69 protein-coding genes, 1 tRNA gene and 5 pseudogenes are annotated in these 86,721 nt (G+C 35.7%); 31 read left to right on the top strand and 44 right to left on the bottom strand.

The window, feature by feature from the left end; all coding sequences use genetic code 11:
- Positions 1-408 precede the first annotated feature (408 nt).
- Complete coding sequence (locus MCY_RS03360) at positions 409-663, bottom strand: hypothetical protein (protein WP_007346963.1); 255 nt, start codon at positions 661-663, stop codon at positions 409-411.
- Between the two features lie 437 nt (positions 664-1,100).
- Here MCY_RS03360 and MCY_RS10185 point away from each other — a divergent pair, with 437 nt between their 5' ends.
- The 8 genes and pseudogenes from MCY_RS10185 to MCY_RS09940 all read left to right on the top strand — a co-directional run bounded on the left by MCY_RS10185 (position 1,101) and on the right by MCY_RS09940 (position 4,470).
- A complete protein-coding gene (locus MCY_RS10185; RefSeq protein WP_026087999.1) occupies positions 1,101-1,598 on the top strand; it encodes an ABC transporter transmembrane domain-containing protein in 498 nt (165 codons plus the stop codon).
- Entirely contained in the window at positions 1,528-1,905 is a 378-nt protein-coding gene (locus MCY_RS10180) for an ABC transporter transmembrane domain-containing protein (RefSeq protein ID WP_280101294.1), read from the top strand. The genes MCY_RS10185 and MCY_RS10180 overlap by 71 nt, the downstream gene beginning before the upstream one ends.
- Before the next feature lie 18 nt (positions 1,906-1,923).
- Positions 1,924-2,346 carry an ATP-binding cassette domain-containing protein gene (locus MCY_RS10175; RefSeq protein ID WP_280101293.1) on the top strand — a complete coding sequence of 141 codons (423 nt, stop codon included), beginning with the start codon at positions 1,924-1,926 and terminating at the stop codon, positions 2,344-2,346.
- Positions 2,241-2,642, top strand: a complete 402-nt coding sequence (locus tag MCY_RS03345) for an ATP-binding cassette domain-containing protein (RefSeq protein WP_007346960.1) — start codon at positions 2,241-2,243, stop codon at positions 2,640-2,642. Before MCY_RS10175 ends, MCY_RS03345 begins: the two co-directional genes overlap by 106 nt.
- A gap of 106 nt (positions 2,643-2,748) precedes the next feature.
- Positions 2,749-2,877 (top strand): annotated as a pseudogene (locus MCY_RS10225) (hypothetical protein); the annotation flags it as partial.
- 123 nt (positions 2,878-3,000) lie between these two features.
- Positions 3,001-3,222: a hypothetical protein gene (locus MCY_RS09950; RefSeq protein WP_019224322.1), complete on the top strand. Its 222-nt coding sequence runs from the start codon at positions 3,001-3,003 to the stop codon at positions 3,220-3,222.
- A gap of 27 nt (positions 3,223-3,249) precedes the next feature.
- Positions 3,250-3,768, top strand: a complete 519-nt coding sequence (locus MCY_RS09945) for a beta-barrel domain-containing protein (RefSeq protein ID WP_007346958.1) — start codon at positions 3,250-3,252, stop codon at positions 3,766-3,768.
- A 459-nt stretch (positions 3,769-4,227) separates the two neighbouring features.
- Positions 4,228-4,470 carry a hypothetical protein gene (locus MCY_RS09940; protein ID WP_244832537.1) on the top strand — a complete coding sequence of 81 codons (243 nt, stop codon included), beginning with the start codon at positions 4,228-4,230 and terminating at the stop codon, positions 4,468-4,470.
- A 165-nt stretch (positions 4,471-4,635) separates the two neighbouring features.
- On the opposite strand, the gene MCY_RS03330 is transcribed toward MCY_RS09940, so the two are convergent.
- Positions 4,636-4,710: transfer RNA gene (locus MCY_RS03330), tRNA-Gln, on the bottom strand.
- Positions 4,711-5,824: 1,114 nt separating this feature from the next.
- Between MCY_RS03330 and MCY_RS03325 the strand changes: the two genes are divergently transcribed.
- The gene (locus MCY_RS03325) at positions 5,825-6,427 is read left to right on the top strand and encodes a superoxide dismutase (protein ID WP_007346956.1); all 603 of its coding nucleotides are present in this window, start codon (positions 5,825-5,827) and stop codon (positions 6,425-6,427) included.
- 73 nt (positions 6,428-6,500) lie between these two features.
- On the opposite strand, the gene MCY_RS03320 is transcribed toward MCY_RS03325, so the two are convergent.
- Positions 6,501-8,600 carry a S9 family peptidase gene (locus MCY_RS03320; RefSeq protein ID WP_007346955.1) on the bottom strand — a complete coding sequence of 700 codons (2,100 nt, stop codon included), beginning with the start codon at positions 8,598-8,600 and terminating at the stop codon, positions 6,501-6,503.
- A gap of 702 nt (positions 8,601-9,302) precedes the next feature.
- Between MCY_RS03320 and MCY_RS03315 the strand changes: the two genes are divergently transcribed.
- A complete protein-coding gene (locus MCY_RS03315; RefSeq protein ID WP_007346954.1) occupies positions 9,303-9,740 on the top strand; it encodes a Ros/MucR family transcriptional regulator in 438 nt (145 codons plus the stop codon).
- 99 nt (positions 9,741-9,839) lie between these two features.
- Here the strand turns inward: MCY_RS03315 and MCY_RS03310 are convergent, their stop codons facing one another.
- Both MCY_RS03310 and MCY_RS03305 read right to left on the bottom strand, forming a co-directional pair.
- Positions 9,840-10,250 (bottom strand): SufE family protein, encoded by a 411-nt coding sequence (locus MCY_RS03310; RefSeq protein WP_007346953.1) that lies wholly within the window; start codon positions 10,248-10,250, stop codon positions 9,840-9,842.
- 108 nt (positions 10,251-10,358) lie between these two features.
- On the bottom strand, positions 10,359-10,733 hold the full coding sequence (locus MCY_RS03305; RefSeq protein ID WP_007346952.1) for a DUF5330 domain-containing protein: 375 nt from the start codon (positions 10,731-10,733) through the stop codon (positions 10,359-10,361).
- Positions 10,734-11,858: 1,125 nt separating this feature from the next.
- On the opposite strand from MCY_RS03305, the gene MCY_RS03300 reads away from it, so the two are divergent.
- Positions 11,859-12,698 (top strand): peptidoglycan-binding domain-containing protein, encoded by an 840-nt coding sequence (locus MCY_RS03300; RefSeq protein WP_007346951.1) that lies wholly within the window; start codon positions 11,859-11,861, stop codon positions 12,696-12,698.
- Between the two features lie 810 nt (positions 12,699-13,508).
- Here the strand turns inward: MCY_RS03300 and ppdK are convergent.
- The 3 genes from ppdK to MCY_RS03285 form a co-directional block, all read right to left on the bottom strand.
- Positions 13,509-16,175, bottom strand: a complete 2,667-nt coding sequence (gene ppdK, locus MCY_RS03295) for a pyruvate, phosphate dikinase (protein ID WP_007346950.1) — start codon at positions 16,173-16,175, stop codon at positions 13,509-13,511.
- 177 nt (positions 16,176-16,352) lie between these two features.
- Positions 16,353-17,009, bottom strand: coding sequence for a DsbA family protein (locus tag MCY_RS03290; RefSeq protein WP_007346949.1), 657 nt, complete (start codon positions 17,007-17,009; stop codon positions 16,353-16,355).
- 83 nt (positions 17,010-17,092) lie between these two features.
- A complete protein-coding gene (locus MCY_RS03285) occupies positions 17,093-17,593 on the bottom strand; it encodes a DUF721 domain-containing protein (protein ID WP_007346948.1) in 501 nt (166 codons plus the stop codon).
- A 202-nt stretch (positions 17,594-17,795) separates the two neighbouring features.
- On the opposite strand from MCY_RS03285, the gene mutY reads away from it, so the two are divergent.
- Positions 17,796-18,854, top strand: a complete 1,059-nt coding sequence (mutY, locus tag MCY_RS03280) for an A/G-specific adenine glycosylase (RefSeq protein ID WP_007346947.1) — start codon at positions 17,796-17,798, stop codon at positions 18,852-18,854.
- 489 nt (positions 18,855-19,343) lie between these two features.
- On the opposite strand, the gene MCY_RS03275 is transcribed toward mutY, so the two are convergent.
- Positions 19,344-20,432 (bottom strand): site-specific DNA-methyltransferase, encoded by a 1,089-nt coding sequence (locus tag MCY_RS03275; RefSeq protein WP_425277832.1) that lies wholly within the window; start codon positions 20,430-20,432, stop codon positions 19,344-19,346.
- Positions 20,433-20,798: 366 nt separating this feature from the next.
- On the opposite strand from MCY_RS03275, the gene MCY_RS03270 reads away from it, so the two are divergent.
- The 5 genes and pseudogenes from MCY_RS03270 (at position 20,799) to MCY_RS03250 (ending at position 29,319) form a co-directional block, all read left to right on the top strand.
- Positions 20,799-21,491, top strand: a complete 693-nt coding sequence (locus MCY_RS03270) for an HAD family hydrolase (protein ID WP_007346945.1) — start codon at positions 20,799-20,801, stop codon at positions 21,489-21,491.
- A gap of 592 nt (positions 21,492-22,083) precedes the next feature.
- Positions 22,084-22,471, top strand: a pseudogene (locus MCY_RS03265) (integrase); the annotation flags it as partial.
- Positions 22,472-23,266: 795 nt separating this feature from the next.
- Positions 23,267-24,664 carry a threonine synthase gene (thrC, locus tag MCY_RS03260; RefSeq protein WP_007346943.1) on the top strand — a complete coding sequence of 466 codons (1,398 nt, stop codon included), beginning with the start codon at positions 23,267-23,269 and terminating at the stop codon, positions 24,662-24,664.
- An 84-nt stretch (positions 24,665-24,748) separates the two neighbouring features.
- Positions 24,749-26,023: a M16 family metallopeptidase gene (locus MCY_RS03255; RefSeq protein WP_007346942.1), complete on the top strand. Its 1,275-nt coding sequence runs from the start codon at positions 24,749-24,751 to the stop codon at positions 26,021-26,023.
- A 410-nt stretch (positions 26,024-26,433) separates the two neighbouring features.
- Positions 26,434-29,319, top strand: coding sequence for an EAL domain-containing protein (locus tag MCY_RS03250; protein WP_007346941.1), 2,886 nt, complete (start codon positions 26,434-26,436; stop codon positions 29,317-29,319).
- A gap of 48 nt (positions 29,320-29,367) precedes the next feature.
- Here the strand turns inward: MCY_RS03250 and MCY_RS03245 are convergent, their stop codons facing one another.
- Positions 29,368-29,952 (bottom strand): YqgE/AlgH family protein, encoded by a 585-nt coding sequence (locus MCY_RS03245; protein WP_007346940.1) that lies wholly within the window; start codon positions 29,950-29,952, stop codon positions 29,368-29,370.
- A gap of 71 nt (positions 29,953-30,023) precedes the next feature.
- Here MCY_RS03245 and MCY_RS03240 point away from each other — a divergent pair, with 71 nt between their 5' ends.
- Positions 30,024-30,902 (top strand): protein-disulfide reductase DsbD domain-containing protein, encoded by an 879-nt coding sequence (locus MCY_RS03240; RefSeq protein WP_007346939.1) that lies wholly within the window; start codon positions 30,024-30,026, stop codon positions 30,900-30,902.
- A gap of 28 nt (positions 30,903-30,930) precedes the next feature.
- Here the strand turns inward: MCY_RS03240 and rnhA are convergent, their stop codons facing one another.
- The 4 genes from rnhA to cyoE all read right to left on the bottom strand — a co-directional run bounded on the left by rnhA (position 30,931) and on the right by cyoE (position 34,520).
- The gene (gene rnhA, locus MCY_RS03235) at positions 30,931-31,398 is read right to left on the bottom strand and encodes a ribonuclease HI (protein ID WP_007346938.1); all 468 of its coding nucleotides are present in this window, start codon (positions 31,396-31,398) and stop codon (positions 30,931-30,933) included.
- Between the two features lie 5 nt (positions 31,399-31,403).
- Positions 31,404-32,363 carry a homoserine kinase gene (locus MCY_RS03230; RefSeq protein WP_007346937.1) on the bottom strand — a complete coding sequence of 320 codons (960 nt, stop codon included), beginning with the start codon at positions 32,361-32,363 and terminating at the stop codon, positions 31,404-31,406.
- Positions 32,363-33,418, bottom strand: a complete 1,056-nt coding sequence (ispH, locus tag MCY_RS03225; protein ID WP_007346936.1) for a 4-hydroxy-3-methylbut-2-enyl diphosphate reductase — start codon at positions 33,416-33,418, stop codon at positions 32,363-32,365. The genes MCY_RS03230 and ispH overlap by 1 nt, the downstream gene beginning before the upstream one ends.
- 166 nt (positions 33,419-33,584) lie before the next feature.
- A complete protein-coding gene (gene cyoE, locus MCY_RS03220) occupies positions 33,585-34,520 on the bottom strand; it encodes a heme o synthase (RefSeq protein WP_007346935.1) in 936 nt (311 codons plus the stop codon).
- 411 nt (positions 34,521-34,931) lie between these two features.
- Between cyoE and MCY_RS03215 the strand changes: the two genes are divergently transcribed.
- From MCY_RS03215 to MCY_RS03205, 3 genes and pseudogenes are all read left to right on the top strand, one after another.
- Complete coding sequence (locus MCY_RS03215; protein ID WP_007346934.1) at positions 34,932-35,471, top strand: invasion associated locus B family protein; 540 nt, start codon at positions 34,932-34,934, stop codon at positions 35,469-35,471.
- A 110-nt stretch (positions 35,472-35,581) separates the two neighbouring features.
- The gene (gene tldD, locus MCY_RS03210; RefSeq protein ID WP_007346933.1) at positions 35,582-36,997 is read left to right on the top strand and encodes a metalloprotease TldD; all 1,416 of its coding nucleotides are present in this window, start codon (positions 35,582-35,584) and stop codon (positions 36,995-36,997) included.
- Positions 36,998-37,435: 438 nt separating this feature from the next.
- Positions 37,436-38,594: pseudogene (locus MCY_RS03205) on the top strand (tyrosine-type recombinase/integrase).
- Positions 38,595-38,863: 269 nt separating this feature from the next.
- Here MCY_RS03205 and MCY_RS03195 read toward each other — a convergent pair.
- The 10 genes and pseudogenes from MCY_RS03195 to MCY_RS03155 form a co-directional block, all read right to left on the bottom strand.
- Positions 38,864-39,576 (bottom strand): annotated as a pseudogene (locus MCY_RS03195) (class I SAM-dependent RNA methyltransferase); the annotation flags it as partial.
- 34 nt (positions 39,577-39,610) lie between these two features.
- Positions 39,611-39,821, bottom strand: a pseudogene (locus MCY_RS09935) (integrase); the annotation flags it as partial.
- A gap of 475 nt (positions 39,822-40,296) precedes the next feature.
- Positions 40,297-40,527, bottom strand: a complete 231-nt coding sequence (locus tag MCY_RS08845) for a hypothetical protein (protein ID WP_026087998.1) — start codon at positions 40,525-40,527, stop codon at positions 40,297-40,299.
- On the bottom strand, positions 40,508-41,251 hold the full coding sequence (locus MCY_RS03185; RefSeq protein ID WP_007346928.1) for a TlyA family RNA methyltransferase: 744 nt from the start codon (positions 41,249-41,251) through the stop codon (positions 40,508-40,510). The genes MCY_RS08845 and MCY_RS03185 overlap by 20 nt, the downstream gene beginning before the upstream one ends.
- Before the next feature lie 16 nt (positions 41,252-41,267).
- Positions 41,268-43,175, bottom strand: coding sequence for a 1-deoxy-D-xylulose-5-phosphate synthase (dxs, locus tag MCY_RS03180; RefSeq protein WP_007346927.1), 1,908 nt, complete (start codon positions 43,173-43,175; stop codon positions 41,268-41,270).
- Positions 43,176-43,403: 228 nt separating this feature from the next.
- Positions 43,404-43,658, bottom strand: a complete 255-nt coding sequence (locus MCY_RS03175; protein ID WP_007346926.1) for an exodeoxyribonuclease VII small subunit — start codon at positions 43,656-43,658, stop codon at positions 43,404-43,406.
- 7 nt (positions 43,659-43,665) lie between these two features.
- On the bottom strand, positions 43,666-44,769 hold the full coding sequence (gene ribB, locus MCY_RS03170; RefSeq protein ID WP_007346925.1) for a 3,4-dihydroxy-2-butanone-4-phosphate synthase: 1,104 nt from the start codon (positions 44,767-44,769) through the stop codon (positions 43,666-43,668).
- Positions 44,770-44,784: 15 nt separating this feature from the next.
- Positions 44,785-45,873: a chorismate synthase gene (gene aroC / locus MCY_RS03165; RefSeq protein WP_007346924.1), complete on the bottom strand. Its 1,089-nt coding sequence runs from the start codon at positions 45,871-45,873 to the stop codon at positions 44,785-44,787.
- Positions 45,874-46,019: 146 nt separating this feature from the next.
- A complete protein-coding gene (fabI, locus tag MCY_RS03160; protein WP_007346923.1) occupies positions 46,020-46,838 on the bottom strand; it encodes an enoyl-ACP reductase FabI in 819 nt (272 codons plus the stop codon).
- Positions 46,839-46,967: 129 nt separating this feature from the next.
- Positions 46,968-47,870 (bottom strand): DnaJ C-terminal domain-containing protein, encoded by a 903-nt coding sequence (locus MCY_RS03155; RefSeq protein ID WP_007346922.1) that lies wholly within the window; start codon positions 47,868-47,870, stop codon positions 46,968-46,970.
- 305 nt (positions 47,871-48,175) lie between these two features.
- Here MCY_RS03155 and pdxH point away from each other — a divergent pair, with 305 nt between their 5' ends.
- Complete coding sequence (gene pdxH, locus MCY_RS03150) at positions 48,176-48,799, top strand: pyridoxamine 5'-phosphate oxidase (RefSeq protein ID WP_007346921.1); 624 nt, start codon at positions 48,176-48,178, stop codon at positions 48,797-48,799.
- 1,004 nt (positions 48,800-49,803) lie between these two features.
- On the opposite strand, the gene ubiA is transcribed toward pdxH, so the two are convergent.
- A complete protein-coding gene (gene ubiA, locus MCY_RS03145; RefSeq protein ID WP_007346920.1) occupies positions 49,804-50,808 on the bottom strand; it encodes a 4-hydroxybenzoate octaprenyltransferase in 1,005 nt (334 codons plus the stop codon).
- Positions 50,809-50,898: 90 nt separating this feature from the next.
- Here ubiA and purD point away from each other — a divergent pair, with 90 nt between their 5' ends.
- Positions 50,899-52,173 (top strand): phosphoribosylamine--glycine ligase, encoded by a 1,275-nt coding sequence (gene purD, locus MCY_RS03140; RefSeq protein WP_007346919.1) that lies wholly within the window; start codon positions 50,899-50,901, stop codon positions 52,171-52,173.
- Positions 52,174-52,988: 815 nt separating this feature from the next.
- On the opposite strand, the gene MCY_RS03135 is transcribed toward purD, so the two are convergent.
- The 7 genes from MCY_RS03135 to MCY_RS03105 all read right to left on the bottom strand — a co-directional run bounded on the left by MCY_RS03135 (position 52,989) and on the right by MCY_RS03105 (position 59,933).
- The gene (locus MCY_RS03135; RefSeq protein ID WP_007346918.1) at positions 52,989-53,513 is read right to left on the bottom strand and encodes a DUF6101 family protein; all 525 of its coding nucleotides are present in this window, start codon (positions 53,511-53,513) and stop codon (positions 52,989-52,991) included.
- A gap of 149 nt (positions 53,514-53,662) precedes the next feature.
- Positions 53,663-55,072, bottom strand: coding sequence for an FAD-binding oxidoreductase (locus MCY_RS03130; protein WP_007346917.1), 1,410 nt, complete (start codon positions 55,070-55,072; stop codon positions 53,663-53,665).
- A 2-nt stretch (positions 55,073-55,074) separates the two neighbouring features.
- On the bottom strand, positions 55,075-56,037 hold the full coding sequence (locus MCY_RS03125; RefSeq protein WP_007346916.1) for an L-threonylcarbamoyladenylate synthase: 963 nt from the start codon (positions 56,035-56,037) through the stop codon (positions 55,075-55,077).
- Positions 56,034-56,675, bottom strand: a complete 642-nt coding sequence (locus MCY_RS03120) for a ribonuclease HII (RefSeq protein ID WP_007346915.1) — start codon at positions 56,673-56,675, stop codon at positions 56,034-56,036. Before MCY_RS03120 ends, MCY_RS03125 begins: the two co-directional genes overlap by 4 nt.
- Before the next feature lie 284 nt (positions 56,676-56,959).
- Positions 56,960-57,868: a 4-(cytidine 5'-diphospho)-2-C-methyl-D-erythritol kinase gene (locus MCY_RS03115; protein WP_007346914.1), complete on the bottom strand. Its 909-nt coding sequence runs from the start codon at positions 57,866-57,868 to the stop codon at positions 56,960-56,962.
- 236 nt (positions 57,869-58,104) lie between these two features.
- Positions 58,105-58,956 carry a S49 family peptidase gene (locus tag MCY_RS03110; RefSeq protein WP_007346913.1) on the bottom strand — a complete coding sequence of 284 codons (852 nt, stop codon included), beginning with the start codon at positions 58,954-58,956 and terminating at the stop codon, positions 58,105-58,107.
- Between the two features lie 188 nt (positions 58,957-59,144).
- Positions 59,145-59,933 carry a tRNA1(Val) (adenine(37)-N6)-methyltransferase gene (locus MCY_RS03105; protein ID WP_007346912.1) on the bottom strand — a complete coding sequence of 263 codons (789 nt, stop codon included), beginning with the start codon at positions 59,931-59,933 and terminating at the stop codon, positions 59,145-59,147.
- 179 nt (positions 59,934-60,112) lie between these two features.
- Between MCY_RS03105 and MCY_RS03100 the strand changes: the two genes are divergently transcribed.
- The 4 genes from MCY_RS03100 (at position 60,113) to glyS (ending at position 66,231) form a co-directional block, all read left to right on the top strand.
- Complete coding sequence (locus MCY_RS03100) at positions 60,113-61,177, top strand: polyprenyl synthetase family protein (protein WP_007346911.1); 1,065 nt, start codon at positions 60,113-60,115, stop codon at positions 61,175-61,177.
- Positions 61,178-61,271: 94 nt separating this feature from the next.
- Positions 61,272-62,966: a tetratricopeptide repeat protein gene (locus MCY_RS03095; protein ID WP_019224315.1), complete on the top strand. Its 1,695-nt coding sequence runs from the start codon at positions 61,272-61,274 to the stop codon at positions 62,964-62,966.
- Between the two features lie 101 nt (positions 62,967-63,067).
- The gene (locus tag MCY_RS03090; protein WP_007346909.1) at positions 63,068-64,009 is read left to right on the top strand and encodes a glycine--tRNA ligase subunit alpha; all 942 of its coding nucleotides are present in this window, start codon (positions 63,068-63,070) and stop codon (positions 64,007-64,009) included.
- Positions 64,009-66,231 (top strand): glycine--tRNA ligase subunit beta, encoded by a 2,223-nt coding sequence (gene glyS, locus MCY_RS03085; protein ID WP_007346908.1) that lies wholly within the window; start codon positions 64,009-64,011, stop codon positions 66,229-66,231. The genes MCY_RS03090 and glyS overlap by 1 nt, the downstream gene beginning before the upstream one ends.
- Positions 66,232-66,987: 756 nt before the next feature.
- Here the strand turns inward: glyS and MCY_RS03080 are convergent.
- The 8 genes from MCY_RS03080 to MCY_RS03045 all read right to left on the bottom strand — a co-directional run bounded on the left by MCY_RS03080 (position 66,988) and on the right by MCY_RS03045 (position 75,774).
- Entirely contained in the window at positions 66,988-67,494 is a 507-nt protein-coding gene (locus MCY_RS03080; protein WP_007346907.1) for a F0F1 ATP synthase subunit B, read from the bottom strand.
- Between the two features lie 11 nt (positions 67,495-67,505).
- A complete protein-coding gene (locus MCY_RS03075) occupies positions 67,506-68,072 on the bottom strand; it encodes a F0F1 ATP synthase subunit B (RefSeq protein ID WP_007346906.1) in 567 nt (188 codons plus the stop codon).
- A 134-nt stretch (positions 68,073-68,206) separates the two neighbouring features.
- Positions 68,207-68,437, bottom strand: coding sequence for a F0F1 ATP synthase subunit C (locus tag MCY_RS03070; RefSeq protein WP_005773968.1), 231 nt, complete (start codon positions 68,435-68,437; stop codon positions 68,207-68,209).
- A 54-nt stretch (positions 68,438-68,491) separates the two neighbouring features.
- Complete coding sequence (locus MCY_RS03065; protein WP_026087996.1) at positions 68,492-69,250, bottom strand: F0F1 ATP synthase subunit A; 759 nt, start codon at positions 69,248-69,250, stop codon at positions 68,492-68,494.
- A gap of 7 nt (positions 69,251-69,257) precedes the next feature.
- Positions 69,258-69,692: an AtpZ/AtpI family protein gene (locus MCY_RS03060; RefSeq protein WP_007346904.1), complete on the bottom strand. Its 435-nt coding sequence runs from the start codon at positions 69,690-69,692 to the stop codon at positions 69,258-69,260.
- 1,636 nt (positions 69,693-71,328) lie between these two features.
- Positions 71,329-72,753 carry a ribosome biogenesis GTPase Der gene (gene der, locus MCY_RS03055; RefSeq protein WP_007346903.1) on the bottom strand — a complete coding sequence of 475 codons (1,425 nt, stop codon included), beginning with the start codon at positions 72,751-72,753 and terminating at the stop codon, positions 71,329-71,331.
- A gap of 4 nt (positions 72,754-72,757) precedes the next feature.
- Positions 72,758-73,429, bottom strand: a complete 672-nt coding sequence (locus MCY_RS03050) for a DUF2659 family protein (protein ID WP_007346902.1) — start codon at positions 73,427-73,429, stop codon at positions 72,758-72,760.
- Positions 73,430-74,001: 572 nt separating this feature from the next.
- Complete coding sequence (locus tag MCY_RS03045) at positions 74,002-75,774, bottom strand: SLC13 family permease (RefSeq protein WP_007346901.1); 1,773 nt, start codon at positions 75,772-75,774, stop codon at positions 74,002-74,004.
- 351 nt (positions 75,775-76,125) lie between these two features.
- Between MCY_RS03045 and MCY_RS03040 the strand changes: the two genes are divergently transcribed.
- Positions 76,126-77,844, top strand: a complete 1,719-nt coding sequence (locus MCY_RS03040; RefSeq protein WP_007346900.1) for a hypothetical protein — start codon at positions 76,126-76,128, stop codon at positions 77,842-77,844.
- 135 nt (positions 77,845-77,979) lie between these two features.
- A complete protein-coding gene (nhaA, locus tag MCY_RS03035; RefSeq protein WP_007346899.1) occupies positions 77,980-79,350 on the top strand; it encodes a Na+/H+ antiporter NhaA in 1,371 nt (456 codons plus the stop codon).
- A gap of 1,326 nt (positions 79,351-80,676) precedes the next feature.
- On the opposite strand, the gene MCY_RS03030 is transcribed toward nhaA, so the two are convergent.
- Positions 80,677-81,933 carry an aspartate kinase gene (locus MCY_RS03030; protein WP_007346898.1) on the bottom strand — a complete coding sequence of 419 codons (1,257 nt, stop codon included), beginning with the start codon at positions 81,931-81,933 and terminating at the stop codon, positions 80,677-80,679.
- 189 nt (positions 81,934-82,122) lie between these two features.
- On the opposite strand from MCY_RS03030, the gene ubiG reads away from it, so the two are divergent.
- Complete coding sequence (gene ubiG, locus MCY_RS03025; RefSeq protein ID WP_007346897.1) at positions 82,123-82,866, top strand: bifunctional 2-polyprenyl-6-hydroxyphenol methylase/3-demethylubiquinol 3-O-methyltransferase UbiG; 744 nt, start codon at positions 82,123-82,125, stop codon at positions 82,864-82,866.
- A gap of 17 nt (positions 82,867-82,883) precedes the next feature.
- Here ubiG and grxC read toward each other — a convergent pair whose 3' ends face one another.
- Both grxC and MCY_RS03015 read right to left on the bottom strand, forming a co-directional pair.
- Positions 82,884-83,141, bottom strand: coding sequence for a glutaredoxin 3 (grxC, locus tag MCY_RS03020; RefSeq protein ID WP_007346896.1), 258 nt, complete (start codon positions 83,139-83,141; stop codon positions 82,884-82,886).
- A 49-nt stretch (positions 83,142-83,190) separates the two neighbouring features.
- The gene (locus tag MCY_RS03015; RefSeq protein WP_026087995.1) at positions 83,191-83,976 is read right to left on the bottom strand and encodes a ComF family protein; all 786 of its coding nucleotides are present in this window, start codon (positions 83,974-83,976) and stop codon (positions 83,191-83,193) included.
- 196 nt (positions 83,977-84,172) lie between these two features.
- Between MCY_RS03015 and MCY_RS03010 the strand changes: the two genes are divergently transcribed.
- Positions 84,173-85,057 carry a methyltransferase domain-containing protein gene (locus MCY_RS03010; protein ID WP_007346894.1) on the top strand — a complete coding sequence of 295 codons (885 nt, stop codon included), beginning with the start codon at positions 84,173-84,175 and terminating at the stop codon, positions 85,055-85,057.
- 13 nt (positions 85,058-85,070) lie between these two features.
- Here MCY_RS03010 and MCY_RS03005 read toward each other — a convergent pair whose 3' ends face one another.
- The gene (locus MCY_RS03005) at positions 85,071-86,429 is read right to left on the bottom strand and encodes an L-cystine transporter (RefSeq protein WP_007346893.1); all 1,359 of its coding nucleotides are present in this window, start codon (positions 86,427-86,429) and stop codon (positions 85,071-85,073) included.
- Between the last annotated feature and the right edge of the window lie 292 nt (positions 86,430-86,721).

Genomic DNA, 86,721 nt, shown 5'->3' with positions numbered 1-86,721 from the left:
TAATATTTTACAATTAATTAAATAATATAAAACATATTATTATGATACATAAAAATTAGTTAAACAATATATACTAACTTATATAAAACTTAAATAAAGAAAAGAAAATAAAGAACACGCTGAAAAATAAAATTATTCTTATTAATGATTTTTTTTTAATATTTTTTTCATCACAGCCCTTAGAGATATAATACAATTCAAACAAAGATATAAATATGCTTAAATAACAAACTGCAAAAAATAATTGAAAATATATTTAAAATATACATGACACATAAAATTTCTAAATTAACATATAATTATAAAAAATTTATTAATAAAATATATTCTATAAACATTTATAGATATATTTATTAAAATATGTATATAAATTAATATAGCTTTAAATATACATTAAAATATTATAACTTAATAGCATGCATTATACTGAGAACCTATCCCTACAAGTCCTCCAACACCGTAGCCAAGACCAGAACCAATTGCGCCACCAGTTCCCGCACCTGCCCATATACCCGCGCCTGCTCCGAGTGCTCCCGCGGCACCTCCTATAATTACCCTACAAGTCTGTCCTATATGAAATCCTACTAATCCCGATGAATGTGCTGTCGAGAGATAATCTCCAACAGTACAGCCAAGTTGTGATCCACTGCTTGAAAAATTCATTGATGAAATATTTGATCACGTATTAGAAACATAAGACCAACCATTAGAAAAACTAGAACCAAATGAACCAAACATATAAATCCTCCTTATTTATTAAAAAATGTATCATATCGATATAATTAAAATAGTTAGCATACAGTTTAGGCAACTATCAAATATAATTTTTAAAAATAACAATAAAAACACTTTATAAATAATAAATACATTATGTTTATATTGAAATCATACACAATGTATATTTCAATTAAGAAATAATACTATTTACAATACTGTTAAAATATGCGACAAAAAGCCATCTTTCTCTTAAACAAAATCATAAATTTAAATTAATCCGCAAAAAACTAGTATATTTCTCTTGGTTTACACGTATAATAAAGAAATATATTTATTATGTTGTTGAACTCAGTTGTGTTGCCATTGTTTTGCGTTTACTGGGGTTGGTAAATCCTTTTATTTTTCAAGCGATTATTGATCGTATTTTACCCTTTCAGCACATCGAAAGTCTCTATGCTATCGTTGTCTTGATGGTTGCTATCATGCTGTTTGGTACAGCTCTTAGCACTCTATCGGGTTACCTAAGCGCTTATTTAGCCAATCGGCTTACATTAGAATTTGTACGGCGCATTTTCAACCATCTCTTGAGTCTCTCTTTGCCTGTGTTACGTCATTGGCAAATAGGAGAATTGTTTACAAGGATTGGAGAGGTTGATATAACTCGCGGTTTTTTAACAGGAACTATTGCCACAACTATACTAAATGTTCTCTTTGCCATTATTTATCTTGCTGCACTTTTTTCCATTAGTCTGAAACTTACCTTTGTTGTCTTTATCATTTTATCCTTACAAATGGGCTCTTTAGCATTGGTTGGTCCCTTTTCGCCGCCAATTACGCCATACTTTCACCCTGCAAGCCGTCCATCAATCACGCTTTATTGAAAGTTTTACCAATCTTGAAGCCATCAAAGCACACGTAAAAGAACCAGCGCATACGATACGTATGCAAGAAACTTTAGCCCACAGTCTAGATCAAAGCCTCACAACCAGTAAATTTCATCTCTTAAATGGGGCTTTAAGCCATATTTTTAGTGACCTTTTCACTATTTTTATTATCTTTTTTGGCGCTCAAGCAGTATTGCAAAACCAGATTACACTAGGACAACTTATTGCCTTTCATCTTCTTGCTGGCAATGTTTCTGGTCCTATCTTAAGTCTTGCCTCTTTATGGAAAGAATGGCAACATTAAAAAATCTCTCATCTTCGTTTGGGTGATATTCTTAACACACCTTCAGAAAAGGAAAAGCCACTCCTTCAACTCACCACCAAGCCCTATCTTAAAGCTAAAGACATCTGTTTTTCTTATGGAGATAAGGCCATTATCAATCATCTTGATATCTGTTTACAACCTGGTAAGCCTATTATATTACTCGGTCCTTTAGGCTGTGGAAAATTAACCTTTGCCAAGCTTCTCTGTGCTCTCTATCTCCCATCAAATGGGAAAATATTGCTTAACAATCAATCTTTACAAAATTTTGATATCCGTAGTGTGCGCAAAACAATCGCATATTTTCCCCAAAATCCTTGCCTTTTTTCGGAACCATTCTTGAAAATATACTTCTTGCCAAACCAGATGCTACTAAAGATGAAATCGACGCTGCACTGTATGCGAGTGCTTGTCATGATTTGATCTCTCAATTACCTCAAGGGCTTTATACCCAAGTAGGTGAACAAGGAGGCTTTTTATCAGGTGGTCAACGACAACGCCTAGCATTGGCTTGTTTTTTTCTCATCGAACCACAACTTCTTATCTTGGATGAACCTACTTCCGCATTGGATGATACGATTAGTGCACAAATTATTGAATATTTATATAAACTTTCACAAGATCGTATTGTTCTCGTTATTACTCACAAACACAATCTTTTTCCCAAGCATGCAACCGTATTAAATTTCTCTGATCTGGAGGCAAAAAATGGCAGATAAGGCTCCTTATTTTCGCCCTTTATCGCCAATGCTTCATATGGTGGTGGCTATTTTTATCGCTTTATTTCTCTTTATCGTTATTGATAGCTTTATCTCAAAAACATAGATTGTTGCGCGGAGACAAAGGGCTGTTATTCCCACCTCCTATATTCAACTCGTCCAAGCACAAAATACAGGACGCATTGAAAAAATTCTTGTAAAAGAAGGACAGTTCGTTCATCAAGGTGATCTCCTTATACAATTAGATCCCCGTGAAACCTTAAATGAGCGTGCGCGTGTCCAAGCAGATATCGCACTGCAAAACCTTCAAGCGCAAATTTCCGCTGCTATTTTAGCTGCCCTGAGCGAACGAGATCCTTTGGATAAAAATTTTGTAACCAAAAGACTGGCTTATCTGAAAATCTCTTCCTCCAGCAACAAAGCAGCGAAAATAGATGAGGAAAAACTCATCCATTCACCTCTTCAATCGCTACAAGATAAAGTAAAAACACTGAAAGCTCAGGCGGACCGTGTTGCACGTAGCGGTGCTGTTCTATATGCGCAATTGGACAAATTACAAGATGATCAACAATTAAGCTAAGAAAAACTCAAAGCTGCCAAAAGCCTGATGGAAACAAAAGTCATCAGCAACTCTCTTTATTTAGAACGTCTCCATGACTTTAAAAATGTAGAACATGAAATTTTAGCCAATAAAAGACGCTTGGAAGAAAATAATGCTGAAATAGAAGCACTCCACCAACAAAGACAAAGTCTTATTTCCGATGAAATCGCCCACTATCGGCAGCTTTCTCGTGAAGCAGAACTCTCTCTGCAAGGCTTAAAAGCTAAACTTGACAGCAGCCAATATCGTCTTAATCACTTATCACTTTATGCACCTATTGATAGACGCATTGACGATTTAAGTATCCACACTTTGGGTAGCTTTGTAGAAGCAGGTAAAACACTCATGCGTATTGTCCCAGGCACAGGCAGACTCATTGTTGAAGCATTTTTTGATAATCGAGATATTGGTTTTTTAGAAAAAGGCCAACGTGCTTACGTAAAATTTTCTGTCCTTCCACCTGAACGTTACGGTGTTGTCTATGGTACAGTTATAAATATAGGAGCAACAGCTTGCCATGAGTAAGAAATTAATGGTTCCTATGCCGTTTTAATCAAAATCGACCAAGATCACATCACTTTTAATCACCAAAAGCTTAAATTTATTCCTGGTATGACCATACTTCAAAACGGCACCTCATTTCTTATTTCTTTGAGCCTATCACCAAAATTTTAGAACAATCTTTAAAGGAAAGATAACGTCTATGAATGAAAATCCAGCAGCATCTCTCATAAATCCAATTACAGCTTTAGGAGCTATAGTCGTTTGAATACTTCAATCTGCCTTACACCGCAGCTGACGAATCTGGTATATTGAAAAAAACTTAGGACCAGCTTTACAAACTGGGCAGTACAAGCTCGATAAAAATGAGCGTTGAGGGTTTTATGCCTTCACCACATGGGCTCTTTTAGCTAAAAAAATCATCAATTCATGCTTGAAAAGGAGAAACTTTTATCCAATGTTGATTGGCAAGGTGGAAAATACATGTGGCTCATTAATTATGTAGCTTCCTATGGCCATGCTGTTCATATTGTACGCGATATGCAGCGAAATATATTTCCTGATCAGCGTGTTATTGTTAGGCCGTCCAACGCAACGAAGACGGTGGAATATGAAAAATTACCCTCTGGTGTTGCTACAGAGCACAGTCCTCATCCGATTAGCTGTTGTAAAGCAAATGTATATAAATCATTTAAACCCCACTGTTATGAAGAGAAAAAACTTTAAAAATGACTATTTCGACTATAGTTATAGTAAAAGAAAGCTTTATATTTTGGAATCACTCTGCCCCACATGAGTGCTTTCCGATTTACCGAATCTGATCTGCATGATTACAGATAGCTAAGAGTTTTATTCTACTCTCAAATTTCTGATTGAATATTCACTAAAAGCTGGCTGGGGTACCTGGATTCGAACCAGGGAGTGCCGGTACCAAAAACCGGTGCCTTACCGCTTGGCTATACCCCAAAAAAAGCATTTTATAATTACTTTTGCACCTTATAGCGATTCCCGCGATTAGACGCAATATCTGAAAATTAAAGACCTTACTTTTTTATCATAAAATTTCTAAGTCTTATATGGTATTGCATCTCTACAAGTTCGTAGAAGGAATTATTATAACGCATCTAACATAGGAGAAATCATTTATCCATAAATTATTTTTCTCTTTTATTGATTTTCTAAGAGCATAAAATGAAAATCTTGTAGTTTACTCACGTGTTTAATAAATTAGCATATGCTTTACTTTTCTTGATATATGCACATCTCATCTTTCTCCATTAAAAAAGAAGAGAAAATTTTGTATTTTAATGATTTTTTATCTTCTTAACTGCATTTTTCTTTTTGAATTCCTCAATATAAAATAATTCGTCTATTCTTTATGAATAGACTACTTTGATTAAGATTTTTTCATTTCAAATCCTTTATATATTGAACCAATCAAAGTCATTCCCTCGTATGGCATAAATGGAAGTATAGATAAAAAAACTATCAAAAACTAAGGAATAAAACGCCTCTTATAAATCATCTTTAAACAAAAGCTGTTGCAATATTGGAAACCAGTAAAGCGTATGATAGTGCCCGTATACTTATTTATAAACATAAAAATGATAATGTCCAAAAGCTTTTACATTATATTATTCATGGATAGTACTATGAAGTGAGATCAAGCTTATTGAGAAATGTCCCTTAAAAAATAACGCTTAATATTCTGTTGCAAACACTATGACACATCATACTAATAGGTTAGAAAAGTTTTACAAAAATTAAAAACAGTTTGTATCGTATTTGAAAAAATATTTTCAGCTACAAAAACAAGGAATCATAGCTATCTCCATTTACTTTTCATTCAAAATGATAATGATATTTTTTTTCTGCTTATAGCTGTAAAAATTATCCAGAAACGATATTTATATAGATTAATACCCTGTTTTGATTGATTAGCATAGATTCCCTAAAAGCTCCTTTTAAAATAAAGAGAAACATTAAAATTAATTAATACAAATAAGCATTCAATATTTGCTTTTAAGTGCTGCAAGTGGCAAATTAGAATTCTAATAATTAGAATCGAGGAGATTTTTAAATGGCTTTTGAATTGGCTGCATTGCCTTATGATTACGATGCTCTTTCACCTTATATGTCACGCGAAACACTTGAATATCATCATGATAAGCATCACCTCGCTTATCTTACTAATACCAACAACTTTGTACAAGATTTAGGCTTGGAAAATGAAAGCCTTGAAGAGATTATAAAAAAAAGTTTTGGAAAAAATATTGGTTTGTTTAATAATGCAGCCCAATATTACAATCATAACCATTTTTGGCATTGGATGAAAAAAGATGGTGGTGGTCAAAAACTACCTCAAAAATTAGCAAAAGCTATTGAAACTGATCTAGGTGGTTATGATAAATTCCGTACTGATTTTATTGCTGCTGCTGGTGCCCAATTTGGCTCTGGATGGGCATGGATTGTTGTTAAAGATGGCAAACTTGAAATTATGAAAACGTCTAATGGTGAAAATCCTTTGGTTCATGATGCTCAAGCTATCCTAGGTGTTGATGTGTGGGAGCATTCCTATTACATTGATTACCGCAACGCTCGTCCGAAATATCTCGAAGCTTTCGTAGATCATTTGATTAATTGGGATTATGTTTTAAAACTTTATGAAGATTGTGGATTGTAAGCTGTCTAAATATTTTTTAGGGTGTGAAAGTCCCTATAATCCAATGAACTATAGGGACTTTAAAACAAGGATATTATAGGTTAACAACCATTTTTTTTGTTATCTTTAGAATATATGCGTAGATATAAGCAACTTCTTCTAGCTTTGAAAAACGTCCAGCGGCGCCACTATGTCCTGAATCCATATTAATGCGTAATAAAATCGCATTATCATCTGTTTTAAATTCACGCAATTTAGCTACCCATTTTGCAGGCTCCCAGTAAGTTACACGAGGATCGGTTAATCCTGCTATCACAAGCATAGGGGGGTATTTTTGTGCTTTGACGTTATCATAAGGAGAATAAGAAGCTATAAGATTATAATCTTCTTGTGATTCAAGAGGATTTCCCCATTCAGTCCATTCAGGGGGCGTTAGAGGTAAGGAAGCATCTAACATCGTTGTTAAAACATCAACGAAAGGCACATTAGCTACGATTCCAGAAAAATCTTGTGGAGCTATATTGGCAATAACCCCCATCAACATTCCTCCTGCCGAACCACCATGTGCTATCAACCGATCGTGAGCTGTGAATTTATTGTTTACAAGATAGCGCCCACAAGCAATAAAATCGGTAAATGTGTTATATTTAAAAAGATGTTTTCCTTTTTCATACCATTCAACGCCCTTTTCCTTTCCCCCACGAATATGAGCAATGGCATAAATAAAACCTCTATTTACCAAAGAAAGTACATTGCTATTGAAACTGGCAGGAATAGAAATACCATAAGCACCGTAACCATAAAGTAGGCAAGGTGCACTACCATTGAGAGGAGTGGTTTTATGATAAAAAAGTGAAATGGGAATTTGCTCACCATCATCTGCTGTGGCCATAATACGGCGCGTTATATATGCATCTTTATTATGGCCAGAGGGGATTATTTGTGTTTTTAACAGTATTCGTTTGCGTCTTTTCACCTCATAATCAAATACTTGATCAGGTGTTGTCATAGATGAATAAGAAAAGCGTATGGACTGACTGTTATATTCTGCTGCACCTTGCAGACCTAAAGAATAAGCCTCTTCATCAAAAGCAATAGAATGGATTTGTTTCGTACTACGCTCCATAATTTTTATACGAGGAAGTCCCTCAAAGCGTTCAAGCCAGATAAGAAAATCTTGATACGCATCATGGGTTAGTATCAAACTTCCAAGCTGATGTGGCACAAGCTCTGACCAATTTTCTGATTGCGGAGCCGCATATGGTGCAACCATAATTTTAAAGTCCTTTGCATCATCTAAATTGGTCAAAATATAAAAGATATCACCACCTTCTGTAAGTGAATATTCAACACCTTTTTGCCGTTTGCGTACACATCGAGGAACACTAAGAGGCGATTCAGCGGGAATTAACCAAACCTCTGATGTTTCATGATCATGAATATTAATATAAATGACATCATGAAGCTTAGAGCAGCTTACATTTAAGAAAAAACCTGGATTATCTTCACGAAAAATAAGCTTATCTTGCAATTGATCAGTGTTTAAGCGATGATAATAAAGCTCTGAAGGTCGGTGATTTTCATCCACTTTTGTATAGAAAAAACCTGCAGATTGAGCATCCCACACAATCTGTCCAGATGTATCAGTAATGGTATCCATACAATCAGATAATGTTTCTAAATTACGAATTTTAGCTGTATAGAATTCTGATCCTTTATCGTCATAGGTCCATACAACATATCGATGATTAGGAGATTCTTGAACTGAACCAAAATTGAAATACTCTTTACCTTCAGCTAAAAGATCACCATTAAGATAAACATGTTTTTTTCCACCATTCCTTAGCGTACGAAAATAATGTGGTTGTTGCCCTCCGGCAACATAAGAAAATCCGTAAGCAAAAGGTCCATTCTTTATAGGAACGGAACTATCATTCTCTTGAATCCTATTTTTCATTTCAGTAAAAAGCAAATCTTGTAATAGCTTTGTATCAGCCATTTGAGCCGCTTGATAAGCATTTTCTCTTTCGAGATGATCTCGAATTTTTGATTCAAGACAATCAGGGTTTTTAAAAACATCTTGCCAGTTAGATGCACGTAGCCAGTGGTAGGAATCATCACGAAAAATACCATGGTATGTTTCCTTATGGGTGATTCTAGATGCTTTGGGAGGAGTCGTAAAAGTGCAAATCATACACAATCCTATATTAAAATATGTTAATAGCTTCGTTTATACGTTAGAATCATAATTATTGATGCAAGTATAAAAATCTGTGAATTTTACTCACTTGCAAAAATAATGCTAAGATAATTTTCGCATTAATGTTCTTTTATTCATTATAGATCATAGATATTGTTTTCTAGGAACATAATAGCACTTTAATATAATAAAAAGTGATGGATGAGATAATTAGAGTTATTAGAAGAATAATTGTTTTTTCAATATTATAAATATATTCTTTTATAGAAAGAAATAACTCTATATAAAAGTTCTTTAATTACATCATGAAACATAAAAAAATACTCTATGGTCATTTTAATGAAGAGTTGTATATCATAAGTATGATACATTGTAATATAACATATATGATAATGATTTTTATACTATAAAAAATAATAAACTTTACCATATATTTTTTAGATTTATGATATATTTTATATTATGCATGATATTTTATAGAATAAACCAATCTTTTAATATGTAAGAATTTCATTTTGTTTATTATATATTATGACAAAAAAGAGGTATTTATTTGATTTTTTTGTGTTTCGGTAATTTTATATAATAATTGAATTGACAAAAAATATTTTTGTACAATATGAAAATCACGTGCATGAAATCTTTATATCATGAGTATATGCACAGTATCTCGATTTTAAATTAAAGGAAACAAGAATGGAACATCGTCCAGTCTTAGAGACTGAAAGCAATTTAGTTATTACATTGGTTGCTGATATTGTTGCTGCCTACGTGAGTAATAATTCTATTCGACCGACTGAAGTGCCAAGTTTGATTGCTGATGTCCATGCTGCTTTTCGTAGAGCGGGAAATCTAGAGTTAACAGAGGTTGAAGGTGAAAAACAAAGGCCTGCCGTTAATCCAAAGCGTTCAGTATTTCCTGATTATCTCATTTGTCTTGAGGATGGAAAGAAATTTAAATCTTTAAAGCGCCATCTCATGACACACTATGGAATGTTGCCAGAGGAATATCGTGAAAAATGGCAGTTAGATAGTTCTTATCCTATGGTAGCGCCTAATTATGCAAAAACACGATCAGCTTTAGCCAAAGAAATGGGTCTTGGACGTAAAAGTAAACGGAAAAAAAATAAGTAATCGTATTTTGCGAAAAAATGGTTTCATGTGTAAAAAACTAACTTTTAGTAAAGATGTTTTCTGTGAGTCTTTTGTATGTATCCCCTTTCTAAAGAGGAATTATAGGTAGCTTTCGTTATGAATTCGTTTAATCATTGACTTCAAACCGTTTGATCGTTGTGGTGTAAGATTTTCATTTAAACCAAGTTTTTCAAAGAGATCTTGAGCGTCAGAATTACGAATTTCAGAAGCTTTTTTACCTGAATAAAAAGCAAAGAGAATATAAATGAGTCCACGCACAATATGAGCATCTGAATCACCTTGAAACGTTAATATTGGATCTTCTGAATCATTACGTGAAGATAAAAGCCATACTTGGCTAACACAGCCACGAACTTTGTGAGCATCATTTCGAGCGTTTTCCGGAAAAGGCGGCAATTCATGACCAAGCTCAATTACATAACGATAACGATCTTCCCAATTATCTAAAAGCGAGAAGTTTTCTATAATATTATCAATCGTTTCCACCATCATCTTATTCCTGTTTCGCTTTAATAATCATGTTAAATATACTGATTGACAAATAAATATTTATTTTTCCTAACATAAATGACATGAGGAACGTTAAAAATTCTTATTTCAAGATAATATTGTATGATTTGGTAAGAACTCTTGTATTTTCATTTTACGAAAAATATTAAAGGAAGTTTTTGTATTATTTTTGTTACCTAATACGTTCCCCAAATATTCATAAGCAGCTTTTGCACCGTAATATGCACGTTCTCCAAGTAAACTAAAAAAAGACTTTCCCACTTTGCAGGTTTCTATATTACGGTCACAAAACGTTTCTAAATCATTTAAAGCTTCCTTAAAAGCAATAATCACATCACTTGTTGTTGTTTCATTATTTGGGGAGCCAGAAGAATGGTTATGGCTTGGATTTTCTACAAAAAATGAAATAACGACAAAAATAAAAAACAAAAAAAATGATAATTTGATCAAAAAACGCATCATAGGCAATCAATCTGTTGCAGTGGTAAATACAATAAAACGGATATTTTATACACTGCTTCTTTATAAAAAATTTATAAAATGAGCTTTTTATAAAACTTAATATTCATTTATCTAACCTATATCACTGGCTATTTTATCAGTATGATCACAACGCAGCTGTATATAAATGGAATATATTGTCTATTTAGTAAAAAATTACACACTTACATACTCATATATAATGGACACACTATAATAAAAAAATAAAAAACATAATTATGAAAATGCGTAAGAGCTAAGAGGTGCATAACGCGCATTTGCAGCTTTCTATTCCAAAAGAAAGTACCGCTATAGGATAAGGATTCAGTATACAATTCAATTTCTTTTCCACATTGTGTACGTATTTATTTTAAATAATAACTCATCATTCTAGTCTTAGCTGAAAAGGCCAAATACAATCATATTCTGTTATTTTAATTCTCTTGTCTATGAAATTTTTACTGGTATGTCATAAAAATGATCAACCATAGATAAAAATATTAAAAAAGTAGAGGCATCCCTATAATTCCACCCCAAGGCAAGCTTTTTTCTACTACATTATAAACATCAATTTAATTGATAATTATGAAATACAGTTAAAAGGTATTTATGCTAAAATATAATAACCTTAAGAGACAATTATTATAACCAAATCATTTACAGAAAAGTAATCCTATATATGCAAATTATAAACAATATACACTAACTGTCATCGTTCTAGTATTATAGTTAGTGCTATAGAAAGATATTTTTAGATTTATTTCAAATAATAGACAAACATATGCGCCAAAAATGAAAAACAACGTGGTATTATTGGTTAGATGTTCATATGCGATAATGCAGTTTGCAAACACTAAAATGGTCTTGAACATTAATCATTTAATGCTTTCTTTATACATATTAAAGATTTGTAAACTCTGAGCTTGATAAAAATTTATAAGAGCTTTTGTTGATTTATCAACTTATGAATTGATATAATAAATCTGTTTTTCTAAGAATTTGAAAGGAAAAAGTAATAATGTAAATGCATTTCTCTCTCGATAAAAGTAAGAACTAATTTACATTCGTTTCTTTATGAAAAGTAACCCCAACTAGACAATAAAGATAATGACAACAAAACGAAAGACGTCCCGAAAAAAAACTGCAAAACATCGTAAATACTGTAGTAGTATTGTTATCATACTTCTTCTTACAATTTTTCATTTTATTTTTTGGATAGTAAAAACTCTTTATTTCTATACACGAAAAAATACTTTATTTTTTGTTGGCTCTCTTCTTTTTAGCATTAGTTTTTTATTTGTTTCATTTAATGCTTTATTTTCGCAAATGACAACACATCAAGATATTTTTACACAAATGGAATTTTCTTCTGCTCAAAATATAGAAAAGAGCTCTGCATTATCCGAAAAAGAAGAAAAATCACAAGAACTTTCACGCGCAACTTCGCGATCTTCTCTAAATCATCATCACAAAAATTTATCTTTTCCCTCTCAAACAGAAAGCATGCTGGAAAAACAAAAAGAACTGGCAAAATTAGGATTTTATGATGGACCTTTAGATGGCCTGGAAGGACCTAAAACACGCCGTGCTATCGCTTTATGGAAACAACAGGCTGCTCAGAAAATGCAAAACAATGTTGTACCCAATTCCACAACAGATGAAATTGCGATATTAATTAAGCAGAGCGAAATAGAAATAGCAAATAAAACAAAAAGAAATATAACACACTCAAAAGAAGCTATTTTCAATCCTTCTGTTAAAGATATTATACAGGTGCAAAAGGCTTTACGTATTTTTGGTAATGAGGAAGTTACTGCCACAGGAGTAGAAGACCAAAAGACGATAGAAGCCTTAAAACAGTTTCAAAAAATGTTTGATCTTCCTGTAACAGGTAAAATTAATCGCACAATCTTAATGAAAATGCGTGAAATTGGTTTATTAAATTGAAGCTAATCATCCACATTATAAAAAAGCTCTTGATTTAGAATTTACTTGTTTAACGTCCTCCTCGAATACAAAAATATTCCTTCATCTCAAGCCTTTTTATATTAAATCAATCAAAGTAATTTTCTTATACATTCCATAAGAAGCACTTTTAGTTCTTTTTTGAATATTTCGCTCAAACACTTGTTCAGCTTGTAACTTGCAAGCGAATGATTTTAATTGATTCCACATAAATAGATTTAAAGTAAGAGCCCCCTATGATATTCGAGGCGCTTATTCAATATAAGAAATGAAAAATAATTTATTATTATAAATCAATATATTGTATAATTATAAATTCCTTCATAAGTGTAAAAATGATAGCGCACCCTAGATTTTATAAACTCTAAGGGTATAAACTTACGAGGAATTTTACATAATCCTATTGCACAAATATCGACATAATATAAGTTTTGCGCTGAAAAACATTTCTTCAAAATAGCACGAGAATGTGTAAAACAATGCATTTCTTTAGAATGTTTTAATTTACATGATAAGTTCATCTCCCTTGTTAAAAAGCAAATACATAAATCAACCGCACAATGTAGACTGTTCACTATCAAGAGTTCTGATAATACTGAAGGTATATTAATAATACATTTTTGTTCTATCTTGCTTTATTTTTTCTCTCATAAATCTCTCAAAAATAAACTTTCTCGCGTTATATAACTTATAGTGCACTTTAGAAGTGCTTTTATTTTCTTTAATGAAAAAAACAAGAGAGTGTATAAAATTTTATTTCAGAAAAAATATACAACAAAAAACATTAACCCATTATATTCTTTTTGCTATTGCAGCTTGGGCTGCGGCTAAGCGGGCAATTGGTACCCGAAAAGGAGAACATGAAACATAATCTAAGTTACTTTCTTCACATAAGGCAATAGAAGCAGGATCACCTCCATGTTCACCACAAATTCCCAATTTTATTTTTGCGCGCTTTGAGCGTCCACGCTGTGCGGCAATGGTAATAAGTTCTCCTACACCATCACGATCAATAGATACGAAAGGATCTAATTCTAAAAGGCCTTTTTGTAAATAAGTTGCCAAAAAAGGAGCAGCATCATCACGAGAAATTCCAAAAGTGGTTTGTGTCAAATCATTTGTTCCAAATGAAAAAAATTCCGCCGTTTCAGCAATTTCATCAGCTCGAAGTGCAGCTCTTGGAAGCTCAATCATCGTCCCAACCATATATTGAATAGTGCTTCCATTTTCTTTCATTACTTCCTCAGCGATCTGATCAATACGCGATTTTACAAAATCGAGTTCAGATTTAAGCGCAATAAGGGGCACCATAATTTCAAGTATAACAGGAGATCCAGATTTTTCGGCAGCTTCTATTGCTGCTTCAAAAATCGCCCGCGCTTGCATTTCAGCGATTTCAGGATAAGTAATGGCTAAACGGCATCCTCGTAATCCAAGCATAGGGTTAAATTCGTACAACTGCTGCGCACGTTCAACAAGTACTTCAGCAGAAACTCCCATAGCTGTCGCAACATCAAGAATTTCTGCATCGGTTTTTGGTAAAAATTCATGTAGTGGCGGATCAAGCAAGCGAATGGTAACAGGTAAACCACACATAATTTCAAATAATTCGCTAAAATCTGAACGCTGCATCGGTAAAAGCTTATCTAACGCCTTGCGACGTCCACTTTCATCATGACTTAAGATCATTTCACGCATGGCAACGATACGTTCACCAGAAAAAAACATATGCTCCGTACGGCAAAGACCAATACCTTCAGCCCCAAAAGAACGCCCCATACGAGCATCAGATGGCGTCTCAGCATTGGCGCGAACTCTTATACGTCGCATCCCATCAGCCCATGCCATTAACTTTGCAAAATCTCCGCAAAGCTTAGGCTGCAACATCGCAACCTTTCCTTTGAAAACTTCCCCACTTCCACCATCAATCGTGATAACATCGCCTTTTTTAAAGCTTTCTCCTGAAGCAAACAGTGTATTTGTGTTATAATCAATCCGCACACTGCCAGCACCAGAAATACATGGTTTTCCCATCCCTCGCGCAACAACAGCAGCGTGACTTGTCATGCCGCCACGCGTTGTTAAAATTCCTTCAGCAGCATGCATACCATGAATATCTTCTGGGCTTGTTTCTACACGGACCAAAATAACTTTGCGTCCTTCCGCCGACGCCGTTTCTGCCTCTTCTGAAGTAAAAACAATTTCACCCGTTGCGGCTCCAGGAGAAGCCGGTAAACCACGTCCTATAACCAAACGTTCTGCTTTGGGATCCAGTGTTGGGTGTAAAAGTTGGTCAAGCGACTTTGCATCAATACGCATTACAGCCTCTTCACGACTTATTAACCCCTCTTCAACCATTTCAATTGCCATCTTGAGAGCCGCACGAGCCGTGCGTTTTCCTGAACGAGTCTGCAGCATCCATAATTTCCCTTTTTCAATGGTAAATTCGAGATCTTGCATATCCCGATAATGCTGCTCAAGTGTCTGCGCGACCTGACATAACTTCAAAAAAGCTGCAGGCATGATTTTTTCTAAAGACGGCTTATTTGAACCAGAAATAATACGTGCATTTTCTGTAATATTTTGAGGCGTTCGAATACCCGCCACAACATCTTCCCCTTGCGCATTAACTAGAAATTCACCGTAAAGTTCTTTTTTCCCTGTCGACGGATTGCGTGTAAAAGCAACACCAGTTGCTGAATCTTCACCCATGTTGCCGAAAACCATAGCTTGCACATTAACCGCCGTTCCCCAACTTTCAGGAATGTTATGTAAACGGCGATAAGTAACCGCACGGGCTGTCATCCAACTTGAAAAAACAGCTCCTATCGCCCCCCATAATTGCTGTTCAGGATCTTGTGGGAAAGGAGTTCCTAATTTTTCTTCAACATATGCTTTATAAGACGCAATAATATCTTTCCAATCATCCGCTGTCATTTCTGTATCAATAATGTAACCATTGCGTACTTTTGCCTCATCAAGAATCTCTTCAAAATACGAATGATCTAATCCCAAAACAACATCAGAATACATTTGGATAAAACGCCGATAACTATCATAAGCAAAACGCTCATTATGAGCTTGTAACGCAATGGCTTTTACGGTTTCATCATTCATGCCAAGGTTAAGCACTGTATCCATCATCCCTGGCATAGAAGCCCTAGCCCCTGAACGAACAGAAAGTAAAAGTGGCCTTTGCTCATTCCCAAATTCACGTCCTGTTTGTTCACCAACGCGTCTTAGTGCTTGCTTAACAGATTCCTGTAGCTCTTCTGGATATGATTTGTCATGTGCATAATAAAAATTACAAACTTCTGTTGTCAGAGTAAATCCAGGAGGTACAGGCAAACCAAGATGACTCATTTCTGCTAAATTAGCACCTTTACCTCCGAGAAGATTACGCTCGCCTGCACTTCCTTCTGCTTTCCCATCTCCAAAACTATAAACCCACTTTTTCATTGTCCACATCCTCCCATATCAGCATCAAAACGTCATTCAACCTGAACTTACTGAACGCAATGATTTAATTCAAAATCGGCTAAACAAAAAATATTGCTTCATAAATGCATAATACCAATCTTCCCAAAAGAGATAATGATCACAAGGAGCACTATCCATCTTCTAGAAGATTAAGATTCAGTTTTTAAGAAAACCATCAATCACCGAAAAAAAGTCTTCTACTTTCATGACACCTTCATATTTACGACCATTGATAAAAAAAGTAGGTGTTGCTGTAACACCAAGCTCTTTACCACGCTCAAAAGATGCATTCACTTCATCTAAAATGGTCTGATTTTTCAAACACGCAGTAAAACTTTCATCTGTAAAACCCGCCATTAAACTAATTTTTTTCAATGGTGTCAGAACATCTTTTCCCCAAACCCACTCATTTTGCTTTTGAAATAAAACCTCTATCAAAGGAAAATAGCGATCTTCTGGAGCACACCGCGCTAACATAAAACCTGCTGTTGCCCGAGGATCAAAAGCATAATCACGAAAAATCAGTTTCACTTTCCCTGTTTTAATATATTTTTTACGAATTTGAGGGAGTATATCATTATAAAAATGTGCACAATGAACACATGTTAATGAAGCATATTCAACAATGACAACTGGTGCATTCGCTTCTCCCTCAAAGCGATCCTTTATCTTACCCGATTGAAGAAGCTCAGCCATATCAACCATTGCAACCGGCTTAGTACCAAGAGCAAAAGCAACTGTTACACTGTTTTGTACAATCACTATGAAGAGAAAAATTATCCCGAAAGATAAAAAAGAACGAAATTTTACCATAAATAATACTTTTCTGTTGTTATTAAACGAATAGGAATCCAATGCTTTCTCATATATTAAAGAAAAATATAGAAAATATCTTGCTATTTATTATTTTTTTCCGAAAAAATGCAACAGCCAAGTTTATAAAGTGATTGGCGTAAGCTTTTATCTTCAATTCCTTCAAGCATTTTTTCCACGCATTTTTTGTCTTGTTCACTCAAATCTAGCTTTTTAGGCAAATGATTTATAAACACCGATATACTCCTTTGCTCAATCTTGATGCGACCAATAGCAATATAGCCAAAAAATCCATTAATTCTATGCAGCAATTCCTCTGTTTCATGCATTAATTTTAACGCAGCAAATCCTTCGCATGCTACAACAAGTGTTGCTGGCTGAAAAACTTCATCTTGATCTGCACGACGTTTCCAAATAATTTTAAACGGCATTGTATGTTCACTGATATCATTGCCCGCAATTTGTGACCAATGCTCTATAAGTTCTACATTGAGCCCTGTCCGTTTGCGTAAAACTGGATCAAGTATTTTGAATACCGTTTCAGAAAGAGAATAAAAAGAATGTTTTTTTAGTTGTTTTCTCATTTTTAGATCATTGTTCAACCGTTTAATAAATTACAATCATTTGTTTTATCAAAAATTATTGTCTTCCTAATTTATAAAATATCAACAAAATAGAAATCCTCTCTTCACAAGAGTTTCAACAATAAAAAAGCAAAAAACATTAATTACAAAATAAATATTTTTTTCTTTTGCATTTTATATCTCCCTATGCTTGAAAACAATCATGTATGAAATTTCTTCGCACCTTCTTTCTTGGTACGATCAAAATCACAGAATTCTCCCTTGGCGGACTACCCCCGAAGAGCAAAAACATGGTATTCGTCCTGATCCTTATCAAGTTTGGCTTTCTGAAATCATGCTTCAACAAACAACTGTTGAAACGGTTAAGCCCTATTTTAAAAAATTTCTGAAACTTTGGCCTAATCTTTCTTCTTTAGCAATGGCCTCACAAGATGATGTTATGAAAGAATGGGCTGGACTTGGTTATTATTCACGCGCACGTAATCTTAAAAAATGTGCGAGACAGCTTGTTGAAAACTATGCAGGACAATTCCCACAATCTGTAAAAGCGCTGCGAACTCTAGCCGGCATTGGAGATTATACTGCCGCGGCCATTGCCGCAATTGCTTTTAACCATCCTGTAGCAGTGGTTGATGGTAATGTCGAACGTGTGGTAACGCGCCTTTTTGCAATCACTTCAATATTACCAAAAGCAAAAGCTGAAATTAAAGAAAAAACACAAAAAATTACTGCTTTAAATCGTCCTGGTGACTTTGCTCAAGCAATGATGGATTTGGGAGCAGCAATTTGTACTCCACGCAAACCATCTTGTTATATCTGCCCTCTTCAAAGTTTATGCAAAGCAGCAAAAATGCAAAAAACGGAATCTTTTCCAGTTAAAGCCCCTAAAAAAGAACGTCCTTCAAAAACAGGTATTGCTTTTGTGGTCCTTAATAAAAATAAACAAATTTATTTGGAAAAACGACAGACGCAAAAACTCCTTGGTGGAATGACTCAAATTCCCAACAATATTGGCATAAATAATGAAAATGGACTCCAAAATGCACCTTTTACTGCCAATTGGCAATTTAAAGGGCAAATTACGCATGTTTTCACTCACTTTTTTCTAAAACTCGATGTTTACTATACGGAAGATGTTCATGAAATGAATTGTGAAAATGGTTGGTGGTGCAACATTCAACATCTAGCCGAAGAAGCGCTACCTACTGTTATGAAAAAAGCCATTTCCATAGCTCTTCCCAATTCTTTCAAACTTAAATAATCTTCCCTATTCGTAAAAATATTTGCTAACAGAGTCCCTTGTATTCCTAGCAATCAGTTCTTAATCTTTAAAAGAAAAATTTTAAAAAGTAAAATGACTAATCTTTTCTACAGATTAACAATTAAAAAGGAATAGAAAAGCTTAGATTTAAACTTCAGAATCTGTCCCTTTTTCACTCAGATAGGTATATGCTCTCTCTCAAAAAAAACTCTTGATTTTTAACTTCTGAATGAATTTTTTTTATTATCATAAAAATATATTGATTAATAATTTACTGTTTTGTAACTTAAAAGAGCATAGAGTGAAAATTTTTCATTTTAATTTCCTATACAATCTCATTTTAATTTCTAGATAAAAGTACAAAAATATTTTCTTTCCATTTACAAGCAGATTAGTATACAGATAAATGAAGTTTTCAAATTCCCTCATATCCATCTTAATTAGGATTAGGTACAGTGGTGATCAATAAAATAAAGCAATCAGCTTAGTTTATAAAACACCAGTTTTTAACATTTGTGAACGTATGATCATTCTTAAATGATCTATGGACTTTAACCGTCCATTTTCTTCATAATACCAAAAAGTCCAACCGTTACAACTTTGCGAATCTTGTGCTTTTCTTCCCATTGCGTGAATTGAGCCCGCTTCACCACCATGCATGATCGTACCATCAGCTCTTACAATAGCAGATAATTGCTTCTTCCGATCATAAAGAACTTCCCCAGGATAGAGTAAACCTGCTTCAAGCAAACTGTTGAATGCTACACGTGGTTCTGCTTTTTTTCTATCCAAAATCGCCAATTCTGGTTGTTCTAAAGGTTTAACTGCCGCAATTCTCTCACATGCCGCATCAATGTAATCTTGCTCGCGTTCAATGCCAACAAAATCACGCCCTAAAAGCTTGGCAACAGCCCCTGTTGTTCCCGAACCAAAAAACGGATCAAGAATAACATCACCAGGTTTACTAGAAGCCATAATAATACGCGCTAATAAGGCTTGCGGTTTTTGTGTTGGATGTAATTTACGTCCTGAATCATCTTTTAAACGTTCAGCCCCTGTGCAGAGAGGAAAAAGCCAATCGGAACGCATTTGCAGATCTTCATTTGCCGCTTTTAAGGCATCATAGTTAAATGTATACTTTTTATCTTTTTGATCGCGCACAGCCCAAATAAGTGTCTCATGAGCATTTTGAAAACGACGCCCTCGGAAATTAGGCATTGGATTATTTTTACGCCAAATAATATCATTAAGTATCCAAAAACCCAAATCTTGTAATGCCGTACCAACCCGAAAAATATTATGGTAAGATCCGATAACCCAAAGCGTCCCGTTGGGTTTTAACACACGACGGCAAGCAAGCAACCACGCACGAGTAAATGCATCATAAGCAGCAAAACTCTCAAACTGATCCCATGCATCATCAACAGCATCAACAAGTGAATGATCTGGGCGGTATAAGGCACCATCCAATTGCAAATTATAGGGTGGATCCGCAAAAATCATATCAACAGAATGTTTTGGGAGTTTTTCTAGAACGGAAACACAATCTCCTTTAAAAATTTTATTGCGCCATGGCATCTGAGAGGGAGTACGAACGAAATCTTTTTGAAGCTGAATAACTGTCATGAAAAACCCAACGAAATGAATTGAATTTGCCCTATAATCAACCAAAATAGTTTATAGGCCCGCATTACCAATCCATATTTACAAAATAGAGTAAACGTATCGTTAAAGTTCCCCAAAATTGATCTTTGTTTTTTTAAAGTAAAAAAACTTTCACATGAATGAATTCTTATTTTTCTTTTTTTCAATGTACTGTTCCCATATCTTTTATTTCGTAAAAGAATTAAGAATCATTTTCAAAGCATATTTTTATGAAACAAGATCCTCTTAATGTTGTTTTCATGAAAGTTGTTCATATAGTAACATGTAAAGGAATATCTTATGCCTCAGATAGATCTTATTATTTTTGATTGTGATGGTGTTCTAGTCGACTCTGAATATCTTGCAGCAAAAATTGGATCTCAATTGCTCAAACAAACAGGATATGAAATATCACCTGAAAAATTGAGTGAGCGTTTTTCAGGACTTATCTTTCGCGATATTCTTAAACAAGTTGAACAGGAAACAGAAAAACCAATTTCTGCTCATCTCATAGATCAAATGTCAAATATTTTTCGTACACAAATACAAACTGAATTACGGGCTATTGATGATGTAAGAGAAGCTGTAGAAACCATTCAAACACGCTATCCCTACTGTATCTGTTCTAATGCAAAGAGCGCAGATATAAAAGAGATGCTCACCACTGTTGATCTCTATGACCTCTTTAAAGATAAAATATTTTCTGCTCCTGAAATTGGAACAAAAAAAACGAAACCTGCTCCTGATGTTTTCCTTTTTGCTGCAAAACAATTACAAGTAGAGCCTCAAAACGCTATCGTTATAGAAGATTCACTTCATGGTGTACATGCCGCCATAACAGCAGGCATGCGTGTCATCGGCTTTACGGGAGGATCACATAGCTATCTTGGCCACTCTAATGTACTTGCAGAAGCTGGTGCAGAAACAGTTATCGCAAAACATGCTCATTTAGGAGAAGTCTTAGAAGCAATGGCAGTATGGCGAGACTTATAAAAAAATCTCTTGAATATATCGCTTTATAAACTTTCGTAAGAGATATTTTTACCAAAATGTCCTCTTCTTCTAACTCTTCCTCTTTTACAATATGCATGCTTCACGACACGAATGAATGGTATCTTAATGTGAAGGAGAAAATATGGCATTTGGTGGAGCATGGATAAGTCAACTAACGATTGCATGTGCTTTAAAAGAAGTAAAAATTAGGAATGCGAATGCATAGAAGTTAACTCCTACTTATCTATCTCAAATCCAATATCCTTCTCCCAACCTCAGCAACCCATCTTGAAGACTTGTCAAATAAGGAATAACGTCTTGCTCGATAAGATGTGAAAATTGCTATGCCTCCTTCATCTAATCAAAGAAATTACACATCATAGTGAAATTGTATGGTAATATGTGTATTGATTATAGTACAATACATTGATTTATAACGCCAATATAGCGTTATTCATATTAAATGAGAGTTCCAAATACAATAAGATTCTCTCATTTCAAATCTGCTTATCTTTAATCAATCAAAACCACTCAATTGCACATCACAAGCAGGATGAGCATGTGGATCAAATTGTATAAGCAAGAACTAAAAATGGCTCTTACGAACCGTTTTAATGCAAGGGCTGTTGCAATACCTAAGAGCTGGCAAATATAATGATGGTACCGGCTTGCCTCTTCATAAGCATAAAAATAGTGGTGTTCAATGGCTTTATCGTTATACCATTCACGGGTACTCCCGTGAAATGGGCTTAGGTGCCTTAACCCATGAATTAGCGAATCAATGGCGTTCTGTTTTGCATGAGGGGCGTACCCACATTAAAGAACGCGATAAACAAAAACGTGAGGCAATAAGCAATCTCCATTATTTAAAATACATTGCCGTGGATGCTTTTGAAAGTCGTAAAGCTGAATTAAAAAATGATAGGAAATATAGGAACTGGTTTGCACCTTCATGGCGTTATATTCCCCCCAAATTAAGCTGACTGCCCATTTCAGAAATTTCTCTAAACAGTGATACGCAATATCCTTACTCCAGCTTTAATAGCAGAGAAAGTACGCACTATCTTAGTAGTGACTAGCTGCGCTAACTACTATAGCGAATAAAATTTTAGTACTTTCCTTCATAGTTTAATTGTTGAAAATCTTCACATAAACACATCACAAATTGTATGTTTTTTATACACTCAATAATAAAAATAGCTTTTATATATTAACTCCATAAAAATTTTAACAAATTTTCTTATCTATAATATTATTAAAATTAATATAAAATAAAGTAATATTTTAATAATTTAAATTTTATAAATTATAAAAAATAATAAATTAGACTAAACAAATATTATTTAAAATATATATTTATACATGAAAATTACTTTATAAATTTTCCAATGTGAATCTTAAGATGTCTCAGCTCAACATATATTTTAGCAGATTTAATTATTAATAAAGTGTAAAAGCATAAAGCGATCGTAAACAATTGAGTTTTACAAAAGAATTCTTCAATAAATAATATTTCATATATTTGATTTTGTTATTCAGGAATGTACATAAGTGAAAACACACTGTAAAATTTAATGAATAAAGCGATAGAGACATTTTCTGTGAATATTTTATGGTTATATCTAAAAAAATGAAAATGCTTAAGTCTATTTTCTTTCATTAATTATGTCAAAAAAAGAAAATATACTCCTATCCATTTAGTAATTTAAATATTATGAAAAACGTGAAATGAATAACTTCATCAATTTGCCAGAAATAAAAAAAGGATAAAACTTATGAAATATATCAGCACGAGAGGTGAATCTCCTGCTTTAAGCTTTACGGAAACTGTCATGACAGGGTTGGCGAGTGATGGTGGACTTTATCTTCCAGATAAATTTCCTCAGCTATCATTTGATGCGTTACGAGCGCTTCGTGGTCAGTCCTATATAACAATTGCCAAAACTATTCTTTGGCCCTTTGTGAATAATGAGATCGAGTATACAGTTTTTGAAAATATGATCGATGAATCTTATACAACCTTTCATCATCCAGCGATCTGTCCATTACGACAAACTGAAGCAAATGAATTCATCCTTGAACTCTTTCACGGACCTACTTTAGCTTTTAAAGATGTTGCAATGCAGTTTCTTTCTCAATTGATGGATTATATTTTGACTAAAAAAAATAGGCGTGCAACGATTATTGCTGCAACATCAGGTGATACAGGGGGGGCTGCAATACAAGCTTTTGCTGGAAAAGAACATGCAGATATTTTTATTTTATTTCCTAAAGGACGTGTCTCCCCTATTCAACAACGGCAAATGACAACCAATCAAAATACAAATGTTCATGCCATTGCTATTGAAGGAAATTTTGATGATTGCCAAGCTCTTGTCAAAGCAATGTTTAATGATCATAATTTTCGTGAAAAAAGAGCGCTTTCAGGTGTTAATTCTATAAATTGGGCTCGTATCATGGCGCAAATTGTTTACTATTTTTCATCCGCACTTTCCTTAGGTGCTCCTGATAGAGCTGTTTCCTTTACTGTTCCAACCGGAAATTTCGGTGATATCTTTGCAGGGTATGTCGCAGCTCGTATGGGATTACCTATTGCTCAACTAGTCATTGCAACCAATGATAATGACATCCTTGAACGTACATTGGCCAGCGGTATTTACAAAATACAACCAATAGTTCATACAACATCACCCTCTATGGATATTCAAGTTTCTTCTAATTTTGAACGTTTACTCTTTGAAAGTAGCAATCGTGATCCAATGTGGATTCGCAATGCAATGGAAAGCTTGAAAAAAACTGGTTCCTTTACTCTTGATGAAAAGCAACTCAAAAATATTCGTTCCCTATTTTCCGCTGGGAAAAGCAACATAGATGAAACAGCACAAACTCTTAATAGGGTCTATAAAGAAAGTGGCTATCTTGCAGATCCACATACAGCTGTTGCCCTTAAAGTAGCGCGTGAAAACAAAAAACCGCATATTCCAATGATCATCCTTGCTACGGCTCATCCTGCTAAATTTCCTGATACTTTCAAAAGTGCTTGTGAACTTCATACCCCATGGCCATCTCATCTCAATAATATAATGGAAGATGAAGAACACTTCATAGATCTTGCTAATAATGAAGAAATAGTAAAAGATTACATTTCTTTAAAATCGCGTGCATCTTATTAAAGTTAGCTGCATTAATTTAAATCAAGAATATTCTAATGCCCTTAACAATGAGGTATTGAGCTTTTTTAATGGAGTTGTAAATACATGGATGTAGATATCTGTCGCCTTAGTAATGGTTTGACTATCGCTACGCATACAATGCAACAGATTGATAGTGTCGCGCTCGGAATATGGGTTAAAGTGGGTTCACGCAATGAAACCTCCACACAGCATGGTATTGCCCATCTGCTTGAGCATATGGCTTTTAAAGGTACAGAAAACCGTACCGCTTTTCAAATTGCAAGCGATATTGAAAATGTTGGCGGTGAAATCAATGCTACAACCAGTATCGAAACAACAGCTTACTTTGCACGTGTCCTTAAAAATGATATCCCGCTTGCTATCGACATTTTAGCCGATATTTTAATGTATTCAAAATTTGACGAAGATGAACTCGAACGAGAAAAACAAGTAATTTTTCAAGAAATTGGCGCCGCCCATGACACACCTGATGATATTGTTTTTGATTACTTTACAGAAACAGCCTTTCGTCATCAATCCCTTGGCCGCTCTATTTTAGGAACAGCTGAAACTATTCAATCATTTACATCTGCTGATCTCCATGATTTCATTAATAAACAATATAGTGCAGATCGTATGATTGTCGTTGCAGCAGGAGCCGTAAAGCACGAAAGTTTTCTGCAAGAAATTGAAAGTCGTCTTGGTGCTTTTCGCTCCCATGCAGCCGCACCTCTTACTAATCTTGCAAATTATGTCGGCGGAGATTTTCGTGAATATCGCGATTTAATGGATACACAAGTTGTTCTAGGGTTTGAAGGGCGCGCTTATCACGCACGTGATTTTTATGCGGCCCAAATTCTTTCAATTATTCTTGGTGGTGGTATGTCTTCACGTCTTTTTCAAGAAATAAGAGAGAAACGTGGATTATGCTATTCTATTTATGCTTTTCATTGGGGATTTTCAGATACTGGGCTTTTTGGTGTTCATGCAGCCACTGGACAAGAAGGGCTCAAAGAGCTTCTTCCTGTGATTCTTGATGAACTTTCCAAGATCAGCAAAAATATTCATATCAATGAACTTCAACGAGCACAAACACAATATCGTGCTAATCTAATAATGTCACAAGAAAATCCCTCTAGCCAAGCACATCTCATTGCTCGCCAAATACTTCTTTACGGTCGACCAATCCCAATGTCAGAAACAATTGAGCGCCTCAATCTTATCACTCCTACAAGATTAACTGATTTAGCACATCGTCTTTTTACAAATGCCACTCCAACACTAACTGCTGTCGGACCTGTAGGACCCCTTATGCATTTTGATGATTTAACGTCAAATCTTTCATACAAGCTAAAGTAAAAAAACTTCTTTTCAAAAAAGCATAACAATAATCACAATAATATGCACACATTTTATCATAAAATTTGCCACAAAAGTTCTCCTCATTAAATAAGTTTTGGAAATATTGGGCAAAGAGACGTACAAAACTACCCAATTCATACGTCATGTGATAAAGATTCTAATCGGTAAAGGTGTATCTGTGAAATCTGGAAGTTCATGGTTTAACTTTATTCTTTTAAAATATAAAACTCCATCCGCTTTAAGTTTTATTGAAGAAAATGGATAGATAGTTTAATTGTATATAAAATTATATAACTTAAGAAAAAGTGATAACGATTTCTCATGTAAATAAATTATAAAAGGTAGACGTTTTTTCTCAAAAATATAAATAAAAATTCAACATCTTAAAATATTGAGAGTGGGACATTGTGAAGAGTCTGCGTAAAATATTTAACATCATTTTCATTGTAATCGTTAGTTCTTTTGCCCATCTTACATCAGCACAAGCAATCGAGCCAGTTAAAATTTCTTCTCAGGATGCTGCTCTTGATCTCTCAAAAGCAATTGAAATTCACTATACAAAAAATTCTATTTTTCAAACAAGTACAGCACCAGGGCCAGATGGTATTGTATGGCGTATTGAAGTGCAGGCGAAAAGTGAAAATTTTTCCGGAAATTGGGCCGTTTTTTCTCTTGCAAATCCGACAAATGAACAGATCGATCGTCTTATCGTCGCCCCCCATTACCGTATGGCGCATTCTGGACTTTTTTGGCCAGACCTTGGATCAGCAAGGATTCAATCCATAACGCCAAGCGAAGGCTTTTCTCTCGATCGAAAACCTAGTGCAAACTCTGATATCTTTCGTATTACCCTTAACCCTGGTGCTGTTGTTACATTTGTAGCCGAACTTAACTCTGCAAATCTACCGCAAATCTATTTATGGCAACCTGAAGCTTATAAGGATGCTATTAATTCTTATACGCTTTATCATGGTATTCTTCTTGGGATAGCAGGTCTCTTAGCACTTTTATTAACTGTTCTCTTCGTCGTCCGTGGAACAGGCCTGTTTCCTGCAACAGCTGCTGTCGCTTGGGCAGTGCTTTTTTATATTGGTATTGACTTTAACTTTCTAAATAAATTCTTTGCAGTTACGCTCACAACACAACCAATCTGGCGTGCTGGTACAGAAGTAGCACTTGCTGCAACACTCTTTATTTTTCTTTTCACCTATCTCAATCTTAACCGCTGGCATTATCATTTTAGTTATGGTGCTATCGCTTGGATCGCTGCCTTTTGCAGTCTAGGAGCCTTTGCTATTTATGATCCAATCAGAGCGGCTGGAATTGCGCGTTTGTCTTTTGGCCTTACCGCTGTGCTTGGTATAATGTTAATCATCTACTTCTCAATCAAAAGCTATGACCGCGCAATTATGCTTATTCCGACTTGGTTGCTCATTAGCTTTTGGTGCGTTGGAGCCTATGCCTGCATAGAAGGATATTTAAATAACGATATTATCCAACCAGCATTAGCAGGGGGATTAGTACTCATTGTTCTTCTCATCAGCTTTACTGTCTTACAACAAACTTTTTCTAATGACGCTTTCCATGAAGGAATATTTTCCGACCTTGAACAACAAGTACTTGCAGCAAAGGGAGCTGGAAATATTATTTGGGATTGGAATATTGAGCGTGACCGCGTTGTAGTACATCCAGACATGGCAACTCTTTTTGGTACTGAAATTCATAACCTCAATGGACCTATGTGCAACTGGATTTCAGCCTTACACCATGACGATCGTGAACGCTTTCAAGCCATATTGGATATCATTCTTAAAAATAAAAAAGGACGTATTGATCAAATTTTTCGGCTTTCGTCTGGAGGGGGATATTATCATTGGTTTTCTCTTCGCGCTCGTCCAGCTATGCAAAAAGATGGAAAAATTACACGTGTCATTGGAACCATTGTCAATATTACAAATCATAAAAAGTCCGAAGAACGTTTATTGCATGATGCAATCCATGACAGCTTAACTGGCCTTCCTAATCAACAAATTTTCTTTGATAGACTACAAAATTATACCTATTTGGCTAAAGCAAATATCAAAATTAGACCAACCGTCTTTATGATTGATTTTGATAATTTTCGCCAAATTAATCGCAAATTAGGTATAGCTGTCGGAGATACTGTACTTCTTATAATAGCACGTCGTTTAAATCGCCTCATTAACTTTCAAGATACCTTATCACGTCTTTCAGCAGACCGCTTTGCAATTATTTTACTCAGTGAAACTGAACCAGAAAAGATTGCAGCATTTGCAGATCATTTGCATAAAACAATTTCAGCTCCTATTTCACTTTCAGAAAACAAAATAATCCTTTCAACTTCTATTGGATTGGTTACATGGAGTGAAAATCGATCAACTGCTAAAGATATTTTTAATGATAGTGAATTAGCAATGATTCGTGCGAAACAAATGGGGGGAAACCATATTGAACCTTTTCGTCCTAATTTTCGTACTTTGGGTCTAGAACATAATACTTTAGAAAAAGATATCCATTATGCCATAAAACGTAATGAGATGAAAATCCTTTACCATCCTATTCTTAATTTATCAGATGGACATATTATTGGTTTTGAAACAATTATAGAATGGCATCATCCAACTTATGGAAATTTAAATGTTTCTGATTTCATAAAGATCATAGAAAATGAACAAATTGTTATGGATTTGTCACAATTTATCATCGATAATGCCATTATCGATCTTATAAATGTAGAAGAAAAATTCTCTCACCATTCTTTCTTTATTTCAATTAATTTACCAAGCCCAGAAATGATTCATTCTCGTTTTATCAGTCAATTACGTGCTACTTTGCTGCGCCATCCACTTCATAAAGGGCGCTTGATGATTGAAATATCTGAATTTGTTTTAAGAAAAAATCCTGAACAATCAGCGCACTTTCTTGAACAAGTTAAAATACTTGGAATGAACCTTGCACTCGATAATTTTGGAACAGGTTATTCTTCACTGACTTATCTTGTGCGTTATCCATTTGATATGGTTAAACTCGATCGTTCACTTATCTCAATCGACTCTCTCAAGAAAAGGCTGGTTCTAAAATCTATCATTAATATGGCAATAGATCTTAACTTGCAGATTATCGCAGAGGGTGTTGAAAATGAAAAAGAAGCAATCTTCCTTCGTCAAGAAGGCTGCAAATATGTTCAAAGCACACTTGTAACTAAACCAATTGCCATAGAAGAATTAATTACTCTTGTTCAGAGCCATTTCCCCTATAAAATAAAAACGTAAGAGATGGAATAACGTATAAAATTAAAAAGCTTAGAAAACAATAGGACTTTACGCATGTCCCATTTCAGAAGCAAGGTAGATTGGATTGATCCCCATGCGTGTTAAGCTTTCATCATACTTGCAACTCAAATCACTTTCAAAAAGAAAACAAGGTGTTGTAGAACTGATTAGCCAACCATTTTTAGAAATTTCAGCCTCAAGTTGTCCTGCTTTCCACCCAGCATAGCCTAATGCTACCAGTGCATGCTGTGGACCTTGTTCACAACTGATCGCTTTTAATATATCAATTGTCGCAGTAAAACAGACCTTATCTGCAATAAAAACAGTTTCTTCACAAGCATAATCATCTGAATGAAGGACAAAACCACGTGACGGATCAACAGGACCACCATAGCGAACTGGAAACTTTTTGATTGGTTCAGGAAGATATTTTTTTTTGCCACTATCTATTACCCCAAGGTGAAATAAAAGCTCTGGAAAATCAATATGGTGTAATTGATTGAGAATAATGCCCATCGCACCTGCATCGGAATGCGCGCAAATATAAATAACAGAACGAATAAAGCGTTTGTCATTCATCCCAGGCATTGCTATGAGTAATTGTCCGCCTAAAAAGCCATTACACTGCTTCATTAATCTGTTATTCTCCATAATTTACATGATAAAAGTTTGTTCATTTAGTACACTAGGAAAATAAAACTCCAATGAAAAAAAGTTACATATTTACAAATTTACAAAATATCGCAACTTTCTTTTATAAAAAGCTTTTAGTTACTTTAAGCTTAACATTCATAGTTTTAGAATTACTTAACATTCCTGTAAATGCTCAAACAAAACAAAAACTCCAGCTTTTTGCAACATCTTGGTATGAATCAGATGGTGGGCGTCTTCGATTAGCGATTACTGAACCTTCTCTTTCTGGAATAAGAGAAGGCATTATTGAAATTGTACTTAAACCAGGATGGAAAACTTATTGGCGTAATCCTGGTAATTCTGGTATGGCACCATTCTTTAATTTCAACCAACAGGTTTCTTATGAAATTTTTTATCCTACTCCACAGCTTTTTGAAACAAATAATGATTGGTCATTAGGATATAAAGACAAAGTGATATTACCCTTCAAGCTTTCTGGTTCAAGCAAAAATTTAAGTGGTGCTTTTACGCTTGGATTATGTAATGAAATTTGTCTTCCATTTACTGTTAACTTTGATTTTTCAACATCTGCTCTTAAAAACAAGCATCTTCCCGCTTCCTTCTTAAAAAATGCTCAAGATTCTTTACCTCACATGATGCAGAATACACTAAAAATAAGCGCCGAAAAAAATAATAATACCCTCCTTATAAAAATACAAAATAGCAATAAAACTACTCCTTCCTCTCTTTTTTTAGATGGAGGAGAAATGCAAATTGGAGCAGCAAAAAAAGTTATCGATAACGCAGAATATACACTCTTTAGTGCGCCACTCTATTTCGTACCAGAAGAAATAAACCAGAAAATTTTTTATACAGTTTCTTTTAAAGATTACGCCTTAAGTGGAACATTCATATTCCATACGCAGTCCCCCTCTCTTGCAACACCGTAATATAAAGAGTAAAGCTCTCAAACAGTAATTATTCTGGAAAATGTCCACTTTCGCGATATCGAGTAATTGCTTTGCGAGCAAGTGCATCAGCGCGTTCATTCTCTGGATGGCCCGCATGCCCTTTTACCCAGTGCCATCTAACTGTATGAAGAGAACAAGCCTCCTCAAGAGCCTGCCATAACTCTATATTTTTCACAAGACCTTTTGAGGCGGTACGCCAATTATTCCTTTTCCAACATTCAATCCACTTAGATATACCATTACGTACATAAACTGAGTCTGTATAAAGATCGACCAAACAAGGCTCCTTAAGCGCCTTTAATGCACAAATTGCCGCCATGAGTTCCATTTGATTATTTGTCGTATGAACTTTACCACCATAAAGTTCTCGTTCATGACCGTTCCAGAGTAAAATTGCTCCCCAACCTCCAACTCCAGGATTGCCGGAGCAAGCACCATCTGTATAAATTTCAACGACTTTTTGTTGACTTGCCATAAAATTTAAAAACCTAATTCACTCAGCGAATTTACATTACTGAAAAAACAAAGCTTGTGCCAATACTCCCATGGATCTTTCTTAATAACAAAGCTATTAGACGATGTATTAAACCAATCATAAAGACGTGTCAGTAAAAAACGTAAAGACGCACCACGCGCCAATAAAATAATCTTATCTAATTCTAAAGGTAAAAATGGTCTTATTTTTTGATAATTTTCCAATAACCTACGTGCTTTTAGAGGATTATAGGAATGATCAGACTCAAAGCACCAAGCATTTAAACAGATTGCTAAATCATAAGCCCAAAAGTCATTACAAGCAAAATAGAAATCTATCATACCAGAAAGACGATGATTTACAAAAAAGACGTTATCATTAAATAAATCCGCATGGATAATGCCTGTTGGTAAATTTAACGGCCAATTCTCGTGTAAAAAAGCCAATTCCCATTCAATTTTTTGTCCAAATTCCTTTAACAATGCATCTTCTCTAGCCTGACAATGTTGCCACAATAATTGCCAATCCATAACAGAAAGAGTATTTTTACGACTGAGTATAAAATCCTGTCCTGCTAGATGCAATTGTGCTAACCCCGTCCCCACTTCACCACAATGATCTATATCGGGTTGTCGAATCCATTTTCCTTCCAGAAAAGTAACAATAGCAGCAGGACGTCCTGCTAGTTCGCTGATCATCATTCCATCATTTTGAACAACAGGTTGAGGACAAGGAATTCCACGCTGTCCTAAATGCTGCATCAAGCTATAAAAAAAAGGCAAATCATCTTTTGAAATACGCTTTTCATAAAGTGTTAGGATAAACCGCCCTTGAGTTGTCTCCAGCATAAAATTAGTATTTTCAATCCCCTCCTCTATACCTTGATAAGACAAAAGTGAACCTATTGCATAACGTGTTAAGAACGTTTTTAAATCATTTGGATGAATATCTGTATAAACGGCCATTATTTTGCTTTCGTTTTAGCCATGTCTGTATCTTGATTGTTATTTTTTGCATTATTTGCTTGACCATTAACAAAAGCCATATCTCGAGATGTTAAAATAACATCACGTAATTCGCGACTCACTAAAAATCTCTCCGTTTCCACCACTGTTTCAGCTAATTCTATTGTCACATCATAACGCTCACGAAATGCTGAAATAATTTCATCAATAATAATTTCAGGAGCTGAAGCCCCTGCTGAAAGGCTAACAACAGAAAGAGCCTTTAGGTTTTCAAAATTAATTTCATCAGCCCGCTGCACTAAAATAGCTTTTCGTGCCCCAGACTTTTCAGCAACTTCAACTAAACGTCGTGAATTAGAAGAATTTGGTGCTCCAACAATCAAAAACAAATCACTCCCTTTTGCTGCAGCCTTAACGGCATCTTGTCGATTCGTAGTGGCATAGCAAATTGATTCAGCTGCTGGAGCTGCTAATGTAGGAAAACGTCGTTGTAATACATCGAGAATTCCTGCAGTATCTTCAACAGAAAGCGTTGTTTGTGTAACAAATCCTAATTTATCTGGATCACTTGGTTGATAATGTAAAGCATCTTCTATCGTTTCAATGAGAGTCACAGCCCCTTCTTCAAGCTGTCCCATTGTTCCTATAACCTCAGGATGACCAGCATGACCAATCAATATAACATGACGACCATGACGTTGATGACGTATCGCTTGTTTGTGAACTTTCGAGACTAACGGACATGTTGCATCAAGATAAAATAAATTATAATGTCGCGCCTCTTCTGATACAGATTTGGGTACACCATGGGCAGAAAAAACAACCGGTTGATTGCGATATTCTTCTGGAATCTCATCAAGTTCTTCAACAAAAATAGCTCCCCGTTGCTGCAATCCCTCAACTACATAGCGGTTGTGCACAATTTCATGACGAACGTACACGGGAACACCATATTTTTTTAATGCAAGGAGAACAATCTGGATAGCACGATCAACCCCTGCACAAAATCCACGTGGACCACAAAGACGTATTGTTAAAGGGGGAAGTCCAGACATAAATCATCCTTAATCTCATATTCAAATAATCTATCGTTATATACGAATAAGCAATGTAAAAAAAACGTGCAATATTATCTTTTGCATCAGAACATTCTATCGTGTTTTTCTTACAGTACTTTCTTGCAAAAAAGCTCTTTAAAATTTTCTCTTTCATTTCATACGACTAAAGAGCGATAAAATACCAAACAAGATATTCAATCAAAAGAACTCCAAAGATACCCGCCAAATAAAGTAACGAAAAGAAAAACAGTTTTTTTGCCATCAAAACAGTTTCATCATGCGTATCAGCCTTCCATAAACGATAGGCAAAATAAACAAAAATAATGCTTAAAACTGTCGAAAAAACACCATAGGAAATACCCCCAAGACCAGTAAAGAAAGGGGCTGCAGCGCATAGTGCCATCAAAATAGTATAAAATAAAATCTGTTTTTTTGTTGAGTATTCGCCTCGTACATTAGGCATCATAGGAATACCTGCAGCCTCATAATCAAGAGATGAAAATAAAGAGAGAGCCCAAAAATGAGGAGGAGTCCACATAAAAATGATTAAAAATAATAAAAAACTATCAATACTCACTGTCCCTGTTGTCACGACCCATCCAATCATTGGGGGGAAAGCCCCAGAAGCGCCACCAATAACAATATTTTGTGGTGTAATACGCTTGAGCCAAATCGTGTAGATAACAACATAAAAGAAAATTGTGAAAGCAAGAAAAAATGCTGCAAACCAATTAATGAAGCTCCCCATAACCAATACCGAAAGCATAGAAAGAACCATACCGAAAATAAATGCCTTTCGAGGACTGATTTTACCCATAGGAATGGGACGCTTTTTAGTCCGTTCCATTACGGAATCAATATCAGCATCGTACCACATATTAAGTGCCCCCGCACCGCCACCGCCAACAGCAACACATAAAATTGCTAAAAAACCATACAATGGATTGATAGAAACAGGAGCCACCATTAAACCAACCAGAGCTGTAAAAACGACAAGAGACATAACACGTGGCTTTAATAATGTGATATAATCACCAATACTGGATTTTGGTGGCGTTGACTTATCATTCGCAACCGATAACTCTCCTGAAACTGACATTCCACTCAAAGTCCTTTTCCATTTCTGTCATTCACAAACCAAGATTATCTCACTAAATATTAACTCGCATACGGGAATGACCAATTAAGACCAATCGTATTTTTGAGAAGATATGAGTCCATCTTGTAGGTATCTACTCAAAACAGATAAAAATATTTGTAACAAAAATACACTTTTTCAATCAATATTTACATTGCAAATGTATCATAAAAATGTATCCTAACAAAGATCATAAAGTCATGCTAAAATTTATCTCCGATAAAATGCTATTTTTTTTATTTTCCTTTATTTTTGTATATGGATTAATATATTCGGGTAAATATTGGCTTTGTGGTATAATACATGTGGAGAATTAATTTTTTTATACAAATCTATGTATGATTATGTGTGTTGAATTGAATAGGATTTTCTGTGATATTTTGTAAATTTTTCAAAAAAACTTTTTTTATTGGTGCTGTTTTTTACACGCTTTATAGCAGTTTTATTAATCATGCTTTTGCACAAACATCTTATGCGCAAAATGTTCCTGCTCCACAAACTTATGGCGCATGGACAAAAGTTTGTTCTCTACCACCAGGGACACCTAATATGCAGTGTGAAGTTGTACAAAACGTTCATACACAAGGTCGTCATGATATTACACTCCGCATTACATTTTATAAACTTCCTCAAAAGCAAGGGGCTTTGATGCGTGTTTTTGTTCCGATTCGCGTTGAATTACGTCCCGGAATTGGAATTAAAATTGATGATAAAAATATGGGCAGAATGGAATATCGCCGTTGCCTTGGTGATAATTGTGTTGCTGAAGCTCTTCTTAAAGAAGATATATTACAGCTCTTTTTAAAAGGAAAAATGGCAACCTATTTTATCTTTACAACTCCTGAACAAGGAATTGGGGGCCTCGTTGACCTTCATGGTCTTGGCGATGCCTATGCAACTTTGCCCACGTGAATGAAATTAATACACATTGGATGATTAAAATCTCCTCGTATATTTTTGAGAGATTCTTAAATTAGATCAATAAAAATTTTCTAAAGCCCCCAGTAAATAGGATAATTCTTATGAAATCGCTGATTGATCATTTTGATATTGCTTCCTCTAAAGTGCAATCACTCGTACAGGAAACACTTCATCATGCTGATGATGGCGAACTTTACCTCGAGTATACAGAAAGCGAAGCCCTTTTATTTGATAATGGACAACTTAAAAACGGCTCTTTCCATCAAGATATGGGGTTTGGTTTACGTGTCGTTGCTGGAGAAGCGACTGGATATGCACATTCTAATGAATTATCAGCTGCTGCACTCAAACGTGCTTGTGAAGCAGCTAAAGCTGTTACCTATAATAATCATGCCGGATCTTATAGTATAGCTCCTCACCAAACAAATAAGAGACTTTATCAGCCGCATAATCCCCTTGATGCACCATCGTTTGAAGAAAAAAGTGCTCTTTTGCAAAAAATTGATGCTTATTTACGAGCAAAAAATGATAAATTGCATCAAGTGACTGTTTCTCTTTCTGGCTCATTACAACATGTTGAAATTTTACGGGCAGATGGATATTTAGTTCGTGATATTCGTCCGCTTGTGCGCCTTTCTATATCTGTGGTCGCCGCTGAAGGCAATCGACGTGAAAATGGTTTTTATGGATGTGGGGGACGACAAGCATTTGATCAATTTATTTGTGAAAACAATTGGAAACAAGCCGCTGATGAAGCCTTACGTATGGCTTTAGTAAATTTAGAAGCAGAAGCAGCACCAGCAGGAACATTTGATGTTGTCTTAGCCAATGGATGGCCTGGAGTTATGCTCCATGAAGCCGTAGGTCATGGTTTAGAAGGTGATTTTAATCGTAAAAAAATTTCTGCTTTTTCTGAACTTTTGGGCCAACAGATTGCCGCAAAAGGTGTTACAGTTGTTGATGATGGAACAATTCCACAATGCCGTGGCTCTCTCTCGATCGATGATGAAGGGACCCCTTCAGGATATAATATTCTTATTGAAGATGGAAAGCTTGTTGGTTTTATGCAGGACAGGCTTAATGCACGGCTTATGGGAGGTAAATCAACAGGAAATGGACGGCGTGAATCCTATGCACATGCCCCAATGCCACGAATGACCAATACAATCATGCTAGGAGGAGATAAAACACCTGAAGAAATCCTTTCATCACTTAAAAGTGGTATCTATGCTGTCTCATTTGGCGGAGGACAAGTTGATATTACTTCTGGCAAATTCGTCTTTGAATGTACTGAAGCATATCAAGTGAAGAATGGCAAAATTGTAGCCCCCATAAAAGGTGCAACCCTTATTGGAAATGGACCGGATGCTATGAAACGCATCACAATGATTGGAAATGATAGTAAACTAGATAATGGTATTGGTATATGCGGAAAAGCAGGACAAAACATTCCTGTTGGTGTTGGACAACCTCATCTGCGAATCAATAATATGACAATCGGTGGAACTGCGCTTTAAAGGGATAAGCTTTCTCATTCCTGCCTAATATTGCTCCCTTCTCATCTATTAAAATGATTTATGAGAGAGGAGCTTTTTTTGATATAAGGCATTGTTTATAAATATAATCTAACGTTATTCAACTTAAATGAGAACCTTGATACCGTAGGATTTTCTTATTTGCAATCTGTGTATGTTGAATCAATAAAATCAATTGGTTTATATGTTACAAGTGGAGAAAACCTTATGGGATGAAACTGTATAAAAACATGCCTCTTATGAAAGATCTAAGATATTGATTTATAATAATTAACTGTTTTGTATATTGAATGAGAACCTCGAATAACGTAAGATTCTCTCATTTTAAATCTGTTTATCTTGAATCAATCAAAATCATTCGCTTGCACATCACAAGCGAGATGAGTATGTGGATAAAATTTGTATAAGAAAGGAATAAAAATGGTCCTTATGAACCGTCTTAATGCAAAGGCTGTCGCAACATTGGGAGCTGGCAAATATAATGATGGTGCTGGCTTATTACTTCATAAGCGTAAAGATGGAGGTGCTCAATGGCTTTATCGTTATACCATTCATGGTCGACGCCGTGAAATGGGTTTGGGTGCCTTAAGAGATGTTTCTTTAAAACAAGCTCGTGAAACTGCAACAAAATGGCGCTCTGTTCTACGTGAAGGGCGTGACCCCATTGAAGAACGTAATAAACAAAAGCGTGAAGCAATAAGCAATCTCCATTATTTAAAAGATATTGCCGTAGATACTTTTGAAAATCGTAAAGCTGAATTAAAAGATGATAAAAAGGCTGAGGATTGGTTTTCACCTTTCAAACTTCATATTCTCCCCAAATTAGGCTGTCTACCCGTTTCAGAGATTACCCAAACAAAAATACGCAATACCCTTGCCCCTATTTGGCATACAAAAGCTAAGACAGCAAAAAAAGCGCTAAACTGTCTCAATATTTGTCTCAAGCATGCGGCTACATTAGGATTGAATGTTGATTTACAAGCAGTAACAAAAGCACAAACTCTCTTAGGAAAACAACGCCTTAAAGTCAAAAATTTACCTGCAATGGATTAGGAAAAAGTAGCTGCTTTTTTATAAAAACACTTTGCCAAACAACAGCTATAACACAACTGGCTTTGCATTTGCTTATTCCAACAGGAGTCCGTAGCACTCCTTTGCGTCATATTCATAAAGACCAAATTTATAATGATATATAGACTATCCCTGCTGAAAATATGAAAGGCAAGCGCAATGCTATAACAGAGTTTCGCGTTCCCTTATCAACAGAATCACTAAAAGTAATTGAACAAGCCCGCTGTATCTCTAAAGTGATTTCATCTTTTCTTTTTCTAGTCAAGCTCCTATTTCACCTATAGTTATAGCAAAATATATGAAAAAAATTGGATTGGACTTGAATCCTGTACTCATGGATTTCGCTCTAGTTTACGCGATTTGCTCGCTGAAACAATTGATGTCCCTTATGAGATCATTGAAACCATTCTACATCATACAGTGGAGGACAAGTAGAGATGCCTATCGTTGTACTGATTATCTAAAACAGCACTATATCTTAATGTCTCAAATCCAAAAGCTATCATGACATTGGAAGATGGAAAAATAATGGTAGCACCAACTTGTTCAGATATATCCTCAAACATACCTTTTTCGTAATATGTTAGTCTTTTATGTAGAGTCACACTGCCTGTTTCACAATAAAAAAAGTTTAAAGTAAAAACATTGTCTACATTCAGTGCTCTTAAATTCAATGAAAAAAAGATTATTAGTGTGATAAATTTTAGAGAAATTTTTATAATAATACCCAAGTAAACCTTTTTTAAAAAAACTCCATGGTATTAAAAAATTTTTAAGCTAAAGTTTCCAACCCTCCTTCTTTTTATTTTTGCTCAAAACAGCAACAATTTCAACATGGAGATACCATAAAAATTGATCAATTGGTGTGATTTTTTCTATGGTATATCCCCCTGCAACAAGCAGAGATAAATCACGCGCAATTGTCGTAGGATTAACATAAAATTGCCACGACATGTGATACTGTTGCCTTCGGCCAGTTCATAGACTTGCTTCTCTGCACCGGCACGAGGAGGATCAAAAACAGTACTCTCAAAACACTCAAGTCCCTTTACAGAAAGTGGATGGCGGAAAAGATCGCGCTTTTCACAAGTGACTGTTTTTAATCCAGTCAAAAAACGTGCTGCTGAATTTAGATTTCCTAATGCCACTTCATCATTTTCTACCGCATGAACATTCATCTTTTTAGCCACGCACAATGTAAATGTTCCTATTCCTGAAAACAAATCAAGAACATTTTTTTCTTTTTTTAAATGAATCAAAATAATATTACCCATTACATTTTTAGCTTCACAGGTTACTTGAAAAAAGCCGCCAGAAGACAATTAAACACAAACATCTCCAAAGTAAATCACCGTTTTTTCTTGTTCAATCAAAACTTCACCGTCAACAGATAAACGTGTAATTCCATATGAAAGAGCTGCACTGATCATAATTTTCTGACGAAATATTTCATGGTGTACAATACAGCCGCTTAAAGCAATCTCTAAACCAGTTTGGTCGCGTATTATTTAAAACAAAATGTCATTGCGTTGCCAATTCACGGGCTTTTTTTAAAGAGAGATGTCTTAATACATCCAATCCCATTTCATGACAGCGCCCGTGAATAGTATAACGATAAAGTCATTGAGCACCACTATTTTTATGCTTATGAAGAAGCAAGTTGGCACCATCATTATATTTACCAACTCTTAGGTAATTGCAACAGCCCTTGCATTAGACGGTTCATAAGAACCATTTTTAGTCCTTCCTTATACAATTTTTACCCACACGCCAATCTTGCTTGTGGTGTACAAGTAAATGATTTTGATTGATTCAAGATAAACAAATTTAAACTAAGAGAATCTTACGATATTCAGGTTTCTAATTTAATATGAATATCGATATATTATCTATATAAATCAATGTGTTATTGTAATATTAAACCGTTTGACAGAGCTGCTTAGAAAAGCACATAGCTCTCTGATATTATGCATCTGAGCAATAAATTCTGGATGGCTTACTGATCATTCCTAAAGAACCACAATCTCATAAGAAAGATAAGGGGTAAAACTAACTTTTTAACCCGATGAAGTCATGGATGTTGTTAGAATAATCCGCCGTCGGCTACAGGGCTTACATTCTATTAAAGGTGAAACAACACTATTAACTCCATACTTTCTAAGCGTATTAACAACTAATTGTCGTTTCTATACGTGATAAAAATTAGTATGCTAATGCTTAAGAGCATATCCTCCACATTTTTCAAAATGCTGACTAAAAGCATCCATGTGTTCTAGTAATTTTTCTTTTAATGCTATACATGTTGCATATTTTCCATGAATAATAGTTTTAGCACACTCCCCTGGTAAAGTAAAAAGCCGTACGGTGTCTTGGAAGTACCATAACCATTCGTTCCAATATGGCCAATTATGACATTGTAACTCACTGTTGCTTTTCTCCAAATAATAAATATTCCACATTGCCATCACTGCCTGTAATGGGAGAAGGAAGTAAATCTTTTGCATGCCACCCTATTTGAGTATCTAACCAGATAAAAAGCGCTTCAGCGATTTCTTTAGCACTTGATGGATTTAATATTCCTCCCTTACCAAGGTGCTTACGACCAACCTCAAACTGCGGTTTTACCAATAAAACAGCTTGAGCCCCTTTCTTAGCTAAAGATAAAACCGGCGGCAATGCAAGTTTGAGAGAAATAAAACTAACGTCAGAAACAATAAGATCAATTTCCCGTCCGCCTAAATGTTCCTGTTGAAAATCTCTAACATTTAATCCTTCTAATAACGTTACAGCACCGTTGCTCAATAAACGTGTATCAAATTGATAATGCCCAACATCAACAGCAATGACATGGGCCACTCCACGCTCTAAGAGAACTTGTGTAAAACCACCTGTTGATGCACCAACATCAATGGCTGTCACTTTATTCGTTACAATTGGAAATGCATCAAGTGCAGCAATCAATTTCAATGCTGCCCGTGATACATAATTCTGCGCTGGATCACAAACGGTAATCTCTGCATCAGCAAAAACGCTTTGCCCAGCTTTAAAAACTATTTCGCCATTAACTTTAACAGTTTTGCGCATAATAGCATCACGGGCACGTGAACGTGTCTTAAAAATTTTTTTTTCAATTAAAAGAATATCGAGCCTTTTTCTGGAAGCCATCTCATACTCGAATTTTCTATTCTACTCGAATCTTGCGCCCCAAAGTAGTAAAAACCGTGTTTAAAATACCTATAGCATCAAGTCCAACACGTGAAAGAACTTTTTCTGGTGAACCATGATTTAAATATTTATCAGGAAGTTTGAGTGTACGAACCTTTAAACCATGCTCTAAGAGTCCTTCTTGCGCTAAAAATTGTAATATGTGCGCTCCAAATCCACCAATTGCACCTTCTTCAATTGTCACCAATACTTCATGCTCATATGCCAAACGACGCATCAAATCCTTATCTAAAGGTTTCGCAAACCGTGCATCTGCAACCGTTGTAGATAATCCTTCAGCCTCCAATGCATCAGCAGCCTGCAATACTTCTGACATCCGCGCTCCAAAACAAACCAAAGCGATCCTATTTCCTTCACGCAGAATACGCCCTTTTCCAATTTCCAATAATTCACCACGTTGCGGTAAATCTATACCCATACCTTCACCGCGTGGATAACGAAAAGAAATGGGACCCTGATCATAAGCTGCAGCTGTACGCACCATATGCATCAGTTCAAGTTCATCAGAAGGTGCCATAACAATAAACTCAGGAAGAGTGGCCAAAAAAACAATATCAAAACTGCCAGCATGTGTTGCACCATCTGCCCCCACAAAACCAGCTCGGTCAATCGCAAAACGTACCGGTAATTTTTGAATTGATACATCATGGATAATCTGATCATAAGCACGCTGTAAAAAAGTAGAATAAATTGCAACAAAAGGCTTATACCCTTCACAAGCGAGTCCTGCAGCAAAAGTTACAGCATGTTGCTCAGCAATACCAACATCAAACATTTTTTCAGGAAATTTTTCTGCAAAAGAATCAAGACCTGTCCCTGTTGGCATCGCTGCTGTTATACCAATAATCTTATCATCATGACATGCTTCTTCTAATAAAGCTTTAGAAAATACCTTAGTATAGGATAAAATATTACTTGATACTTTAACCTGTTTTCCTGTCGTAATATCAAAACGATTAACACCATGATATTTATCAAACGATGCTTCTGCAGGTGGATATCCCTTTCCCTTATGGGTTATGACATGCACCAAAACTGGCCCCTTAGGACATTCACGAATATTTTTCAAAACAGGCAATAAATGCTCTAAATTGTGCCCATCTATTGGTCCAACGTAATAAAAACCAAGCTCATTAAATAAAGTTCCCCCAACCAAAAGACCACGTGCAATCCCCTCTGAACGACGTGCCTTATCCAAAAAAAACTTTGGCAATTTTTCGCTCAAAAGCTTTACCCGTTCACGCAAATGACGATAAGAAGGGCGAGAGACTAGTCGTGCAAGATGTGCACTCATAGCACCTGTCGGCGGTGCAATAGACATATCGTTATCATTAAGAACAACAATCAAGCGTGCATCCAAAGCGCCAGCGTTATTCATTGCTTCATAAGCCATTCCAGCAGACATTGCACCATCACCAATTACAGCAATAACATTGCGTCTTTTCTCTGCTCTCAAAGCACTCGCCACCGCCATGCCAAGACCCGCCGAAATAGAAGTAGACGAATGGCCCGCTCCAAATGGATCATACACACTTTCTGAACGTTTTGTAAAACCTGATAGTCCCCCCTCTTGACGTAATGTGCGAATTTTTTCTCTACGCCCCGTTAAAATCTTGTGCGGATAGGTTTGATGACCAACATCCCAAATAATCCTATCCTCCGGTGTATTAAAAACATAATGTAATGCAACAGTGAGCTCAACAACACCAAGTCCCGCCCCAAGATGACCACCTGTTACAGAAACCGCATCAATTGTTTCTGCTCGCAATTCATCAGCCAACTGTACCAAATCAGACTCAGGCAATGCCCGCAAATCCTGTGGAAAATGAACACGGTCAAGCAATGGTGTTAAGAGCTGAGACAAAAAAAATCCTTCCTATTATCTTAATTCAAGAGAATGCAATGATAAAAACATATCTTCTCTATTCTTTTATTTATAGTTTCCCATCTTTTTTATTGAAAAATGCTCTTCTCTAGTTTGAGATGATTGATGACTTTTCTCATTTTTAACTTATGTTATAAAACTTGTCTCCTATAAACTAAGATTATTGCATCTCCTAGCCCCACAATAAATATCCCGAAATATTTATTATTATTGAGCATCAAGTGGTTCTACTCCTTCTGGAGAACCTTCCTCTGAAAGCTGAATCTTTTCAACTTTAGCCTCAGCAACCCTCAAGAGTTTTTCACAATGTCTTTTAAGCGCTTCACCACGTTCATAAATATCAATGGATTGTTCCAAAGGCACATCACCACGTTCCAAATTTTCAACAATAACTTCAAGTTGCTTAAGTGCTTGCTCAAAGCTTAAAGTCGTAATATCCCCCTCTTGTATCTCTTTTTTCATAGGAACCTCACACAATATCTGTTTTGGATATACGAATCCCAAAACCTTCTAAATCTATAGAATGGCGCTCTTTAGCAATATAAAGAATGACAGAGCGTATTCCTAAATATTTCAAAATTTGTGCCCCTAAACCAATTTTGCGCCATTCTTCTTCGCGTTCAATTGCTTGCACATGGTTTTCTGAAGTGTCTCTTACCATGTTTTGAATGCCGATAGTTGATTGTATAATAGATCCTTCACGCAAATAAATAAATACGCCACGTTTTTCTTTTTCCATCATACACTGCATCGTCACCATGATATCTGAAGCTTGATACAAAACGTCATTTATAATGTTTTCATGATGAAAATGCACAGGTATACCCTCGCCATCATGGATATCACCAAAAATAATTGCCATATGCTGAACAGCTTCCCAAGGCAATTGATAACTTTGAACAATAGTGGAACCCACAGCTGTTTCAATAGCCATTTCTCCAACATACTTAATCAATATTTCTTTTCGCTGGCGGTAAGCAATCAAATCTGCAACCGTTATGATATGCAATCGATGTTCTTGTGAAAACTTCGTAATCTGATTACCATGTTTGACGCTTCCATCATCATTGACTAACTCACCGATAACACCAACCGGCGGTAAACCAGCTAATTTACATAAATCAACAGCTGCTTCCGTGTGACCTGAACGCATAAGAACTCCCTCTTCATGCGCAATCAAAGGAAAAATATGTCCAGGACAAACAAAATCGTTTGGACCAGCACTCGAACGAGCAAGATTACGTACCGTTAATGTACGATCGCGCGCTGAAATCCCCGTTGTTATTCCGTGTTTAAGATCAACAGTAACAGTAAATTGCGTCCCATGTGCAGAATTATTATCTCGTACCATAGGAGCAAGATTAAACCGTTGTGCTTCTTTTTTAGACATAGGAGTACACACAATACCCGTCGTGTGACGCAGGATAAATGCCATCTTTTCTTCTGTACAATGAACTGCAGCAACAATTAAATCACCCTCATTTTCACGATCATCATCATCTGTCACCACAATAATTTCACCGCGTTCAAAAGCTTTAAGTGCAGAAACAATTTTTTCTTCATCATATGCCATTATTCACCTTCTCACTCACCCAACTTGACCGCGATGTCTTAAGTAATGGTCAGCAATAGCACAAGCAACCATTGCCTCGCCAACAGGAACAGCACGAATTCCAACACATGGATCATGGCGTCCCTTCGTTATAACGTCTACATCATGACCATCAACATCAATAGAGCGACGAGGTGTTAAAATTGATGAAGTAGGCTTGACAGCAAAACGGGCAACAATTGGCTGTCCACTCGATATTCCCCCTAAAATACCACCAGCATGATTGGATAAAAAAAGTGGTTTCCCATCATTTCCCATCCGCATTTCATCGGCATTTTCTTCTCCTCTCAAGTGGGCTGCCGCAAAACCATCACCAATTTCAACACCTTTTACCGCATTAATCGACATAAGTAAGGACGCAATGTCCTGATCAAGTTTTGCGTAAATAGGGGCTCCTAAACCTGCCGGAACATTTTCGGCAATGATCTCAACAACAGCACCAACGGATGTACCATCTTTACGGAGTTTATTAATATAATCACTAAAAATGTAAACCATCTCTGCATCAGGTGTAAAAAAAGGATTATTATCAATCTCTGACCAATCCCAACGATCGCGGTTAATATTATGGGGACCAATTGCTATCACTGCTCCTCGTACAACCAAACCAGGAACAATTTTACGTGCAAATGCACCAGCCGCAACACGCGCTGCTGTCTCGCGTGCTGAAGCACGACCTCCCCCTCGAAAATCACGAATGCCATATTTAACATCATACGTATAATCTGCATGACCAGGACGATACTGATGAGCGATTGCTCCATAATCTTTAGAGCGTTGATCCGTACTTCGAATCAACAGAGAAATTGGTGTGCCTGTTGTAACTAATGTTATTCCATCTTCCTGAGAAACAACTCCTGAAAGGATTTCTACTTGATCTTGTTCTTGGCGCTGCGTTGTATAGAGAGATTGCCCTGGTCTCCGTTTATCAAGATAAGCTTGAACTTCTGCAAGAGTAAAAACAATTCCAGGAGGACAACCATCAATGACACAACCAAGAGCAACACCATGACTTTCACCCCATGTTGTTACACGAAACAAATGACCAAATGTATTATGCGACATGAAAAAAGACCCGTTTCTCTGTTAAATATATGCAACGACAATATTTGTTAAGCTATACACAAGATAGCCCTTTGCTCAAAAATACTCTCAGCCACTTTAACTCTGGTCAAACCACCGCTGTTCAATAAAATCCTATAAACCAAACTTTATTCTTTAGCGACAGAAATGTCTGGTGCATCAACGGCTTTCATACCAATGATATTATAACCTGAATCAACATGATGAATTTCACCGGTAACAGAACGAGACAAGTCCGAAAGAAAATAAAGGGCAGAGTCACCCACCTCTTCAATTGTTACTGTACGACGTAAGGGAGCATTATATTCATTCCACTTTAAAATATAACGGAAATCACAAATACCAGAAGCAGCTAACGTTTTAATTGGTCCAGCAGAGAGAGCATTAACACGAATATTTTGGGGACCTAAATCTACCGCTAAATACTTCACGCTCGCTTCAAGAGCTGCTTTGGCCACCCCCATTACATTATAATTGGGAACAACCTTTTCCGCACCATAATAGGTTAGTGTCAAGATTGAACCACCATCTGGCATCAACTTTTCTGCACGTTTTGTTAGAGCTGTTAAGGAATAAACGGAAATATTCATGGTCATCATAAAATTCGATTCGCTGATATCAATATAACGGCCACTTAATTCGCCTTTATCAGAAAAACCAATAGCATGAACTAAAAAATCAAGTTTTCCCCATTTCTTCTCTATTTCTCTAAAAACTGCATCGATAGAGACTCTGTCAGAAACATCACAATGTCCACAAATAAATCCGTTTAATTCTTCAGCCAAAGGCTCAACACGCTTTTTCATTGCTTCCCCTTGATAGGTAAAAGCAAGCTCTGCCCCTGCTGCACTCGCTGCTTTAGCAATTCCCCACGCGATAGAGCGATTATTGGCTAACCCCAAAATTAAACCACGCTTACCGTACAATAAATCATTACCCTTAGCCATTAGCACTGCCCCATTGTTACTTAAAATTAATATTATTCATCTGCCTATGGCACAGGTCAACTTTTTCTTCAAGTAATTGCTTTAAAATCAAACAAAAACTATGCTTTTATATATAAAAAATTTTAAAAATTAATCTTTTTGCATTTGCAAAAACTGTTCTAGCGCAGCATTTTTATCTTCAGGCAACATAATACGAATATGCACATAAAGATCATCTCTTGTACCATTTTTTAAACGAAGCCCTTTTCCTTTCAACCGCAAAACGCGATCAGAACTTGACCAGGCAGGAATCGTTAAAACTACACGTCCCTCCAATGTCTCAACTTCTTCTTTTGCTCCCAAAACAGCATGTTTAAGAGAAACTGGCAAATCAAGATGGAGAGCCCTTCCTTCAACCAAAAAACGAGGATGTTTTTGAATCTGAATAGTTATTAACGCATCTCCTGCTTGCCCATGAAGTATCTTTTCTCCCTGACCTTTTAAACGAATAGTTTGTCCATCTTCAATATAATCAGGAAGTTTAATTTTTAACTTTTTCCCATTAGGAAAAACAGCTTCCACTTTTTCTGCGCCAACCATCTGCTCTAATGTTACAGTAAGATTAGCACGAACATGTGCTCCTTGTTGAGGGCCATTATAGTGTGTGGAATTTGAAAATCTACCACCTCCTCCAAATAGATCGCGAAAAATATCACTCGCATCAAAATTTGCATCACCTGAAGAAGAAAAATCAAATCCCTTCGCTCTTCCTGAAAAGGGATTTTGTTTATTGCTAAAACTTTCACCAGGTCCATAGGCTTGATAAAGCGGCTTTCCTTCCATATCAATTTCACCACGGTCAAATTGTGCCTTTTTATCTTTATCACCTATAATTTCATAAGCCTGATTAATTTCAGCAAACTTTTCTTTAGCCTTTGTATCATCTTTATTGTGGTCTGGATGATACTTCTTTGCTAATTTTCTAAAAGCCGATTTAATCTCTTGTGGTTTTGCGGTACGTGCCACACCCAGAATCGTGTAGGGATCACGCATATTGCCCTCTTTTCAATTTTTTCGTTTTCAAAATATCAACTGATACGTTATTCAATATCCCTTATAGCTTCATCAGTCTATTTTAGAGAATAATTTCTTCTTTTCTTTATATGTCTATCAATAAACTAAAATACCAGATAAAATGAGATATTTATTTAATATATCTTATTGTAGTCTTTGCTAAAGACAATGAGACTACCATAAAAATACACGATAGTATTAGATTCTTAAAAAGAAGAAAAAATAGTACTTTAATTTTTTATGAGAAAATACTGCTCCCATGCTCACTAACCCTTGGAGACACTATGAGCAACAAAATACCAAAAAATGATCCTTTTATGCAAATGAAAAAACCTTTTGAACTTTTCGCAAAGTGGCTTGAAGAGGCAACAATAAACGAAATAAATGATCCAAATGCTATGGCATTAGCAACAGTTGACGAAACAGGTCTCCCTAATGTTCGGATGGTTCTCCTCAAAGATTACAGCTCCCAAGGCTTCGTCTTCTATACCAATTATGAAAGCTGTAAAGGACAAGAAATTTTAAAATCAATGAAAGCATCTTTAGGTTTTCATTGGAAATCGCTCCGTCGTCAAGTTAGAATTAGAGGAATTGTTGAAAAAGTCAGTACACAAGAAGCCGATGCCTATTTCCAATCGCGACCACGTGGTAGTAGAATTGGTGCATGGGCATCTAAGCAATCTCAACCATTAAACAACCGTTTTGTTCTCGAAAAAGCAATTGCTCAATATACTGCGCGTTATGCTCTAGGCAATATTCCACGACCACCCCATTGGTCTGGTTTCCGTGTTAAACCCCTTTCTATAGAATTCTGGTCTGATCGCCCATTTCGTTTACATGATCGTCTGCTTTTTACACGCGATAGTGTTGAACACAATCATTGGAAAAAACAAAAACTTTATCCCTAATCCTTCAATCTCCATCGTTATGAAGTTTTTGTTTTCCTAACGGTTAAACAACTATTTTTTTTATTTGTAAAATTCTAAAAGAAGATGATTTATTTCATTTAAATAAGAGAATTTTATTTTCACTGTAAAAATTGGTTGATAATATCTATTCCTGTATTGCTTGAAAATAAGTTAGCAATAAGCTTATTTAAAAGAAAACGCTAGTTTCAAAAATTATGATTTTACTTTTGAACTTCTGACAAGGGAAGAAGTGTTAATTTAAATTATACAACACATTTATTTATAAAGGTAATTTAGCGTTATTCATATTGAATTAGTCCCCAAATATCGTAAGATTCTTTCATTTCAAAGCTGTTCATGTTGAATCAATCAAAACCTTTCGTTTGCACGTTACAAGCGGGATGAGCATGTGTATAAAAATGATACAAGAAAAGATTAAAAATGCCTCTATACTTTTGTTAGCATATCTAGTGATTTTGTCGAATGTGGTTAAACCCTATAAATAACCTTCAAGGAAAAAGCATAACGATAGACTACATGCCATATCTTGAGTGCCCAAGGTCCTTGAGTGGTCAATTCAAAACTATAGACGTATAGGAGACACTAGCATAAATGCTACTGTTCATGAATTCCCTCCCATTAAAAATGAAATCGTATCTGTTAATCAACAACCATTTGAAAAAAATATGAATTTGCTGATGATTGTGAATCTATAGATGCTTACTTCTTATACCGCATTCATACATATTTTGATTCTGATAAAAATAGAAAGCGCACTTTAAATTAAAAAATTTGTTCATCTCTACTAAGGTCTATTTTTATTTCAGTAAAATTTGGTAAAGTTTTTATTTCACACAAAAAGGATCTGGAATAAAATTAACCATAAAATACAAATAAACTTTGAAAATTCAGAGAATAATAAATTTTAAAATCAATGAAAATATCTTTGAATTTCCATTCTTTTCTCCGTCATCACAGAACATATGATTTTATCTAACTTGTTGTTAAACCGCAGGATAAAATACCATCCATAGGCCACCACATACTAAACCAGCAAAAATTACAAAACCAATAAACGAATTAGATTTGAAAAGCCGGAGACATTGTGAACTGTCATCTATATCAAGGACTTTAATTTGAATAAACATATGAATGCTTGCCACAAAAATCCCCAAAAAACTAAGAACAGGGACCGTAGCTAAATAAAATGCTAAACTAACGAATACGATAAAACCACCATACAAAAATACTAAAGCACGTTTGGTTCCTTTACCAAAAAGAAGCGCCGTAGAACGAACACCTACAGTAGCATCATCTTCTTTATCTTGATGCGCGTAAATTGTATCATATCCTATAGTCCACAAGATTGATCCTACATAAAGCAAGATCGGTGCCCAGCTTAAACTTCCAAAAACAACAGCCCACCCCATTAAGGCCCCCCAATTAAATGCAATGCCTAAAAAAAACTGCGGCCAATATGTTACGCGTTTCATAAAAGGATAAAATGCAACGGCTATCAATGACGAAATACCTAGAAAAAAACTAAACCTATTAAATTGTGATAAAACGCCTAAACCAACCAAGCATTGTACAATTATAAAAACTCTTGCTTGAAACCGACTTACATGACCTGTCGGCAATGGGCGAGAACGTGTTCTTTCTACCTGAGAATCAATTTTATGGTCAATAAGATCATTCCAAGTACATCCAGCTCCTCGCATAGCAATAGATCCCAGAAAAAAAAGGAAAAGATACCAAACCCAATGGAGCAACATTGATAAAAGAGTACCATAATGCATTTTACAAGAGAGAAAAGCCATTGTTGTTGACCAAAAACAAGGCCACATCAACAATTGCCATCCAATAGGCCGATCCCAACGTGCCAATTGCGCATAAAACCATAAAGAACAGGGAAGGTAATTGTAGACCCATTGTTTAGAAGATGCATCCATAACCCGTCCTTGTCTATCATAGGACTGAACATGTGCAATATTTTTATTTTTTTTCATCAAATGACTTACCTTTAGTCTTGCGATAGAGACATTTCATTCTTATGAGAAGAAGGTGAAATTAATCATCTTCTATGAAAGGAGCAAACAATGAATATTCTTCTTATTGGCTCAGGTGGACGAGAACATGCTTTAGCATGGAAAATAGCAGCATCACCACTTCTAACAAAGTTATATTGTGCTCCTGGAAATCCTGCAACAACAGAATTTGGTGAAAATATTAATTTAGATATTGATAACCACCCTCTTGTGATTGATTTTTGTAAATCACATTCTATTGAGCTTGTGATTGTAGGACCAGAAGCACCATTAGTTGCAGGTATAACAGACTCTCTTAATAGCGCTAACATCTGTGTATTTGGTCCTACTCAAAAAGCTGCTCAACTAGAAGCTTCAAAAGCTTTTACAAAAGATTTATGTCGTAAGAATAACATTCCCACAGGAAGTTACCAATGTTTTAATGATGCCCCTAAGGCCAAAGCTTACATCCACCAACAAGGAGTTCCCATTGTCATTAAAGCTGACGGCTTAGCAGCTGGCAAAGGTGTTGTAGTTGCAACAACTATGGAAGAAGCATTTAACGCAGTTGATGCCTGCTTCAAAAGTGCATTTGGAGAGGCAGGAAATAAAATTGTTGTAGAATCTTTTCTTGAAGGTGAAGAAGCAAGCTTTTTCTGCCTTTGTGATGGTGAAATCGTCCTTCCCTTTGGATCTGCTCAAGATCATAAGCGTATAGGTGATGGGGATACTGGAGCAAACACCGGTGGTATGGGTGCTTATTCACCAGCGCCAATCATGACTCAAGAAATAGTAAATCGTACTCTCACAGAAATTGTTGAACCCACTTTAAAAAGCATGAAAGAGATGGGCGCCCCCTTTAAAGGCATTCTCTTCGTCGGATTAATGATCACGCAAAAAGGACCCAAATTAATTGAATTTAACGTACGACTTGGTGACCCTGAATGTCAAGTTTTAATGATGCGCCTCAAAGAGGATATTCTGCCAATTTTTCTTGCAGCAGCTCAAGGAAAACTTGAAAATAAAGCTCTTCAATGGTCTGAAAAAACTGCTCTTACCGTTGTTATGGCTGCTAATGGTTATCCAAACTCTCCCAAAAAAGGGACTATTATCCGTAACGTTGATAAAGTAAACACTCTTTCCAATGTAAAAGTTTTTCAAGCTGGTACAGCATTGTACAATGGAGAACTCATTGCAAATGGTGGGCGTGTTCTCAATATAACAGCAACAGGAAAAACAATTACGCAAGCACAAAAACGTGCTTATGAAGCCGTTGATTATATTGATTGGCCAGAAGGTTTTGTTCGTCGTGATATCGGATGGCGAGCCATTGCGCGAGAAAATTAAACTTTTTGAGTACTCTTTTTTATTATTTGATCATTTCACGTAAGAACATGATACATAAATTTTATCGCTGTTTTACATCGACTATAACTTAAAAAAAAACAAATGTAGCTTCCTTTAAAAAATGAAATATTATAAATGAGATACCTCCGTCTAATAAAAAAAGAATTTTCTAAATGTGAAACTGTAATAAAAACCCGTTCATTTTATCGTTACATTGACTTTAAACGCATTTTTTCACCACTTTTGTAAATAATCTCTTTCTTATTAAATTTTGAAGATAAACATCATGTATTGTCATTACTTTTATTTATCGTGTTCTTTAATGAAAGAACACCTTTTATGAGAAATAAAATGCCAAAAGAACACACTCGTGTTATTCACGCACAAAGTAATATCTCTCATTCTCGTTACTTTCCTATTTCACGATACTACCTGTGAAGCATTATGAAAATCGCTTTTACCTATCTGAAAAAAAGCATTTGATATAATCGTTTTCTGCTGCCGATGGATACTATTAAAAAACTCTCATTCACAATCTTCGACTTTCTCTAACGAAAAATCCTGCTAGACTCAGTCTTTAAATAGCCAAATTCTTTATTGACCGGCTTACTCTTGAGTTTTTCTTTGAATTCACACTCATATGCTTCACTAACATAAGGTGCAACAAGAAAACTTAAGAATATTCACCACATTCTCTAAAAACACTTCACGTGCGAAGCTTGCATACCTTATATCACCGCGCTAAATAACGACATTTTACGGTACAACAAAATCACTGCTTACAATAGTATAAAAATGAACACATACTAATATTACTAAAGTGCAATTCGATTCGCAATCACCAAATGCAAACCTAACGATTTGCTATAACGAAGGAAAAAACGTTTTTGTTTAGAATACGGTGTTATGTAAAAAAAACGATGTAAATTAGAACGATCTTTTACAACCACAATACGATTATTTTCATTAATCATAAGCATGGGAAGACTATAAGTGTCCGCCCATAATCGCCAATCTAGAAGGATATTATTCAAATCCCTGGAAACCAAAAGCGGGATACAAGCTTCTTCATCAGCATGAAGTAACTCTAATGCAACAGCTCTTTCTCCTGAACGCGTTTTTACAGTACGTGCTGCAATTCCTTTGAAATGATAAGGGGGTACTAAATGTGATAAGCTTGAAGGCATATCCGTTTTAAAAAAAACACCACGTTCATTTAACGAACAAATAACCTGATTGCCCGTTTTAGATGAAAAATATGTCGTCGTTTGTGGCAAATGGCACGGATCTAATCGAAATTCAAGCACCGCTTTTGCCTGATTAAAGCCTTGATTAGCCATATATAATGTCCCAATTTATCTTGATAACATACACCTTTTAGCAGCTTTTTCTCATCGGATTATTAAAAGTTTGAATAAAAAACAACTGGTTTCTTTTTTGGTTATTAAAATCTAAATAAAAATAAATGATAAAATTCACCATTCTTGAATTATAATACTTTTCCGGGATTCATTATCCCTAAAGGATCGAACGTTTTCTTAATCCCTTGCATAATATCCAATGCGACAGATGATTTAAAAGAACGGAGTTCTTCCCGCTTAAGCTGACCAATTCCATGCTCAGCAGAAAATGCACCTTTATAGTGCATCACTAAACTATGAATGCAATGGTTCATTTTTGACCATAACTGCAAAAATACTGTCGTATCAACTCCTACAGGTTGTGTAACATTATAATGCAAATTTCCATCACCCATGTGTCCAAAACAAACCACCCGTGCTCCTGGCGCAATATCTTCAACAATCAGTGCTGCCTCAGCAATAAAATTAGGAATGGAAGCAAGTGGTATTGCAATATCATGCTTAATGGATCCTCCCGCCAACTTTTGTGCCGATGATATACTTTCCCGCAATTGCCAAAAAAAATCTTGCTGCTTTAACGATTGCGCAATAACCGCATCGTCGATTATAGCACCATTTATAGCTTCTTCCAAAATAGTACTTAATACTGATAATGCTTCACCATCACCATGCAATGATGAAATATTAATCAAGACATACCATTCATGCTCATGCTCCAAAAGGGAATTCTCGCACATATTATAGCTTAAAGATAGCTGCAAGCTGAGTTTTGACATAAACTCAAAACCCGTTAACATGCCCCCTCCATGAGCTTGAGCAAGAGATAAAAACTCTAGCGCCTTAGATGGGCTACGCAATCCCACGTAAGCAACTGCTTTTTCTTTAGGCTTTGGAAAAAGCTTTAAAACTGCAGCGGTTATAATTCCTAAAGTGCCCTCTGCACCAATAAAAAGATTTTTTAAATCATAACCGCTATTGTCTTTTTTAACAAAACGTAAATCATCTAAAATACGGCCATCCGGTAAAACAACTTCCAAACCAAGACAAAGATCACGCATAGTGCCATAAGCTAAAACAGCTGTCCCTCCAGCATTCGATGAAAGATTTCCTCCTATTTGGCAAGACCCCTCAGATGCCAAAGAAAGAGGAAAAAAACGATCTGATTCAGCCACTTTTTTCTGTAAATCCTGTAAAATAACACCAGCCTCTACAACAACAAAATTCCCCTCAAGATTTATAGTTCTAACCTTATTTAATCGCTCCATGGATAAAAGAACGCTCTCTCCTCTTTCATCTGGTTGTTGCCCCCCCACGAGCCCTGTATTTCCACCCTGAGGTACAATTGATGTACACGTTTGGCTCGCTAACTGCATAATCAGTGAGATTTCTTGCGGTGAAGATGGACGTAAAAGTAAGGGTGTTTTACCATGAAAAAGCCCTCTTTCTTCAAGCAAGTACGGTGCAATCAACGCCTGATCTATTATAGCATGCTTGGCACCAACAATTTCTCTAAACCTCTCAATTAATTCCTGCTCCATGTTTATTTTTCCCTTGGAGCTGCAGCCCGTATAAGACGATCATTTATAGCCTCTCCTAATCCATGTGATGGAATAGGTTCTACTGCAATACATCTCACTTTAAATGAATCCAATTCCTTCATGTATTGAAATAAATGAGAAGCTGCCTCTTCCAACGTTCCTTCCTCGCTAAGGTTTAAAATAAAAACAGCATTTTCAGTCCCCATAACGCGCTTTGGACCAAATGCTAAAAGCGCTTCACCATTTTCCACCTTTTCTACATTTAAACGAATCTCGGCATTGGGAGCATAATGCGATTTTAACATCCCTGGCGCTTCAATCGTTGCCCGTTGATCAATCCGTTTTAGCGACTTCCCTACAACTTCTTCAATTTTTTCAGTTGCAAGACCCCCTGGACGTAAAAGATAAATATTTTCAGCACAAATCCTAATAATCGTTGATTCAAGCCCTATCTTAGAAGGTCCTCCGTCTAATATCAAAGAAACAGTTTTTCCCAAAGATGCAAAAACAGCCTCAGCTGAAGTAGGACTAAGACGCCCCGATTGATTCGCACTAGGAGCAGCAAGTGGGCGGCCCAAATATTGCACAATGTCCGCAAAACGACTATCTGGAAAACGAACAGCTAAAGTATTTAAGCCAGAAGTTGTTAAAGGATGGATATTATGTTGTTCCTTTAAAGGCAAAACCAATGTCAAAGGTCCTGGCCAAAATTTCTCCATTAATTGGCGTGAAAGAAAATCAATTTCAACATAGCGCTCCGCCATTTCGATACCGTTGACATGCGCAATAAGAGGATTAAATTGTGGACGTTTTTTTATAGAAAAAATAGAAGAGATAGCCCTTCCATTGGTTGCATCACCCGCTAATCCATAAACAGTTTCCGTTGGTAACGCTACTAATCCGCCTTGTTCAAGAAGCGTTATTGCCTCTTTTATTGAAACGTTATTGAGTGGTCGAATCGTCATGACACATCATTCCTATCATACCCTTTGAGTGGCGCAAAACTATAACGATGCAATCCTACAATTGGACCATATTTATCAAGAGCCGAACGATGGGCTAGCGTTGCATACCCTACATGCTTCTCTAAACCATACCCTTTATAAACTTGTCCTGCACATTCCATCATCCGATCACGTGTTACTTTCGCAATAATAGATGCGGCTGCAATTGAAGCCGAACGCTGATCACCCTTAATCAACGCCATTGCGGGACAACTTAGCTCAGAAGGGATATCACGTCCATCAATAAGTACATAGTGAGCTGGAACAGCTAATCCTGTAATACAGCGACGCATTGCTTCCAAAGTTGCTTGTCTAATATTAGATTGATCAATTGTACGGGCACAAAGACTAGCGACAGAAACCGTTAATGCACTTTGCAAGATTTCATGATAAATTCTACTCCGTTGAAGGAAGGAAAGCTTTTTTGAATCATTTAATCCATCAGGAATATGATCTTTATCCAAGATAACTGCTGCCGTTACCACAGGTCCAGCGAGAGGTCCCCTTCCTACTTCATCAACCCCTGCTACATGAAAAAAACCCTGTTTCTGCAACTCTAATTCGCACGAAAAATTTGGCTGAAGCGATAAATTAAACATGTTTGATAAATCACAACTCCAACAACCACACACTTATTTCTACAATCTGCTTATTTTCTGCAGGCATTACAGTTTTAACTGACTCTTCAAACATTATGCAAACTCTTACACAAAAAATAGAAACAAAATACGAGAGAGTATTTTATTATCCACTTTCTCTTCTAAAAAACATTCTAGCATTTATGCATTTTATCTAATTATCTAAAAAACAAAAAATTACATTTCTTTGGTTATCCTCTTCATTATGTATAATCAAAACATTATAAAATAAAAATTTTTATTTCTCAAATAGTTCCCAAAGTCATGATAGGTTTTACAAACCAATTTGGATACATTGATTTGATCAAAAGAGCAGCCCGTTGCGCTGCTTGTTGATTTTTAAAAATGCCAAAACAAGTTGCCCCAGTTCCAGACATACGAGAAAAAAGAGAGCCACATTCATCTAATATAAATAACACTTTAGCTAACTGAGGTGCTATTTTTAATGCCGGAGAAAAAAGATCATTTCGCGTTTCTTTTAAAGCTTCAACCAATGAATCAACGCTCTTTAAAGCGACTGGATTAACTTTTAAAGAAGAATGATGACGCTTATCTAACGCTTTAAAAACAGCTTGTGTCGAAATTTCTTGGCCATGATTAACTAATACCATTGCCAGTGAACAGGCCTCCTTCAGTCGTATAATCTCTTGGCCAATCCCTTTGACCAAAAGTGGCTGCCGATATTCCAATGCAAAAAGACACATGGGAACGTCAGCACCAAGGACTAAACTCATTTTTGCTAATTTTTCATAAGGGCAATCAAGCTTCCAATGGCGACGCAATATGCTTACAACCCCAGCAGCATCACCTGAGCCACCACCAATACCTGAAGCAACAGGTAATATTTTTATAAGCCGAAAAAAAGCAGGGCGTGCACTTTCAGGAAAATTCTTATGCATAAAATCCCGCGCGCGAATAACCAAATTGTCTGAATGAGAAACAAGTCCTTTTGCAAACTGTCCTGTTAAAATAAATTGATCACTTTCGCAAGGCGCATAATGTAGACAATCACCGCTAAGACTAAAATAAACCAAACTTTCTATTAAATGATAACCATCAGAACGTTGCCCCACAACATGCAGAGCCAAATTCAATTTAATGGGTGTAAACACATAAAAATGTTTTTGGAACGAAGCTTGTACATTTGATATCATATGATGTAATATTAGCCTGTACAGGGTACTTTTACAAATATCCCCCTTTTATCTATACTTTTAGCACCAACCTTATCGAAGCTTAGAATATTCTTAATCATTTTCTTTACAAACGATAAATATGAAGAGCTTTCATACAAAATAAACTGCTGCTTTCATCTGAATCATTTCAAACCTTTTTTCTTCTAACATCTGTTTTTAGATAAAACCCCCTCTCGCCTGAATGATCCGTTCTATCACAAACCGTAACGCTGCCAAAGGGCCCGCTCTTCTACTGCCATCAATGCACTATCAACTGCTGTATAAATCATATGAGCAGTTACTCCTGAAGGCGCTTTAGGGCCTAAAAAACTTTTTGGAGGTGTAATAAGTCGAAGTCTAGCATCATTACCAAAGCGCTCCTTAATAACGGAACGTATATCATTCAATCCATCAATTAAACCAAGTTCAACACTTTTTTTTCCACTCCAAAACATTCCTGTAAAGAGATTCGCATCATCTGACAATTTTTCAGCACGCCGCTCTTTAACTAAATCGATAAAAGTTTGATGCACTTCAAGTTGGAGAGATTTTAAATGCTCAATATCTGCCTTTTTTTCTGGTTGAAATGGGTCTAATGCAACCTTGTTCTTTCCTGCTGTGTACACACGTCTCTCGACACCAATTTTCTTTAAAAGTTCCGGAAAACCAAAGGAGGCTGAAACCACTCCAATGGAACCAACAATCGAAGAAGGATCTGCAAAAATTTCATCTCCCGCACAAGCAATCATATAACCACCAGATGCTGCAATATCTTCAATAAATACAAGAACCTTTTTATTTTTTTCTTCTGCCAAATCACGAATACGCCTGAAGATAAAACGCGATTGTACAGGTGAACCGCCAGGAGAATTAATAATAAGTGCAACAACTGATGATTTTTTGTGCGCAAAAGCCTTCTCTAAAAGATTTGCACACCTGCTTAATGAAAGCGTACGAGACATAGATGTTGATGAATCCATAATCGCTCCTTGAAGGCGAACAACAGGAATCTCCAATTTATTAGAAGAAAAACGGCGTGGAATAAAATTTTTGATAACATCGATCAAAACAAAATCTCCTTATAAATTAAGAACAATTAAATAGGAAAGGACAACAAAAAGGAAGAACGCGATAAAATCCAAAAGCGCCAATCAATCCCCATATTACACCCAGAAATATAACTTCACCCAAAATTAAAGCTCCCTAATAATAAAGTTTAGACTTTAAATAATAAACTGAAAAACACAAGAGACCATTACAAAAGTTCCCACAAACTTATATATCCATTATTAATTGCATCAACCCGTGGTGAAAAAGTATGGTCATTGCCTTCATGGATAACCAACGCCGGTAAAATAGATAAAGCTGCTCTACTTCCTCGTTTTGCATAAAATAAAAGACGAATTGCTGCTGTTTTCGTACGTGCATGTACAGGAATTATACAAATACCACCAAAGCGTCCTTTTAAAGTACGCAAAATATCTGTCAGTGATTGTGGACGCGCAATGAGCCCTAAATATCCGCCTGGCTTAACAATTGCTGCTGCACTGCGCAACCAATTATCAAACATCGCTTCAGGCATAACGTGTGCTTCAGCTTTTTGTTTATCAAGTGTTTTGCGATCAGTAGGATTATTAAAAGGTGGATTCATAATTGCAAAATCAAAGCTATTATCTATTAAACCTGCTTTTATACGGGCATTCCCTTTGAAAGTAACATCTGCTTTTAGCAAACAAATTCGGCCAGCAAATTGTTCATTTTGTTTTAGCATGAGCGTTTTTTGAGCGTAAGATATCATATAAACTGAACGTTCGACTAAAGTCACATGAACATTCAGACACCGTGAAGCAACAGCTAACCCTGCAGCTCCAGCACCTGCGCCTAAATCAACAACCTTTCCCTTTAAATCACTCGGAACTAAACTAGCTAATAACATAGCATCCATCCCAGAACGATGGCCATATTTATGGGGTTGAACCAAATAAAATTTTCCACGATGAAAACTGTCAATTGTTTCACCACTCTGATTCGTTGCTTTGTCCATTTAAAAGCCTAATGTTCAAATTTATAAACTGCATTTTTGCTATTCAGCTGCTGTTTTAACTTTTTTATCATTTCATAACAACAACATTACACTTGCTAAAGAATATTTCTTGCCAATATTATTCAAAACTTACACTTTAAAGCGATATCAAAAGCTTGAGTCAAAACAAAACCCCCTTTATGCTAGTGAGTAAATATGTCTATGGCAATAGTTTAGGAGTCAATACATTGAGTGCAGCAATTAAACCAGAACAAATAAGAAACAATCAAATTTCTCTTCAATCTCTTATAAATCTTACTCAACAAGATATGGAGCGAGTAAATCAATTTATTCTCTCTATGGCAAAATCAGAGGTTGAGATGATCCCTGAAATTTCTAATCATCTTATTTCATCAGGTGGAAAGCGGTTACGCCCAATGATTACGCTTGCTTCTGCTCATATGTTTGATTATCAAAATGACGACCATATAAAACTTGCAACAGCCATTGAATTTATGCATACAGCAACATTACTGCACGATGATGTGATTGATGAAAGTAATTTAAGACGTGGAAAATCTACAGCACGGATGATTTGGGGAAATCAAGCAAGTATACTTGTTGGTGATTTTTTGTTGGGGCAAGCTTTTAAAATGATGGTTGATGTTGGCTCTATAGAAGCACTGTCTGTTCTAGCAAACGCTGCTGCAGTTATTGCTGAAGGAGAAGTTATGCAACTTTCTGCTGCAAAAAATATCAAAATTAACCCTTCAGACTATCTCAAAATCATTAATGCAAAAACAGCAGCACTTTTTTCAGCAGCTGCTGAAGTAGGACCCATTATTGCTGGCTGTGGAAATAAAGAGCGTTCTGCATTACGTAAATATGGAACCTCTCTAGGTTTAGCTTTCCAATTGATCGATGATGCACTTGATTATAGTGGTAGCACTCAAAACTTAGGAAAAAATATAGGAGATGATTTTAGAGAAGGGAAAATTACAATGCCGGTTATTCTCGCCTATGAGCGTGGGAATATGGTAGAAAAAGATTTCTGGAAACAAGCGCTTGAAAACGGTAATAATAATGATGGAGCCTTTGCACATGCGCAACACTTAATGGAAAAATATGATAGTATCACAGATACAATAGAACAAGCACACACCTATGGAAAACATGCAATTGATGCGCTTGTTCCTATGAACAAAAATTTTGCTTACGATGCTCTCATTGAGACTGTTGAATTTTGTATTGCACGTGTAAGTTGATTCTTTGCAAGAATTGCAATATTTCTCAATAAGGTAATGAGATATGATTTATAAACGACACAATCGATTGATTGCCTTGAAGAAGATGCGCTCCATGTGCACTGCAATGGTATCCCGGCTTTTTACCCTCTTTATCGTGGGTATTATGCTGATACCATCCTCCACTTACAGTAAAATAAACGCCGCCATTCATACAAGCTCATTTACAGGTGCTTATTTAGCTGGAAGAGTTGCAAATCATGAAAATCAAATAGATCTTGCCATCAATTATTTTAAACAAGCACTCGTTTACCAACCTGATAATATTGAAACACAAAAAGAGCTTCTTGAAGCTATGCTCTCCGTAGGAGACTTTAAAGAAGCTGTACAACAAGCAAAGAAACTCAAAGAGCAAAATATTATAACTCCTTTTGTTTCCTTAACATTGGCAGTAGAAAGTCTCATCAAAAAAGACTACAAAAATGCCAAGATTTTTCTACAATTAAAAGAACTTCCTACATCCAATAATCCAATACCTGAATTAATCAGTGCTTGGATTACGTTTGGATCTGGACAAAAATCTCAAGCAATCGCTGATCTTAAGAAGCTAAAAGGTCCTGTCTGGTATGACCTTTTTATATCTTATCACCTAGCACTTATGAGCGATTTTTTAGAACGACCACAAGATGCAAAAGAATATTTCATTAAAGCACTGAGTAACAAAAATGGAACCCTGATCGCTCCTAATACCTATGAACGTATTATTACAGCCTATGCCTCACTTCAATTGCGCCATAATATGCGAAACCAAGCTCTTCAAACAATCCAACATGGCGAGCAAATGTTACCAGGTCGAGAAGTCTTCAGAAACTTCCGAGAAAAAATTGAATCAAACGCTTTCCTAGAGAAGATTGTTAAAACACCTCAACAAGGAGCAGCCGAAGTGTTGTATAATTTTGGAACAGCCCTCAATCACAAAAACTCAGGGCGAATTGCACGTATTTTCCAACAGTTATCTTTCGCCTTATACCCTCAAAATGACGCAACGCTGTTTCAACTTGCACAGATTTCTGCAAAATTGAACGATTCTCATCAAGCTATTAAACTTTATCGCGCTTTATCTCCTAAATCTCCTTATTATAAAGATGGACAACTTCATCTTGCATTCCTTCTTTCCAATAACAATAATTACAAAGAAGCAATAAAATTACTCACATTGTTAAATAAAACATTTCCCAATGATCGTAATATTTTGATAACACTCGTTGCTTTTTATATGCAGGACAATAAATTTCTTGAATCCACTAAAACTCTAAACCATGCTATTGCTCAAATAAAAAACTTTCAGCAGGATGATTGGAAACTCTTTTATCAACGTGGTATTGCTTTTGAACGTTTAAAACAGTGGTCAAAAGCAGAAACTGACTTACGAAAATCACTTGAATTTTTTCCAAATCAACCGCAGGTTCTTAACTATTTAGCTTATTCCCTTGTGGAACGTGGTGAAAAACTTGAAGAATCCCTTCATATGCTGCAAAAAGCTTCTACTTTGCAATCTCACAACAGTCATATCCTTGATTCTTTAGGATGGGCTTATTATAAACTAAAAGAATACAACAAAGCAGTTCAAATATTAGAAAATGCTGTTAGATTACAACCTGAGGACCCAACATTGAATGATCATTTAGGAGACGCCTATTGGAAAGTTGGTCGTAAGCGTGAAGCAATATTTCAATGGAATCATGCAATTGACGGAAAACCAGAAAATTCTCAACAAATTCAAAAAAAATTGAAATTTGGTTTGCAATAAACGATGCTTAACCGTAAACCATATGAAATAATAGATAGTTATGGAGACTAAAATTTCTTTGATAGCTATCTATGCTATTCAATGTTTAAAGAGTATAAAGCGTGAAACTACCTGAATATCTTAATCCCACACGTTCTTTTCAGGGACTAATCTTAACTTTACAAAATTATTGGGCCAACTATGGATGTGCGATTTTGCAACCTTACGATATGGAAGTTGGAGCCGGAACTTTCCATCCAGCAACAACACTGCGCTGCCTAGGCCCACGTCCTTGGAAAGTCGCTTATGTTCAACCTTCTCGACGTCCAACAGATGGTAGATATGGTAAGAATCCAAATCGTTTACAACACTATTATCAATTCCAAGTGCTTATCAAGCCCTCTCCATCCAATCTACAAGAGCTTTATATCAAATCTCTACAAGCTATCGGACTTGATACAAAACTGCATGATATTCGCTTTGTTGAAGATGATTGGGAAAGTCCAACCCTTGGCGCTTGGGGACTCGGATGGGAATGTTGGTGCGATGGAATGGAAATATCTCAATTTACTTATTTTCAACAAGTTTGCGGCATTGAATGCGCTCCAGTTTCAGGAGAACTCACATACGGTCTTGAGCGTCTAGCGATGTATATCCAAAAAATTGATAACGTTTATGACCTTAATTTTAATGGTTTAGAGAAAAAAAACAAAATAAGTTATAGAGATATTTTTTTACAAGCAGAACAGGAATACTCATATTATAACTTTGAATTTGCCGATACAAAGCTGCTGCACCAGCATTTTATTGATGCAGAATGTGAATGCAGTGCACTTCTTGATGCTGGAAAACCAATTAAAGAAAATGCATTCCATCGCTGTGTTTTTCCTGCATATGATCAATGTATTAAAGCGAGCCATATCTTTAATCTTTTGCAAGCACGTGGCGTTATTTCTGTAACCGAGCGGCAAAATTATATTCTTCGCGTTCGCGATCTCGCGCGCCGTTGTGGAGAAGCTTTCTTACTCACAGAAGCTGGACAAATATACACTGGAGAAGCATAATGTCAGATCTTCTTCTTGAGTTTTTTAGTGAAGAAATCCCCGCACGTATACAACGAAAAGCTGCTGCTGATCTTAAAAAAGCTGTTACCGATAAACTCGTAAATACTGGACTAACCTATAAAGCTGCTCGTGAATATTGGACACCTCGTCGGCTAACATTGGACATACGCGGACTTTCTACACACTCAAAAGATATTCATGAGGAACGAAAAGGGCCAAGTACAAAGTCACCACAGCATGCAATTGATGGTTTTCTACGTGCAACGGGATTGAACAATATCTCTGAAGCACATATTAGACATGATGATAAAAAAGGTGATTTTTATATTGCTAAAATTGTAAAAAAAGGCAAAGCCGCAGAAGAAATTATTGCCGATATCTTACCAGATATTATCCGCAACTTTCCGTGGACAAAATCTATGCGTTGGGGAAAAGATTCAGCCAAAAGTGGTGCTCTAAAGTGGATTCGACCTTTACAAAATATTCTTTGCATTTTCGGACCAGAAATTGGCGAAACACATGTTATTCCATTTAAAATTGGTTCTCTTAAAAGCAATAATCTAACTTATGGCCATCGTTTCTTAAGTGACGGAAAGCCATTCCAAGTGCGTCGCTTTGATGACTATGTTACTAAACTTGAAACTCATAAAGTCATTCTAGATGCTGAAAGACGAAAGAATATTATTTTAGCCGATGCACAGAATCTTTGCTTTGCAAACGGTTTAGAACTGGTTCAAGATAATGCTCTCTTAGAAGAAGTTTCTGGTCTTGTTGAATGGCCTGTTATCCTTATGGGTAATTTTGACAAATCATTCCTTGATATTCCCCCAGAAATTATTCGCTTGACCATTCGAGCCAATCAAAAATGTTTTGTCACCCGTAAACAAGGAGAAAAGACAAAACTTTCTCATCATTTTATTCTCGTTTCTAATATTCTTGCAAATGATGAAGGCAAAGAAATTTCTAAAGGAAATAGTAAGGTTGTCCATGCCCGTCTTTCTGATGCACTCTATTTTTTGCAAACAGATCAACGTAATTTGCCTAATATTAAACAATTGGAACCTTCTATAAAAAAATTTGATCTTGATATAAAAAAGCCTCTTGATCAAAGAATGGCACAGCTTGATCATTTAAATGTAACCTTTCACGCTAAATTAGGTACGCAAGGTGCAAGAATAGAACGCATTGCTACACTCGCACAAAAAATTGCGCCTTTGATACAAGTAGATCCTCTCTTAGCAAAACGTGCAGCAGTCCTTGCAAAAGCTGATTTACAAACAGAAGTTGTTGGAGAATTTCCTGAACTGCAAGGGGTAATAGGAAAGAAATATGCCCTTCTTCAAGGAGAAGATCCTCGCGTAGCTGTGGCAATCGAAGATCATTATAAACCTCAAGGCCCCAAAGATCATCTTCCTCAAGAACCGCTTGCTATAACAGTTATGCTAGCCGACAAAATTGATACGATCGTTGGCTTTTGGCTCATTAATGAAAAACCAACTGGTTCAAAAGATCCCTATGCGTTAAGGCGAGCAGCACTGGGAATTATTAGACTTGTACTTTCACGGAATTGGAAAATCAATTTCATACCACTGTTTCAGTTGGCAACAAACCTTTTCTTACAACAAAAAAGTAGAGATGAAATCTATCAAAGAGAAAATTTACAATTGCAGAATCTGCCTTCAGAAAAAACAGAACATATTTTATCAGATCTGTTATTCTTTTTTCATGATCGTTTGAAAATTTATCTAAAAGAGAAAGGGGCTCGTTATGATGCTATTGAAGCAGTTTTAAACAAAAAGTCTGATGATTTTTTATTAGTTGCACGTCACGTCGAGTCGCTTATTGCCTTCATCAATACAAATGATGGTATGAGTTTTGTAACCTCTGTAAAACGTACTGCCAATATTCTCGAAAATGAATTTCAAAAAAGTACAATAACAAAGAATGCAATTGACTCGGAACTCTTGGTTGAGGAAGAAGAAAAGCAGCTCTATCATGCAATTTGTGAGGTAGAAAAAGAAATTCTTAATTACATTAGTGAAACAAATCTATCGCCCACACTCAGTGTGCTCGTTCCACTTGGAAAATCAATTGATGTATTTTTTGAAAAAGTATTGGTGAATGATAAAAAAACTGATATTCGTGCTAACCGTCTTGTTCTTCTCAAACGCATTCACACGATTACACAAACGGTTGCAGACTTCTCCAAACTTATCATTTAAAACTAAAAATCTTCTATCAACTGATGAAAATAGTGAAGATAAAATTTTTCTTTTTTAGCGCTTTTGTTAATTAATATCTCAAAATATCATAAAAGCTTTCCCGTGAGACTCAAGCTAACTTTAAAAAACAGTAGAATTTTTAGCATCAATGATACGTTAGTATTAACTTCCTCATCACATCTCAAAAAATAAAGATTCCTATCCGATCAGATTTAATCCGGATTTCTATCGAACAGACTCCTCTAAACTTCTCATTTATGAGGTTTATCTATATGAAGACAACAAACTGATTTATAACGATACCTTATCATTTTTATATTCAATAAAGATATTAGAATAAAATAAGAATCTCTTATTTTAAACTTTCCCATTATGAGAAATAATCATCTTTATAAGAAGGATTAACATACAGATAAAGAAATCTTGAGAAATAAGTGAAGGCATTTCTTATAAACTATACTAAACGTAAAAGAAGTTGCTGAATACAAAAGTAGTCACACTACTTTAACTAATAATACAATAACGATACTGGCTTATCCATTAATAATCGCAAAAATGATGGTACGCTCTAATAGGCATCACAGATCCTTACGAATAGAATTCAAAAGACTAATATAAGCTAGATAACACACCTCTTTAAACTTAAATATACAACTAACACAAAATTAATATTGCAACATACTTCAAAAGATAAAGCATTCAATATTAAAAATATTATACACTTAAAGAAATGACTTTTTTATCTTAGGGACCCCATTAATTAAGATGTGTTTTCATTTTGGTTTTCATTTTGATCAGTGTTTCTTTTGCAAAAGATTCTTTAATGAATTCATCTGCCTTATTAGCATCTAATTCCTTTGCAATGAGGACACGTGCCGTAGAAATTGCCAAATCGATAGCAAATGAAGAGACCATGCGTATTGCATCCGATTCTGCCTGAATGATTTTTTGCTCTGCCAATTTATTACGGTTTTTGACATATTCTTCTGCCTTTGTACGAGCCTCAGCAATAATAGACTCAACTTCATGCTTTGCTGCAGCAATGATTTCTTGTGCATCTTTTTCTGCTTCTGCATGTCTGCGTTGATATTCAGACAATATCTCCTGGGCCTCTTCACGAAGACGTAAAGCCTCATCAAGTTCATCTTTTATACGTTTTGCTCGGGCATCAAGATGACGTATAATCCTCTGTGGAATTTGGAAATAGACTAAAATAGCCAAAAAAAGAACTAACCCAACAAAAGCCCAAAAAGTATCAGTCATCTCTGTCTTCCTCAATAATCCGCAGTTTTAATAACTGAACGAACATCATCTCTACTGACATCAACATCTATCAATTTTTTCACAATTTCAAGGGATACCTCTTCAGCGATAGACCCAACATTTTGCATCGCTTTATCCCGAATTTCTGCTATCTGTTTTTCGGCAGCTGCGAGCTTTTTTTCTAAACTCTCTTCAATTGCCTTCCGTTCAAACTCTGCCTTTTCTTTTAATTCTTCACCAGCTACCTGCGCTATAGCATACGCTTTCGAACGCGCTTCTGCTAATTGCCGCTCATAAGTTTCAACAACGGTGTCTGCTTCATGCTTCATACGCATCGCCTGATCTAAATCAGATGCAATTCGATCTCGACGTGTTTCAATAACACCACCAATACGTGGCACAATCACACGAGAGATAAAAAGATAAAAAAGTCCGAAAGAAATTGCCAACCAGAAAAAATGCGAACCAAAATGTGCAACATCAAAAGGTGGAAACACACGATCTGAATGCTCTGAAACTTCTTTAATATGTTCTACCGACGTTTCAGTATTCTGTGCATACGCGCTGGGAAAAAACATCTTCCTTCATCCTTTAAATAGCTTATTAAAGCCCTCTATAACCAATAATAACCGATTAACATCTCTCTGGTTAAGAGCTAAAAGGGTAAACCCTTAATCTCATGCAGAGAATAGATATACCCTTTTCATGATGATCAAACTCCAAAAAGAAGTAATAAAGCAATGAGCAATGAAAAAATACCCAAAGCTTCTGTCACAGCAAAACCGAAGACGAGACGTCCAAACTGACTATCTGCAGCTGATGGATTACGTAATGCACCAGAAAGATAGCTACCAAAAATATTACCAAGCCCTAAAGCTGTTCCAGCCATACCAAAGCAAGCAAGACCAGCTCCAATATATTTTGCTGCAAGCACCATTTCCATATTATTCTCCTTTAAAGCAAAATTGCACTATTCGACGGAAAACCGCCAATTCTATTAATGTCCTGGATGAATTGCATCATTAAGATACATACACGTTAAAACTGTAAAGACATAAGCCTGAAGAAACGCAACCAAAAACTCAAGAGCCGTAATCGCCACAGTCATAATAAGAGGCAAAACCGAACCACCAATGCCCACGATTCCTACCCCAATCATTGAAACAACAAACCCTGCAAACACTTTGAGCGTAATATGACCAGCAAGCATATTCGCAAAAAGACGAAGTGAAAGACTGATTGGACGAGAGAGAAAAGAAATAATCTCAATCATTGTTACCAGAGGCAAAACCACAACAGGAACCCCACTCGGAACGAACAATTTCAAAAAACTGATCCCATGCTTATAAAAACCATAACCAATCACTGTCAAAATCACTACCATTGCTAACGAAAACGTGATCATGATCTGAGATGTAACCGTATAAAAATAGGGAAAAAGACCAATAAAGTTAGCAACCAAAATAAAAGTAAATAAAGAAAAAACTAAAGGAAAAAACTGCATTCCCTGCACACCAGATGATTCCCGCAGAGTCGATGCGACAAACTCATAGGCCATTTCTGAAAGAGATTGCATCCGTGTTGGAACTAATCCACGACTTGATGATGAAATAAAAAGAAAAACAGAAGTTATAACAACGGTAACGACTGTAAACAATGATACATTTGTAAATGATAAATCCATATTTCCTATGGAAATATTAATCAGTCGTGAAACTTCAAACTGATGAATAGGATCCGGAGCATGCGCTGTCACTTTAACCTCATTTATCGGACCTCTCATTGGTCCCTTTATTTTGTTCATCTTGGCACAACACGCCTTTTTGTCTTAATTGACTGGAGGAAATATACCCCACAGACCGAAGAATACTCAATACACCAGCAACAAATCCAAGAAAAAGAAAAAAAACCAATCCCCAAGGCCATGAACCTGCTAACTTATCAAACCCCATCCCCAAAACAATACCAACTATAATACTTGCCATAAAATCACTGGAAAGTCTAATCGCATCTGCCATCCCTCCTTGTGATTTTTCCCGCTTATTCTTACTTTCCTGCTTCTTTAATACCTGCCTGCGCATTAAAGCTACGCTTAAGTTCTTACTACGACATTCCAAGTCCTCTGACTGAAAACACTCTTCTTGCTTTTTCTCTTCAGCCTCCTTGAGGCTTATAACGGGTTTTTTGCCCATCGCCATCATTGGCTCCTTAATCAAAAAGCAAAGCAAAAATGCATTTTATAAAATCGTGCGCATCATATTGTTCCCAAATTTATTCGTCAAGATATTAAAAGAAATCTATCACAATTTATCATATAAATTTTTATCACATAAATAACGTATTTTTTAATTCATATACTTTTTTTGAAAATATTTTTAGGAACCTAAACCGATTTCATCGACAGCTTGTGAATGTATCACAAGAAACTCCCGTGAATAACATAAAGCTCATAGGACCGCCATCTTTCTCAAGATTGTACCAATCCTCGTTTTTTTAAAGAGACTATAGAAGGTTTTTCTTTTCTCAATCATTTTTAATTACACATCATTCCTACTTATGATATACAAAAAATAGTTTTGATTAATTTAATATGGATAAACTTGGAATATAAGGGAACTTGCGCGATTCGGCGTTTTTAATTTAATATAAAAATGATGATTTATAATCATAAATCAAAATCTTGTAGAAGAACGCTAAACATTAACATAATTGCACATAATCATTCTAGCTTGCAAACAAATGTAATGTTATCTCGTTTTCTGCCAAAACCATATTTATGTCTCGTATCATTTAAATATTCTAAATGTATGTGAATTCATTGACACAAAACAGACAGATAAAATATGTCGCATCATACTTTGGTAAAGTATTGATTTATAATGATAGTTTATTATTTATTCAGCTTAAATAAGAGCTCTGAGTAGCAAAAGATACTCTTTCGTATTCATATTGAATTAATCAAAATTTTTTGTTTGTCCATCACAACCAGAGGTAAGGTACGATTAAAAATACCTTTTATACCCTGTTAAAAAACGAGAATTTGGACAATGGTAAAAGCTTAAAAACAGTATCACAACGCTGTCTCTTACATCTTTTGTTCAAATAGACTTGCATTTTTTATTTTAATAAAAATCTACTCAAAGGGTCTTATATAACCCTATTCTCAAGATATTTTATCATTACAGATACCGTTACAAAATACGCTTGAAGGCATTAAGAGAGTTTTCTTTAAATACAAGATAATAAATCCACGATTCTAAATCAGTTTAATAGAATACAATAAAATTTGAATAGAACCACCCTACCACTTTAGACAAAATCAATCCACTTTTAAACCTTACTCTTTACAATTGAATATTGGTAAATTCAGCAGATATTGTTGCTTTTTATTTAGATAAACTGTCGCAAGCAAAAGCATTTATTAATAGTCTTTATTTTATAAAAGCCCATTTAATGTTTCTTTTCAAACGAGCATAATAATTATCCTCCCTCCCCTCATACTGCATCTATTCTTGCATTAAAACAGCTCATTAAGAGGATTGGTGCGCTTTCTTAAATACTCCTAAACTCTTCTCACAACATGTGAATAAATGATCTTTATCAAGAGATAATTAAAATGAAAAAGCTCTCTTCAATAGAGTTCATAATAAGTGATTATTGGATAAATCGAGACTTTAGTAAATAAAGAATTTTTTCTTTTATAACAAAAAGAAAGATTATTGGCTGTTGAGGTTATCAATTCATTTTCATATTTAGAACGCTATAGATTATCAAAAAGCTGATTTTTAAGATTCTTAAGTGTAGATTTCATTCACTTAAAAAATTAAAGAGCTATCATTTCTTCTTGGAATGTACCACAAAAGGATTATCAGAGGCGCGTAATGATATACGAACTGGTACACCAAATAGATCAAATGTTTCACGCAACCCATTAATAAGATAACGCAAATACGACTGAGGCATTACTTTAGGGCGCGAGCAAGAAATCATAAATCCAGGAGGACGTATCTTAACCTGTGTGATATATTTAACCTTAAGCCGACGCCCTGAAACCGCAGGTGGTGGATGGTGTACCACAACAGTCTCAAGCCATTGATTTAATTTAGCCGTTGAAATGCGCCGATTCCACACGCGATGCATCATCATGACATTTTCCATAAGCTTATCAATTCCTTGACCATATTGCCCTACTAAAGGAACAGCTCTCAAACCACGAACTTGAGGAAGAAATCGTGCACATTTTTCATGTAAATCAATCAATGTGGTCTGACTATTTTCAACAAGATCCCACTTATTGAAAGCAATAACTGGAACACGCCCTTCACGAATCACAAGATCAGCAATTTGTAAATCCTGCTTTTCAAAAGGTATTGTTGCATCAAAAACAATGACCACTACTTCTGCAAAACGAATGGCGCGCAAAGTATCTGCAACGGATAGTTTTTCTAATTTTTCTAAAACTTTTGATTTTCGACGCAAACCTGCAGTATCAAAAAGTTTAACATGACGACCATTCCATTCCCAATCCACAGAAATAGAATCGCGCGTAAGTCCTGCTTCTGGTCCTGTTAATAACCGATCTTGTTTCAGCATACTATTGATAAGAGTAGACTTTCCTGTATTGGGGCGCCCCGCAATTGCAATCCGAATAGGTTTATTTTCATCGTAAATAAGTCCCTCTTCTTCCAAATCGTTGATATCATCACCAACAGATGCGAGCTGTATGATCATATTTTCTTCTTCATTTCTGCCGAAAACGCGCTCTGTCCCAACAGCGTCTATAATAGCATCACGAAGATCACTAAATCCCAAACCATGTTCAGCCGATATTGAGCAAGGCTCTCCCAAACCTAATGACCATGCCTCATATTCTCCTCCTGTGGCCACTCTTGATTCAGACTTATTGACAACAAGTACAATTGGCTTTCCTGATTTGCGAACCAATGAAGCAAGGTTTAAATCACTGAGTGTTATTCCATTTTTCGCATCAACTACGAATAAAATAAGATCTGCTTCATCAATCGCAGCTTTTGTATGAGAACGCATACGCCCTTCAAGTGTATGATCACCTGCTTCTTCCAGCCCAGCCGTATCAATCACATCAAAACATAGATCTTGCAGTTTTGCCGTGTGAATACGCCGATCACGCGTCACACCCGGCTGATCATCAACCAAAGCCAATTTTTGCCCAATCAAACGATTAAAAAGTGTTGATTTCCCAACATTGGGACGGCCAACTATAGCAATAGTAAGGCTCATCGATTTATTCCTTATTTGCCTTGCCCTCAGCTTGTATAAGCTCAAGCATCATTCGCGCCCGATCTACTATCTTTGAACCCAAAGCACCTTCTTCGGCAATTTTCTTAAAATAATAAACTGCTTCATCCATTTTATCCACTTTATAAGCAGCTAAGCCCAAAGCCTCTCTTGCAGACATACGCATAGGATCAATATCACTTGCTATATCTTCAACGCGCCTTTTTACATCATCCAAAGTCCCTGTATCAACTAATATATATGCTGCCCGAACTTTCGCAACTTTCCGCAAAATTTGCGGCGCCTTCTCATCTGCTGCAACAGAATCAAAAATCTCCACTGACTTAGTAATATCACCTTGCTCCATGAGTAAAGAAGCTTCCAGCAAATGAGCAAGATAAGGGTATCCCCCAAAGTTGGAGTCTTTAGCACTCTCCAATTGCTTTATCGCCTTATCAAAATGACGTATATCCGCAAGATTAAGGCTTTTTACAAATGCGTCACCAATATAGTTGGCTTTCTTTATTTGCGTATGATGGTAAATTTGATAAATAATTATCACCAAGATGAAAAGAAGACCTGCCCCAATAATCGAAAAACCATAACGTCTCCAAAAAGCAAGTGCCTTTTCCTGACGAAATTCTGCATTAACTTCAGCAATAAAACTATCATACGACATATATCATACCTTGTGAAAAATTTACTCTCTGTGCTTTTATGCATAAATGAACAAAGATGGTAGGCCTAAATCAAACTAAAAATCTTTAAATTTTTCGTTTATTTATGCCAATCAACATGTAATCAAACCAATGGGACTTTTGCAATTATCTTCGTCAAAAATAGTGTAAAAGCTCTTTTGATTCACATTACAGCTTTTAACATCTTGAGTCTTATAAAAAATTTACTGCTTTAATATTTGTCATGATTGCCTATCATCTTAAACATCCTTTCTCCTCATTATATGAGAGGAAGTGATAATCTTTTAAAGTTACAACGCAATCATTGTATTCGATTATACGAATTACAATGAAAAAACAATTCTTTTAAAAAACTTGAACAAACGATCAATTTTCATGAATGCCCCTTAAAACCAAATAAATAAATTTTTATCTGTATAAAAAATACCGAATCGCCATGATAAAACTGTGATATAGTTTCCAATTTCAATCAAAGCTCTTCATACAAAGTATATTTCTTCAATATATGATTAATAGCCTTTTGTAATTGATCCTCAAAACTTCTGAAAGTATCCTATTGTAACGGCCAAACCCACATAAGCATCGGAACAGCAACAATAACGATCAACACCGCTAATGGAGCACCCAAACGTGGATAATCGCTAAAATGATATCCTCCTGGTGCCATTACGAGCATATTGCTTTGATGTCCAATAGGTGTAAGGAACTCACATCCCGCACCAATTGCAACAGCCATCAAAAAAGCTTCAGGTTTATAATGAAGGGAATGAGCAAAACTTGACGCAATTGGTGCGACCATCATCACTGTTGCTGCATTATTTAAAAATGGCGTGACCAACATGGCTGTCACCAACATAAGTGCTAAAGCACCAGATGGCGGGAAAAATACTGCCAATTGGCTCAACCATTGACCAATGAGATCCGTACATCCTGTTTTCTCTAATGCTTCACTCACTGGAATAAGAGCCGCTAATAGTACTAATATTGGGCCATCTAATGCCTGATACAGATCACGCACAGGCAAAACGCGAAAGATAACCATTGCTGCAGCAGCAGAAAAAAAAGAAAAAGCAACTGGAACAACATGAAAAGCTGTAAAAATAATGGCTATAAATAAAATAGCTAAAGATATAAAACCATGTCGTAAATTTCCAAACACAATATTTCGTTTTGCTAAGGGTAAGCATTTCAATTCTCTTAACAAATTTGGAATAACCGCATCCTGCCCTTGCAAAACAATGACATCTCCAAGATGGAAGATAATATCATCAAGTCTTCCACGCACCCTTTCATGTTGACGACTTAACGCAAGCAAATTGACATTATAGCGATCAAAGAGAGAAAACTCTTTTGCACTAATACCAATAAGAGGCGAATTATGGGTGACGACTGCTTCAATAATATCAATGTCACTGTCCTTATCACCTGTAAAAATAGTTCTCTCCTTAGAAAACTCTAAACGAGCAGAATTCATCACACTATCTAACCCTGTATGCGATCCTTCCAGCAAAACAATATCGTTTTCAGACAAAACAAAATCTGGTAATGGTGAAATAGATACTTTGTTTCTGATGATTTGAATCACCATAACATCACCACTTGAGGGCTTAACCAAATCAATAATACTTTTCCCCACAATCGGTGAATTTATTGGAATATGCACTTCTGCAACATAATTACGAATATCAATGGCATCATCAAACGATACACCTGAACGCACACGCACAGGCAAAAGCCAATAAAAAAAGACCAAATATACAACACCAGCCATCGCAATAACTGCACCAACTGGTGTAAAATCAAACATAGTAAAAGGTGTTCCTGCTAAACGTTCTTGCATCGCTGAAATAACAACATTGGGAGATGTTCCTATTTGTGTCATAAGCCCCCCCAACAAAGAACCAAAAGCCATGGGCATCAAAAAGACAGAAGGAGAAACCTGAGAACGACGAGCAAATTGAAAAGCTATCGGAAGCATTATAGCCAAAGCGCCAATGTTTTTAACAAACATGGATAACATAACAACAGACAAAACCAAAAAAGCTAATTGAACACGCACCGATTTCACATCTGGCCATATCCGTTGAATAATAAATTCCATTATACCAGAGCGAGATACAGCCGTACTAACAACAAAAACACTCCCAACGATAACAACGATATCATTACTAAAACCGCTAAAAGCTTCCTTCGGGCTGACAAGACCAACAGCCCAAGCTATTAATAATGTACAAATAGCGACAAGATCATAACGAAATCGATCCCAAATAAAAACAACCATCATGAGACCAATAATCGAAAAAGCCATTATTTGATTTTCTGTCATAACATTCACTTCCCCCATTAAATTATAATGAATAAAAACATATCTTTTATGTTTTAAATACTTCTATAAACAGCAGCAAGTTAAAAGCAGACATAGAAATATTTTAAGATAATTTAAAGTAATAAAAACCATAATGCGCATAAACTTATCTCTCATTAATTCTTTGTTTTTTCTATAACATATTGAATCAAAAGAAAATTAATAAAATTGATAAAGCTATATTGCAAAAAAGATAAGAATAATTCTAATATAGAGCATAGATGATTGTTGAAATCGATACATATTATATTTAAACCTTTGCCATGGCTGAAAAGAGTCTATCTTCACTCTCAATTCTAAAGAGTGATAAAAATGAAAGAAGAAAAAATGGTCAATCTTAAGAGTAGGTATCAAAGTAACCTAAAATATTGGCTCATTTGCATTATTGGATTTATTTCTATCTTGGCAATGATAGTTGTTGTTGGATTTTACATCGCCAAACCCTATCTTGACAATTTTGTAAGACAAGAGATAGCCCGTCGCGCCATAAAAGCAGAAACATCTGAAGTGAGCATTCTAGGTAAAGTCAACTTGACGAATGTTACATTACCCACTCCAACCGGTACATCACTTAAAATTGGTGCCATTTCTGCCCGTCCTCCTCTTTCCTTTATTCCTGGAACTTTTACATTTTATAATGTTGATTTAAAATATACTGATAAGCATAATAATATTCGTGTAAAAATTCCCCGAATTTCTCTCAATAGCGTCTTTTTAAAGGAAAAGGATAATACAATCACATCGCACCTTTTGCAGTCAATTATGCGTATTGAAACTTCCTCAATCATTGCTCCTAATATACAACTTTTTGCAGATAATCCAAATGAACTCATCGAAAAATTTGAGATAAAAGACTTTCAGCTCTCTGATTTTAAAAATGGTCATATTCGTTCCGTTGGCATCAAAAATATGGACCTTAAAATGAGCATCATAGATAGTAACAAACAAGTGTATATGGTAACTAAAAGCGATGCAATAGAAGCACATGATATTGATATAAACCATGCCTATGCTATTCTTATGAGGAAAGGTAATTCTGTCACTCAAGTAAAAAACATTACTGGTTCTATTTCTCTAAAAAATCTAATGACTGATATTTTCAAAGGAAAAGAGAAGAACGCTTATCTGGCTATTGGTGCATTTAAAACATCCGGCTTTAAAATAAAACCATTCAACCAAACACCTCAAAAATTGTTTAACGCTTACCTGAATGTACGAGAACAAAATAATCCTATCGCTGGAAAAAAAGCGCTGCATGATATGCTTACAAATAAATTCTCTAATATTACCTTAGATGATGCAGAAGTGAGGAACCTCGTCATCGATGTACCACAGCTTAAAGAAACACTTGAGTCATTCCAATTCAAACAAAGCTTATGGAAGCAGCCTATACCAAAAAAACTTCTTATCTCTTTCAACAATCTTTCAATTTTACCTAAAAAAATGAATGAAAAAGACTTAGAGTTCTTAAAAAATCTGAACTTTGAGCGCTTTGATCTTTCAGGAAAATTAGATATTTCTTATGATGAAAAAAAGCATATCCTTTCTCTTAATTCAATGTCTTTAAACATAAAAAATGTTGGATCTGGAGAAATATCGGCTAAGGTTATTGATGTTGATGAAAAGCTTTTTTCTGGTCAGAAAAATATAATGATTTCTGCTTCTCAAGACCTTGGTATCAATGAAATTGATATAAAATATAGAGATGCTGGCTTCATTGATAAGATTTTTTCTTATCTTGCGCAAAATCTTAATGACAGCAAGCATAATCTTAGAAAGGAACTCTATGATGATTTCTATCTAATGATTACACAAACCCCTAAAATACTGCTAAAAAATCATGCTGAAGCAGAAAAAATTTCAAAATCCTTAGATGAATTTGCTAAAAATCCACAAACATTAATCGTTAAAATCAAAGCAAAAGATAATAAAGGTCTTACAATGGTTGATCTCGAATCTGCTCTACAAAATGATCTATCCAAGGCTTTAAGCAAAATAGATCTTACTATTAAAAATGAAGCATCGCCTTAAACATTTTGTGCTTTAAATATGATGATCTTATCTATAAATTAAGAACTTTATTCCTCTTTTTGCTTTTATATGATACAGAAGGTATTATACAAAAGAATATGGAATCATTAAAGTTGTTAATACGTGGAGTTGTTCATGTCTGATTTATTTGCAAATCGCTTGCCTAATCGCGCTTCTCGTGTTACTGATCGGGCTCTTTCTGCTATCGAGCGTTTTCTCCATATTGAGGCTCTTAGTGGTATTGTTCTTTTATCAGCAGCAGCTGCTGCACTCATTTTTGCTAATTCTCAATATGCTGATCTTTATGAATCCTTTTGGCATACACCTCTTGGTTTTAATTTGGGTCATTTTACTCTTTCATGGGACTTACATTTTTGGGTCAATGATGCCCTTATGACTGTTTTCTTTCTCGTCGCAGGAATGGAAATTCGACGCGAAATTCATGAAGGTGCTCTTGCCGATTTTAAACAAGCAATTTTGCCCATTGTTGCTGCAATAGGGGGTGTTTGTTTCCCTGCAATTATTTATTTTATCCTCAACTTTAACGATGGGCATATACATGGTTGGGCTGTTCCAACAGCAACAGATATTGCCTTTGCTTTAGGTATTCTTGCTCTTCTTGGAAAAAAGATTCCTTCTAATCTTCATATCATTCTTTTATCATTAGCGATTATTGATGATATTATCGCTGTTCTTATTATTGCTTTTTTCTACTCAACAAACATTGATCTTAGTGGTTTAATGATTGTGGGAGCGGGTATCGCTCTGGTACTCTTTTTTCAATGGATCGGGCTTGCATCAGCATGGCTTTACATTTTACCTGGTGCAATCATCTGGTGGGGGTTAATGGTAACAGGCGTTCATCCATCACTTGCTGGTGTAATCTTAGGTATGATGACTCCTGTTTTTCCTACACGCACTCTTGTAGCGCCACTCACCATGCTCAGCAACGCTATGCAAATTCTCCAAGAAAAAAACACAAAAGCAGATCTACATCATATTTCAACTGCATTGAAAAAAATGCGCAAAGGACAACGGGCAATGATTGCTCCAGTAACACAGGTCCAAAAAGCACTGCATCCATGGGTTGCATATGGCGTAATGCCGATTTTTGCCTTCGCAAATGCAGGAGTAAGTTTTGCAAACTTTAACCTTGTTTCTGATAAATCATTCTTAATTGTTCTTGGTGTTGTCATTGGTCTTTGCGTCGGTAAACCTCTTGGCATTATCACTGCCAGTTATCTAGCCGTAAAATCAGGGTTATGTCGTCTACCTCCTCATATGACATGGACGGGTATCTTACTTATTGGTTTTTTAGCAGGAATTGGCTTTACAATGTCTATTTTTGTTTCAATGCTTGCTTTTAAAAATATTATCCTGCTTGATGCTGCAAAAATTGGAGTACTTTGTGGCTCTGGTTTATCTGCTCTTATCGGTCTGGGATATGGAGTTATTTATATTAAGCGTAATAAAAAAATTTCTCATAGTCCTCAAGCAACTAACTGAAATAGAATTTTATGCAAGCCTTTTAAAAAGGGATTTTGCTTATTTGTTTGATTTGGATAATATTTAACGTGAAAATAGTTTATTAAACATAAAAAGAAGTTGTTTCATCTCCTCTTTACATTTATGAAAGGGAAAACAGGCCTTATTATACTATCTCTACTAGCCTCTAATGTTGCCACATTCTTTGATCTTTGAGAAGATTCGTAAAAGATATTTCTACTCTTTTCTTCAATAACTTTTTACTTATACACCAGTGCTCATGATATACACAGAAATGATTTTAATTGATGAAATATAAAAAGCTTCGTGATAAGGGAAGTTGTCTTTCATCAGAGCCATTGCTCACTATGAATAAACAATCAATTATTATAAATTAATATATTATATTTAATTATAAGAAAAAGAAATTTTAATATATCTTTCTTCCTCATTGATAAATGAATGGAAAAGTTAGTCTCTTTATAACTATCCCCTCCACTGATAAGTCTTATGAAGAAAATCAAAAATAACAAGGAGTAGCAGTGTAATAACATATTTTCATTTGAAACCATCATTAAGATTTTTACTGCTCAATGCAAATGAACAACGTATACTGAGATAATCAACACAAAAATACAAAACAACTTTCTCAGCAGAACTGTTTGTATAAGAATCATAGAGATTCGTTTTAGACACTTTAACTTCAGCATCGAATTTATTACGATCTGCAATTTTATAACAAAGTGTATAGACGTTAGTTTATTGAAATAATACAAATTTACTCTTTTTTATCCCCCCCAAGAGCTCTTTCCTCTTAACCTATCAATTATTAAAGGCAACATAGCAAGAAGAATTCAATAATCAGTTAAGTAATCTCAAGACTTATTTTTTTCCAACAAATCAATCTACTCGTCACTGATTTTATTGCTGATATTTTCAATAGTTTTAATGCTACCCTTCCTTTAAAAGACATATTATTTTTTTAGGTAAATACATTTTAAGTATAATCTCTTGTTTTATAAATCGCGCGAGAGACCAAAATACCATAATATTTCTCGATTTAAAAGAAAAAGATATCGGAACATTAGAAACTGAAAAATAACTTTAATGCTGCCGCTTTCACCTTTATAAATATAAAGGTATATATCGTTTTTTATCTGTACAAATTCATATTCTCCTAGAATTAAACTATGTCCTAATTTTAAAGATCATGAATACATTTAAAATAAGAGAGTTGTCTTGTAACGAATATTCTCATTTAAGTTCAAAACATAACTCACTCTTAATAAAAATTCTTAATATACTAAAGCTTTATGTACTTGAAATTTTTTGCAGCTAAAAAAATACTTACTTCTTATCAAGAGCATAAACAGCATGTAATGTTCTAACAGCAAGTTCAGTATAAGCACTATCAATCAAAATAGAAATCTTAATTTCTGATGTCGTAATTGCTTGAATATTAATACCTTTTTCAGCTAAAGCCTTAAACGCTGTGGCAGCAACACCTGCATGGCTACGCATTCCAATACCAATTACAGATACCTTAGCAAGATCGCTTTCAAATTGGAGAACATCAAATCCAATTTCTTTACGATTTTTTTCAAGAAGAGTAACGGCTTTTTCTACATCTGCTGATGGTACAGTAAAAGTCATATCCGTTTTTGAGCCATCTTCAGAAATATTTTGCACAATCATATCAACATTAATGCGCTCTTCAGCCAAGGGGCCGAAAATTGCTGCCGAAATTCCTGGACGATCAGCAAGCCGACGAAGGGAAATTTGTGCTTCATCCTTAGCAAAAGCAATACCAGTAACATTTTGTTGTTCCACGATTTCATCCTCATCGCAAATAAGTGTTCCAGAAGAACTCTTTGGATCTTCCATGCCTAGCGCACCAGGATCCTCAAAACTTGAACGTACAAAAGTACGAACCTTATGCACCATTGCCAATTCAACAGAGCGAACCTGCAAAACTTTTGCACCAAGAGAAGCCATTTCTAGCATTTCCTCAAAAGCTACCTTCGGTAAACGACGAGCTTTCGGTTCTATACGTGGATCCGTTGTATAAACACCATCCACATCCGTATAAATATCACAGCGATCAGCTTTTATAGCCGCTGCTATAGCAACAGCACTTGTATCTGATCCCCCACGTCCTAAGGTAGAAATCCGATGATCCGCAGATACCCCCTGAAAACCAGCAATAACAGCAACCTGACCTTCCTGAAAACGCTCTATTAAAAAAGATCCATCAATATCAGTAATACGTGCACTGCCGTGTGCACTATCTGTATGAATAGGGATTTGCCAACCAAGCCATGAACGTGCATTCACACCCATTGCCTGAAGTGTCAAAGCCAACAAGCCTGAAGTAACCTGTTCACCAGAAGCAACCACAACATCATATTCACGAGCATCTTTATGTATAGGTGAAGTATCACACGTCCACTGGACAAGCTCATCCGTTTTACCAGCCATCGCAGATACGACAACTGCAACCTCATTGCCTGCATCAACCTCTCTTTTGACATGCCGTGCAACATTATGAATACATTCAATGTTTGCTACAGATGTTCCACCAAATTTCATGACAATGCGCGCCATTAATAATACTCTTACCTTTACATTCCTTATCTCAAACGATAATGAGAATAAGATGCTGTATCAACTAACCATTTTCTCGACATAGCGAATATCTATCATTTGTGCAAGTTTCATTATGATTATATTAATTTCTCTTGACTTTGTGTAAAATCCACTTGTCTTGATCATTAAAAATAAAAGGAAAGAAAAATGATAGATGAAGTACGAACAACGATTGATCAAAGTGAAATTGATCACTTTTCACGTATTGCTACAGAATGGTGGAATCCACAAGGAAAATTTCGCCCCCTTCACCAATTTAACCCAACACGCCTTGCTTACATCAGAGAAAAAATTTGTTTAGAATTTAAGTGTGATCCTGTTTCACTTACACCCTTTGATAATTTGAAAATTCTTGATATCGGCTGTGGAGGAGGCTTGTTATGTGAACCAATGGCACGGCTTGGCGCTACGGTCATAGGCGTTGATGCTGCACAAACGAATATTGAAGTTGCAAAAATCCATGCAGCCCAAAATAACCTTTCAATTGATTACCGTACAATGACAGCAGAAACACTTGCTAATGAAGGAGAAAAATTTGATATAATCCTTAATATGGAAGTGGTTGAACACGTCGCTGACGTTAATCTCCTCATAGAATCTACAGCAAAAATGCTGAAACCACAAGGGTTGATGTTTATCTCAACACTCAACCGCACGTGGAAAGCATGGGGACTTGCGATTGTAGGCGCTGAATATATCCTACGTTGGCTTCCTAAAGGAACACATGATTATAAAAAATTCCTAAAACCTCGAGAACTTAAAGATTTCTTATCAAAAAACGCTCTGACTATCATTGATGAGATAGGCATTACTTATAATCCATTCAACGATAGTTGGAATCGTTCAAAAGACATGGATGTTAACTATCTCCTTCTTGCAAAACGGTCTTAAGGATATCTAATTTACAACTATTGTATGCCTTGTAATAAGGAATTGAGCTTTCCCTCAGCCTCTAAAGCATAAAGATCATCACAACCACCAACGTGATAATTACCTATAAAAATTTGTGGAAATGTATTGCGTCCATTTGCACGCTGTACCATTTCCTGGCGAAGGGATGTAGAAGCATCGATATCTGTGTATTTTACGCCTTTTTTATCAAGCAAATCACGTGCTTTTGCGCAATAAGGACAGTTAGAACGTGTATAAATTATGATCTCTTTCATAGTATTATCCTCCAATATTTTTTTAATAACACTTACTTTGAAGTTCCTCTTAAGAAGAAGGGAAAATAGAATCTTCTTTAAGGACACGCGAAAATGTTAGCACATCAACCTGGCGTGCACCTGCATATTTTAATGCAGAAGCTGCTGCTGTAACTGTTGCACCGGTCGTAAAAACATCATCAATCAGCAAAACAGAACGCCCTTTGAGATACTTTTTAACCTTATGCGAAACCTTAAAAGCATTTCTTACGTTAAGTTTTCTCTCTCTCGAAGAAAGACTAACCTGCGGACGGGTATGACGACAACGAATAAGCCAACCTGGTTTTAAAAGCTTTTTTTGTGATGCTGCGATATAACGTGCAAGCTCAGCAGATTGATTATAACGTCTTTCCCAAAAACGACGAAAATGCAATGGAATAGGAATGATAACATCGCAATCATTAATAATCTCGCGCCCAGCAAACATCATCCAATTGGCCATAAATGATGCTAATTCTATATGATCACCATATTTTAAGCGTGTTACTAAAGTTCGCGCAAGTCCTTTATGAACAATCGCAGAACGAACGCGTGAAAAAGGGAGAGAATTACGAAGTGCTTCACCACTACGAAAACCATCCCCCATATCACAAACAAAAGGAGTCCCCATAACAGGACAATAAGGTTTCGTGATAAATTGAAGATCTTTCCAACATTCAGAGCAAATCGTGCCATAGGTAGAAACATTTTGCTTACATCCAGGACAAATTGGTGGATAAAGCATAGTTTTTAAGCTCTCAAAGAACTTACTTAGTATATCTCCGCTATTTAATGCCGCTTCTCGAAAATACAACATTATAAATCTAGGCTTTTACAAATTCCCTGCAGAACAAAAGTCCCTTTGTATTTCCTCAATTTATAATTTTAATTCCTTTAAAAACTCTTATCTGCTATAAATTTATTTTTCTTTCACGTTATAAATTTGACAAAGCTTGCACAAAAATGAACCTTTTCAACATAAATTCTTTCATAGATCGAAAGTGTTCCAAAATATGTCGCATCCTTTAATTTTTGATCATAACCGCATTGAACAATTCCGCAAACGCGCCTTTCATAAAGCAAAAAAAGGATATGACTTTTTACTTTCTCACATGGCAGAAGATCTCTATAAACGTCTTAGCACCGTTGATCGCTTCTTTACACTAGCTCTCGATTTACACAGCCATACAGACCTTGCTGCACAAGCTTTAATAAAATCTGGAAAAGTTTCTTCCATAGAACGTATTGAAACCGATGCGCTTTATCAAAGCCATGATAAAAAGTTTCATTTACGTCATCGAGAGTTTCTTGATTTACCCCAAAGTTACTGTGATCTTATTGTTTCGCTTCTTTCATTACAATTGACGAATGATACCCCTGGTGTTCTAAGTCAGATAAAAAATACCCTTAAACCAGATGGTTTATTTTTGGCTGTTATGGCTGGAAATGGGACACTAAGAGAATTACGTGAATGTCTCTTACAAGCGGAAACTGAAATCTATGGCGGAGTAAGCCCTAGGGTCTATCCTTTTGCCGACATTCGTGAGGTAGGAGCTCTTTTACAGCGTATTGGTTTTGCTCTCCCTGTTGCAGATATTGAAGATATCACTATACGCTACAATACAATGTTTGATCTCATACATGATCTTAAAGCTATGGGAATGCAAAATGCACTCATAAAGCGCTCACGTCGCCCTGTATCCAAACGCTTTTTTCTCCGTGCTGCTGAAATCTATGCACAACGATTTAGCGATCAGGATGGCCGTATTCGAGCACATTTCTCTTTTATTTGGCTTTCTGGTTGGGCTCCTCACCCAAATCAACAAAAACCTATACAACCCGGCTCAGCCAAAATATCTCTTGCAGATGCTTTAGTAAAACAGCAAACAAAACTATAACTTAATATGGAAATTACTTTTCAAAGATGCTTTTATCCGTTTTTCTTAATATCTGACTGGTTATAGTTCCAGCCAACATTGAATCACTTACATTTAAAGCTGTACGTCCCATGTCAATTAAGGGTTCAATAGATATAAGTACAGCAACCAAAGAAACAGGAAGCCCCATAATTGGCAACACGATCAATGCAGCGAAAATAGCACCACCACCAACACCAGCAACACCAATAGAGCTCAATGTTACAACACCAACAAGAGTAGCAATCCAAGTAGGATCAAGCGAATTAATCCCTATAGAAGGTGCAACCATGGTCGCAACCATCGCTGGATAAAGACCTGCACAACCATTTTGTCCAATTGTTGCTCCAAAAGAGGCCGCAAAACTTGCAATGGATTGCGGAACACCAATCCACTGCGTTTGAGCCTCAATATTCAAAGGGATACTCGCAGCACTTGAACGACTGCTAAAAGCAAATGCTAAAACCGGCAAAATCTTCTTAAAAAAACGAAAAGGATTAATCCCAGAAATACTAAGCAATACACCATGGATTCCAAAAACTAAAATAATACCGACATAAGAAGCAATGACAAAAACAAGTAAATTTAAAATATCTGAAACACGCGATATCGCTCCTACTTTCGTCATAAGACCAAAAATACCATAAGGCGTCAAAGCAATCACAAGACGGATTAACCGCATAATCCAAGCCTGTGCTACTTGAATAAATAAAAGCGCTTTTTCCCCCTTTTCTGGATCATCTTTTTTTAAAAGAAGGACCGCAGCTCCTAAAAAGGAGGCAAAAATAACAACACTAATAATTGATGTACGCTTGGCTCCGACTAACTCAGCAAATGGATTTTTAGGAATCAAAGATAAAATCATCTTTGGGACATTCATATCTCCAAGTTGAGAAATACGATCCTCGAGAATAACAGAAACATTTTGTCCCTCCTGTACCAAACCATTTGCTGTCAATTCAAAGACATTAACAACCCAAACACCAACCAATGCTGAAAGAGCAGTGGTAAAGAGCAATATTGAAATTGTCATGATACTCATTTTACCAATGGCATAAATAGAATGCAAATGAGCAACCGCTGAGACGATAGAGACAAAAACCAATGGCATAACAATCATTTGTAATAACAAAATATAACCATTACCAACAATGTTAAACCATTCAACGGATTTCAATAAAGTGGCATCACCTTCTCCATACACAACTTGTAGAACACTTCCAAAAATCAAGCCAAGGATAAGTCCTAGCATAACACGTAGAGAAAGACTCCATTGCATTATTCTCTTACTTTGGGCAACCAACAATACAAAAATAACAAAAAGAACTAAATTGATAAAAAAATTAAATGTCATTTTTCATGCCCACTATTGTTATGGTTTATGTGAAAATACAGATTACAGCTAATATGTAACCTCAAAAGGTAAACTGTAGATATTGCTATTACAAAGCCTTTATTATTTATCTCTTAATGGCACTTTAAAGAAGATAAGAAATTCAGATACAAGAATTATTTATAAAGTTTTATTCTAAAAACTGCTTCTAACACGAAATAAAATATAAACAACATCTTATTCTAAGAAATAATTTAAACAAATTATTCATTATTTGAATAATATATAAGTTTTATGTAAAATAACTTATTGT

It is taken from the genome of Bartonella rattimassiliensis 15908, assembly GCF_000278215.1.
GTDB classification, from domain to species: Bacteria; Pseudomonadota; Alphaproteobacteria; order Rhizobiales; family Rhizobiaceae; genus Bartonella; species Bartonella rattimassiliensis.
This window is presented reverse-complemented; position numbering and strand designations above follow the sequence as displayed.

Excerpts from the sequence above, each read along its gene's own strand:
- MCY_RS03095 (WP_019224315.1), top strand. The coding sequence starts at position 61,272 with ATGTGCACTGCAATGGTATCCCGGCTTTTTACCCTCTTTATCGTGGGT.
- fabI (WP_007346923.1), bottom strand. The coding sequence starts at position 46,838 with ATGGCTAAGGGTAATGATTTATTGTACGGTAAGCGTGGTTTAATTTTG.
- MCY_RS03245 (WP_007346940.1), bottom strand. The coding sequence starts at position 29,952 with ATGAAGCAGTGTAATGGCTTTTTAGGCGGACAATTACTCATAGCAATG.
- MCY_RS03050 (WP_007346902.1), bottom strand. The coding sequence starts at position 73,429 with ATGTCGTATGATAGTTTTATTGCTGAAGTTAATGCAGAATTTCGTCAG.
- MCY_RS03130 (WP_007346917.1), bottom strand. The coding sequence starts at position 55,072 with ATGGAGCAGGAATTAATTGAGAGGTTTAGAGAAATTGTTGGTGCCAAG.
- mutY (WP_007346947.1), top strand. The coding sequence starts at position 17,796 with ATGTATGAAATTTCTTCGCACCTTCTTTCTTGGTACGATCAAAATCAC.
- ribB (WP_007346925.1), bottom strand. The coding sequence starts at position 44,769 with ATGGCATATGATGAAGAAAAAATTGTTTCTGCACTTAAAGCTTTTGAA.
- MCY_RS03175 (WP_007346926.1), bottom strand. The coding sequence starts at position 43,658 with ATGAAAAAAGAGATACAAGAGGGGGATATTACGACTTTAAGCTTTGAG.
- cyoE (WP_007346935.1), bottom strand. The coding sequence starts at position 34,520 with ATGTCAGTTTCAGGAGAGTTATCGGTTGCGAATGATAAGTCAACGCCA.
- MCY_RS03285 (WP_007346948.1), bottom strand. The coding sequence starts at position 17,593 with ATGAGAAAACAACTAAAAAAACATTCTTTTTATTCTCTTTCTGAAACG.
- MCY_RS03075 (WP_007346906.1), bottom strand. The coding sequence starts at position 68,072 with ATGTTTTTTCCCAGCGCGTATGCACAGAATACTGAAACGTCGGTAGAA.
- MCY_RS03315 (WP_007346954.1), top strand. The coding sequence starts at position 9,303 with ATGGAACATCGTCCAGTCTTAGAGACTGAAAGCAATTTAGTTATTACA.
- MCY_RS03120 (WP_007346915.1), bottom strand. The coding sequence starts at position 56,675 with ATGTTTAATTTATCGCTTCAGCCAAATTTTTCGTGCGAATTAGAGTTG.
- tldD (WP_007346933.1), top strand. The coding sequence starts at position 35,582 with ATGAAATCGCTGATTGATCATTTTGATATTGCTTCCTCTAAAGTGCAA.
- MCY_RS03030 (WP_007346898.1), bottom strand. The coding sequence starts at position 81,933 with ATGGCGCGCATTGTCATGAAATTTGGTGGAACATCTGTAGCAAACATT.
- MCY_RS09945 (WP_007346958.1), top strand. The coding sequence starts at position 3,250 with ATGGAAACAAAAGTCATCAGCAACTCTCTTTATTTAGAACGTCTCCAT.
- MCY_RS03325 (WP_007346956.1), top strand. The coding sequence starts at position 5,825 with ATGGCTTTTGAATTGGCTGCATTGCCTTATGATTACGATGCTCTTTCA.
- MCY_RS03115 (WP_007346914.1), bottom strand. The coding sequence starts at position 57,868 with ATGATATCAAATGTACAAGCTTCGTTCCAAAAACATTTTTATGTGTTT.
- MCY_RS03100 (WP_007346911.1), top strand. The coding sequence starts at position 60,113 with ATGCTAGTGAGTAAATATGTCTATGGCAATAGTTTAGGAGTCAATACA.
- MCY_RS03015 (WP_026087995.1), bottom strand. The coding sequence starts at position 83,976 with ATGTTGTATTTTCGAGAAGCGGCATTAAATAGCGGAGATATACTAAGT.
- ubiA (WP_007346920.1), bottom strand. The coding sequence starts at position 50,808 with ATGAAAAAAAATAAAAATATTGCACATGTTCAGTCCTATGATAGACAA.
- purD (WP_007346919.1), top strand. The coding sequence starts at position 50,899 with ATGAATATTCTTCTTATTGGCTCAGGTGGACGAGAACATGCTTTAGCA.
- MCY_RS03255 (WP_007346942.1), top strand. The coding sequence starts at position 24,749 with ATGGATGTAGATATCTGTCGCCTTAGTAATGGTTTGACTATCGCTACG.
- pdxH (WP_007346921.1), top strand. The coding sequence starts at position 48,176 with ATGAGCAACAAAATACCAAAAAATGATCCTTTTATGCAAATGAAAAAA.
- MCY_RS03300 (WP_007346951.1), top strand. The coding sequence starts at position 11,859 with ATGACAACAAAACGAAAGACGTCCCGAAAAAAAACTGCAAAACATCGT.
- MCY_RS03310 (WP_007346953.1), bottom strand. The coding sequence starts at position 10,250 with ATGGTGGAAACGATTGATAATATTATAGAAAACTTCTCGCTTTTAGAT.
- MCY_RS09940 (WP_244832537.1), top strand. The coding sequence starts at position 4,228 with ATGTGGCTCATTAATTATGTAGCTTCCTATGGCCATGCTGTTCATATT.
- MCY_RS03070 (WP_005773968.1), bottom strand. The coding sequence starts at position 68,437 with ATGGAAATGGTGCTTGCAGCAAAATATATTGGAGCTGGTCTTGCTTGC.
- MCY_RS03005 (WP_007346893.1), bottom strand. The coding sequence starts at position 86,429 with ATGACATTTAATTTTTTTATCAATTTAGTTCTTTTTGTTATTTTTGTA.
- MCY_RS03290 (WP_007346949.1), bottom strand. The coding sequence starts at position 17,009 with ATGGTAAAATTTCGTTCTTTTTTATCTTTCGGGATAATTTTTCTCTTC.
- ppdK (WP_007346950.1), bottom strand. The coding sequence starts at position 16,175 with ATGAAAAAGTGGGTTTATAGTTTTGGAGATGGGAAAGCAGAAGGAAGT.
- MCY_RS03240 (WP_007346939.1), top strand. The coding sequence starts at position 30,024 with ATGAAAAAAAGTTACATATTTACAAATTTACAAAATATCGCAACTTTC.
- MCY_RS03040 (WP_007346900.1), top strand. The coding sequence starts at position 76,126 with ATGAAAGAAGAAAAAATGGTCAATCTTAAGAGTAGGTATCAAAGTAAC.
- thrC (WP_007346943.1), top strand. The coding sequence starts at position 23,267 with ATGAAATATATCAGCACGAGAGGTGAATCTCCTGCTTTAAGCTTTACG.
- MCY_RS03155 (WP_007346922.1), bottom strand. The coding sequence starts at position 47,870 with ATGCGTGATCCCTACACGATTCTGGGTGTGGCACGTACCGCAAAACCA.
- rnhA (WP_007346938.1), bottom strand. The coding sequence starts at position 31,398 with ATGGCAAGTCAACAAAAAGTCGTTGAAATTTATACAGATGGTGCTTGC.
- ubiG (WP_007346897.1), top strand. The coding sequence starts at position 82,123 with ATGATAGATGAAGTACGAACAACGATTGATCAAAGTGAAATTGATCAC.
- MCY_RS03275 (WP_425277832.1), bottom strand. The coding sequence starts at position 20,432 with ATGCCATGGCGCAATAAAATTTTTAAAGGAGATTGTGTTTCCGTTCTA.
- MCY_RS03230 (WP_007346937.1), bottom strand. The coding sequence starts at position 32,363 with ATGGCCGTTTATACAGATATTCATCCAAATGATTTAAAAACGTTCTTA.
- MCY_RS03360 (WP_007346963.1), bottom strand. The coding sequence starts at position 663 with ATGAATTTTTCAAGCAGTGGATCACAACTTGGCTGTACTGTTGGAGAT.
- der (WP_007346903.1), bottom strand. The coding sequence starts at position 72,753 with ATGAGCCTTACTATTGCTATAGTTGGCCGTCCCAATGTTGGGAAATCA.
- MCY_RS03125 (WP_007346916.1), bottom strand. The coding sequence starts at position 56,037 with ATGACGATTCGACCACTCAATAACGTTTCAATAAAAGAGGCAATAACG.
- grxC (WP_007346896.1), bottom strand. The coding sequence starts at position 83,141 with ATGAAAGAGATCATAATTTATACACGTTCTAACTGTCCTTATTGCGCA.
- MCY_RS03185 (WP_007346928.1), bottom strand. The coding sequence starts at position 41,251 with ATGGCTTCCAGAAAAAGGCTCGATATTCTTTTAATTGAAAAAAAAATT.
- MCY_RS03270 (WP_007346945.1), top strand. The coding sequence starts at position 20,799 with ATGCCTCAGATAGATCTTATTATTTTTGATTGTGATGGTGTTCTAGTC.
- MCY_RS03135 (WP_007346918.1), bottom strand. The coding sequence starts at position 53,513 with ATGGCTAATCAAGGCTTTAATCAGGCAAAAGCGGTGCTTGAATTTCGA.
- glyS (WP_007346908.1), top strand. The coding sequence starts at position 64,009 with ATGTCAGATCTTCTTCTTGAGTTTTTTAGTGAAGAAATCCCCGCACGT.
- ispH (WP_007346936.1), bottom strand. The coding sequence starts at position 33,418 with ATGTCTGGACTTCCCCCTTTAACAATACGTCTTTGTGGTCCACGTGGA.
- MCY_RS03060 (WP_007346904.1), bottom strand. The coding sequence starts at position 69,692 with ATGGCGATGGGCAAAAAACCCGTTATAAGCCTCAAGGAGGCTGAAGAG.
- aroC (WP_007346924.1), bottom strand. The coding sequence starts at position 45,873 with ATGTCGCATAATACATTTGGTCATTTGTTTCGTGTAACAACATGGGGT.
- MCY_RS03045 (WP_007346901.1), bottom strand. The coding sequence starts at position 75,774 with ATGACAGAAAATCAAATAATGGCTTTTTCGATTATTGGTCTCATGATG.
- MCY_RS03105 (WP_007346912.1), bottom strand. The coding sequence starts at position 59,933 with ATGGACAAAGCAACGAATCAGAGTGGTGAAACAATTGACAGTTTTCAT.
- MCY_RS03305 (WP_007346952.1), bottom strand. The coding sequence starts at position 10,733 with ATGATGCGTTTTTTGATCAAATTATCATTTTTTTTGTTTTTTATTTTT.
- MCY_RS03080 (WP_007346907.1), bottom strand. The coding sequence starts at position 67,494 with ATGACTGATACTTTTTGGGCTTTTGTTGGGTTAGTTCTTTTTTTGGCT.
- nhaA (WP_007346899.1), top strand. The coding sequence starts at position 77,980 with ATGTCTGATTTATTTGCAAATCGCTTGCCTAATCGCGCTTCTCGTGTT.
- MCY_RS03010 (WP_007346894.1), top strand. The coding sequence starts at position 84,173 with ATGTCGCATCCTTTAATTTTTGATCATAACCGCATTGAACAATTCCGC.
- MCY_RS03320 (WP_007346955.1), bottom strand. The coding sequence starts at position 8,600 with ATGATTTGCACTTTTACGACTCCTCCCAAAGCATCTAGAATCACCCAT.